The following is a 115,343-nucleotide window of genomic DNA, read 5'->3' as shown; positions in this document are numbered from 1 at the left end:
CCGCCATGCCGTACTTGGGTTCGGGGTCGTCCACGCTGTGACCGCCGGCGACGTGGCATCCGGCGGCGTGTGCGACGTCGAGGCCGCCGCGCAGCACCTCGGCGGCGAGGTCGCCGGGCAGGATGCCACGCGGCCATCCCAGCAGGTTGACGGCGACCAGCGGTTCGCCGCCCACGGCGTAGACGTCGGACAGCGCGTTGGCCGCGGCGATGCGCCCCCAGTCGTAGGGGTCGTCGACCACCGGGGTGAAGAAGTCCGCGGTGGCCACGACCGCCCGGCCGTCCCCCGTCCGCACGACGGCGGCGTCGTCGCCGTCGTCCAACCCGATCAGCAGCTCGCCGACAGGGGAGCGCGGCGTCCCCCCGAGCAGGCCGGCCACCACCGTCTCCAGTTCGCCGGGCGGGATCTTGCAGGCGCACCCGCCCCCGTGGGCGTAGTGGGTCAGGCGGGGCGCGGCGGGCCGGGGCGAGGCGACTTCGGGCTCCTTCGTCGTCATGCGACCACGCTAAGTGACGACGGCGTCGGTGTCGCCTTCCCGGCGTTCTCGGCCTTTCGCGCCGCGGCCCTGCCCCGGCCGTGGGGTTGAGTAGACTTCGGGCACGACAGCCCCGGACGCCCCGGGCCTTTGACCCTCGACGAAAACGGAGCCGCTCCGCCCATGGCCGCATCCCGTTCCTCCGAAGGGCTGCTCACCAACCGCGTGCAGCGTCCGGTCCCGTTGCGTGAGGCGGTGTATGAGGCTCTGTTGGAGCTGATCACCCGGCGTCAGTTGGAGCCGGGGCGGCATCTGGTGGAGAGTGAGCTGGCGGTCCGGTTGGGGGTGTCGCGTCAGCCGGTGCGTGAGGCGTTGCAGCGGTTGAGCAACGAGGGGTGGGTGGACCTGCGGCCCGGGTATGGGGCGTTCGTGCACCGGCCGACCGAGAGCGAGGCCGATCAGCTGCTGGCGGTGCGGGCCCTGTTGGAGACCGAGTCCACGCGCCTGGCCGCGCGCAACGCCGACGAGGACGGCGTTGCGCGGCTGCGCGAGCTGTACCGCGCAGGGGTGGCGGGACTGGAGCGCGCCGACAGCGACGCCATGGTCGACGCCAACGCCGACCTGCACCGCTGCATCACCGAACTGTCCGGCAACACGGTGCTGGCCGAGCTCGCCGGTCAGGTGGCGCGCCGGGTCCGCTGGTACCACGCGTTGGTCGTGCTGGACCGCGGCGCCGCGGCCTGGGACGAGCACGCCCGCATCATCGACGCGATCGCGGCCGGCGACGCCGAGCAGGCCGCCCGCCTCATGCGCGAGCACACCGAGGCCACGCGCCGGGCCTACCACGAGCGGGCCGCCGAGGAGACGACGGAGGACCGCTAGCCGGGCGCGGGCCCACGACGTGCCGGGTCAGTGCCCGCTGTTCTCGGGCGCGCGGTAACGCCCCGCCCCGCGCAGCAGGAACCCGGTCTGCACCGCGGCGTAGGCCACGATCACCATGCCGATGAGGCTGGTCACGTGGATGCCGTCGGTGAAGGCGGTGCGCGCGGCGAGCATCAGCGCCGCGCCGGCCTCCCCGCCCAGTCCGCCGGCCGCCTCGACCGCCCCGCCCAGCGTCTCGCGGGCGGCGTCCATCACCGCCGCGGGCACCCCGGCCACCGGTTCGAGGTGGGAGCGGTACATGGCGGTCAGGACACTGCCGAGGACGGCGACGCCCAGCGCTCCGCCCAGCTCGTAGGCGGTCTCGGACACCGCCGAGGCCGCGCCGGCCCGGCTCGGCGGGGCCGCCGACATGATCGCGTCGTTGGTGAGCGTGTCGGAGAGCCCCACGCCGGCGCCGATCAACGCGAACGCGATGGTCACCGGGACCACGCCGTCGTCCAGCGGCAACCGGGTCAGCAGCGCGAACCCGACCGCGGTGAGCGACAGCCCGATGACGATCACCCCGCCCAGGCTCAGCCGGCGGGCCAGGGCGACCGCGACGAAGTGCGCCACGATCGTCAGGACCAGGCCGGGCAGGAGGAGCACGCCCGCGCGCAGTGGGGAGATCCCCTGCACGATCTGGAGGTACTGGGTGAGGAAGAACAGCGACGCCGACAGCGCGAACACGACCATCAGGTTCGTGGCCACGCCGACGCTGAAGGCCCGGATCCGGAACAGGCGGACGTCGATCATCGGCGCGTCCAGGCGGAGCTGACGCCGGACGAACACGTAGCCCAGGAACAGGCCGAACGCGATCGCCGCGAGCGGGACGAGTCCGGGACCGCCCTCGGCGATCTTCTTCACGCCATAGACCAGGGGCAGCATCGCCAGGAGGGACAGCGCCGCGCTGGGCAGGTCGTAGCGGCCGGGGGAGGGGTCGCGCGACTCGCGCACGAGGAGCGGGGTCAGCGCCAGGATCAGCAGCATGACGGGCAGGTTGATGAGGAACACCGACCCCCAGCGGTAGTGCTCCAGAAGCCAGCCGCCCAGGATCGGGCCCAGCGCGGATCCCGCGGAGAACATCGAGGCCCACGCGGCGATCGCGAGCAGCCGCTGGCGGGCGTCCAGGAAGATGTTGCGGATGAGCGACAGGGTCGAGGGCATCAACGTGGCCCCGGCGAGCCCGAGGAGGGCCCGCGCCGCGATCAGCATCTCGGGGCTGGAGGCGTAGGCGGCCGCGAGGGAGGCCAGGCCGAACCCGGCCGATCCGATGAGGAGGAGCCGGCGGCGGCCGATGCGGTCGCCCAGGGTGCCCATGGTCACGAGCAGGCCGGCCAGCATGAACGAGTAGATGTCGACGATCCACAGCAGCTGGGTGCCGGTGGGGGCGAGGTCCTCGCTCAGGTAGGGCACGGCGAAACCGAGCACGGTGGCGTCGACGGCGATCAACAGGACCGGCAGGGTGAGCGCGGCGAGGGCGGCCCACTCGCGCGGCCCGGCCTTGGGAGCGCCCGTGTGGGTGCCGGTAACTGCGGAGGTCATGGTTCCTGATCTCTTCGGAAAGTGGGATGCGGGGCGGCGAGGGGACGCACGGATCCCATTCTCAACCGTCCGGCCGGTACAGTACCGTCCAGCCGGTACAGTGTCAATCGTGAGTGCTGCGACCACCCGAGACCGTATTCTCGACGCCCTCCAGGACATCCTGATCGAGCAGGGCGGATCCGCCGTGACGCTGGAGGCCGTCGCCGCCGCCGCGGGCGTCTCCAAGGGCGGCCTGCTCTACCACTTCCCCTCGAAGTCGGCGATGATGACCGGACTGGCGCGCCGTCTCGCCGACCGGGCCCGCGACGAGTTCCACGAGGCGGTCCACAGCGAGGAGGGCGTCGTCCGGCGGTTCCTCAGAACCTCGCTGCCCGAGTCGGTGGAGGAGACCGAGCTCTACTGGTCGGTCATCGCCGCGTTGCGCGGTGAGGAGGACGTCTCCGACGAGGCGCGCCGGCTCATCGGTTACGTCTTCGCCGAATGGGCGCGGCTCCTGCACGACGAGATCGACGATCCCGTGCTCGCCGAGACCATCCGTCTCGTCGGCGACGGTCTCTACCTCACCGCCATCGCCGGTCTGCCCCAGCCCGACCCCGATCTGGTGCGGCGGGTCATGGACCGGCTCGTGGCGCAGGCCGAGTCCCACCGGCGCCGCTGAGCGGTCGCGGGCCGGGAAACGCCCGTCCCCGGCCCGCGCGTGCGGCGTCGCCGTGACGGGATGCCCCGGCGCGGGGCCGGCCGCGAGGTCAGCCCGCGCCGTGACCGGCGCAGGCCAGGGCCAGCAGGACGGCGGCGGCCTCGGTGGGACGCGAGGGGGAGTATCCGGTCAGCTCGGCGAAACGGGACAGCCGGTTGAGAACCGTGTTGCGGTGGCAGTACAGGGCGCGCGCGGTCTCGGCCACCGATCCCCGCGCGCAGTAGACCGTCACCGTCTCCAAGAGCCGTTCCCGCTCGTGCGGGGCCACGGTCTCCAGCCCGCCCAGCACCACCTCGGCGAGCATCGCGCCGACGTCGCCGAGCCGGGCGGCGGCCACCGGGGCCCACGCCTCGCCGAGCGTCACCGGCTGCCGGGCGTCGCCGTCCAACGTGGTGGCGACCTCGGCGGTCGCGCGCAGCACGTCGGGGACCCGGGCCAGGCCGCGGGCCCTCGGGCCGATCGCGCACGGCACCCTGTCCAGCCAGGCCGGCGCCGTGCCGCGCCCACGCGGCAGTTCGGCCACCAGCACCAACAGGCCGTTGTGATCGTGCAGGTGCAGCGCGTCGTCGGAGGGGTGCGCCGCGACCGCCGCGCGCAGGGCGGACTGGTGGTCCGGCGGCGCCACCGCCACCACGAAGTCGGCCTGGGCGTTCATCCGCAGCGCCGTCGCGACCTGCGCGACCAGGTGGGTGTCGCGTCCGTCGGAGGAGAGCAGACGCCCCATGAGCACGGTGCGCTGGCGCTCCCGCTCGCGGGCGAGCACGGCCACCTCGTCCAGGTAGGCCGTGTGCACCTGCACGGTGTGGAGCTCCACGGCCTCCCAGACCCGCACGGCGCCGCGGGTCAGCGCCGGCAGGTCGGCCGGGCGGATCCGTTCCAGCATCGCCGTCCACAGCACGCGGAAGTCCATGCGGACCGCCTGGAGCAGCAGTTCCAGCGGAAGCCCCTGGTGGACCCGGCGCCGTCCCAGGCGCGCGGAGATGTCGGCCAGACGGTCGGGGATCGACAGCCCCCCGATGATGCGCAGCAGCAGCTCCAGGCAGGGGCGCGCGGTCTCGCGCAGGTCCTCGACCGGCACGGAGTCGTGGTAGCCCTCGACGGCGTTCACCTGGGCGACGAACAGTTCGACGAGCTCGTCGAGGTCGTCCAGGCACTCGTGGACGACCTGACGCAGCGCCTCGGGGACGGGCAGGGACGGAGGAACGCCGAAGTCGTCACGCACCGCGACGGAGGCCGCCGCTGGGTCGCCGAAACGGTCCGAATTGTGCATGTGCCCATTATGCGCCGGCGAGGTCGCTGCGATTCACCATTGTCTCCGCCCAGGTCACGGCGGCATGGTTGAGGGAAGGTGAGCGGCCCCACATGGTGACCGTGGTCGCATCGGCACAGCCCGGCGGCCGCGTCCCGGTGCCGCGCGGAGACCACGACCACGGGAGACGGCGATGCATGTGACGCCACGCGAGCAGGAGCGGCTGACACTGTTCGCGGCCGCGCAACTCGCCCGGCGGCGGCTGGAGCGCGGCGCGCGCCTCGGGGCGACCGAGGCGATCGCGCTGGTGTGCGACGAGATCCTGGAGATGGCCTGGGACGGCCTCGCGCTGGAGGAGGTGGTCGAGCGCGCCCGCTCCGTCGTGCCCCGTGAGGCCCTCCTCCCCGGTGTCGCCGCGACGGTGCCCAGCATCCAGGTCGAGGCATTGTTCCCGCACGGCTCCTCCCTGGTCCACGTGGACCTTCCCTTCGGACCCCCCGAGGCCGACGGGCCCGGGGCGGTGCGCACCGCGGCCCCCGACATCGAACTCGCCCCCGGGCGTCGCCGCGCCGAGCTGGAGATCGTCAACACCGGCCACCGCCCGGTCTGGGTGTCGTCGCACTTCCCGTTGGAGGAGGCCAACGCGGCGCTGGAGTTCGACCGGGAGGCCGCGCGCGGCTACCGGCTGGACGTCCCCGCGGGCACGTCCCTGGAGTTCCGTCCGGCCGAGCGCCACACCGTCGGCATCGTCGAGCGAGGAGGAGACCGATGACCCGCATGGACCGCGGAGACTACGCCGCCCTCTACGGGCCGACCACGGGCGACCGGATCCGACTCGCCGACACCGACCTGTGGGTGCGTGTCGAGGCCGACGACACCGAACCGGGCGAGGAACTGCTCGGCGGCTGCGGCAAGACCGCCCGTGACGGCCTGCTCGTCACCGGAAAGGCCCCGCGCGACAGCGCGCTCGACATGGTCATCCTCGGCGTGGTCGTCATGGACCCGCTGATCGGCGTCCGCAAGACCAACATCGGCATCAAGGACGGCCGCATCGTCGGCATCGGCCGGGCCGGCAACCCCGACACCACCGACGGCGTCGAGCTGGTCGTCGACTCCCACACGGCGATGATCACCGGCGAGGGCATGATCGCCACAGCGGGCGTGGTCGACTCCCACGTCCACCTCTCCAGTCCCGAGGTCGTGCCCGCCGCGCTCGCCGCCGGCGTCACCTCGCTGGTCGGGATGGGGATCGGCGGCGTCTGGGACGTCGGCGCCAACCCCGCCTACAACCTGCACAGCCTCATCGAGGGCTGGCGCGACGCGCCGATCAACGTCGCCTTCCTGGCCCGTGGCTCCTCCTCGTCCACGGAGCTGCTGGAACGGGCGGTGATGGCCGGCGCCGGAGGCTTCAAGATCCACGAGGACTGGGGGGCCACCCCGCGCATCGTCGACACCTGCCTGGACGTCGCCGAGCACGCCGACCTGCCGGTGGCGCTGCACACCGACACGCTGAACGAGTCGGGGTACCTCTCCGACACGCTGCTGGCCACCCGCGGGCGCACCGTGCACGCCTACCACGTCGAGGGCGGCGGCGGCCATCCCGACCTCCTGGAGATCGTGTCCCAGCCGCACGTCCTCACCTCCTCCACCACCCCGACGCTGCCGCTCACCCCGGCCACCGTCGCCGAGCTGCTGCCGATGACGCTCACCGTCCACCGGGGGCACCATGGCGTCGACAGCGACCTGTCGATCGCCGCCAGCCGGGTGCGCGAACACGCCATCGCGGCGGAGAACGCGCTCCACGACCTCGGCGCGATCAGCATCGTCAACTCCGACTCGATGGGCATGGGCCGCATCGCGGAGACCGCCCGGCGCACCTGGCAGCTCGCCCACGTCCAGGCCCACCTCGCCGGCGAGGCCGGTCCGGACGTCGACAACAACGCGCGCGTGCTGCGCTACCTCGCCAAGATCACCCTCAACCCCGCCATCGCGCACGGCATGGCCCACGAGGTGGGGGCGTTGCGCCCCGGCGCCATCGCCGACATCGTCCTGTGGCGGCCGGCGACCTTCGGCGCCCAGCCGGAGATGGTGCTCAAGTCCGGGTTCGTCGCCTGGGGCGTGAGCGGTTCGGGCTCCGGCTCCACCCGGCTCACCCAGCCCCGCGTCATGCGCCCCTACTTCGGGGGACTGGGCGGGGCGCCGCGCCGGCTGTCGCGCGTGTTCGTCTCCCAGGCGTGCCTGGACGACCGCGCCGCGGCCGACGCCCTGCCCAAGGGGGTCCGCTACGCCGCGATCCGGGACAGCCGTGGCCTCTCCCGCGCCGACATGATCGCCAACACCGCGGTCCCCGACGTGAAGGTCCCCACCACACCCGACTCGGTGCTCGTGGACGGGCGTCCCATCGACATCCACCACGCGGCGCAGCTCCCGCTCACCCGGCTGCACCACCTGGCCTGACCGGCCAGGGCATCACCAACGGAGAATGAAGTCCACGTGCTCGACCTGAAACTGCGCAACGCCCGGATACGGACGGTCGACGACGACCGGCCCCGGGCCCACACCCTGGGCGTGTTCGCCGGCCGCATCCTCGGCCTCGACGAGGACGTCGCGGACCTGCCGGCCCGCACCACGATCGACTGTGGCGGGGCGGTCGTCGTCCCCGGGTTCGGCGACGCGCACAACCACATGGCCTGGTACGGCCAGTCCCTGGGGGAACTCGACCTGGAGGGCGTGGCGACGCTGCCCGCGCTCTACGACGCGGTCGCCCGCCGCGCCGCGGAGCTGCCGCCCGACGCCTGGGTGCTCGGTTCCGGCTACGACGACACCGTCATGGGCGCGCATCCGCACCGGGCGGAACTGGACCGGGCCGCGGGCGGGCGCCCGGTGTGGCTCAAGCACCGCTCCGGCCACATGTGCGCGGTCAACAGCGAGGTGCTGCGGCGGGCCGGGGTGCTCGACGGCGGCGCGCGCGTCCCCGAGGGCGGTGTCGTGGTCCGCGACGCCGACGGGGAGCCGACGGGCCTGCTCCAGGAGCAGGCCCAGAGCCTGGTCTCCGCCCTCGTCATGCCCTACTCCGTCGAGGAGCTGGCCGAGGCCGTCGGCCGGGCCAGCCGCATCTACGCGGCCGAAGGGCTCACCCACGTCGTGGAGGCGGGGATGGGCCGCGGCCTGATCGGCCGCAGCCCCGTCGAGGCCGCCGCCTACCAGCTCGCCCGCGACCGCGGCACGCTGCTGACCCGCGTGGAGCTGATGCCGGCCGGCGACAACCTGCACCCGTTGGAGTCCCACGCCGACGACGGCATCGACGTCGGACTGGACCTCGGCCTGCGCACCGGGTTCGGGGACGACCGGCTGCGCCTGGGACCGATGAAGATCTGGCTCGACGGCTCCCTGATCGGCCGCACCGCGGCGGTGAGCGAACCGTTCTGCGGCCACCACGCCCACGGCAGCGGCTACTTCCAAGACGACCCGGAGCGGATGCGCCGACTGGTGATCGACGCCCACCGCGCCGGCTGGCGGGTCGCCGCGCACGCCATCGGGGACGAGGCGATCGACCTCGCGCTCGCCGCGTTCGCCGAGGCGCAGCAGAGTCTCCCGCGCCGCGACGTCCGCCACCGGATCGAGCACTCCGCGGTCGTGCGCCCCGACCAGCTCGACCGCTACGCCGAACTCGGCGTGGTCCCCGTCCCCCAGGCGCACTTCCTCTACGCGGTCGGCGACACCATGTCCGAGGCGCTCGGCCCCGAGCGCACCCGCTGGATGTACCGGCACCGGTCCTTCCTGGACCACGGGCTGCGGGTGCCGGGCAGTTCGGACCGGCCGGTGGCGCCGGGCGCGCCGCTGCTCGGCATGCAGTCCATGGTCGAGCGGCGCACCGCGTCGGGGGTCGTCTTGGCCCCACAGGAGCGCGTCACCGCCGAGGAGGCGCTGCGCGCCTACACCCTCGACGCCGCCTGGGCGAGCCACGACGAGCACCGTCGCGGCAGTCTCACCCCGGGCAAGGCAGCCGATTTCGTGCTGCTCGCCGACGACCCGCTCGACGTCGACAGCGGCCAGATCGGCGGAATCCACGTCCTGGCCACCTTCGTGGCCGGCGAATGCGTCCACGGGGCCGACCTGATCGCCGGCCACGGGCTGGCCGGCGACGGCCCGATCCCCCTGCCGCCCAACGCGGCCGGACTCTAGGAGCAACACCATGACCCAACACAGCCCGTCCGCACCCGGCGCGCCGCCCCAGGGGGGCAAGCCCGTCGTGACCGACAAGGACGCCGGCCGCATCGCCTTCGCCGCGTTCGTCGGCACCGCGCTGGAGTGGTACGACTACTTCCTGTTCGGTACGGCCGCCGCCATCGTCTTCAACCGGCTGTACTTCACCACGCTCAACCCGACGGCCGCCACGCTCGCCGCGTTCGCGACCTTCGGTGTCGGCTTCGTGGCCCGCCCCGTCGGCGCCGTGATCTTCGGCTGGGTCGGCGACCGGATCGGACGGCGCCCGGCACTGCTGATCACCGTGGTGATGATCGGTGTGGCGACGGGCCTCATCGGTGTCCTGCCCGACTACGCCGCGATCGGGATCGCCGCGCCGATCCTGCTCGCGCTGCTGCGGCTGCTCCAGGGCATCGCGGTGGGCGGCGAATGGGGCGGCGCGGTGACGCTGGCCGTCGAGCACGCCCCGCCGGAGCGGCGCGGACGCTACGCGGTGCTCCCGCAGATCGGCTCGCCGGTCGGTACGCTGCTGTCCTCGGGGGCCTTCTCCCTGGTGCTGATGATGCCCGCGGACACCTTCGACTCCTGGGGTTGGCGTCTGCCCTTCCTCGCGGCCTTCCCCCTGCTGGTCGTCGCCGTCTACATCCGCCGCAAGGTCGAGGAGTCCCCGCTCTTCGACGAGCTGCTCCAGCAGGACGACCGCGCCAAGGTGCCGGCGGTGGACGTGTTCCGCCAGGCGTGGGGACGTCTGATCGTCGCGATCGCCTCGGCCTTCCTCGGCGTGGGCGGCTTCTACATCATGACGACGTTCGCCATCAGCTACGGCAGCGACACCCTCGGCGTCGAGCGGTCCGTCATGGTCAACGCGACCCTGGTCGCCGCGGTCGCCCAGATCGTCGTGCTGATCGTGGTGGGACGGATCTCGGACCGGCTCGGCCCGGGCCGGGTCACCCTGTGGGGCGGTGTGGCGACCGCGATCTGCGCGCTGCCGATCTTCATGCTGATCGACACCCGCAGTCCGCTGCTCATCATCCTGGCGGTCTCGGCCGGGGTGTGCGTGCTCTCGGTGGCCTACGCGGTCTCGGGCGCGCTCCTCACCGAGCTGTTCCCCGCCCACCTGCGCTACAGCGGTGTGGCCCTGGCCTACAACATCGCCGGCGCGCTCAGCGGCTTCCTGCCGTTCGTGGCGACCGCGCTGCTGGACCGCACCGGCGGCAGTTCCGTGGCGCCGGTGGCGCTGCTGATCGGCGTCTCGCTGATCACGGCGGTCGGCGGCTTCTACGGGGAGCGGCTGCGGGTCAAGGACAACGTGGTCAGCGCCTGACCCCTTTTCCGGCCCCGCCGTCGTGGGCCCGTTCCTCGGACGCGAGGGACGGGCCCACACGTCTGTCGGGGAAGCGGTGCGGGTCAGGGGAGGGCTCCCTTGACTATCGTTGCCACATGGCAGCCAGTGACGAGCGCAGGGACAGGGCCGGGAGTGGAACCCGGCGGGGGGACGTCGAGAGCGGGGGACCGAGGTCTGCCGGCGGGCGAGGGGCGCGCGGGAGGGACGGGTCGCCGGTGCAGTCGGTCGATCGGGCCGTCACGGTGCTGGAGATCCTCGCCCGCTACGGGCAGGCCGGCGTGACCGAGATCGCGGGGGAGCTGGGGGTCCACAAGTCCACGGCCTTCCGGCTCGTCGGCGCGCTGGAACGGCGAGGCCTGGTCGAGCAGCCGGGCTCGCGGGGGAAGTACCGTCTGGGGATCGGCGTCGTCCGGCTGGCCGGGGCCATGACCACGGGCCTCGTTCTCGTCCGGCACAGCCGTCCGGTCTGCGAAGTCCTCGCCGCGGAGCTGGAGGCGACCGTGGACGTCGCGGTTCCCGGCGATGGCGGGGTCGTCAACGTCGACCGCGTGACGCCGGCGCCGGGAGAGGACGGCGCGCGACAGGTCGGCCGGGCGGGCCCGTTGCACGCCTCCTCCACCGGCAAGGTCCTCCTCGCCCACATGCGGCACAGTGAGCGGGGCCGGGTGCTGCGCGGCTCCCTGGAGCAGGTCACCCCCGAGACCGTCACCGTTCCCGAACAGCTGCGTGCCCAGCTCGACGAGGTGCTGGAGCGGGGCTATGCGACGGAGGTGGGGGAGCGGCAGGCGGGGCTCAACGCGGTCGCCGCCCCCATCCGCGCCGCGGACGGTCAGGTCGTCGCCGCGGTCGGCGTCACGGCCCCCTCCACCCGGATGCCCACGGGAAGGCTGGGGGAGATCGGCGCCGAGGTCGTCGCGGCGGCGAGGAAGATCTCGGCCCGCCTGGGGGGCGGCTAGCGCAGCGCCGATCCGGCCGGACCGTCGGAGAGGTCGGCGATGCGCCCGTCGATGAAGCGTACGGCCAGGTCGATGATCTCCTCGGGAGACGGCTCGACGTCGATCACGATGCCCGCCTCGTCCTGCTCCAGGGGTTCCAGGGTCGCCGCCTGGGAGGCCAGCAGGCCGGCGGGCATGAAATGCCCGGCGCGCTCGCGCAGCCGCCGTCCGATCAGCTCGGTGGAACCGTCGAGGTGGATGAACTCCACCCGGCCGGGGGCGCCGCTGCGCAGTACGTCCCGGTAGCTGCGCTTGAGGGCGGAGCAGGCGACCACGGTGGTCTCGCCGCGGCGCTCGTGCTCCTCGATCCACTGGGCGAGCGAACGCAGCCAGGGCATCCGGTCCTCGTCGGTGAGGGGGACGCCGCTCGACATCTTGGCGATGTTGGACTCGGGGTGGAAGGCGTCGGCCTCGGCGTGGGGCAGACCCAGCCGTTCGGCGACCCGCAGGGCCACCGTGCTCTTCCCGCTGCCGGACACTCCCATGACGACGAAGTGCATCTGTCCACCCTTCCGCGACACCGTCGCGTGAATATGTGATCGCCCAAGAGCGATCCGTTCAATAGTGTTACCAATGATCGCGCTAGTCTTCCGTGCGCCCGGCACCGGCCCGGCGGAACGGGCCCGTGACGGCGCGATGACCTGAGGAGCGCGATGACAGCCGAGGCGGATCACCGCACCCTGCACAACCGTGTGCTGGCCGTACTGGGCCCGGCGATCGCCGCGGGGGAGTACGCCCCCGGCCACGTCTTCACCCTGGAACGGCTGGAACGCGACCACGGGGTCTCGCGGACCGTGGCCCGCGAGGCGGTCCGGGTCCTGGAGTCCATGAGGCTCGTCGTGAGCCGGCCCCGCACCGGGGTGCGGGTCCGCCCGCCCGAGGACTGGAGCGTCCTGGACCCCCGCCTCATCCGCTGGCGGCTGGCCGGACCGGGACGCGGCACGCAGCTGCGCTCGCTCACCGAGCTGCGCGCGGCGATCGAGCCGCCGGCCGCCGCCGCGGCGGCCCGCCGCGCCAGCGCCGCCCAGCGCGACCGCGTGGTGGCGATCAACGAGCGGATGGCGGTGACGGGCCGGGCCGGCGACATGGAGACGTTCCTGCGCCTGGACATCGAGTTCCACCACCTCATCCTTGAGTTGTCCGGAAACGAGATGTTCGCCGGCCTGTCCGGGGTGGTCGCCGAGGTGCTGGCCGGGCGGACCGCCTACGACCTGATGCCGCGTCACCCCAGACCCGAGGCGCTGCGCCTGCACGCCCACGTCGCCTCGGCCATCCATGACGGCCTCCCCGATGTCGCGGAGGCCGCCATGCGGGCGATCGTGGACGAGGTGGTCACGGCGCTGGAACAGGCCGGGGAGACCCCCGCGTCCCCCTAGAGCACCAGGCTCAGCAGGAAGGCGAAGGCGAAGCCGATCACGCCGATCAGCGTCTCCATCACCGTCCAGGTCTTCAGCGTGGTCTTGGTGTCCATGCCGAGGAAGCGGCCGACCAGCCAGAACCCGGAGTCGTTGACGTGGGAGAGCGCGGTCGAACCACAGGCGATCGCGATGACGATCAGCGCCAGGTCGATGCCGGACAGCCCCGCGGTGGCCTCGACGGTCGGCGCGACCAGCGCCGCCGCGGTGGTCAGCGCCACGGTGGCCGAGCCCTGCGCGACCCGCAGGGCCAGCGCGATCACGAACGCGGCGACGATCACGGGCAGGCCGGTGGACTCCAGGCTGGAGGCGAGCGCCTCGCCGATGCCGCTGGCGCGCAGCACGCCGCCGAACATGCCGCCGGCGCCGGTGATGAGGATGATGGCGCAGACCGGGCCCAACGCGCCGTTGACGATCTCCTCGACCTGGGCGCGGGAGCGGCCCCGGCCCAGCACGATCATGCTGACGATCGCGGTGATCAGCAGCGCGATCGAGGTCTGGCCGATCAGGACCAGGATCTGGGCCCACAGCTGTTCCCCGTCGACGACGCCGGCGGTGCTCAGCGTCGTGATGCCGGTGTTGCAGAAGATCAGCACCATCGGCAGCAGCAGGATGAACAGGACCGTGCCGAAGGACGGCGGACGGTCGTACTTCAGCTCGCCCTCGGCGGTGAAGTCGTCGGGGACCGGGACCTGGAAGCGGCCGCCCGCGTACTTGGAGAACAGGTAGGAGGCCAGGTACCAGGTGGGGATGGCCAAAATGGTGCCGAAGAGCAGCGTCGTGCCGAGGTTGGCGCCGAGCAGGTCGGCGGCGGCCACCGGTCCGGGGTGGGGCGGCACGAAGGCGTGCATGACGGCGAAGGCGCCGGCCGCGGGCAGCGCGTACAGCAGGACCGAGCCGCCCAGGCGGCGGGCGACGCTGAACACGACCGGCAGCATGACGATGAGGCCGGCGTCGAAGAAGATCGGGAAGCCGAACAGCAGCGAGGCGACGCCCAGGGCGAACGGCGCACGCTTCTCACCGAACGTCTTGATCAGGGTGTGGGCCAAGACGGCGGCGCCGCCGGTGATCTCCAGTAGGCGTCCGATCATCACGCCCAGGCCGACCAGCAGAGCGACGCTGGCCAGGGTGCCGCCGAAGCCGTCCAGCAGGGTGGGGACGATGTCGGCGACGGGGATCCGCGTCGCGATCGCGACGAGCAGGCTGACCAGGACCAGCGACACGAACGCGTGCAGCCGCACCTTCATGACGAGGAAGAGCAGCACGGCGACGGCGCCTGCTGCGATCAGCAGCAACGGCCCTGTGCCGTATGCGGGCTCGATGGCTTCCAACTGTGCCTCCGGACGAGGGGTCGCAGGGGGCGGGGCGCGGTGGGGGAAGCGCCCGGCCGGATATCTGCGGCAATGGTAATACCATTTGTGAGCCTTTGTGAGCCTGCCTGTTCGAAATTGTTAGGAGGGGGAGGGTGGGGCGGTCCACGCCGCGCCTGGGAGTCCGCCGTGGCCGGGGTTGAACGCCGCGGGGTGAGACGGGTCACCGCGGCCTCCAACGATCCGCCTGGTGAGCCGTCCCCGGTGTCCTCTCCACGACGAGGGGAAGGACAAGAACACGGAGAGCAGGAGGCGACGGGGTGGTGCCCTCACCACCCTGGCCGTAGCGACAGCCCTGAAGACACGGAGAAGCCGAGTCCGGGAGACTGGGCAAATCGGGCGCTATGAGACGGCAACGAAAGAGCGGGGCGGATGCGAAGGCTGATCAACCAGGTACGCCCGTACGCGTGGGGCTCCCAGACCGCGATTCCCCGCCTGCTGGGAACCCCTCCGGACGGTCGTCCCCAGGCCGAGCTGTGGCTCGGCGCGCATCCGGGGGCGCCGAGCCGTCTGCTCGTCGACGGCGAGGAGGTGCCGTTCGACGGGGTCATCGCGCAGGATCCCAAGGAGACCCTGGGCGAGCAGGTGGTGCTGCGCTTCGGGGAACGGCTGCCGTTCCTGCTGAAGGTGCTCGCGGCCGAGGCCCCGCTCTCGCTCCAGGCCCACCCCGACTCCAGCCGGGCCTGCGCCGGTTTCCTCGCGGAGGAGGCGGCGGGCATTCCGGTGGACGCTCCGCACCGCAACTACCGTGACCCCCACCACAAGCCCGAACTCGTCCTCGCGCTGGAGCCCTTCGAGGCGTTGTGCGGCTTCCGGGACCCCGCCGAGACGTTCGCCGACCTGGCACCGTGTGAGGGACGCCTGGCGCGGCTCCTGCGCGGCGACCTGGAGACGGCCGACCCCAACGTCGCGCTACGGGCCGCCATGACCAGGCTGTTGACGCTGCCCGCGGATGGACGCGCCGAACTGGTCGGTGAACTCGTGGAGTCGCTCCGCGATCCGGCGTGCGCCCGCCCCGGCAGCGCCATGAACGCCCGGGCAACGATCGAGCTGGCCGAACGCTACCCCGGCGACCCGGGAGCGGTCGCGGCGCTCCTGCTCAACTGGGTGGAGCTGCAACCCGGCCAGGCGCTGTTCCTGCCGGCCGGCAACGTCCACGCCTACCTGCGGGGCACCGCCGTGGAGGTCATGGCCAGTTCCGACAACGTGCTGCGGGCGGGCCTGACCAGCAAGCACGTCGACATCCAGGAGCTGCTCGACGTGGTGGACTTCTCGGTGCTGCCCATCCCCTACGTGCGGCCGGTGCGCAGCCAGGGACGTCTGGACTACCTGCCCGGTGTCGAGGAGTTCGCGCTGTCGGTCGTGGAGCCGGGAACCGGCGTCGCGCGGCTTCCCGGCGAGGTGCCGCGGATCGTCCTGGTGCTGGAGGGACGGGCCGAGCTGCGCCCCGAGCGGGGAGGGGCGCTCGTGCTGGGCCGGGGCGACTCGGTGTTCGTCCCGGCGGCGGACGGCGAGGTCGAGATCGGCGGGGACGCCCACGTGGTCGCCGCGACCATCGGCGGCTGGGCCACCGCGGGGCCGCGATGACCGCCGCCCGGGGAGGGGACGACGGTGGCGCGGGGGACCCGGCGCAGGCCCTAGGCTGAAGAGCTCATTTCCGACGATTCCCAGGGGGAACACACGATGGCGCTTGAGCGTCCCGAGGTCGACTTCGTCGACGGCCCGCCGCCGGCGGACCTCCAGATCACCGACATCACCATCGGAGAGGGGGCCCAGGCCGGCCACGGCTCCACCGTCAGCGTCCACTACGTCGGCGTCGCGCACTCCACGGGCGAGGAGTTCGACGCCTCGTGGAACCGGGGCGAGCCGCTGCGCTTCAAGCTGGGCGCCCGCCAGGTCATCGAGGGCTGGGACCAGGGCGTGCTCGGTATGCGCGTGGGCGGCCGGCGCAGGCTGGTCATCCCGCCGCACCTCGCCTACGGCGACCGTGGGGCGGGCGGCCGCATCAAGCCGGGCGAGACGTTGATCTTCGTCGTCGACCTCGTCGGGGTGAACTGAGGTTCGGCGAGGGGCGTCCGCACGGGACGCCCCTCGGTCACGACAGCGTCGAGCCGACCGTGACGTGTCCCTTGAGCAGGTCGCGGGCGATGGTGCGGCGCTGGATCTCGTCGGTGCCCTCGTAGATGCGCAGCAGCCGCAGCTCCCGGTACCAGCGTTCGATGGGCAGTTCCCTGGTGTAGCCCATGCCCCCGTGGATCTGGAGCACCCGGTCGACGATCTCGTTCGCCTTCACCCCGCCGTAGAGCTTGGCGATGGACTGGGCGTGGCGGGAGTCGCGGCCGTGGCCGACCTGCCAGGCCGCGTGCAGCACCAGCAGGCGGAGCGCCTCGATCTCCACCTGCGAGTCCGCGATCATCCATTGGATGGCCTGACGGTCGGCGAGCGGCGCCCCGAAGGTCTCGCGGGTCCGGGCGTGCTCGATCGCCATGGCGAGCAGGCGTTCGCAGGCGCCCAGGGCGCGGGCCGGCAGGAGGTAGCGTCCCTTGCCGATCCACTGCATCGCCAGTTCGAAGCCCCGGCCCACCTCTCCGAGCACGTTGGCCTCGGGGACCCGCACGTCCTCGAACACCAGGGAGGCCGGTCCCCACTCGCCCATCGTGGAGATCGGCTCGGAGCGCCAGCCGGCCTCGCGGTCCACCAGGAAGCAGGTCACGCCGCCGTTCGCCCCCTTGGCGGGGTCGGTCACCGCGAACACCATGGCGAAGTCGGCCTCGTGGCCGCGGGTGATGAACGTCTTCTCCCCGTTGATCACCCAGTCCGCGCCGTCCCGGTGGGCGCGGGTGCGGATCGCCTTCGCGTCGGAGCCCGCTCCGGGTTCGGTGATGGCGAAGCAGGAGACGCGCTCGCCCGCGATGGTGGGCAGCAGGTAGCGCTCACGCTGCTGGGCGTTGGCGTGGTAGAGGATGTTGTCGGCGTCGCCCCCGAAGCGGAACGGGACGAAGGAGCGGCCCAGCTCGATCTCCACCAGGGCGGCGCTGACGGGGTCCAGGCCCATGCCGCCGTACTCGGTGGGCGTCAGTATCCCCCAGAAGTCGGACCGTTTCGCGAGGAGTTGCAGGTCGCGCAGTTCCTCGGGGGTCAGGCCGTGGGTCTCGCCGCGGCGCTCGCGGCGCAGGACCTCGGTCTCCAGCGGCATGACCTCCCGTTCGACGAAGGTGCGGACCCAGGAACGGATCTCCCGTTGCTCCTCGGTGAGCGCGAAATCGACCATCGTCTCGACCCCTTCCGCGGGAGGGCCGTGCCGGATTCCCGTGCCGGTCTGGCGGCGCGCACGACCCATAAACTAACGCTGTTCGGTTTTGAGCGTAGGTCCACGGAAGGCGCGCGGGCAAGGGGCGGTTCCCCGATACTGGGAGACGACATCGAACATCTGACGGGAGAACCACGGGTGGCCCGACCGAAGACGCCGATCCTCAGCCCCGAGCGCATCCGGCGCGCGGCCCTCGACCTCGTCGACCGCGACGGGCTGGAGGGCCTGTCCATGCGCAGGCTCGCCGGCGAACTCGGTGTCCAGGCCGCCTCGCTGTACGGCCACTACCGCACAAAGGACGACCTCCTCCACGACATCGCCAACGAGATCATGGAGAAGGTCGACGTCTCCGGTTTCGAGGGGGGCGACTGGCGCCACGGTCTGACCGTCTGGGCGCGCTCCTACCGCGCCGCGCTGGCCGCGCACCCGCACATGGTGCCCTTCATCGCCATGGGGCCGGGGCGGCGGGAGGCGTCGCTGCGTCGCGCCGACGCGGTCCACGGAGGGCTCACCGGCGCCGGCTGGCCGCCCCGGATGGCCACCCTGATCGGCGCGGCGACGAAGTACCTGGTGGTCGGGGCGGCCATCAACTCCTTCGCCCGGGGCTTCGACGATGACGTCCGCGTCTACCTGGACCGCTACCCCAACCTCTCGCAGGCCCACCGCCTCTCCGAGCACGCCGCCCACATCGACGGCGACGGCTTCGACCTCGCCCTCTCGGCGTTCCTCGACGGTCTCGCCGACCGTTTCCCCCCGCGCTCCGACTGACTCGGGCCGTTCCGGCGGAACGGGGCCGCGCGGGTCGCGGGGTCGGCCCCGGATTCGAACGTCGCACCCGTCCATGGCAATATCGGGCGAATAGCGCTCCAGGTCGCAAACAGTGATATCGGCCCTCGTGCCAGAGCGCGAACACCGCCAGCAGCACGGTGTTCCCTTGTCCGCGCGTCCGTCCGTCCGGGGTGATCCCCCCCCCGTGTTCGCGCGCCACCGCGGTGGGCCCGCTGTCCGCCCCACAGGACACCAGCCGGGCCACCGCGGTATGCCCGCCACCGGACCCCGCCCCGTCGCGGAACGTGGAGTAAGGACCCCGTGACCCCTCAGCTCGTCTCCCTGGCCGTCCTGGTCGCGATGTTCGTGGTCGCGACCCTGTACCCGATCAACCTCGGCCTCATGGCCTTCGCGGCGGCGTTCGTCGTCGGAGCCCTGCTCCTGGGCATGTCCGTCGACGACATCGTCGCCGGCTTCCCCGGCGACATGTTCATCACCCTGGGCGGCATCACCTTCCTGTTCGGTATCGCCCAGGCCAACGGGACCGTCGACCTGATCATCTCCTCCGCGATCAGGCTGGTGCGCGGCCGGCTGTGGGCGGTGGTGTGGCTGATGTTCGCCCTGGCGGCCACGCTCATGGCCCTCGGTTCGATCATGGCGGTGGCGATGGTCGCCCCCATCGCCCTGGGGATCGCGGCCCGGCACCGCATCGATCCCCTGCTCATGGGGTTCATGGTGGTCCACGGGGCACTGGGGGCGGGTTTCTCGCCGCTGAGCGTCTACGGCGCGTTCGTCAACGGGATGATCGCCAAGACCGACCTGCCGCACAGCCCGTTGCTGCTGTTCCTCATCCCCTTCGCCCTCAACCTGGCGTTCGCGCTGGTCCTGTTCCTCACGCTCGGCCGGCCGCTGCTGCGCTCCTCCACGGGCTCGGTTCCGCTCGAAAAGGACACCTCGGACGGGGCGACGGGGGGAGGACGGACGCCGCGCGCGCTCCTGTTCCAGCGGGCGGCGACCCTGCTCGGCCTGGTCGCCCTGTTCGTGGGGGCCGCCGGATTCGGAGTGGACGTCGGGTTCGCCGCGATCTGCATCGGGGTGGTCCTGGTGCTCATGGCGCCCAGGTCCTACGCCGACATCCTCGACCGGGTCAGCTGGTCCACGATCACCCTGGTCTGCGGGATGATGACCTACATGGCGGTGCTCGACTCCGCGGGCACCATCGACATGGCGGGGGAGGCCGTCGCGGGTCTGGGCGTACCGCTCGTGGCCGCGCTGCTGCTCTGCTACGTCGGGGGCGTCGTCTCGGCGTTCGGCTCCTCCATCGGGACCCTGGGGATCACCCTGCCCCTGGCGATGCCGCTGCTGTTGACCGGTGAGGTGGGCGCCATCGGGCTCGTCGCGGCGCTCGCGGCCTGTGCGACCATCGTCGACGTCAGCCCCTTCTCGACCAACGGCGCGATGGTGCTGGCCAACGCCCAGGTCGAGGACCGCGACCGTTTCTACCGCCGGATGGTCGCCTACAGCGGCCTGGTCGTGGGGCTCGCCCCGCTCCTGGTCTGGGGTGCCGCGGTCGTCCCCGGGACGCTGTGAGGGGGCGCCGGCGAATCGGCGCGTGGACCGGCCGGCTCCCCGATCGCTGGGGTCCTGTGCCCCGCGCGAGCCTCATGATGGGGGCGGTCCCGTCCGACGAGGCGCGCGCCTCGGGGGCCGAGGAGGGGCGGACGCCGCCCCCATGCTCCTCGGGGACGGTCGCGACGACCTGCGCCACAGCGCCCATCCCCCGGTCAGGGCCAGACCCACGGCGGCGGCGGTGAGCACGACGACGTACGGATCCACGGAAGCGGCCGAGACCCCCACGGCGTAGCCCACGCCGATCTCCAGCGTCGCCCACCCGGCGGCCCCCAGCACGGCCCCCGGGGCGACCCTGCGGTAGGGGAGCCCGCCGAGGCCTACCAGATGCGGGGTCAGCGTTCGGACGAAGGGGATGAAACGCCCCACGAACATCGCCCAGGCGCCGTACCTGCGAATGATTTCCTCGGCGCGCTGACGGTGGCGCAGGACCCGCTCCGACCGGCTGCCGCGCCATAGCCGCGGCCCCAGCAGGCGAGCGCTGTGGAAGCCGATGGCGTCGCCGGCCACCGCCGCCGTCACGGCGGTGGCCAGGACGGCGGCCAACGGCACCGTCCCGGTGGCCGCGAGAAGGCCGGCGGTCAGCATGATGGCCAGGCTGGGGACCACGACCCCGGGCAGCAGCGCGGTCTCGGCGAGCACGAACAGCCCCAGGGCGGGGAGGAGCAGGGGCGTGGGCAGGTCGGCGAGCAGGTCGCCGGAGGAGGTCATCGGCCGTGTGGGGGACGGGGGCGCACCGGTCCGGCCGTGACGGAATCGGGGTCGCGCACCGCTCACCTCACCCGTCGTCATCGTCGTCCCGGGACGATCCTAGCCGTATCGCCTCCCGGCGGTCCCCGAATTCGGGCCTGGGGCGGGACGGAATTCGGGAGGTCCGGCCGAAGACCGTCCGGAAACGAGGCCGATCCTGGGATGACCTCTGACATTCCAGCGTGAACACGGCAGGGAAAATGTGTGAATCCCCCCGCTCCTTCGGGAACGGAACCGTGGGCGTGGTCGATGACTAAAATTCGCTTCCGGCCACGAGGGTGGCGGATGTCTTCATATCCCCGATCCGGTTGTGGTCACCGATTTCCGGAAACACCTTGCTCCGGCAAGGGAGAGGAGTGATGGATATGGCCCACCGGCTGGAATTTCGCGTTCTCGGCCCTCTTGACGTCACCTCGCAGAGCGGACCGGTCCGCATTCCCGCCGGTAAACAGCGGGTACTGCTGTCCGCGCTCCTGCTCGCGCCCAACACCGTGGTGTCGCTGGAGGAACTGGTCGGCCTCCTGTGGGACGACGTGCGGCCGGACAGCCCCCGCGCTGCCCTGCACACCTGTCTCACCAGGTTGCGCGCGACCCTCGACTCCCGTGGAGCGGGCCCCTCCGGCCTCATCCGCACCACCGCCGCCGGCTATCTCATCGAGGTGGGACCCGAGGAACTGGATCTCCTGCGCTTTCGCGCCCACAGCGGCGCGGCGCACGCCGCGGCGAAGCGGGGCGACCAGGCGGCGGAGCGTATGGCCCTGGACCGCGCGGTGGAACTGTGGCGCGGCCCGATGCTGCCGGACGTCCGCTCCGCCTCCCTCCACCGCGACGTCGTTCCCCGGATCACCGAGGAGTGGCTGCGGGTGCGCGAGCGCCGGCATGAGATCAGCATGGCGGGAGGGTGCTACGACGAGCTCGTCGGTGAACTGCGGGAGCTCGTCCGCCGCTACCCCTTCCATGAGCGGTTCTGGTATCAGCTCATCGTCTGTCTGTGCCGTTGCGGGCGCCGTGTCGAGGCGCTTGAGGCGTTCGGTGAGATCAGTGGGCGCTTGCGCGAGGAGATGGGGATGGACCCCGGCCGGCAGCTGCGTGACCTGCACCTGTCCATTCTTCGGGGCGAACCGGACTGAACGCCAATATGGCGACGATAGTTTCCTAGTTCTCTAAAATTGACATCCGGCCGTTTTTTCTCGAAGCTTGAAAAAGTTCGCTCATATTTCCTATCGATTTACTGGGAAATGTGCTGCCGAGTGTAAGTGGAGAGAAAGTCCACTGAAAGCCTGGGCTGCTTATATTTACTTTGCGCGATGTAGGGGAACGGCGAAAAGCGGGATTTTCCGGAACCTTTGTTTGGTCTGTCCTGACCAGTGAGGAAGGTGGCTGATGACGGTAAAGCCTCCCACCATATATGAAGGCGTCCACACTATTCGTCAGATTCAGAGTCTGATGATTCTGTGCTCGCTTCTCCCACCTGACGGAAAGCTTCGCGAGGCCCTCCAGATCGCGCTCGCGCTGCACGAGGAGCCTCTGCTCGCCCAGATCACGCCCATATCAGACCTCCACCCGCACACCGCCAAGGAGTGGCTCGAAACCCTCTGGAGGCGCGACGACCTGTCACCCCAGGTGAAGGAGTTGGTCGACTGGCAGAGCAATAGCGACAACATGAGTGCCGCCATCCAAGAACTCAGAAACGTCGAGCAGCAGAGCGGTATGAAGCTGGTCGCCGTGAAGCCCGAGCAGACCACCTGACCAACGGTCAGGTCACACCACGAGAAGGAGTCTCCATGTCCATGACCATGACCCTCCAGCAGGCCGTCGTCGACGACGAGTTCCGCAGCGTCCTGCTCGCCGACCCCGCGGCCTTCGGCCTCTCGGTCGAGTCGCTGCCCGGCGCGGTCGAGCGGCAGGACCACGAGGCGATCGAGGCCTTCACCGAGGCCGTTGTCGCCAGCGAGATCTACGCCTGCGCCAGCACCTGCAGCTTCGGCCCCTTCACCATCGCCTGCGACGGCACCACGAAGTAGCCGGAGAGCCGGCGCGGGGTGACCCCGCGCCGGCGGGGTGGCGGGCCGGTGGTGCCGGATCGCCACCCCTCGGAGTCCGTTCCGCGTGTTTCCGCCGTTTCGTCGTCCACCGAGGAGCCCCCAGTATGGGAAACGCCCACCCAGTCGATATCGCGGCCCGCGCCTGCAACCTGGCGGAGCGCATGCGTGTCGTCGAATCCCTTGGTGGGCCTCCCCCGACGGCCCCCACCGACCTCGGCCCTCTCGACACCTGGCGGATCGGCCGCATCGCGGGCCGGCTCGCCCTCAAGGCCGCCCGCGAGGTCCACCACGTACCGACCCCGCCCCGCTACGACAAGGACGAGCTGGTCCGCGTCCTGACCGACTACCGGCGGCACGAACTCGCCCTCGACTCCTCGGAGGACTCCGCCGCGAAGCTACGCGAGCTCCTCGGCGACATCCACGGCGAATGGCTGCCCACCTACCGGTCGGCCCTTGAGGGGTTCGACGCGGGCGAGGACCCCGACGCAGGGTGGCGCGACTTCGACACCTACTACGGACGGTTGGCCAAGGCCTGCGAACCGTTCCTCCTCGAACTCGGCCGCCGGTTGCGCGGGCCGCGCAGGCCCGACACCGCTCCCGCCGCCCCCGGCGTCGTCGAGGGCTTCCAACGCCACCTGCTCGACCGGTTCGAACTCGCGTTGGCCTGGGCCGTCGAGGCCGACGCCAAGGTCCACTGCGCCCAGGCCGGGATCGATCCCGACCGGGCCTCCCGTGACGACTACCTCGGCTACCTCGACTCCACCTTCGGCGACGCCTCCTCCTACCACGCCTTCTACCTCCGCTTCCCGGTACTGGGACGATGGTTGGCCCACGTCACCCGGCTTCTCGCCGATTACGGCCGGGACCTCACCGCTCACCTCGCAGCCGACGGCCCCCTTCTCTCCCGGGCCTTCTTCGACCGGCCCGTCACGGGCGTGCGCGCCGTGCGCCTCGGACGCTCCGACCCGCACGCCGGCGCGCGCAGCGTCGCGTTCGTCGACGTCGAACTCGCCGACGGGGGGACCGGAACCGTCGTCTACAAACCGCGCTGCATCGCCGCCGAGTCGGCCATGCAGGAGCTGCTGTCCCGCATCACCGAGGACGGCGCCCTCGACTTCGCCACTCGCCATGTGCTGCCCCGGGACGGCTACGGTTACGAAGCGCTCATCCCCTCCGGGCGCAATCGGGTCCGTACCTCGGAACAGGTCAAGCGCATCTACCGCCAACTCGGCGGTTATCTCGGCGTCTTCCACGCCCTGGGAGGCGGCGACCTCCACTTCGAGAACGTCATCGTCGCGGACGGGAACGCCTACATCTGCGACTGCGAGACCGTGCTCGGGGTGCGTCCCAAGGGACAGGGGAACAAGTCCGGCACCCTGCTCGACTCCGTCTTCAGCACGGGACTGCTCGAATGGCCCGATTCCCAGGCGCGCGGAGGGCCCGCCACCATGCGCATCAGCGGTTACACCGGCGGCACCTCGTATGAGATGCCGGTGGCCGTCCCGCGCATCGGCGACGAGCGGCTCAGCTTCCGCGCCGGCGTCGTCCACCGCACCGGTGTCGAGGTCCACCCCGACGCGGCCAACCGTGTCTTCCTCGGTGAGCAGCTGGTCCAGCCGGATGAGCACGCCGACGCCATCGCCGACGGGTTCGCCCGCGTCTACGAGTGGTTCCGCCGTCCCGACGCCGCCCGCCACGTCACCGAGGTCTTCACCGGTGTCTCCGTCCGCTTCATCAACCGCAGCACCCAGGTGTACGCCCAGGCGCTCATGTCGGCCCGCCACCCCAAGGCCCTGAGCGACCCGCTCGAGGTGGACCTCCTCAACAGCGTCGTCCGGACCTTCCCCCGCGCCTGGGACGACGGAGGGATCCTCGTCGAGCACGAACTCGGCTCCCTGTGGCGGCTGGACGTCCCCCTGTTCTCCGTGCAGGCCACGCGCCGCGACCTCGTCCACGACCACCGCGGCGAGATCCCCGGCTACCTCGAACTCTCCCCGCTCGAACACGTCACCGAGCGCATCGGCCGGTTGTCCGACACCGACCGCGGCCGGCAACACCACTACATCACCGCGAGCCTGTCCACCGGCGAGATCACCAGCCCCTCCTTTGTCGCGGCCTGCCTGGACAAGGCCGCCCAGGTCGGCGACCGCCTCTGCGCGGCCCTGCGCGAACCCACCGCCTCCGCCCCGTGGACCTCCTACGACGTCAGCGACGGACGCACCGTCAAGGTCGACGTCGAGGGCGATCTCTACCACGGGGCGGCGGGTATCGCCCTGTTCCTCGCCCACCTCGACTCCCTCGTCCCGCGGCCCGAGTTCCGACGGGCGGCCGAACGCGCGCTGGCCCACGCCGTCACGGCCTGCGACACCGACAGGATCGGTGCCTTCCAGGGGATGGGCGGGCTCATCTACCTGCTCACCCACCTCTCGCGCCTGTGGGACGATCCGGCTCTGCTCGAACGAGCCGTCCGGCTCGGCCGTGAGCTGCCCGACCGCATCGACGCCGACCGCCACCTCGACCTCTTCGGAGGAGCGGCCGGGCTCATCCCGATCCTGCTCGGCCTGGCGGCGGCCACCGACGGCAACGGTCTCGACACCGCCCGGCAATGCGCCGACCACCTGTTGCGCACCGCCGAGGCCGATGGCGAGGCGCTGACCTGGCCTCCCTTCCCGCCCGAGAGCAACCCGGTCCCGCTCACCGGATTCGCCCACGGCAGCGCCGGCATCGGATGGTCGCTGATCACGCTGGGGGCCTTCCTCGACCGTGGCGACTACGTCGAGGCGGGCCGACGGGCCTTCGCCTACGAGGCCCGCCACTTCGATTCCACCGAGCACGACTGGTACGACCTGCGCACCCTCGGCGGAGGGGTGGCGCGCGGCGGCCGGCACTACGCCAACGCCTGGTGCAACGGCGCCGCCGGCATCGGGCTGAGCCGCATCACCGGCTGGGCGGCGCTCGGCCGCGATGACGAGGGCCTGCTGCTCGAGGCACGCCAGGCGCTGGCCGCGACCATGCGGAACTTCCCTCGGCTCCGCAACGACACCCTGTGCCACGGTCGGTCGGGCAACGCCGAACTCTTCCTGCGTTTCGCCGAGCTCAAGGACGAGCCCGCGTTCCGGATGGAGGCCAACGTCCAGGCCCAGGCCCAGTGGCGCCACCTCGAATCCGGCGAGGGCGACTCCACTCGCTTCTTCCCGGGGCTCATGCTCGGCATCGCCGGTACCGGCATGCACATGCTGCGTCTGGCAGCACCCGACCGTGTGCCTTCCGTACTGCTGCTCGACCCGCCCGTGTCCACCACCGAGAAGGGCTGACCCGACCGATGTCGATCGAATCCTGCACCGATTTCCTGCGCACCGCGTACGCCTCGGAGGAGCTCATGCGGACCCTTCGGGCCATGACCGGGCCGAAGGAGATCATCGCGCTCGGCCGCCGGCACGGTTACGACTTCCACCTGGGTGACCTCGCGACGGCCTCCATGTCCTTCGCCCCCGAGTCCGCGCCGGGACCGCGCCCCGCGGCGTCGCCGCCTCCCTCCGAATCAGTCTTCTACCACCACGAATACGACATCGCCGATCTCCCCGGATTCGGCGACATCATCGATCTGCTCCCCCGGCTCAAGGTGCAACCGGACACGGTCGACCTCGCCCGTTTCGCCGACCGCTACCGTGAGGAGGACCGCGCCTCCACCGACCTCTCCCCGGTGAGCCAGGAGTTCCGGCGCTGGCAGAACCGGGTCGAGCGGGAGGAGAGCGCCAGGGGAGCCGACCCCCAACAGCGGGGTTTCCACCTCGTCAACCTCGACGAGCACGTCGACCACTCCGGGTACGACTCCTATCTCGACGCCAAGAGCGCCGCCGTCGGAGCGCTCGAAAGGGCCTTCGGCACCGAGGTCCGTTTCTCGGGGTCCATGTGGTATCCGCCGTCCAGCTACCGGCTGTGGCACACCAACGAGACCCAACCGGGCTGGCGCATGTACCTCATCGACTTCGACGCCCCCTTCACCGATCCCGAGCACACCACCTTCTTCCGCTACCTGCATCCGCGGACGGGTGAGCTCGTCACCTTGCGCGAGCGTCCGCGCATCGCCCGGTTCTTCAAGATCGAGCAGGATCCCGACCGGCTCTTCTGGCACTGCATCGTCAACCCCACCCAACGCCACCGGTGGAGCTTCGGGTTCGTGGTCCCCGACGACTGGCGCGAACGTCTGGGGCTGCCCGCCTGATTCGGCCCCGTGCCACGGCGACCGCGACCGCGGTCGCCCCACCAGCGAAGGGAGACCCCGTTGTTCCGAATCCGGCGTTTCGGTGGACGCACGCCCGCTCCTGCCGGCCCGCTCCCCGAAACGCCGGACGGTCACGCCGTTCCGGCGATCCGGGCCGTCGGAGTGCGCAAGAACTATCCCGGTGTCGAGGCGGTCCGCGGCCTCGACCTCACCGTCGCCCAGGGCGAGATGTTCGGCTTCCTCGGCCCCAACGGGTGCGGCAAGACGACCACCATCGCCATGATGTGCACGCTGGCCCGCCCCACCGCGGGCCGCATCGAGATCGCCGGACACGACACCTGCACGGCCCCCGGCCGGGTCCGCCGCCGGCTCGGCCTGGTCTTCCAGGAGACCACCCTCGATCTCGAACTCACCGCCGAGGAGAACCTGCGCTTCCACGCCGACCTGTACGCGCTGCCGCGCGCCACACTGGCCGGGCGCATCGAGGAGATGCTGTCCCTCGCCGGGCTCACCGACCGCCGCGACCGACCGGTGCGCACGTTCTCCGGGGGGATGCGCCGGCGTCTGGAGATCGCCCGAGGGTTGCTCCACCGGCCCAGCGTGCTGTTCTTGGACGAGCCCACCCTGGGACTCGACCCGCAGGCCCGCGCCGACATCTGGGAGCATCTGCGCGAGGTCCGTCGGCGTGAGGACACCACCCTCTTCCTCACCACGCACTACCTGGACGAGGCCGAGCAGTGCGACCGGATCGCCATCATCGACCACGGCCGCATCGTCACCCAGGGCTCCCCTGAAGAGCTCAAATCGGTGGTCGGCGCCGACCTGGTGGAACTGCGCACCGGCGACGACGCGGCGGCGGCCCGCGACCTGCGGGACCGTTTCGGCCTGGACCCGGCGGTGGGGGCCGGCGGCGTCGCGGTCCGCGCTCCCGACGGCGCCCGCCTCGTCCCCCGGCTCTGCGCGGGACTGGATGTGCCCGTCTACGCGGTCACCGTCACCCGCCCCACCCTCGACGACGTCTTCCTCCACCACACCGGGCACCGGATCCGCGAGGAGCCGACGCCCGCCAGCGCCACGCTCACCGAACTCGCCGGAGACCGCTCATGACCTCGATCGTGGCCCCCTCCGACCGGGGCGCTGTCGGTGACGAGAGGGACCGTTCCTCCACATTCGGCGCCGAGCTGCGCGCCGGCCGCATGGTGTGGTGGCGCGAGATGCTGCACTTCCTGCGCGATCCCGCGCGCACCGCTGTGTCGCTCTTCCAGCCGCTGATCTTCCTGTTCATCCTCGGGGTGGGGCTCTCCCGGCTCTACGCCCAGGCCGGCGCCGACCCGGGCGCGGGCGCCGACTACCTGGTCTTCCTGTTCCCCGGCGTGCTCGTCATGGCCGCCCAGGTGCCCGCGGTCTCGGTGGGGGCGTCCATCGTCTGGGATCGGCAGAGCGGGTTCCTGCGCGAGATGCTCGTCGCTCCGGTGCGTCGTTCGACCCTGCTCATCGGCAAGTGCCTGGGCGGGGCCACGGTCGCCACCTGTACCGGAACCGTCGTCCTCCTCTGCTGTGGGCTGGTCGGCGTCCCCTACCGTTTCGGTCTGTCGTTGCTGCTGCTCGCCGAATTGGGGTTGGCCTCGCTCGTCATGACCGCGCTCGGTGCGCTGGTGGCCGTGACCATCCGGCGCATCCAGACGTTCAACATCGTCCTCGGTGTGCTGATGACCCCGTTGCTCTTCCTGTCGGGCGCGGTGTTCCCGGTCGCGGCCATGCCGACCTGGATGGTGCCGGTCGCCCTGGTGAACCCGCTGACCTACACGATCGACGCGATGCGCCGGACCATCGCCCACTACACCGAGGACGGTGTCGCGCTCGCCGACCCGGTGGCATGGGGAACCTGGCATCCACCGGTGCTTCTCGAGCTGGGTCTGGCGGTCGGCTTCAGCGTGGTGCTGTTGGCGTTGGCGGCCCGCAGGTTCGCCCGCATCGACTGATCCCGTGCCCGGGCCGCGCTCGGGAGACGCAGGGCCCGCATCGTCACGTGGCCAACCGCGCGTCCGTTCGGGGAGGCGGCGCCGGTCTCGAAGCGCCGGTGTCCACGCCCGGTCCGATCGGGGGAGGAGCCCAGGTCGTCCACGCCCTATACGAGACGGGCATCCCCGGGCCGTCTCGTTCGCCGGACGCGTGGCGGTGGAGGGGGCGGACGCCCCTTGGCACGGGTAAGAGGGGCCTGCCGGTACCCGCCCTGCCGGTGGGACCGCGGACACGGTCTCACCGACACGGCCGATCGTCACCGCGCCTTGGGGCGCGGGTCCCGGTGGGAGGGGCACCCAGGGACCGGGACGGCGCGGAGGGGGAGCGGCGGCGTCCCGCTCCCCACGCCCTCCCGAGGGGGCTCATCGCAGGGGGCGCGTCGGGGACCGGCATGCCGCCTGGTGGCCGACGGGGCGTCCACGCGGCACAGCGCGGGTTTCGCGGGCGCCCTCCCCGCGCGAGCGCGCGGGGAGGGCGGTCTCCTTCCGTGTCCGGGCGATGATCCTGTGTCACGGTCCCCGATGCGACACGGCCCGTCCCAATCGGTACTCCTATGCCGTCCGTCCGCCTCCGGCGGCGCCCTCGCTCAACGGGAGGGGGAGACGGTCCTTTCGGCGGGAGCCGCTGCCATGGACCACGACCGTGGGAGGAGGGAGGGCATGGCGACCCGCAACGCCACCCCGGGGGACAGCAGTGACGCGGGGCCGTGGCTCAGGTTGAGAAGTCCCATGAAGGCGTGTTGGGCGGTGGGGTGGCGGGTGCCCGCGGCCAGGACGCGGTCGAGATAACGCCCCATGAGCCGGTGGTGGAACGGCGTCGCGGGCCCGTCGGTGTCAGGGAAGCGCCGGTCGGCGACGGTGGCCATGATCCACGGGACTTCGTGTAGTTGCTGGAGGCGGCGGTGGAAGTGGCGGGGAGGGAGCCCGCTCTCCAGCCAGGAGTCCAGCAGGCGTGCGCTGAGCGCCGCCAGCGTCATGCCCTGGGCGTATACGGGGTTGAGCGCGCAGACGGAGTCGCCGACGCCCACGAGGTTGTCGGGAAGTTCCGTGACGTCGCCCAGACGGCGTCTCCTGTTCGCGGTGGAACCGCTGCAGAGCACGGGGGTCAGGGGGTGCGCGTCGGCCAGGGTGGTGGCGATGAGTGGAGTGGTCAGCGTGCGGGCGAACGGAAGGAAGTCCTCGGCGCGTGAGGAGGGCTGGTCGTTTCCCACCCCGCTGAGCGTGGCGATCCAGCGGTCGCCCTCGAGGGGGGCCAGCACTCCTCCCCGTGTGATCGCCGGCCCGAACGGTAAGGAATAACAGGCGCGCCACCCTCGTGGTTCGGCGTCGCCGTCCAGCTGGTAGACGCGGGTCGCGTAGCGCAGGTGGGCGTCGACCACGGTCTCGGGGACCGGGGGACAGCCCAGCTCCTCCAGCCACGCCGGCAGCCGGGAGCCGCGGCCCGTGGCGTCCACGACCAGGCCGGTGGGCAGGTCGAAGCCGCGGCCGGTGGTCCGATGGCGGAGCGTCACCGCGGTCACGTGCCGAGGGGTTCCCACCAGGGAGTCCACCGTGTGCTCCTGGAGAAGGCGTACCCGGGGCAGGGCGAGCACACGTTCGCGGATCACCGCCTCGATGAGGGGGCGGCTGGCGCTCACCGCGCCCAGTCCGGAGTGGAAGCGGGTCCCCCATCCGTGCGGGGTGGCCACCGCCAAGTCGTTGCAGGCGTCGATACGGTGTCCGCCCCTACGGCACACCTCGTCGCTGAAGCCGGGAAGGAGCGCGTCGATGGTCTCCACCCCCTTGGCGAACAGGGCGTGGACGTGGCTGCTCTGGGGAACGCCCGCTCGGCGCTGAGGCCGGTCTGGAAGGCGGTCGCGGTCCACCACGATGACCTCGGGGTGATGGGCGGCGAGGACGCGGGCTGCCAGCAGCCCGGCGATGCCGGCACCGACGACCACCGCGGGCTCACGGCCGATGAGAGGGAGCATCTGTCGGTCTCCATGCTTTCCGGGGGATATATGGGGGATGGGCGAGGGCCCACCCATGTTCGTCCTCCACATGGTCGACCTGGGGGTATGACGGCCTCTTCTCTCGAGAGGGCGGGAAGGTAGCCACGAGGTACGAGAGGAGTGCCATCGTGCCCAGGGTCCCAAGCGACACCAGTCCTACCCAGATTCCGTGCGGGGAAGAGCGTCCGGTCACTGCCGGGGACCAGGTGGGGAGCCGTGGCCCCGCTTTTGTCGGGCGAGGACGCGCGACACCCTAGGGCGCGGAAGGCGGGGGCGCGTTCGGACGGCGGGGCGTGACGGCTCGCCGGCGTGCGGAGTAGCGGTGGCCGGGACGGCCTCTGGGGCCGTCAGGTCGATGCCGCTCGGCCTCCAATGACTATGGGAAAAGCCGAAGGGCCAGAGGAGACCTCTGGCCCTTTGAGGGTGGTGGGCGATACAGGATTCGAACCTGTGACCTCTACCGTGTCAAGGTAGCGCTCTAACCAACTGAGCTAACCGCCCAAGTCGAGACTTGGATTGGAGGCGGAGACGGGAATCGAACCCGTGTACAGGGATTTGCAGTCCCTTGCCTAAGCCACTCGGCCACTCCGCCACGAGTGCCGCCGGGTGGGGTACCCGAGGGCTTCTCCGAGCGGACGACGGGATTCGAACCCGCGACCCTCACCTTGGCAAGGTGATGCTCTACCAGCTGAGCCACGTCCGCGTGTCATGGAACGGTGTCCATGAGACCTTGTTGCTTCGAGCGGACGACGGGATTCGAACCCGCGACCCTCACCTTGGCAAGGTGATGCTCTACCAGCTGAGCCACGTCCGCGCGGCGAGTGATCCGGATCCGGTTTCCCGGGCCGCGTCCCTCGCTGCGTTAAGAACTCTAGCGGATTCCGGCGCTTGTACAAACTCGAAAGCGCTGGCCGAGGGGAAAGCGGTGGTTCGCGGGGGCGTCGGTGAGGGGGCGGGGCCGGGGCCGCGCACGGCCCCGGGCCCGATGTTCAGCCCTTGACGCGCGCCGGCGTGGAGGGCATGTCCGGGCGCGGCGGAGCCGACAGGTACTGTCCGACACGCTGGATCACTTTGTTCATTTCGTAGGCGACCAGGCCGACATCGCACTCGGAGTCGGAGACGAGCGCCATGCAGGCACCCTCCCCGGCCGCTGCGACGAACAGGAAGGCCTTGTCCATCTCGATGATGCTTTGGCGGATCTCCCCGGCGGCGAACTGCTTGCTCACTCCGCCGGCCAGACTCTGTAGCCCCGAGGCGATCGCCGCGAGGTGCTCCGCGGCCGGCCGTTCCAGTTGACTCGACGACGCCATCAGCAGCCCGTCGGTGGACAGCACGATGGCGTGATGCGTGCCCTCCGCACGGGTGAGGAGGTCGTCGAGCAACCAGCTCAGCTCGCCAGGGGCGGTGCTCCGTGAGGTCATGGCTCTCTTGATCTGTTTCGTCTTCGGTGTGGGCAGGGAGGGGGAAGGGGACGGAGATTCACGTACGGCTATCTGTGGACGCATGCGAGTGTCCCGCAAGTGTTGCCCAGATGATAGTCATTCGTAACTTATCCGGCTCCTCTCTGCGTAGATTCCGAACCGCTGAGGTTGCGATCCGACTGGGGGCGCACCGTGGTGGTTGGCTACGGTACTCCCGCGCACGCCGCGAAACATGAAACCCGGCCGGTGCTGGTCAGAGGGGTTGCGATCGTACCGTCCGACGTTGTCGCCGGCAGCGCACGTCCAAGGCCCGTTGCGGCCGGGGAGAGTGGCAGGATCAGGTCAGCGAGGACCGAGCGGGAGGAGACGAGCGAGATGCGGATGTGGATCGCCGGCGCCGGATACGGCGCGGGGCGCGTGCTGGAGGCGGAGGAGGTCCAAATCCCGGCCCTGGACCACGGGATCACCGTCGGCGACGGCGTCTTCGAGACGGTCAAGGCGGTGGGAGGCCGGCCGTTCGCGCTCACTCGGCACCTGCGCCGTCTCGCCCGTTCCGCCGAGGGGATCGGCCTGCCCGCGCCCGATCTGGAACGCATCGCCGATGGGGTGCGCCAGGTCCTGGAGGCCAATCCGGCCATCGACCCGGCCCGGGTGCGCATCACCGTGACCGCCGGGGTGGGGCCGCTCGGTTCCGACCGTGGACCGGGGGAGCCGACCTGCATGGTGGCGGTCGCGGAGTTCGCCAGGCCGGCACCCATGGTCGATGTCGTGCTCGTGCCGTGGACGCGCAACGAGAACGGCGCTCTCAGTGGCCTGAAGACGACCTCCTACGCGGAGAACGTGGTCGCGCTGGCCTATGCGCGGGAGCGGGGCGCGGGGGAGGCGATCTTCGCCAACACCGCCGGCAACCTGTGCGAGGGGACCGGAAGCAACGTCTTCGTGGTGGTGGACGGCCGGCTGATCACGCCGCCGCTCGCCGCGGGACCGCTCGCGGGGATCACCCGGGAACTCGTGCTGGAGTGGTGCGGCGGCGAGGAGGCCGACCTGCCGGTGGCGCGGCTGGGCGAGGTCGAGGAGGCGTTCCTGGCCTCGACCGGACGCGATGTCCAGCCGATCCGCGCGATCGACGGCCGGGAGCTGCCGCAGGCGCCGGGGCCGGTGACCCGCAAGGCGATGGAGGTGTTCGCCGAGCGCGGCGCCTCGGACATGGACCCCTGAGACGTCGCCCGATGTGACGGGAAGACGGGAATGCCGCGGCTCGCAGGGGCCGCGGCATTCCCGGGGAAAGTAAGACGTTCGAGGCGGTTTGCCGGTCATCTGGCCGGGTAAACCATCAGACAGAACTGCGGGCTTATGTCCCGCTTTTGGGCGTGTGGCGGTACGGAACCGGGCGAGAGGTCCGGGAGGGGCGCTTCCGTTCGGGCGCCTCAGGAAAGGTGCTGGGCGATCTCGGCGTCGAGGTCCACGAAGTCCGCCTCCTGGCCGGCCGGAACGATCTCGTAGGTGCGGTGCAGGAACTCCGCCAGCGGCGAGATCGGCGCGTTGAACTCGGCGTTGCCGAACGGGGAGGACAGGGCGATGTTGATCGCCCGCTCGCCGTCACCCTTGGCCGGCCACACCCGGACGTCCCCCTCGCCGACGGGGCGCACGATGCCCACGGTCAGCAGCTCGCGGGCGAAGATCCACTCGACCGGCTCGTCTTCGCCGACGTGGAAGGCCACCTTGATGGCGTAGGGGTCCTCGGCGGTGTAATCGAGCCGGGCGACCAGAGGGACCGCGGCGCGGTCGGGGACGACGAGCCGGAGACCCAGCTCGGCGGTGGCAGTGGTGCCGCTACTGTTCATGTTCGCCAAACCTTTTCTCGTCCGGCCCCGCGACTTTGCGGGTTGGTTGCCGTCGCATCCGTACCCGACACGGCCGGTCGATGACTAGTGACGCGCAACCGGGAAACTTCTTCGTCTGGGGTCGTGGGGTGGCATCCCGCCAAGTCTTTCCCGACCCTTCGTCAATTTAATGAGCTGCGGAAACTAGGAATTTCCGGATGATCTGTGGCCCGCGTCACCCGGAGTGGCGTGGGGGCGGCCACGCCGGCCGGTCCTGGTCTCTGCATCTCCCTTGTATGAGGGAATCTCGCGTTTTGCGTTCCGTTGAGGTGACCTGGACGAACCTGTGGTGAGACGTCGATCACGTACCCGATCGCCGTCGAGGGGCACGTGGGGGCCTCGGCACCCCTCCAGATGCGCTAGAGTCTTTCTTGTTCGCCCCGAGGGGCGGCGAAAAACCCGGGCCATTAGCTCAGTCGGCTAGAGCGCTTCGTTCACACCGAAGAGGTCACTGGTTCGAGTCCAGTATGGCCCACCCCGACGAGAGGTCGGCTCCGAATCACGGAGCCGGCCTCTCTGCTGTCCGGCCCTTCTCCGTAGCGGGGAGCCCGTGGCGACATCCGCGGGCGCGGAACCGCTCAGGTCCGCGGCCTCGTGCGGTGGAGGGGGAGCCGCGCCGGCCTCGGGATGGGGGCGTGCCCGCGAGGCCGTGGCCGGTTCATCTGGTCTGTGAGCCCGCCGGAATTCGTTCCGACCGTTTCTCGAAGCCCGGTGGAGGTCCTTACCCCACCGACGGCCTCTTGCGCGCGCGCCTGCGCCGCTGGGTCTCAATGGCGGTCTCCTTGGCTCGGTGGGCCCACACGCGGGCGCGCCGCAGCAGGCCCCGAGCCCAGGCGAACTCGGTCGCCAGGATCGCCAGGCCCAGGATGATCCCCGCCGCGCCCGGTCCAGGGGTGAGGCACATGACGATGCCCGCGAGCAGGATGAGACCGCCCACCAGGACCACCAGGGTGCGCCAGGCCCAGTGGAGGACGGGATGGGAGTGCATGCGGATACGCCAGATCCGCATGTGCACACGGAAACGCCGCCAGCGGCGGGACACACGTCGCGGCGACGATGCCGCCGGGTCCGGTCGGCTCGCCTCGGCTGAAGGGCTCGGTGACATGACCTCACAATATCGGCCGGATCAAGACCTGGTTTCGGGCTCATCACGCCACGGCGTGTCCAGGGGCGACGGTCACCGGACTCTCGACTAGTGAAGAGTGATCTCAGGGAAGGCCGGCGGTCACACGGTCCACGTCGTGGCCGTACAACCAGTCGGGGTCGGCGATCTCCGCCCCCGCCGAGGCCGCCGCCGCAGCCCGCAGGATGGGGGACTCGCCATCGTCACGGTACAACAGCCGTAGCAGTTCCCAACACCCCTCCCGCACCCGGCGCACCCGTTCCTCGCGCAACGCGCTGTAGCGGGCCAGCGCGTCCTGCACCGTGGTGACGTCGGCCCCCCGCAGGCAGGCCGCCAGCACGATGGCGTCCTCCACCGCCAGGTTGGTCCCCTGGGCCAGGAAGGGCGGCATCGGATGGGCGGCGTCGCCGAGCAGGGCGATCCGACCGCGCCACCAGCTGGCGAGCGTCGTGTACTCCTGGAGCGGCCACACACCGATCCAATCGCTCGCCGACACGAGCGCGCGCACCCGCGGATCCCACCCCTCGAACGCGCGGAGCAGATCGGCGATCCGGTCCCGGGTGCCCCACGATCCCGGTCGGGTGCGGGGGGCCGGCGTCATCGCGGTGAAGCTGATCAGGCGCCCGGCGTCCACCGGGTAACAGGTGAAGTGCCGGTCGGGTCCCAGCCACACCCGGACCCGTCTCTCCCCCGTGGCGAACGGTGACCGTTCGACCGGGACCAGTCCTCGGTGGACGCTGATCCCGGCGAAGTGCTGCCGCTCCGGCCGGACCGCCCCGCGCACGGCGGAGTGGAGGCCGTCGGCGCCGACCACCACGTCCGCGTAGACCTCGTGCCCGTCGGAGCAGCGTAGGGCGATACCGTCACTGCTCTCCAGCAGGTCGGTCACGTAGCGGCCGGGGTGGGCCTGTTCCCGCGGCACCAGCGATCGGACGGCCGCGTGCAGGTCACTGCGCAACAGGGTGTAGTAGGGGGCCGCGTACCTCCGCTCGTAGAACTCTCCCATCGGGGTGGACCCGATGCGCTCCCCGCTGTCCCAGCACAGAAGGTCGCGACGCTCGGGCCGCACCGAGACCGCCGCCAGCCGTTCGCCCAGTCCCAGCCGCAGCAGGGGACGGGAGGCGTTGGGGGACAGCCGCACCCCCGCTCCCGGCGACCGGGAGGTGTGGCTCTGCTCCAGCACCTCCGCGCGCACGCCCCCGCGGGCCAGCGCCCCGGCGAGCGTCAACCCTCCGATCCCGCCCCCTACGATGACGATGCGCACGTTGTCCCCCCGGTGCCGGCCCTGTAAGGCTGTGCATACCCGTGCGAGGGGCCGGCGCACGTCCTTGCTCGCGGAGCCGGTCTGTGACCGGGTGGGATGCCCATGGCGGGCAGTCGAGCCGATCGGCGATTGCCGCTAGCATCGAGGTCGGAGGACCGGTTCGTCCCGGCCTCCTCGGCGCCCGGGCCCTCCCGTGGCGCCTCCCGACCTCGTTTCGCTACAACCCTCTGGGAGTCACTGTGTCGGCCGTGCCTGAGCTGCGTATCACCCTCGCCGGATCCGAGCGTGCGGTGGCGGCCGGGACGACCGCCGGCCAGGCACTCGAAGCCGACGGCCGCACGGTCATCGCGGCCCGCGTCAACGGCGAGCCCCGCGACCTGGCCCACGAACTGGCCGACGGGGACGTCGTCGAGCCGATCACCATCGACTCCGACGAGGGACGCGCGATCCTGCGCCACTCCACCGCCCACATCATGGCGCAGGCGGTGCAGGAGCTGTTCCCCGAGGCCAAGCTCGGGATCGGGCCGCCCATCGAGAACGGCTTCTACTACGACTTCGACGTCGCCGAGCCCTTCACCCCCGACGATCTCAAGCGCATCGAGAAGAAGATGCAGGAGATCGTCAAGCAGGGACAGCGCTTCGCGCGCCGGCCCGTCACCGACGAGGCCGCCCGGACGGAGCTGGCCGGCGAACCCTACAAGCTCGAGCTGATCGGCCTGAAGGGCGGCGCGAGCGAGGCCGCCGAGGGCGCCGGGGTCGAGGTCGGGGCCGGCGAGCTCACCATCTACGACAACCTGCACCCGCGCACGGGGGAACTGTGCTGGAAGGACCTGTGCCGCGGCCCGCACCTGCCGACCACCAAGGTGGTCCCGGCGTTCAAGCTCATGCGCTCGGCCGCCGCCTACTGGCGGGGCAGCGAGAAGAACCCCCAGCTCCAGCGCATCTACGGCACCGCCTGGGAGAGCAAGGACGCGCTCAAGGCCTATCTCACCTTCCTGGAGGAGGCCGAGAAGCGCGACCACCGCAGGCTGGGGGCGGAACTCGACCTGTTCTCCTTCCCCGATGAGATCGGATCGGGTCTGGCGGTCTTCCACCCCAAGGGGGGTGTGATCCGCAGGGCCATGGAGGACTACTCCCGGCGCCGCCACGAAGAGGCGGGGTACGAGTTCGTCTACACGCCGCACGCCACCAAGGGCAGGCTGTTCGAGAAGTCCGGCCACCTCGACTGGTACGCCGATGGCATGTACCCCCCCATGCAGTTGGACGAGGGCCAGGACTACTACCTCAAGCCCATGAACTGCCCGATGCACAACCTGATCTTCGGGTCCCGGGGCCGCTCCTACCGTGAGCTCCCGCTGCGGCTGTTCGAGTTCGGGACGGTCTACCGCTACGAGAAGTCCGGGGTGGTCCACGGCCTGACCCGCGCCCGTGGCTTCACCCAGGACGACGCGCACATCTACTGCACCCCCGAGCAGATGCCCGGCGAGCTCGACTCGCTGCTGACGTTCGTGCTGGACCTGCTGCGCGACTACGGTCTGGACGACTTCTACCTGGAGCTGTCCACCCGTGACCCGGAGAAGTCCATCGGCTCCGACGAGATCTGGGAGGAGGCCACCCAGATCCTGCGCGAGGCCGCCGAGAAGCAGGGGCTCGAACTCGTCCTGGACCCGGGGGGCGCCGCGTTCTACGGGCCCAAGATCTCGGTCCAGGCCCGTGACGCCATCGGCCGCACCTGGCAGATGTCGACCATCCAGGTCGATTTCAACCTGCCTGAGCGCTTCGATCTGGAGTACCAGGCCTCCGATGGTTCCCGGCAGCGTCCCGTCATGATCCACCGGGCCCTGTTCGGTTCGATCGAGCGCTTCTTCGCCGTGCTGCTGGAGCACTACGCCGGCGCGTTCCCCGCCTGGCTGGCACCGGTCCAGGTGGTCGGCATCCCGATCACCGACGAGCACGTGCCCTACCTGGAGCGTGTCGCCGAGAAGCTGCGCGCCGAGGGGATCAGGGTCGAGATCGACTCCAGCGACGACCGGATGCAGAAGAAGATCCGCAACGCCCAGAAGCAGAAGGTCCCGTTCATGCTGCTGGCCGGCGACGAGGACGCCGGCAAGGCCGCGGTGTCGTTCCGCTACCGAGACGGTTCGCAGAACAACGGCGTGCCGATCGACGAGGCCGTCGCCGAGATCGTCGCGACGGTCCGCGAGCGCCGCTGAGGCGGCCGGGACGCGATGACGGGGCCGTGGCGGACAACCGCCACGGCCCCGTTTCCGTGGTGGGTCTTCCCGTTCAGGGGCGGACCCGCATCGCCATGGCCCGCACGGGAGCCCCGTCCGCGCCCGCCAGCCGGACGGGGACCGCGCTGAACAGGGGGTCGGGGAAGTCGATCTCCTCCAGGCCGCGCAGGTTCTCGATCAGCACCCCGCCGGCTCCCAGCACGGTGCGGTGGACCGGCCAGTCACCACCGGCCGTTCCCTCTCGTGGTGTCTCGTCCGGGTTGGGGGCGTCGATACCGATCGTGCGCACGCCCGCCGCGACCAGGCGGGCCGCGGCCTCGCCGCTCAGGTAGGGATGGTCGAAGTAACGGGGCTTCCCGTAGTGGCGGGCCCAGCCGGTGCGCAGGAGCACCACCTTCCCCGGACCCACGCCCGTCGCCTGCGCCGAGATGTCGGCCCAGTCGATGCTGGAGCGGTCCCTGCGCCCGGACACGTCGATGACGACGGCCGGGCCGACGAACAGGTCCAGGGCGAGTTCGTCGATCCGCGCGCCCGCGTCGAAGAAGTGGAAGGGCGCGTCGGCGTGTGTTCCGCTCTGCGTCCCCATCGACACGTGCGCGAGGTTGTAGCCGTCGTCGGCGAGGGTGGCGACCGGGGTCAGGGAGGGGACCGGATCCCCGGGATAGACCTGGGTCTGCGGCCCCACGGGGTGGCTCAGGTCGACGACGTGGGTGACGCGCATGGGCACTCCGATCCGGGTGGGGCCGGTGCCCCTCCCCGTCCGCGTGGGGCACCTCGCCGACGATAGCCCCCAGGGGAGGGGACGCGCCGCCGTCCGGGGAAGATAAGCCGATGGAGGACGTGCGCGCGTCGACGCGAACGGGCAGGATGGAGGGGATGACTGAAACGCCAGACCACCGGCTGCCCGATCCCGGTGCCAACGCCATGACCGACCGGTTCCGCGAGGTCTCCTCCCGCATCCTCGACGCCCTGTTGGAGGAGCGCCCGGAGTGGGCCACCGAGCTCGGTGACGACCGGTTCGACGACCGGCTCACCGACCACTCCGAGGACGCCGGGGCGCGCCGGGCCGCCACGCTGGCCGACGCCCTCGGCGCGCTCGACGAGATCGACGACACGCTGCTGCCGCCCGAGGACCGGGTGGATCTGGAGTTGCTGCGCACGAGGGTCAGCGGCGACCTGTGGCGGACCACCGAACTACGGCCCCACACCTGGGATCCGCTGGAACAGCTGCCCGGCGAGGGACTGTCCCCGCTCATCGAACGCGAGTCCGCCCCGGCCGCGGTCCGGCTGGAGAGGCTGGCCGCGCGCTGCGCCGCGGTGCCCGACTTCCTGTCCACCGCCCGTTCCGTGCTGGACTCCGGGCCGGGCATGCCCAGGGTGCACGTGGAGACCGCGATCGCGCGGGTCCGTGCCACGGCGGAGCTCCTCACGGGCGGGGTCGACGCCCTGCTCGCCGACGAGCCGTCCCTGGCCTCACGGGTGCTTCCCGCCCGCGACGCCGCTCGTGAGGCCCTGAGCACGCACGCCGCCTGGTTGGCGGAACGCCTCGACTCCGCGGTCGCCGACCCCCGCCTGGGCGCCCGTGACTACGCCGCCCAGCTCTGGTACACCCTCGACTCCGAGCTCTCTCCCGAGACGCTGCTCACCCGGGCCGAGAGCGATCTGCTCGCGGCGGAGGAGGAGATCGCCGAGCTCGCGGCCGAGTACGAGGGGCGGCCCCGCCACCCCGGACAGGTGCGCCGCGTCCTGGACCGGATCGCCGAGCGCAGTGCCTCCGAGGAGGCCACGGTCCGCCCCATGTGCGAGAAGGCGCTGGAGCACCTTGTGGCCCGGACGGCCGAGCTGGACCTCGTCACCGTCCCCGACACCGCCATCCGCATCGTCGCGATGCCCGGCCCGCGCCGGGGCGTCTGTGTCGCCTACTGCGACCCGCCCGGGCCGTTGGCGCCCCGGGGGGAGGAGCCGACCACCATCGCGGTGGCCCCGCCGCCAGGGGAGTGGCCGGCCGCGCGCCGGGCCTCCTTCCACCGCGAGTACAACAGCCACATGCTGCGCAACCTGATGGTGCACGAGGCGGTTCCCGGCCACGCTCTCCAGCTCGCCCACGCGGCCCGCTACCAGGGCGCCACCCGGGTCCGGACGGCGCTGCGCAGCGGGTCCTTCGTCGAGGGCTGGGCGGTCTACGCCGAGGACCTGATCGCGGAGAACGGTTGGGGGGAGGAGCCGGACCTGCCGTTGCGGCTGACGCACCTGAAGATGCGGTTGCGGACGCTGCTCAACGCGATCATCGACGTGCGCGTCCACGCCCACGACCTGTCCGAGGCCGAGGCGATGGAACTGCTGACCCAACGTGGCCACCAGGAGGAGGGCGAGGCCGCGGGCAAGTGGCGGCGGGCCCTGCTCACCAGCGCGCAGCTGGCCACCTACTATGTGGGGCACCGCGAGATCGCCGCGATCGCCCGGGACCTCGCCGCGGCCCGTCCCGCCGATTCCGCGCGCCGCCGCCACGACGCCATGCTCGCCCACGGCTCCCCCTCGCCCCGGCACCTGCGCGCCTTACTCGGGGTGTGACCAGGGGCACCGGGCGGGGCCGCTTTATGCGTCGCTTATCCACGCCTTCCTAGATTCTTGGGGCCATGCCCGTACCCTCTCTCGGAGCTGACGACCCCCCATGCCCACGGACCTGATAGTCGGATTCTTCACGCTGACGCTGCTGGAGATCGTGCTCGGGATCGACAACCTCGTCTTCATCTCGATCCTGTCGAGCAAACTGCCCGAACACCAGCGCGACAAGGCCCGCAAACTCGGCATCGGGCTCGCCCTCATCACCCGCCTGGCCCTGCTGGGCTCCATCAGCTGGATCATCCAGCTCACCGAACCGCTGTTCTCGATCGGTGACATGGAGTTCAGCGGTCAGTCGCTGATCCTGCTGGTCGGCGGCTTCTTCCTCCTCGCCAAGGGCACCTACGAGATCCACGAGAGTCTGGAGGGCGAGGAGGACCACAAGGGGTCCAAGGTGGGGGCCGCCTTCGGCATGGTGGTCACCCAGATCGTGGCGCTGGACCTGGTCTTCTCGCTGGACTCGGTCATCACCGCGGTCGGCATGATCGACCCCGAGGGCGCGGGGATCTGGGTCATGGTCGCCGCCGTCGTCATCGCGGTCATCGTGATGCTGGTCTCGGCGAACCCGCTGTCCAAGTTCGTGCACGACCACCCGACCGTGAAGATGCTGGCCCTGGCCTTCCTTCTGCTCATCGGCATGAGCCTGGTCGCCGAGGGCTTCGGCTTCCACATCGAGAAGGGCTTCATCTACACCGCGATGGGCTTCTCGCTGTTCGTGGAGATCCTCAACCTGCTGGCGGCCCGCCGCCGTCGTAAGCGGAGCGGTGCGCAGGCCAGCCCGGTCAAGCTGGCCAGCCGCTACGCCGAGACGCCCGCCACGGGTGACGCCGGCGCGGTCGCGGCGGCCGACGCCGTGGCGCCGCGCGAGGCCGAAGAGGAGAGCACGACCGGGCGGACGGAGCCGACCTCGGGCGGTTCCGCCTGACGGCCGACACGTCGGCGCCGGGCCGTTCCGCGTTGCGCGGGGCGGCCCGGCCCCGTTCCGGGCGAGAGGACTTCCGCGGTCGCCCTGCCTGCGGGCGGGCGGCGGAAGTCAATATGCTGGCCCTTATGAGCACTGACGAGTGGGGGGACCACGACGGTGCCGGCGACGCCGACGGCTTCGAACGGCTCTGGACACCGCATCGCATGGCCTACATCAAGGGCGAGAACAAGCCCACCGGATCGGCGCCGGAGGACGGCTGTCCGTTCTGCCGGGTCCCGTCGCTCCCCGACGATGAGGGGCTCGTCGTGGCCCGCGGCAAGAACGCCTTCGCCGTGCTCAACCTCTACCCCTACAACAGCGGCCATCTGATGGTCTGCCCCTACCGGCACGTCGCCGACTACGCCGAGCTCGACGAGGGCGAGACCATCGAGATCGCCTCGCTCACCCAGTCCGCCATCACCGCGTTGCGCTCCGCCTTCGGGGCACAGGGCTTCAACGTGGGGATGAACCTCGGCGCGGTCGCCGGCGCGGGCATCGCCGCGCACCTGCACCAGCACATCGTCCCCCGTTGGGGAGGCGACACCAACTTCATGCCGGTGGTCGGACGGACCAAGGTGCTTCCGCAGATGCTGGGGCAGACGCGGGAGCTCCTCGCCGAACACTGGCCCCAGCCCTGACGAGCCCGAGCCCGGAGGCAAGCGATGAGTGGTCCCGCGCCGGTCCTCGACGGCGACCGCGGTCTCCGCGCGGCGTGCCCGACCACGGGGCCGACGCGCTCGCCGTGCCCCTCCTCGCCTCCGCCCGCCCGGGGCGGGTGCCGGTGGCCGGCGTCCACCGCCGTGGGGCGCGCGACCGTCGCCGGTCGTCGGTCCCGCCGCGCGTCCCTCGTTCCTCCCCGGAGGCTCCGGTGACGACCACCCTGTCCTCCGCCTCCTCCCCGTCCCTTCCGCGGACCGCGTCCTTTGGATCCGGCGCTCCCGCGGGATGCTCCGTCCACGGCGCGCTGCGCGCCTCCTACGATCAGAAGAAGCCATGCTGAAGAACCTGCGTCCCGTGCTCGCGCGAGTACTGCTCCCCCTGGGCCGGGCACTCGCGAGGTTCGGCGTCACCCCGAACATGGTCACGTTCGTGGGAACGGCCGGCGTCGTCGTGAGCGCCCTCTTCTTCTATCCACGCGGGCAGCTTTACGTCGGCACCGTGGTCATCACGGTCTTCGTCCTGTTCGACATGCTCGACGGCGCGGTCGCCCGCGCGACGGGCAGCACCAGCCGCTGGGGGGCCTTCCTCGACTCCACGCTGGACCGGCTCTCCGACGCCGCGATCTTCTCGGGCCTGCTGCTGTGGTTCATGGGGGACGGGGACGACCGGATCCTCGCCTGGGCCGCGCTCTTCTGCCTGGTCAGCGGCTTCGGGGTGTCCTACATCAAGGCCCGGGCCGAGGGGCTGGGGGCCAACTGCGACGTGGGACTGGCCGAGCGGACCGAGCGGCTGATCATCGGGTTGGTCTCCATCGGCCTGGGAGGCCTGGGCGTCCCCTACGTGCTGGCCGGTGGACTGTGGCTGCTCGCCTTCCTCAGCACGCTGACGATCATCCAGCGGCTGATCGAGACCCGCAACCGGCTGGCGGAGCCCAGGCAGCGCGCCGGCAACTCCTGAAGGCGCCCGGCCGCGGGGTCGGTGTGGCACCACGGTGAAGGAGAGGCATGGGAGAACGACTGGCCGTCGCGGCCTATTCGCTCGGCTGGTCCCTGGTCCGCAGGGTCCCCGAACCGCTGGGGCGCGCGGTCTTCACCGCCATCGCCGACCAGGCCTGGCGGAGCCGGGGTGACGGTGTCCGCCGGCTCGAAGCCAACCTGCGCCGGGTCATCGGCCCCGACGCCCCCGAGGAACAGCTGCGCGCGCTGTCACGCGCCGGGATGCGCTCCTACCTGCGCTACTGGTACGAGACGTTTCGGATGCCGGCGATGTCCTCCCGCCAGATCCTGGAACGCGCCCGTTGCGAGGGCATCGAGGCGCTCCAGGCCCATCTGGCGTCGGGACGCGGTGTGGTCGCGGCGCTGCCGCACATGGGGAACTGGGACCACGCCGGTGCCTGGATGACGTTGCGGGGCACACCGCTGACGACGGTGGCCGAGCGGTTGCGCCCCGAACGGCTCTTCGAGCGGTTCGTGGAGTTCCGGGAACGTCTGGGGATGGAGGTGCTGCCGCTCACAGGGACGGGGGCGGGGACGGTCGGCACGCTCGCGCGCCGGTTGCGTTCGGGGGGGCTGGTCTGCCTCCTCGCCGACCGCGACCTGACCTCGGGCGGGATCGAGGTGTCCCTCTTCGGGGAACCGGCCCGCCTGCCGGCGGGCCCCGCGGCACTCGCCGAGCGCACGGGGGCGGCCTTGATGCCCGTCACACTGTGGTTCGACGGTCCCTACTGGGGTATCCGGGTGCACGAGGAGATCCCAATACCGGACGAAGGGGACAGGGCCGCGAAGATCAAGAGCATGACACAGGAACTCGCCCGGGTCTTCGAGACCGGGATCGCCGAGCACCCCGAGGACTGGCACATGTTGCAGCGCGTCTTCGTCGCGGACTTCGAGACCACCGGCCCTCCGCCCCGGGGGAGGTGACCGGTGCGCATCGGACTGGTCTGCCCCTACACCTGGGACGTTCCGGGCGGAGTGCAGCAGCACGTCGGCGACCTCGCCGAGGCGCTCATGGACCTGGGCCACGAGGTGTCGGTGCTGACCCCCTGCGACTCCGAGACCGAGCTTCCGGCCCACATCGTCCCGGCCGGCCGGGCCATCCCCGTGCCCTACAACGGGTCGGTGGCGCGTCTGGCGTTCGGGTTCCGCGCGGCGGCGCGGGTGCGGCGCTGGATCCACGAGGGCGGCTTCGACGTCCTGCACGTCCACGAGCCGGCCGCGCCGAGCCTGTCCCTGCTGGCCTGTTGGGTCGCCGACGGGCCGATCGTGGCGACCTTCCACACCTCCAATCCGCGTTCGCGGGCGATGGCGGTGTCGGCCGCCGCGCTGCGCACGGCGCTGGAGAAGATCAACGGACGCATCGCGGTGTCGGAGGCGGCCCGCAAGACCCTGGTGGAACACCTGGGAGGCGACGCCGTCCTGATCCCCAACGGGGTGGCGGTGCGACGCTACGAGAACGCCAGGCCGCTGGAGGGCTGGCCGGGAGATGGCGGCGCCATCGGCTTCCTCGGGCGCATGGACGAACCCCGCAAGGGGCTGCCGGTACTCCTGGAGGCGTTCGAGACCCTGGGGCGCCGCCGGCCGGGGCTGCGTCTGCTCGTCGCCGGGCCGGGAGACGCGGCGGAGGTCCGCGAGCGCGTCTCCGCGGAGCTGCGCGACCGGGTGGTGCTGCTCGGCCGCGTCGACGAGGCCGACAAGATCCGCGCCTACCACTCCGTGGACGTCTTCTGCGCGCCCAACCTCGGTGGCGAGAGCTTCGGCATCGTGCTCACCGAAGCGATGTCGGCGGGGGCGCCGATCGTCGCCAGCGACATCCCCGCCTTCCGCAGCGTGCTGCGCGAGGGTGCCGCGGGGGAGCTGTTCGCCGTGGGCGACCCGATGGACCTCGTCCGCGCCGTGGAGTCCCTGCTGGACGACCCCGAACGGCGCGTCGCGCTGTCGGGGGCCGCGCGCGCCGCGGTCCGCGCCTATGACTGGGCTTCGGTGGCCGGTGACGTGGTCGGGGTCTATGAGACGGTCCTGGCCGGGGTCGCGGCCACGGGCGCGGTGCCGGCCGCCCACGGTGAGGGGGAGTGATCCCGGGCGTGCTCTCCGACTGGCTGACCCCCCTCATCGCGCTCTTCGCGCTGGTGGTGCTCTTCTCGTTCTACATCTCCTGGCGGGCGACCCGGCTGGACCGGCTGCACACCCGGGTCGAGACCGCGCACGCCGCACTGGACGCGGCCCTGCTGCGGCGCAGCGCCGTGGTGTTGGAACTGGCGTCGGCCAGCGAACTCGAACCCGCGTCCAGCGTGCTGCTGGCCGACGCGGCGGGCCAGGCGCGCCGCGCCGAGGAGCAGGGCCGGCGCGAGCTCGCCGAGAGCAACCTGTCGCGGGCGCTGCGCGCGGTGGTCGAGGAGCCCGGTTTCGCCGGGGGGATGTCGGACGCGGCCGCCCAGGGCGGCGGGGGCGTGACCGCGGGGCCGATCGTCCCGGCGGGGACATCGGGGGAGGCGCCGCCGGCCGAGCTCCTGGCCGAGGTCGAGTCGGCGGCCAAGCGGGTGCACATCGCCCGGAGGTTCTACAACGACGCCGTCGCCGCGACCCGCGAGGCCCGTTCGAGCCGGTTGGTGCGGGTGCTGCGCCTGGCGGGACGGGCGCCCATGCCGGACTTCTTCGAAATGGATGACGAGCCCCCGGTGTTCCCTCCTTGGGGGTGACCGCTACGGCCAGGGACAAACTGGAAGGGCTTTTCAGGCGCCAACTCCGATATGTCCTGAAAAGGGGCAGTGGTGGAGGTTCTACCATGGTCATCGGAGGCGCCGGAACGGCCGACCAGGCTACGGCGTCACCCGACCGATCCTCCGCGCACGGGCCACCACCCGTGTCCGCCCAGAACTTGGAGTCCGCCACCGTGGTCAACAACGCTGAAAACCCGACCCAGAGCACGGTCGGCACCACCCGTGTCAAGCGGGGCATGGCCGAGCAGCTCAAGAACGGCGTGATCATGGACGTGGTCACGCCCGAGCAGGCGAAGATCGCTGAGGACGCGGGTGCCGTCGCGGTCATGGCGCTGGAGCGGGTCCCCGCCGACATCCGCAAGGACGGCGGGGTCGCCCGGATGTCCGACCCCGACATGATCGAGGGCATCAAGGACGCCGTCTCCATCCCGGTCATGGCCAAGGTCCGCATCGGCCACTTCGTCGAAGCCCAGGTCCTGGAGTACCTCGGCGTCGATTTCATCGACGAGTCCGAGGTCCTCACCCCCGCCGACGAGGCCTACCACATCGACAAGTGGGCGTTCACGGTTCCCTTCGTCTGCGGCGCGACCAACCTCGGCGAGGCGCTGCGCCGTATCGCCGAGGGCGCGGCCATGATCCGCTCCAAGGGCGAGGCCGGTACCGGCAACGTCGTCGAGGCCACCCGGCACATGCGCTCGATCAGCTCCGAGATCAAGCGTCTGGGCACCCTCGACGAGGCCGAGCTGTTCGGCGCAGCAAAGGAGCTGCGCGCCCCCTACGAGATCGTCAAGGAGGTCGCGCGCCTGGGGAAGCTGCCCGTCCCGCTGTTCTCCGCCGGTGGCGTCGCCACCCCGGCCGACGCCGCGCTGATGCGCCAGCTCGGCGCGGAGAGCGTCTTCGTCGGATCGGGCATCTTCAAGTCCGGCGACCCGGCCAAGCGGGCCGACGCGATCGTGCAGGCGACGCTGCACTACGACGACCCGTCGGTCATCGCCAAGGTCTCGCGCGGCCTGGGCGAGGCCATGGTCGGCATCAACCTGGACGAGCTCAGCGACTCCCAGCGTTACGCCGGGCGCGGCTGGTAGTCCTCCGGATCCCCACAGCGGGCCGGGCGCGAGCCCGGCCCATGACGGCGTGGTCCGGCCGGGCGGCGTCGGCCGCGCCGGACCCTCGCCGCCGGCGCGCCCTGTTTCAGCGGGCGACCTCGGGTGTCCCGCCGGCCGCGCGCCGTCGTCTTCGTCTCCCGGCCGTTGCCCGGGGTCGCCCCCTGCGCGGCCGCCGTCGCCGCCGACCGGAGCCCCTACCCTGGGGAGGCGACGAGCGGCGCCGTCTTCCCGCGCGGGGAAGACGGACGCCGGCCGTGGCGTTCTCGTGGTCGGGGCTCCCGCCCGTGAACCCTCCAGCAGTCAAGTGAGGTCGTCCCTTGCCCGCCACTCCCACCATCGGTGTGCTCGCCCTCCAGGGCGATGTCGCCGAGCATCAGCGCGTGCTCGACACCCTCGGGGTGCGGACCACGCGGGTCCTGCGTCCCGAACAGCTCGACGACATCCAGGGGATCGTCATCCCCGGAGGCGAGTCGACCACGATGTCCAAGCTCGCCGTGCGCTACGAGCTCATGGAGCCGCTTCGCAAACTGGTACGCGAAGGGCTGCCCGCCTTCGGAACCTGTGCGGGCATGATCATGCTGGCCGACCGTATCCTCGACGGTATCGAGGGACAGCAGACGGTCGGCGGGATCGACATGACCGTCCGCCGTAACGCCTTCGGGCGTCAGACCGAGTCCTTCGAAGCGCACGTCGACGTCCACGGGGTCGAGGGCGAGCCGGTGGAGGCGATCTTCATCCGCGCCCCCTGGGTCGAGTCTGTCGGCGCGCAGGTCCAGGAACTCGCGCACATCGCGTACGGGGAACGGGCCGGTAGGATCGTCGCGGTACGTCAGGGGGGCCTGCTGGCCACCTCGTTCCATCCCGAACTCACCGGGGACGCGCGGATCCACCGACTCTTCGTCGAAATGGTGAAAGGACAGGCATGAGCGGCCACTCCAAGTGGGCCACCACCAAGCACAAGAAAGCCGTCATCGACGCGAAGCGGGGCAAGCTCTTCGCCAAGCTGATCAAGAACGTCGAGGTGGCCGCGCGCACAGGTGGCGGGGACCCAGACGGCAACCCGACCCTGTACGACGCCATCCAGAAGGCGCGCAAGAACTCCGTCCCGCTGGACAACATCGAGCGCGCGCGCAAGCGCGGCGCCGGTGAGGAGGCCGGCGGCGCCGACTGGCAGACCATCATGTACGAGGGGTACGCCCCCGGAGGCGTCGCGCTGCTGGTGGAGTGCCTGACCGACAACCGCAACCGCGCAGCCTCGGAGGTGCGTGTGGCCGTCACCCGCAACGGCGGGTCCATGGCCGACGCCGGTTCGGTCTCCTACCTCTTCAACCGCAAAGGCGTCGTGATCGTGCCCAAGGAGGGCACCAGCGAGGACGACGTGATGCTCGCGGTCGCCGACGCGGGCGCCGAGGACGTCAACGACCTCGGCGAGGCCTTCGAGGTCGTCTGCGAGGCGACCGACCTGGTCGCCGTCCGCGCGGCGCTTCAGGAGGCCGGCATCGACTACGAGTCCGCCGAGACCAACTTCCTGCCCAGCATGGAGGTCCCGCTCGACGAGGAGAACGCCAAGAAGGTGCTGCGCATCGTCGACGCGCTGGAGGACTCCGACGACGTGCAGAACGTCTTCACCAACGCCGACATCCCCGACGAGATCATGGAGAAGATCGGCTGAGGGTTCCCTTCTTCGCGCCCGGCCCCGGTTCCTAGGAACCGGGGCCGGGCGCTTTATCATTCTCGGGCCGGCGCATTTCTGCGATATGGTTTGGCGAAATCCGGGCCGACCGGCCGGATCGCCTGCTCCCTCTACTTTTCTCGGATGGCTGTATATGGATTCCGACGATTACCGGCCGGACGGCGCCGTGATATCGGGCGAAGAGGGAACGGGGGGAGATGCAAGGCCCCCCGGCCCGGAGAGGAACGACCCGGCGGAGGCGGCCGTCGCCTCGTTGCGGGCGGTGGGGGAGGAGCTGGCCGCGCTGCGCGAACAGGTGGCCGGGTTGAACGAACGCGCCCGTCACCGCGAGGCGGTCATCGACCGACTGCACGCCGAGAACCAGGAACTGCGGGCCGGCGAACGGCGCGCCGTCCTCGATCCCGCGATCACCGACCTGGTCCGCCTCCACGGTCAGCTGGAGCGCGAGGGGAACGGGCTGATCGAGCGTGGTGAGGGAAAGGTCGGCGGATTGTTGCACAGCCTCGCCGACGACGTACTGCTCGCCCTGGAAAGGGTTGGTGTCGAGCCGTTCAGCGTACAGGTCGGTGACCCGTTCCGGACGGAAATCCACCGGCCGCTTTCGGCCATTTCTACTGACGACCCGGAACGCGCCAATACGATCGCGGTGGTCGTCTCGCAGGGGTTCCGTGATATGGAGACGGGGAGAGTGCGACGGAAAGCGCAGGCGCATTTTCACCGCTACATCGAAGGACGTCCGGAAGGCGATCCCGGCCGTCGGGGATCTGAAGAGGAGTAATGGCTACTTACGGCATCGACCTCGGGACCACCTATTCGTGTGTCGCCTCCATCGACGACACGGGGCGCCCGACGATCGCGAAGAACGCGATGGGCAACGACACCACCCCGTCGGTGGTCTACTTCGAGTCGGCGGAGAACGTGGTGGTGGGCGAGGAGGCCAAGAACACCTCCATCCTCTTCCCTGACCTCGTCGTCTCCCTGATCAAACGGCAGATGGGGGAGGACGTCGCCTACGACTTCCACGGTTACTCCCACACCCCCGAGTCCATCTCGGCGCTGATCCTGCGCGAGCTCGCCCGCGCGGCCGGTGAGCAGACCCGTGAAGCGGTCCGCGATGTCGTCATCACCGTCCCTGCCTACTTCGGCCTGGCCGAGAAGGACGCCACCCGCAAGGCGGGCGAGATCGCCGGTCTCAACGTGCTCGACGTGGTGCCCGAGCCCGTGGCCGCCGCCCTGCACTACCAGAGCCTGGGCAGTGGTGCCGGTGTCCGGCACATCCTCGTCTACGACCTCGGCGGCGGCACCTTCGACACGACCGTCATCCGTATCGAGGACAACGACGTCCGGGTCGTGTGCACCGACGGCGACCATCGCCTGGGCGGCTCCGACTGGGACGAGAAGCTCGGCGACTACCTGCTGGAGCGCTTCGTCGCCGAGCACCCCGAGCCGGACCCGAGCGGGGACGAGCAGTTCATGCAGGACCTCTCCGGTGCCGCCGAGCAGATCAAGAAATCCCTGAGCAGCCGCGAGAACGCGCGTCACAACCTGCGCTTCGAGGGCAGCGCGGTCCGGATCGAGCTGTCCCGCGCCGAGTTCGAGGAGCTCACCTCCGACCTGCTGGAGCGCACGCTCGCCATCACCGAACGCACCATCGAGGCGGCCCGTGAGCGGGGGGTGGACGGTTTCGACGACGTCCTGCTGGTGGGCGGTATGACCCGGATGCCGGCGATCGCCCGCGCTCTGAAGGAGCGGTTCGGCTTCGACGCCCACAGCCACGAGCCGGACCTGGCCGTGGCCAAGGGGGCCGCCCTGTTCGCCCTGATGCGCCAGGTCAAGATCAGCATGGACGAGGGCGAGGGCACCCAGGAGAAGCGGGCCGAGCAGGTCGGCGCGGCCCTGGGCATCCCTCCCGAGCAGGTCAAGCAGATCGCGGAGAAGAAGGTCACCAGCGTCGCCCCGCGCGCCTTCGGGATCAAGCTGGTCGACTCCAAGGACCCGCTCTTCGCGACCGATGTCAACGCGGCTCGGCGCTACATCAACCACCTGATCACCGCCAACACCCCGCTTCCCGCCGACGTCCAGGACGAGTTCGGGACGATCGAGGAGAACCAGACTCGGGTCCTCATCGAGGTCTGGGAGCAGGCCGGGTCGGTGGCCTCGGAGGAACTGGAGCACAACATCCACATCGGCGAGGGGACCCTTTCGGGGCTGCCGCCCGGTCCGGCGGGGACGCCCTTCAACGTCAACTTCCACATGACCGAAACGGGCTTGCTGAAGGTACACGGCTGGGATCCCGCCACCGGGAACGAGGTGCGCTTCGAGATCCAGATCGGCGGTCTGACCCAGGAGAAGGTGGAAGAGGCCAGGACCGCGCTGGCCATGATCAAGACCTCGGGCTGACCTGGCCGGGGGCCGGTCCACGGACCGGCCCCGCGATGTGGACGGACCTGTTTCGCGCGCACGGACTGGTGGACGATGAGCTGGGATCGACAGCGACGGGAGACCTATGACAAGGAGGTCCTCGAACAGGCGCGGGTCGGCCGGCGCGTCCCGCCCGACCTGTTCGAACGCTATGGGATCGACGCCGGCCTCAGGTCGTCGCTGAAGGACGACCCCGCCGCCTTCTCCGCACACGTCACCGAGGTCAACAAGTACTGGAAGAGCAAGCAGCGCGGCGTCTTCAAGAAGACCGCGCGCGACCTGTGCGCCGAGCATGACCGTCTCGCCCAGGAGGGCCGGCTCACCTACGCCGACTTCGAACGCGAGAGCGAGCGGGCCGAGGAGCGTCTGCGCGCCGAGGTCGAGGAGCTCGCCCACAACATCGCTATCACCACGACCCACATCGACCGTGCCCGCCTGGGCTCCTACGCGGCGTCGGTGGGGGCCTCCCCGCGCGCGGTCGAACACGCGCTGCGCGCCGAGGGGGTCCGGGTCGTGGCCCTGCCGGAGATCCCCGCCCGTTCCCCCTCCGCCCGGTTCGCGACACTCACCGAGAGCCTGAAGACCAGGGGGGTGGACTTCTCCCCGGTGGTCGTCTTCGGGGAGGAACGGGTCCGCGCCGGGTTCCGCGTCCTGCCGGGATTCCGGCTCGACGACGGCGGGCGGCTGGACGACGCGGCGCTGACCGCCGCGGCCAGACGCATCGAGGTCGAGGCCTACACGGATCGCAAGACCGCCGCGGAGAAGACGATCGCCATCCTGCGCGCTGAGCGGGAGGTGGCCGCCCGCGACGCGATCGTCCTCTGGGAGATCGTCGCCGACCTGCGCGGGCTGCCCTCGGGCATCGCCGAGCGGGGCCTGGCCCAGCGCTGGATCCGCCGGGGCCTCGATCCCGACGACGCCGGCCGTATCGCCGCCGCGATCGGCCAGGCCCAGGCAGCCGACCCGCAGGAACAGGCCGAGGCCGAGGTGCGCGACCTTCTGGCCGACGGGCTGCTGCGCGCGGCGCAACGCGCGGCGGCGGCCCTGCCGGGCGACCACGACCTTCAGGCGCGCCTCGGTGAACGCGCGGCCGAGGTGATCCGGCTGGACCGGATCGCCGCGGAGCGCATGCGCCGCGGCCGGGCGGAGGAGGCGGCGCACGCCCTCCACCAGGCCCTTGAACTGGCCGCGGACGACGACGACCTGGCCGAACGGCTGGCGGCGATCCCGCCGCTGCCACCGGGTCGGCCCCGGGCGCGGGTGGACGGTGACCGGATCGTCGTCACCTGGAGCCCCAGCCCGAGCCAGTACGGTGACATCACCTACCAGGTCGTCCGCCGCAGCGGCAGGGGCGGGGCCGCCGGCGAAATCCGGCTCACCACCACCGGCGCGCTCGAGTACGTCGACACGACGGCGGAGGTTGGCACCGAGGTGCGCTACGGGGTGTCCGCGATCCGGGAGGGGCGGGCCCGCTCGGCCACGGCCGTCACCGGCGCGCTCATGCGCACCCCCGATGTCACCGGGGTCCGGCTCACCTCGGTCCGTTCGACCGTCACCGCGAGCTGGCGCAAGCCGCCCCGGGCGATCCGGGTGGACGTACTCCGCGGCGAGGGGGGACCACCCCGCGGCGTCGGCGACGGCGTGCGGATCGAGACCGGCGACTCGGGTTTCCGCGACACGGCGCTACGCCCGGGGGTCCTGTACTGCTACCGGATCCAGGCCGTCTATCTCACACCCGACGGACGGACCCGGCTGTCCCCCGGTGTGCTCACCACCGTGACACCGACGGCTCCGCTGTCGCCGGTCCGCGACCTCGCCCTGCTGCCCGATCCAGCGGGCACCGGGACCGTCCGCCTCACCTGGACCCCGCCGGAATACGGCGAGGTGGTCCTGCGGCGCGGCGGCGAACCCCCGAGGTGGGCCCCAGGTACAGCCGTCGACGCCGCGGAACTGGACTCCTTCGGACCGGAACTGCCCCGCAGCGAGGAGATCGTGGACGGGCGCGCGGTGCTCGAACTCACCGTCCCGGCGGGCCGCCACCACCTCCTCGCCACGACCACCTCCGGTGGAGGGGCGGTCGTCGGAGACCACGTCGAGGTCGTCAGCAGCGAGCCCGTGCGCGGGCTGCGGGCCGAACGCCTCGACCAGGTGACCCGGCTGAGCTGGACGTGGCCGGAACGGAGTTCCACCGCTTTGGTGAGCTGGGGCGAGACCGGGACCGAGACCGAGCAGCGGTGCAGCCGTCGCCGCTACGAGGCCGAAGGCGGATTCGAGGCCCCTGTCGGCACGGGCACCGTCCGGATCCGGGTCCGCGCGGTCGTCGCCACGCTCCAGGGGGAGTTGATCGGACCGCCCACCGAACTCTTCCTCCAGGGCAGAAGCGTCATCGACTACCACATCCGTCCCTCGGGACTGTTCCGCCGGCGCCGCCGGATCGAACTCCGGGTGGACCGACCCTGCGACATCCCCGAGATCGCCGTCGTCCACTGCGCCGGATCCGTCCAGCCCTACTCCGCCCACCAGGAGGGGGTCGAGATCCTGGAGCGGATCCCCGGGCGCCGGATGGAGCCGGAGGAACCCGTCTCCGTGGAGGTCACCCTCCCCGGCGGATCCGGCCCTGGATGGCTCATGTGCTTCGTCTCCCGCAGGGAGGACGAGACCTACGTCAAGCTGCGCCAGCCCTCGGTGAAGGAACTCAGGCTCCGATGAAGATCTCCGGCCGGGCACTGCTGTGCCCCTACTGTTACTCCGCCTTCCCCGAGAAGGGGATCCTGTTCCGCTGCACCGGCCTGGCCGGCCCCGACGGCGAGCGCTGCCAGCCGCGTGAGGACGTGGCCCGGCTGGAACAGATCGGCCGCCGCGAGGTGCTGCCGCCGGTCTTCCAGGCCGACGGGCGTGGCCTCCAGGGGGTCTGCCCCGACTGCGGGGGCCGCAGCGACACCAAGGTGTGCCCGGTGTGCCACACCCGCCTCCCGGTGGGCTTCGCCGACACCCGCAGCAGGATGATCGCCCTGGTCGGTGCGCGTGACTCCGGCAAGACGGTGTTCATGACGGTCCTCATCCACGAACTGACCCATCGGGTCGGCGCCCGTTTCGGGGCGTCCGTGGACGGCGCCGACGACTCCACCCGCCATCGTTTCGTGCAGGACTACGAGAACCCGCTGTACGGCCAGTCACGGCTGCTGGCGGCGACCCGGCGTACCGGCCTGACCCGCGAACCCCTGGTCTTTCGCCTCTCCTCCCGCAGGAAGGGGCTGATGGGGGAGCGCAGGGAACGCACCCTCCTGTCCTTCTTCGACACCGCGGGCGAGGACCTGACCAGCGAGCAGAGCGTCGAGACCAATCTCCGCTACCTCAGCAGCGCCGACGGGATCATCCTGGTCCTCGACCCGCTCCAGATGGAGGGCGCGCGCAAGTCCGCGGCCCCCGGGACCCGGCTGCCCCAGCCGGCCCGCCCCGAGGACGCCCCGTTGCACATGCTCGAACGGGTCACCGATCTGCTGATGCGGCGCGAAGGCAGACCGGGCCGGCTGCTGAGGACGCCCCTGGCCGTGTGCTTCACCAAACTGGACGCGCTCCGGCACGAACTCGCCGACGGCACGCCGCTGCGCCGCCCCCAGCCCGCGGGGGCCTACTTCGATGAGCAGGACAGTCAGGACGTCCACGCCCAGATCCAGCAGCTGCTCCACCGCTGGGACAGCGGCCGGATCGACGCCCACGTCACCAACCACTACCGGACGTCCCGGTACTTCGGGGTCTCGGCCCTGGGGGAGTCCCCGACCGGGGACAACCGGGTCGCCGGAGAGGCCGTGCGTCCCTACCGGGTCGCCGACCCCTTCCTGTGGCTGCTGAGCGGTTTCGGTGTCGTGCCCACGAGGAGAGACGGATGAACCCGGCCATGGTCTTCCAGCAGCTCTACTACACCTCCTGTGAACGGGGCCTGGCCGGTTACGCCGGCTACCAGTTCAACGCGGTCAGCTCCGGGGCGACCGGCGACATGATGCGCGAGGTCGAGCGGTTCACCGTCTACGAACCCGCTGACGACACCGGTGCGCCGATGCCGTTGGGGCGGCCGGTCAACCTGTGCTACATCCCCGACGCGGCCGGCCATCCCATCGTGGCGCGGGTGGTCCCGGCCGGCGACGACCCCTCGGGCCGGCCCGGCAACTACTTCGCGCACGCCCTGGTCCCCGGCGCCCCCTCAGCCTGGGCGGAGACCCTGCCGATCCAGTTGTGGGACGCGCCGTTCTGGCGCGAACAGCCGGTCGAGGAGCCGGACCTTCCCGGGCTTCCCGCGCCCCTGCCGCGCGGGCCGCTGGACCGGGGGAGGGCGGCCGCCTGGGCCGGCGGGCGGCCCCAAGACGACCTCGCGCGCCTGCTCACCGCCGCCGACCGGGCGGTCGGGGGCGGCGGGCAGGTGGTCCTGGCCGGTGACGACGTCACGGTGGCCCACGCCGTCGCGGCGATCTCCTACCTGCTCGCCCCCTGCCGCGCCCGGCACATGTCCTTCGCCACCTACAGCCGGTCTGCCCATCAGGCGCCGGTCCACGTCGTCGGCGTGCCCCCCGGTCCAGGGGTGGACGGCCACCCCGACCTCTTCGACCTGGTCGGCGGCACCTGCCCGGACATCGAACCGCATCCGCTCGCGGAACGGCTCGTCACCACCGGGATCGTCGCCGGTGAGGCCCTGTGGCGGGCGGCGGTCGCCCTCGCCCCCGCACCGCCTCCCGACGGAGGGGACCTCGACTACTGGCACCCGGTCGTGGTGGCGGCCGCGGTCCTGCGTTCGGGCGCCGAACGCCTGCCCGCGGACGACCTGCCGGCGCTGGCCCGCTGGCTGCCCGATCACGGTGACGGGCTCGCCGCCGCCGACCTCACCGTGCTGATCCGCGCCCTCCTACGGACGCCGGGGTTCGGACCCGACGGCGCGCTGCTGGCCGCCCTGCACCGGACCGCCGGGCGCGCGGGGGCGTCCGAGGCGTGTGAGGAGATCGAGGAGCTGCTGGTGCTGCGCCTCCTCGACGCTCCCCCCGGCGACGGCGCGCCCCTGGAGCGCGTCGCCGTGACCTCCGAACGGGTGCGTCGGACGGCGGCCGCGCGGGTCACCGAGGTGCTGGCCGGTCCCGCCGCCGCGGCGCGGCCCGCTCTGGGGCGTGCGTTGATCGCCTGGGCGGCCGAGAGCGGGGTTCCCCTCGCCGACGAGGCGGTCGAGAGCTACGGCCATGACGTCCTCGCCCCCCTCCTGCTGGCCACCTCCGCCGCTCCCGATCCGGGGGCCGCCGAGGCCGTGCGCGGGGACGTCGTCCTCCAGCGTGGGGTCGCCCGGGCCGTCGCGGCCCTGCCGCTCACCCGGGCGGCCGGGCTCCTGGACGATCCTCTCGGCGGGCTGCTCACCCCGGCCGCGCTGGTCCCCTTCCCCGCGTTGGCGGAGGCGGGCATCGTCACGGCGGCCGGCCGGGGGCGCGACCGGATCGACGCGCTCTTCGAGATCATCCGGCTCCGCCGGCAGCGGCGGGGCCAGGCGGGCGGCCGGGCCGCCGCAGGCCCCGCCCACGATCTCGACCGCGCGCTGCTGGTGGCGCTGTGGCCGGACGGGCACGGTCCCGGGGACGTCCTGCGGCTGCTGGACGAGCTGCGTCCCGGGGTCGAGGTGGCCCCCGACGTCGGCGACTGGCTGGGCGAGGTACTGCTCACCCGGCCGGCCAAGGCCGAGCGTGCCGGCTGGCGGGAACTCGCCCGGCGGATGCGGGCCCACCGGTTGAGCGGGCTTCTCCCGGACCCGGCCCGTCGTGTCGTCGAGGAGGAGGCACACTACCGGCGGGTGCGCGCCGGTCTCACCGGCCGGGACGGCGACCCGCTGCGGGCCCGGGACCTGGCCGGTGTGCTGGCCGCCCTCGACGGCGTCTCCCCGGTGGTACGCGACACCGCCCACGCCGAACTGATCGGGGAGTTCCTCGCCCCCGGACGGGAGCGGGAGCTGCCCGGGCTGCTGACCGGCTGCCCGGACGACCTGTTCGTCCTGTTCTGTGCGGAAGTGGCCGAGGCGATCGCCGCCAGGAATCCCGATGCGGCGCTGGCGGCACACGTCCACGGGGCGGCCGGAGAGACCCGGCTGGCCCGATCACGACCGGACCGTGCCGAGCACCTGCGGCGAGAGGTCCTGGCCCCCGCCCTGCGCGCCTGGGGGCGACGCGACTACGCCCGGTTCAAGGAGAGCCTCCCCGCGGCGGAGCGTGAGGAGGCCGACGCCCGCTACCGGCGTGACCGGCCGTCGTTGGGCGAGCGTGCGGGGGGCCTCCTCGGCCGCCTCACCGGCAGAGGAGGCGACCGGCGCGGATGAACGGGCCCTACCAGACCCACCCCTACCACTCCTATCCCTCCCCTTACCCGCCTCGCCCTGCCCCCGGCTCCTCCCCGCAGGGGATCTGCGGGCTGATCCTGCTCGCGCTCTTCTGCGCCGCCCCGGTGCTGCCCGTCGCCGTGGTGCTGGTCCTCCCGATCATCCTCGTTCTCATGGGGGTCTTCACCCTCTGGTACGCGATGGTGGCGATGAGGATCCTCTTCGACGCGCTGTGGTGGGTCTACCGGGCTCCGCAGCCATGGCTGGTGAAGCCCCGCAGAGTCCCCGAACGCCCCTCGGGGGCGGACCCGGCCCACCTCGGCTACTTCGGCGGCCAGGCCCGCGCCGACCACGCCTATGTCGTGCAGATCTGCCGGGGCAGGAGCGTGTACCTCCTGCGTGAGCACGCCCGTCGGATCCGCTCCGCCTACCGGTGGAAGAACGGCGCCGCGGCCATGGCCGGACGGGTTCTGGGACTGGGACGCTTCGGTGGATTGGCGATCGGCGGCGTGCTGATCGGGGCCCCCGTCCTCATCGCCGGACTGGTCCTGCACACGCTCGTCGTGCTGTGCTGCGTGGTGATCGCGTGGGCGGCCGAGAGGACACTGCGCCTGCTGGACCGCGTCGCGATGCGGGCGCGGGGCGTACGCGCCATGACCTGCCCGCTGCCCGGCTGCTACGAGCGCATCGACTACCCGGCCTACCGTTGCGCCGGTTGTTCCCGCCTGCACCGCGACATCCGTCCCGGCCGTCACGGGGTCCTGCGCCGGACCTGCGACTGCGGAGCGGAGATGCCGACCCTGCTGCTGCTCGGTGCCGCGCGAAAGCTGGAGGCGGCCTGCCCCCACTGTGAACGGCCGCTGGCCCACCGCCCCGGCGAAACCCGGGAGTTCGTGCTGCCGCTGTTCGGCGCGGCGGGGGCCGGCAAGACCCGCCTGATGACCGCCCTGCACGGCCTGTTCGAGCACGCCGCCCGCGAGCCCGGGGTCACACTGGAACACGCCGACACCGAGACCGGGAGTCGGCTCCGCGCCTCATCGGCCACCCTGACACCCGAACGGATGATGAACCCGACCCCGCCCGGCCGGGACCCGCACGGCATGCTCCTGCGGTTCTCACACGGCCGGCGGACCCTCCTCGTCCACCTCTACGACGCCGCGGGCGAGCGGTTCGACCGGGTCGAGACCACCCAGACCCTCCGCTATCTCGGCAGGGCCTCCACCTTCGTGCTCGTCGTGGACCCCCTGGCGCTGGACGGCCTGTGGAACGCCCTGGCCGAGGAGGAACGCGTGCGGCTCGCGCGCTACCGCTCGCCGGGGGTCAACGCCGAGCAGATCTACCAGCAGACCTACCAGCAGATCGAACGGCAGCTCGCGCTGAGCCGTACCGGGCTGGACAAGGCCCGCCTCGCGATCGTCTTCACCCGGGGCGACCTGCTCGCGGGGAGCGGGGCCGCGCCGCGGCCGGGCGAGGACGTCGCGGACTGGGCGCGCGAAACGCTGGGCCTGGGCAACCTGCTGCTGTCGGTGGACAACAACTTCGGCGAGTGGGCGGTGTTCCACACGGCCGCGGTCGTCGACGGCGCCGGGACCCCCGACCCCAGCCTCGCCCTCCTCGCCGACTGGCTGCTGCGCAAGGAGGCGCGGGAGTTCCGCGCGGTCCTGGGCGGCCGGGGGATGGTGGCCGGATGAAGGAGGACGACGTGACCGGGACCGCTGCTCCCCGTTCCGCCCGTGTGCGCACGGTGATCCTGGTGATCACCTACCTGCTGTACGGCGTGGTGGCCTTGGCGGCCATCGTGGCCCTGGCGGCCGTGCTCCTCGCCGTCTTCCAGGCGCTGTTCCTCTTCTTCCTGCGCTAGTGAAGGGCGGCGGCGCGCGTCCGTCCCCCTCCGGCGGTAGGCTCTGCGAACGGACGTTCGACGACCGGGCCGGAACGGGGGAACACAGGTGCGAGTGCTGGGGGTCGACCCCGGGCTGACCCGATGCGGTGTCGGCGTGGTCGATGGTTCCATCGGCCGCCCCTTGACCTTCGTCGCCGCGGGGGTGATCCGCACCCCCGCCGACGATGATCTCCCCCAACGGCTCCTCGGGGTCGAACAGGGGATCGAGCGCTGGCTCGACGAGCACCGTCCCGAGGCGGTCGCCGTCGAGCGGGTGTTCGCCCAGCACAACGTCAGCACGGTCATCGGCACCGCCCAGGCCGGCGCGGTCGCCGTCGTGTGCGCCGCCCGCCGCGGCCTGCCCGTCGTCTTGCACACCCCCAGCGAGGTCAAGGCCGCCATCACCGGAAGCGGTCGCGCCGACAAGGCGCAGGTCGGCACCATGGTGGCGCGACTACTGCGGCTGGAGGGACCTCCTCGTCCCGCGGACGCCGCCGACGCGGTCGCGCTCGCCATCTGCCACATCTGGCGCGGTGGCGCGCAGGCGCGCGTCGCCCGGGCCCAGCAGGAGTTCGCGCGTAAGGTCGAGTCGGTGCGGTGGGCCAACGAGCGCTGACGGCCCCCGTCCCAGTCCAAGGAAGGTAACCCGTGATCGCGTTCCTGAGCGGCCGCGTGGCCGGCCGCACCGGCACCACCGCCGTGATCGAGGTCGGGGGCGTCGGCATGACCGTGCAGTGCACGCCCGCCACGCTCGCCCGCCTCCAGGTGGGAGAACCCGCCACCGTCGCCACCTCGCTGGTGGTCCGCGAGGAGTCGCTCACCCTCTACGGTTTCGCCGACGACGACGAGCGCGACGTCTTCGAGCGGGTGCAGACGGCCAGCGGCGTGGGGCCGCGTCTCGCCCTGGCCATGCTCGCCGTGCACACCCCCGACGCGCTGCGCCGCGCAGTCGCCGCCGAGGACACCGGGGCGCTCACCCAGGTGCCGGGGATCGGGAAGAAGGGAGCCCAGCGCATCGTGCTGGAGCTGAAGGACAAACTGGGCGCGCCCCGGGACGTCTCCGGTCCCTTCGACGGTCTGGCGGCCCCGGCGTCCCCCGTCTCCTGGCGCCCACAGGTGGTCTCCGGGCTGGTCAACCTGGGGTGGCCGGCCAAGGACGCCGAGTCCGCGGCGGACGCGGTGGCGGCCGAGGCGGGAGACGAGACCGACGTCACCGTGCTGTTGCGCGCCGCGCTGCGCAGGCTGAGCCGCGCCTGAGGTCCGCCGTCCGCCGGACACGACGACACAGCGAAGGAGGTGCCGGCGCATGGCCGAGCACGAACGGGACGTGGTGTCCCCAGAGGCCGACCTGGACGAACGCGCGATCGAGGGGGCGCTGCGCCCCCGCAGGCTGGAGGACTTCGTCGGACAAGAGCGCGTCCGCGAACAGCTCTCCCTGGTGCTGCGCAGCGCCCAGCGCCGCGGCCGGGCCCCCGATCACATCCTGATGTCGGGGCCGCCCGGCCTGGGCAAGACGACGTTGGCGATGATCATCGCCGCCGAGCTCGGCGCCCCGCTGCGCATCACGTCGGGGCCGGCCATCGAGCGTTCGGGGGACCTGGCGGCGGTGCTGTCGACGTTGCAGGAGGGCGAGGTGCTCTTCCTCGACGAGATCCACCGGATGGCCCGGCCGGCGGAGGAGATGCTCTACGTCGCGATGGAGGACTACCGGGTCGACGTCATCGTCGGCAAGGGGCCCGGGGCGACGGCCATCCCGCTCGACATCGCGCCGTTCACCCTGGTGGGCGCCACCACCCGGGCCGGGCTGCTGCCGGCTCCGCTGAGGGACCGGTTCGGCTTCGTCGCGCACATGGACTTCTACCGCCCCGAGGAACTGCGGCGGATCATCGACCGCTCGGCCGGACTCCTCGGCGCGCCGCTGGAGGAGGACGCCGCGGTCGAGATCGCCCGCCGCTCCCGTGGCACACCCCGGATCGCCAACCGGCTGCTGCGCCGGGTGCGCGACTACGCCGAGGTGCGCGGGGACGGCCGGTTGACCCTGGAGGTCGCCCGTGCCGCGCTCAGCCTCTACGAGGTGGACGAGGAAGGGCTGGACCGCCTGGACCGGGCGGTGCTGCACGCCCTGTTGCGCCGGTTCCGCGGTGGGCCGGTGGGGCTGTCCACCCTCGCCGTGTCGGTGGGGGAGGAGCCCGAGACGGTCGAGGTCGTCGCCGAGCCCTTCCTGGTCCGGTCGGGGTTCATCGCCCGCACGCCCAGGGGGCGGGTCGCGACCCCCGAGGCGTGGGCGCACATGGGGCTCACCCCGCCGCCCGATGCCGCGTTCGGGGCCGCGGCGCTGTTCGACGACCCCGAGGGGGAGACCGGCGGGTGAGGCGGCCCCGGGCCCGCGACTTTGGACGGCGGACACACTTGCGCCGGCCGAATAGGCTGGGACCAGGGACGATGTCCCGGTCTGGGGACGCCGTGCCGACCGCGCGGCCCGGATGGGGCTCTCCTACCAGGGAAGGACCGCCCAGGACCATGGAATTCCATGGGGGACGGGGGAACGTGTCGGGGCTCTTGCTCGTTGGAGCAGGACGTGCCGGCCGCGTACCGTACCCTCACCCCGGCGGCCGAAGCAGAACTCTAGGAAGGACGCCCCGTGCAGGGCTTTGACACTCTTGCGGCGCAAGGCCAGACCAGTGCTGGTCTGCTCCAGCCGCTCATCATGTTCCTCCTCGTCATCGTGGTCTTCTACCTGCTGTTCTGGCGCCCCCAGCAGAAGCGCCGTCAGCAGGAGCTCCAGATGCACAGCTCGCTCACCCCGGGCACGGAGGTCCTGACCAAGGCCGGCATCTTCGCCACGGTGGTCGAGGTCCGCGACGACGAGGTCGAGCTGGAGATCTCCCCCGGCACCCGGATCCGGATGCTCAAGGCCGGTGTCGGCGACATCGTCTCCCCCAAGGACGCTCCGGCCGCCGACGACGACACCCCGGTCGAGGACCGGCCGGACTTCCCGGGCAACCGCCCGGGCGACGAGGACGGACCGAACAACGGTCCAGACGCCCCCCGGTCCTGACCCGTCTCCATCCGGTACCGGTCCGTACGGGCCGGTACCGTTGTCATGTTCCCCGCCGAAACGACCCCGAAGGCCCCATGTCCAGCGATCTGTCCACACTCATCTCCGCACGGGTCCGCGACGTCCCGGACTACCCCAAGCCCGGCGTGCTGTTCAAGGACATCACCCCGCTGCTCGCCGACCCTGTCGCCTTCGCCGAGGTCGTCACCGCCCTCGCCGAGGGACACGCTGGAGAGGTCGACCACGTGGTGGGGCTGGAGGCCCGGGGGTTCATCCTCGCGGCCCCGGTCGCCCTGGCCCTCGGCGCGGGCTTCGTTCCGGTCCGCAAAGCCGGGAAACTGCCCTCGCGCACTCTGCGCGAGACCTATGATCTCGAATACGGTTCCGCGACCGTCGAGATGCACACCGACGCGATCTCCCCCGGCGACCGTGTGCTCATCGTCGACGACGTGCTTGCGACAGGGGGCACGGGACGGGCCGCGGTGGAATTGGTCCGGCGGGCGGGTGGTACCGTCGTGGGATTCTCGGTCCTGATGGAGCTGGGCTTCCTCAAGGGACGCGAGAAGCTGTCCGACGTGGAGCTGCGCGCCCTTACCAGCGTCTGACCCGCCGACCTCATGGACGGCCTCTCCGGGAGCGCGTCGACGTGCGGATACGTCAGCGCGCCGGGCGCTAGACTGGTGGGAAGGCCAGAGCATCGCAGCGGTGCGTCGGAACCGGGTGAGCTCACCGCTCACGGCAGAGATGGAACCGGCACGCCGGGGTGACGAGGACGTCCCCCGTCGCCGGGTGACGTAGGCCGACCCCCGTCAAGGATCCGACCGGATCGGCCCGGCCCACCCGGCGCGATCCGAGCGGCGATCGCCGGGGTGGACCGCGGGAGGTAGTCATGCGAAGTGAAGCGGTTTCAACCAAGGTGGTCGCCGCGCGAACCGAGCCGTCCGCGCCTTCGCGTGAACAGCCCCGGGAATCCCTTCCGCCGGGTGGGGAAGCGGGACAGGAGTGTCGGCAGGGCGCCGCGGAATCCGCGGCGCCCTGCCTGTCCACCGGAGCTCCCGGCGACACGTCCACCCCGAAAGGAGACGGCGCACAGCCCGACCATGAGCGGTCCGCCTCCACCACACCACCCGGTCCGTCCTCTACCGTGCGAGTACGCCGCAGACTCGCGCGACTCGGCGCTCAGCGGGGGGTGACCATGAACCCGGTGCTCGAACCACTCATCAAGACCGTCAGAGCGACCCATCCCAAGGTTGACGTCCGGCTCATCGAACGGGCTTATGAGGTGGCGGCCTACCACCACCGCAACCAGAAACGCAAGAGCGGCGACCCCTATATCACCCACCCGCTCGCCGTCGCCACCATCCTGGCGGAACTGGGCATGCAGGAGCCCACCCTGGCCGCGGCCCTGCTCCACGACACGGTCGAGGACACCGAGTACACGCTCGACCAGCTCCGCGGCGACTTCGGCGACGAGATCGCCGAACTCGTCGACGGGGTCACCAAGCTCGACAAGGTCAAGTACGGCGAGGCCACCCAGGCCGAGACCGTGCGCAAGATGGTCGTCGCGATGTCGCGCGACATCAAGGTACTGGTCATCAAGCTCTGCGACCGGCTGCACAACATGCGCACGCTGCGCTACCTCCCGCAGGCCAAACGGGAGAAGAAGGCGCGCGAGACGCTGGAGATCTTCGCCCCGCTCGCCCACCGCCTGGGCATGAACACGATCAAGTGGGAGCTTGAGGACCTCGCCTTCGCGACGCTGTACCCCAAGCGTTTCGACGAGATCGCCCGGCTCGTCTCCGAGCGGGCGCCCCGCCGCGACGTCTACCTGCAAGACGTCATCGAGGCGGTCTCGGCCGACCTGCGCGAGGCCAAGATCAAGGCCACCGTGCGCGGGCGCCCCAAGCACTACTACTCGATCTACCAGAAGATGATCGCCCGCAACTGCGGGTTCGACGAGATCTACGACCTCGTCGGCATCCGCGTCCTCGTCGACAGCGTCCGCGACTGCTACGCGGCGCTGGGAACCATCCACGCGCGCTGGAACCCGGTGCCGGGCCGGTTCAAGGACTACATCGCGATGCCGAAGTTCAACATGTACCAGTCGCTGCACACGACGGTCATCGGCCCCGCGGGCAACCCCGTCGAGTTGCAGATCCGCACCCGCGCCATGCACCGCCGCGCCGAGTACGGCATCGCCGCGCACTGGAAGTACAAGGAGGACCGGGCGGGCGGCGCCAAGGACGGCGGGAGGTCCAAGGGCACCGGCGACATGGCCTGGCTGCGCCAGCTCATCGACTGGCAGCAGGAGACCAAGGACCCCGGCGAGTTCCTGGAGTCGCTGCGCTTCGACCTGTCGGTGCAGGAGGTCTTCGTCTTCACCCCGCAGGGCGATGTCATCTCGCTGCCCCAGGGGGCGACCGCCGTGGACTTCGCCTACGCCGTCCACACCGAGGTGGGGCACCGCACGGTCGGGGCGCGGGTCAACGGGCGCCTGGTACCGCTGGAGAGCCAGCTCAACAACGGCGAGACCGTGGAGATCCTCACCTCCAAGGCCCCCGACGCCGGCCCCAGCCAGGACTGGCTGAACTTCGTCAAGAGCGCGCGGGCGCGCAACAAGATCCGGCAGTGGTTCACCAAGGAGCGCCGGGAAGCAGCCATCGAACAGGGCAAGGACGCCATCGCCCGCGTCATGCGCAAACAGGAGCTGCCGATCAAGCGCCTGTTCAGCAGCGAGGCCCTGATCGCGCTCGCCCACGACCTGCGCTACTCCGACGTCGACGCGCTGTACGCGGCCGTCGGCGAGAGCCACATCAGCGCCCAAAGCGTCGTCCAAAAGCTCGTTGACTCCCTCGGCGGGATCGAGAGCGCCGAGGAGGACCTGGCCGAGACGTCGCTGCCCACCCGCTCCTCGCGGGTCCGGCAGCGTCCCGCGGGCAACCCCGGCGTCGTGGTCGAAGGCGACTCCGACGTCTGGGTCCGGCTGTCCAAGTGCTGCACCCCGGTCCCGGGAGACCAGATCGTCGGCTTCGTCACCCGTGGCAACGGGGTCTCGGTGCACCGCAGCGACTGCGTCAACACCAAGCACCTCGACTCGCAGCGCATGGTCCAGGTGCAGTGGCAGCCCACCGAGGACTCCATGTTCCTGGTGGCCCTCCAGGTCGAGGCGCTGGACCGTACCCGGCTGCTGTCCGACATCACCCGGGTGCTGTCCGACCAGCACGTCAACATCCTCTCGGCGACCGTCCAGACCAGCCGCGACCGTGTCGCGCTGAGCCGGTTCACCTTCGAGATGGCCGATCCCACCCATCTGGGGCACGTGCTCAAGGCGGTTCGCGGCGTGGACGGCGTCTACGACGTCTACCGCATCAGGAACTAGGGCCCACACGCCGACGGCCCGCCCCCGGGAGGGAGCGGGCCGTCGGCGTCGCGGGGGAGGGGATCAGCTCATCTCCTCCAGGGCCTTCTCGGCCTCCTCCAGCCAGGAGCGGCGGGCGGTCAGCGCCTCCTCCAGCTCGCCGGTCTTGCGGGCGTCGCCGGCGGTGCGCGCCTTCTCCAGCCGGGTCTCAAGCTGGCTGATCGAGTCGCGCAGCTGGGTCACCGTCGCCTCGGCGCGGGCCCGCGCCTCGGGGTTGGTGCGCTGCCACTCGTCCTCCTCGGCCTTGCGCACCGCGTCCTCGATCTTGCGGAACGCGCCCTCGAGACGGTCCCGGGCGTCGCGGGGCAGCGCTCCCGCGGCCTCCCAGCGCTCCTGGTAGTCACGCAGTCGCGCGCGTGCCTCGCGAGGGTCGCGCACCGGCAGCAGCTCGGCGCGCGCCTCCTCCAGGATCTTCTCCTTGGCCTCGGCGTTGACCCTCAGTTCGGCGTCGCGCTCGGCGAACACCGCGTTGCGCGCCTCGAAGAAGCGGTCCTGGGCGCCCTTGAAACGCGCCCACAGCCGGTCCTCGCTCGTGCGGTCGGTGCGCCCGCTGTTCTTCCACTGCTGCATCAACTCGCGGTAGCGCGAGGCGGTGGGGCCCCAGTCGGTGGAGTCGGCGATCGCCTCGGCCTCGGCGACGATCCGCTCCTTCTCGGCGCGCACCTGGCCGCGCTGCTCGTCGAGCCCGGCGAAGTAGGCCTTACGCCGTTTGGAGAAGGCGTTGCGGGCCGTGGACATCCGCTTCCACAGCGCCTGCTCGGTCGCGCGGTCGGCGCGCGGCGCGGCCTTCCACTCCTCGACCAGCTCGCGCATCCGCTCACCACCGGACTTCCAGTGGGTGGTCTCCTCGGCCACCCGCTCGGCCTCGGCGACGATGCGCTCCTTGATGTCGCGGGCCTCGGTGCGGGCCTGCTCCTGCGCGTGCTTCTGCTCGACCCGGCGTTCCTCGGCGCGCTCGGCGAGCGCGTCCAGCCTGCGGGAGAGCGCGTCGAGGTCACCGACGGCGTTGGCCTCGCGGACCGTGGCGCGCAGTTTGTCCACGCTGGCCAGCGCCTGGCCGGCGGCCAGGTCGGTGGTGCGCAGGCGCTTCTCCAAAAGCTCGACCTCGGTCACCAGCGCGTCGTACTTGCGCCGGAAGAAGGTCAGGGCCTCTTCGGGAGCGCCGGCCTGCCACGACCCGACGACACGTTCGCCCTCGCTCGTGCGCACGTAGACCGTGCCGTCGTCGTCTACGCGGCCCCAGGGGTCCGTGGTCACCGTGTCCTCCTGCTGTGATGAGCCTGACTCTGTTCGTCAGGTCCGTGTGGTCGTGACAGAACCTGGCGTGATCGCCCCGGTCCACCGCCGTGACCGGGCGCGGTCCATCGTGACTATGCACGATATCCATATGGGTCCGCTGCTATCGACCTGCGCCATCGCACTCTCGGTGATCTCCCACGCGCGTCCCGGCGTGCCGCGACAGAGGGTGGCCACGTCGCGACGGAGCGATGTCGCGCCGTGCGGCGGGCCCGCCTGGAGCACGTGAGACACGTGCCGTTTCGGGCATGGACCAATATGACACCACCACGCCGTTTGGCAAAGGGTCGAGCCCCCCGTGGTGATCGAATGGTGATGATCGGTGCGATCGGCTCCGCCGCGGCGCTGTTGCCCGACGCAGACCTCCTCGGCTGGTCGCCCCGATCGCTCGACCTCGGTAGGCTTCCTATTCGCACAGGAACAGCGTTCTTCCCGGGTGCGGCGGGCGGCGCGACCGCCGACGCCGGCCGGCGCCTGTTCCCCACCAGACGGAAACGAGGTCAGTGCCCACCGTGCTCATCGCCGCTTTCCCCGCCGGGCCGCTCGCCGCGAACTGCTACGTGGTCGCGCCGGCTGAGGGCGGGCCCTGCGTCGTCGTCGATCCCGGCCAGAACGCGGCCGGCGGAGTCGCCGGCCTGCTCGCCGAGCACGACCTCACCCTGGCGGCGGTGCTGCTCACCCACGGGCACTTCGACCATGTGTGGTCGGCGGCGGAGCTGGCCGACGCCCACTCCGCGCCCGTCTACATCCACCCCGCCGACCGGGCGTTGCTGACCGACCCCGGCAGGGGGCTGGACCCCGCGCTCGCCGCGCAGGTGACGTCGTTGCTGGGGCCCGGGGCGCCCAAGGAGCCCGAACAGGTCGTCGAGATCCCCGGTGGCGAGCCCGTGGAGATCGCCGGGCTGCGGCTGGACGTGGAACACGCCCCCGGCCACACCCCCGGGTCCGTCGTCTACGCGCTGGCCGCCACGCAGGAGCGTCCCGAGGTGATGTTCACCGGGGACCTGCTCTTCGCCGGGTCGATCGGACGTAGCGACTTCCCCGGCGGCGACCACGCCGAGATCCTGCGGAGCCTGGAGCGGGTCTGCCTGAGCAGGCCCGACGACACCTCGGTGTTGCCCGGCCACGGCCCCCAGACCACGATCGGCCGCGAGCGCTCCACCAACCCCTTCCTGCGCGACATCATCGGCCGCTGACCCGGCGGCGGATACCCGCTCCACGACCACCACGCGAAGAGATGACGAACGACACCCGGCCGACGGGCTCCCCACACGCCTTCCCCTGCCTGCCGCGCGGGCGAGATAGCGGCACCGGCCCCACGATCTCCGGGGTCGGCCCTTCGCGTGTCAGGCACCATGAGACAGACGAGGAAACGTTGAAGGAGAGCAACCGTTGATCCGCACACATGAAGCGGGCGCGCTGCGCAGGCACGACGCCGGCGCCGAAGTGGTCCTGGCGGGCTGGGTGGCCCGGCGCCGTGACCACGGCGGGGTCGTCTTCCTGGACCTGCGTGAGGCGTCGGGCGTCGTCCAGGTGGTGGTCCGTGAGGACGACCTCGCCCACGACCTCCGCTCGGAGTACTGCATCAAGGTGACGGGCGCCGTGCGCGTCCGCCCCGAGGGCAACGAGAATCCGGAGATCCCCACCGGCGAGATCGAGGTCGTCGCCAGCGAGATCGAGGTTCTCAGCGAGGCCGCCCCGCTCCCGTTCCAGCTGGAGGGGGCCGGCGACGTGGCCGAGGAGACCCGGCTGCGCTACCGCTACCTCGACATCCGCCGCCAGGAGATGGCGGAGAACCTGCGGATCCGTTCGAAGGCGACCTACATCGCCCACGAGATCATGAACGAGAACGGGTTCGTCTACGTCGAGACGCCCTACATGACGCGCTCCACCCCCGAGGGGGCCCGGGACTTCCTGGTGCCGGTCCGCCTGCAGCCGGGGAACTGGTACGCGCTGCCCCAGTCGCCCCAGCTGTTCAAGCAGCTCCTCATGGTCGGCGGCATGGAGCGCTACTACCAGCTCACCCGTTGCTTCCGTGACGAGGACCTGCGTGCCGACCGTCAGCCGGAGTTCACCCAGATCGACCTGGAGATGAGCTTCGTCGACGAGGAGGACATCTTCGCCATCGGTGAGCAGCTGTTCAGCCGGCTCCTGCGCGAGATCCGCGACGTCGAACTGCCCCGCCCCTTCCGGCGGATGAGGTTCGCCGAGGCGATGGACCGCTTCGGCTCCGACAAGCCGGACCTGCGCTTCGGGCAGGAGCTCGTGGAGCTGACCGACTTCTTCTCCGAGACCCCCTTCCGGGTCTTCCAGGCCCCCTACGTCGGTGCCGTGGTGATGCCCGGTGGGGCCACGCAGACGCGCCGCGAACTCGACGCCTGGCAGGAGTGGGCCAAGTCCCGCGGTGCCAAGGGGCTGGCCTACGTGCTGGTCCAGGAGGACGGAACGCTCGGCGGGCCCGTCGCCAAGAACCTCTCCGAGCAGGAGCGGTCCGGATTGGCCGAGCGGGTCGGCGCCCGTCCGGGGGACGCCGTCTTCTTCGCGGCGGGGCAGCGCGCCGCGAGCCAGGAGCTGCTCGGCGCGGCCCGGCTGGAGATCGGCCGACGCTGTGGCCTGATCGACGAATCCCGCTGGGAGATCCTGTGGATCACCGACATGCCCCTGTTCGAGGAGGGTGAGGAGCCCGGTACCTGGACCTCGGTCCACCACCCCTTCACGGCGCCGGCGGTCGAGGTCGAGGACACCTTCCAGGACGACCCCGGCGCGGCCAACTCGCGCGCCTTCGACCTGGTGCTCAACGGCTACGAACTGGTGTCGGGCTCGATCCGTATCCACCGTGCCGAGATGCAGCAGAGGGTCTTCGACGTCATCGGCCTGAGCAAGGCCGAGGCCGAGACGAAGTTCGGGTTCCTGCTGGAGGCGTTCAAGTACGGCCCGCCGCCGCACGGCGGCCTCGCCGTCGGCTGGGACCGCCTGGTCATGCTGTTGGCGGGGCAGAACACCATCCGCGAGGTGATCGCCTTTCCCAAGACGGCGTCGGGCGGCGACCCGCTCACCGGTGCGCCCACGCAGATCACGCCGGAGCAGCGTGAGGAGGCGGGCATCGACTTCGTCCCCGAGGACGAGGCCTGATCCCTCTCCCGCCCGCCGTCACGGACGGACGTCTCGTCCGTCCGTGACGGCGGGAGCCCGGTCGCTGCGGGCGGCCGTGGCGCAAAGCGGCGCGACAGTGGTCCGCCCGCGCCGCCGTTCCGCAGCACCGAAGACGGCGCGATGATCAGGGGAGCGGATTCCCGGGAGTCTCGGATAACGGGTGTGGGGCGGCATAGGGGGACGAATCGCCCGTCGCCATTCGATGGTCGCGCAAGCGCCGAGGTGTTTCAGAGGGTGACGCCGCCACTTCGCACCGTTTCGATTTTGATGTGTGGCGGTCCGGTGTCCCAGGGCGTCTATTCGGGGCCGTCCCCCAACGGTGTCCAATGGCCGTCCCGTAATGCCGTGAATGGCGTTGAAGTGCCAGAACGAGGGGGCGGGTTTCCCCCTTCCACGGCGGCCGTCCGGGGAAAGAACAGATGGGCGTGTGCCGAAAGGCGCTCCCCGTCGGTCCCGGACGGGAACGACGCCTCGCGGCCGGGGAGCGCGGTCCGGCCTCTGCTTGGGCGGGGGGTCGCCCTCGGCCGTCGTCATCCCCGCGGCCTCCTCGCCGGCCCTGGTCGGAGCCTGCCGGGCGCGGCACCGGGACGGCGGTTCCTGACGGGAGGCCGCCGTGCCCGGCCCGATGTGGCGGGTTTCCGGTAGGGACTTTCGGTCCGGAGAACAGGAAGGGTCATCGGATATTTCCGCTCCGACCGGAGTCACGCCGGAGTAACGATTTCGGCAAATGGTGGCCGGGTGGGGCCGGCGATTCGCTTGTATTCATCTCGTCCGGCCGCGTTTTGTTCCCGGTGTAGTGAAATGATCTGTGCGAGTGGGAATCCGGGCGCCGGCCGGTGTTGCCGAATCGGGGCGCTCCTCACCTGCTCCGACGGGTGACCATGTCGTTAAACTAAGCCGAATCGGATGTTCTCGGGGGACCCCGCTGAGGTGGGCGGGACATCCGTAACGACACAGGGATGATCTATACGTGAACGGCACAACCGGCATCACCGATGGCTTCGCCGGTTCCGGGGGAATGACCGGTGCGGCTTTCGCGGCGGGCGCGGGGGATCCGGCCGCCGCCGCGTTCCGGCGCGCGTCGGCGGCCATGTTCGTCGTCGACCACGAGGGCCATGTCCTGCTGGCCAACCGCGCGTTCGGCGAGCTCGTCGGACGGACCCCGGACGAGATCGCCGGCTGCCTGTGGCCGGAGTTGTTCTCCGAACCGGGACAGGCGTGGGAGCTGCACCGTGCCGCCACGCACAGAGCCCCTCAGCAGGCGCAGCGCAGTCTGACCCTGGTCGGTGTCGACGGCGCCCAACCCCGGGTCATCGTCGAGCCGTGCCCGCTCGACGGGGGCGGGGAGGAGGCCGGTCCGGCCGCCGGGCTCGTCGTGGTCTGCCACCGTCCCATGCGGGACGAGGAGATGCTGCGCGCCGTCACCGAACTGCGCACCGAGAACTCCGACACCGCGCTGTGGACCTTGGACCTGTCAACCGGTGAGCTGGGCGAGCTGTTCGGCCCCTCCCCTCTCGGGAGGTTGCTCGCCGGCGACAACCGGACCCTGGAGGAGTGCCTGGCCCGGGTGCACCGCGACGACATCGCGCGGTTGCGCGACGCGATGGAGGCCTCCTATCAGGGACGCGACTACGAGCAGCGATTCCGGATGTTCGACCAGGTCGGTGAGGAACGCTGGCTGCACGCCCGGGCCAGATACCTCGACAGCGGCGGCCCCCGCCTCGTCGGGGTCGTCGACGACGTCACCGAACACGTCCAGCTCGTGCGGCGCCTGGCCGACCGTCGCCGGATCGAGGCGACCAAGGGCCGCAGGGTCAACGAACTCGCCGCCAAGCTCGTCTCCGCGACCACGGTGGACGAGGTGGCCGGTCTGCTCACCGAGCAGTTCGCGCCGATCTTCGACAGCGACGCGGCCGGCATCGTCTTGGTGGAGGACGGCAAACTCACCGTCCGTCCCGTGGGTGGTTCCGTCAGCGAGGCGGTCCGGATGATCGACGGCCGGCCCGCCGACGATCCCTCCCTGCCCGTGGGAGCGGTCCTCCAGGACCGGCAGCCCCGCTTCTTCGAAAGCCGCGCCGAACTGCTCGACCGCTTCCCCGACACCGAGGAGCTGCTGCACCGGGTGGAGGGGCAGTCCTGGGCCATCGTCCCGGTCTTCGGCGACAGTCGCGTGGCCCTGGGCGTGTGGGCGGTCTCCTGGAACCAGCCCCACCACGCCGCCCCCGACGAGCGGGCGCTGATGCTCACCCTGGCGGGGCTGGCCGGACAGGCGCTCCAGCGCGTCAGTCACCAGCAGGCCGAGCTGGAGCTGGCCGACGCCGTCCAGCGCCGGATGCTCCCGCCTCAGCTTCCGGAGTTCCCCGACCTCGACATCGCGGTCCGCTACCTCCCCTCGCGCGCCGGGTGGCGGGTGTGCGGCGACTTCTACGACGCGATCGAACTCCCCGGTGACCGCATCGGCCTGGTCGTGGGCGACGTCCAGGGCCACGGGGTCGAGGCGGCCGCCGCCATGGGGCAGATCCGGGTGGCCTTCCGCGCCTATGCGACCAACCAGATCGATCCGGGGGTCGTGCTCGCCGAGACCAACCGTCTGCTGAGCGAGACCGGCGAGATCGTCTTCGCGACCTGCGGCTACCTGGTGCTGGACCTGAACAACGGGGAGATGCAGGCCGCGTGGGCCGGCCAGCCGCCGGCGATCATCGCCACCTCCGAGAGCTTCGAGGTGTGGGCGCCCGAGACCGGACCGCCGGTCGGGGTCGACGGCGACAGCAAGTATCCCGTCACCTCCCGCCGCCTGGCGGCGGGGGAGACCCTGCTGATGTGCTCCGACGGTCTCGTCGAGAGCTCCGAGCTGCACATGGAGGAGGGGCTGCGGCAGGTGGGGGTGGCCCTGCAGAACATGGCGACCGACCTGCACGCGGCGGCCACGTCGCTGGCCGACCTCACCCCCGCGGGACGCGGCGACGACATCGCCTTCGTCCTCGCCCGCAAACGCTAGGGGCACGCGCTCGCGCGGGCGGTGACTGTCCCGCCTCTCAGCGGGTACCATCCGCGTCGCCCGTGTCCGCGTGAGAAAGGAGTCTCCCATCACCCGCCGTGCTCCCCTGTTGTCCGGTCTGGCCCTGCTGCTGGCCTTCCTGCTCCTGGTGGTCGTGCTGCTCCCCGATGTGGCGGCCCCGCCCTTCCAAGACGCGGACCAGGCGATCACCGACGCGGCCCGTGACACGCGCTCCCCCTTCCTCACCTCGGTCGCGGTCTTCCTCGACTACATCGGGCAGCGTCCCTGGGGGGCGGTGCTGCTCGCGGGGGTGCTCATCCCGCTCCTGGTCACCCGTCGCCTGCGGGCCGCCCTGCTGGTGGCCGTCGCCTGGCTGGTGACCTCGGCGGTCACGGTGCCGCTGGTCAAGACGCTGCTGGACCGGGAACGTCCACTCCAGCAGCTGGTCGAGACGGGAACGGCGTCCTTCCCCTCGGGGCACACGGCCTACGCGGCGGTGCTCGCCATGTCGGTCGTCGCGGTGTGGCCCGGCCGCCGGGGATGGGCGTTGGCGGGCGGTCTGCTGTTCACCGCGTTGATGGGCTGGAGCCGCATCTACCTCGGGGTCCACTGGTTCTCCGACACCCTCGCCGGCGCGCTCATCGGCTGGTCCATCGCCCTGCTCACCTGGTGGGCGCTGCCGCAGGAGAGGACGTCGGAGAAGGTGGGCGGACAGGAGACGCCTGCCGGCCCGCCCGAGCGGGATCGAGACGGCGGATGAGTCCCGGCCTTTGGGCCGGGAGCGGCGTGGTCGCGAGGAGCAAGGCCGGGGCCGGTGGCGCATAGGCTGGGAGGCGTGTCCGAAACGCTGTTCGATGACGCCGGGGCCGAAGCCCAGCGGAGCCAGGAACCCCTTGCCGTGCGCATGCGCCCGCGCACGCTCGACGAGGTCGTCGGGCAGCGCCACCTGCTCGGCGAGGGCAGCCCGCTGCGAAGGCTGGTCGAGGACGACGCGCCGATGTCCCTCTTCCTGTGGGGGCCGCCCGGCACGGGAAAGACCACGCTGGCCACGGTGGTCAGCCGGGCGACGCAACGCCGCTTCGTGGAGCTCTCCGCGGTCACCGCGGGGGTCAAGGACGTGCGCGCGGTCATCGACGAGGCGCGTCGGCAGATGGGGATGCGCGGCACCCGCACGCTGCTCTTCGTCGACGAGGTCCACCGGTTCAACAAGACCCAGCAGGACGCCCTCCTGCCCGCGGTGGAGAACCGTTGGGTGAGCTTCATCGGCGCGACCACCGAGAACCCGTTCTTCTCCGTGGTCAGCCCCCTGATGTCGAGGTCGCTGCTGCTCACCTTGGAGCCCCTCACCGACGAGGACGTGCGCGCGGTGCTGGAACGCGCGCTGACCGACGAGCGCGGGCTGGGGGGACGCTACACGCTCGCCGGGGCCGCGGCCGAGCACCTGGTGCGGCTGGCCGGCGGTGACGCCCGCAGGTCGCTGACCTACCTTGAGGCCGCCGCGCTGGTGGCCGGCACCCGGCCAGAGATCGGCGTGGCCGACGTGGAGCGCGCCGTCGACCGGCACGCCGTCCGTTACGACCGCTCCGGCGACCAGCACTACGACGTGGTCAGCGCGTTCATCAAGAGCATGCGCGGTAGCGACGTGGACGCGGCGCTGCACTACCTCGCCCGCATGATCGAGGCGGGGGAGGACCCGCGGTTCATCGCCCGGCGCATCGTCGTGCACGCCAGCGAGGACGTCGGCATGGCCGACCCCATGGCGTTGCAGGTCGCGGTCGCCGCGGCCCAGGCGGTCGAGTTGGTCGGCCTGCCCGAAGCCCGCATCAACCTGGCCCAGGCGGTCATCCACATCGCCCTCGCCCCCAAGTCCAACGCGGTGATCGGCGCCATCGACGCGGCCCTGGGGGACGTGCGCGCCGGGCGGGCCGGCCCGGTCCCGCCGCACCTGCGCGACGGCCACTACAAGGGGGCCAGGGAACTCGGCCACGGCGAGGGCTACAAGTACGCCCACGACTTCCCCGGCGGGGTGGTCGCCCAGCGTTACGCGCCCGACTCCGTCGCCGAGCGCGAGTACTACCGGCCCACCACGCACGGCGCGGAGCGCAGGTTCGGCGAGGTGCTGGAACGGATCAAGGGGGTGCTGCGGGGGTGATCCGGGGGAAGGTCACTGGGGGTCGCGCGCGTTGGGCTGGGGAACCTCGCGGGCCTCGCTGATCTCCAGCGTCCCGTCCTCGCCCGTGGTGTAGCCGACCTCCAGGAGTATCGGCGCGGTGCTGCGTTCGACCGCGTCGACGAGCTCCTCCGCGGAGGTCTGCCATGTCGGCCGCCCGTCCGCGTCGAACAGGTGGTCCTCCACCCACTCCGGTGCGCAGTGCAGCCCGCAGAGCACCTCGGCGTCGGGCAGCACCCGGGCCCAGCGCAGGGGGGTGTGCTCCGACACGCCCCATCGGCCGTCGTCGGGTTTGGGCTCGTCCAGCTCGGAGACCTTCGTGGCCTGGGCGTAGGGCAGCACGCCGGCCCCCGCGGGGCGGGGCGCCTCGGGTGTCACGCCCGACACCAGGTAGACCATGCCCGTTCCACGTTCCGGCAGGGGGGTGGGGGAGGGGGCGGAAGGGGAGGGCGAGGGGGAGGGCTCCGGGGCGGCCGCCCCGGAGCCGGACGCCTCGGCGCAGGCCGTGCCCAGGGCCAGGAGCCCCAGACTGGTCAGGAGAAACCGGGAGGAGGTCCGCATCCCCGCATTATCGGCCGCTCCGTCCGCCGATGACGCTGGGCTGTCACGTTCCGGCCAACACGGGCCTACGGAGGGTCAGCCGCTCGAAGGCGGCAGCAGTTCGGTGACCGCCACGATCTCGGGAAGCCCGTCCTCGCCCTCTTCGTCCGCGAAGGTCACCTCGGCGATCACGACGTCGCCCCACCCCAGGTAGTCGATGAGGTCCTGCCCGGTCACCGGGTAGGTGCCGTGCCCCTCGTCGTCGACGCTGACCTGTCCGGGGATCATGCAGAACCGGGCGCATCGGACCTCGGCGTCGGGGGCGATGCGCGCCTCGGCCACCTCGTCGACGTCGCGCCACCGGGCGCTCCACTCCTGGGGCGTCGGGGGCCGGCCGTCGTCGGTGGAGGGGGAGGGCGCGGCGTCCTCCACGGGCTCCACCTCGGTGTAGACCCAGGGGCCCTCGAATGGGGACGGCTGGGGGACCGCCCCGAAACGGACCACGGCGGTGTCGGGCCCCTCGCTGACCGGTTCGGCCGGCGTGGGGGAGGAGGGGAGGGAGGGGCGCGCGGACGGGGCGGCCTGGGGAGCGTCGGAGGTCGCCGAGACCACCGCCCACGTCCCCACGCCGGCCAGGGCCAGCACCAGCGCGGCGGCGCCGCCGAGCAGCAGGCCGCGCCCCCGACCGGAGCGAGCCGCCCCGTCCAGGTGGACGACCCGCGGCAGGCCGGCCGGCTCGAGGATGCCCTGCCACTCGTGGGTCAGGAGCTGGGTGACGGCCGTCCCCGGTACCTCGGGGTGCAGGGCGGCGGTGCTGGCCTCCCAGACCGCGATGGTGGCGCCCATGATCTCGCGCAGCGAGGGGCGCCGCCGCGGGTCCTCCTCCAGGGTCCGTCGCAACAGCGGCTCCAGCACCGCGGGGACCCCGGCGAGGTCGGGGGCGCCCTCGGCGATGCGGGGGACGACCTCCTCGGGCAGCCCCATGCCGAACGGGGAGCGGCCGGTCGCGGCGAAGACCACGACACAGCCCCAGCCGAACACGTCGGCGGCAGGGGAGGGGGGATCCCCGAGGTGACGCTCGGGGGCCAGCCAGGCGGCCGAGGAACGCAGCATTGTCGCGTCGCCGGGGAGGGCGCAGTCCAACAGGCGCGGTCCCGAGGAGCCGAGCAGGATGTTGCTGGGTTTGAGGTCGCCGTGCGCGAGCCCCGCCCCGTGCAGTGCGGAGAGCCCTTCGGCCAGTCCGGCCGCCAGCGCGACGAGGCGGCCCTCGCCCAGGGGGCCGCGTTTGCGCACGTACTGGGCGAGCGGAACACCGGACGTGTAGGGCATGGCCAGCCATGGCGGGGTCGCGCGCGCGTCGAAGGCGACGGGCGGGACGTAGCAGCGCCCGTCGACCTCCGCCAACGCCCGCAGGCGCCCCTCCAACTCGACGAGGGTCGCCTCGTCGGTCAGGTGCGAGGGGTGCAGGGTCTTGACCGCGAGCACCGCGTCGCTGGTCACCGCCGGATTCACCGCCGCGTAGACGGTCCCGGTGCGCCCCGAGCCGATGCGGCCGATCACCGTGTAGGGGCCGATGGTCCGGGGATCCTCGGGCGCGAGGGGAATGAGATTGGGAGGCACCAGGACGGAGATCGTCCGCTGGGAACGTCGGCTCATGGGGGGTCCTGTCTCAGTGAAATCCGTGGGGGCGGAGATACGCGGCGCAATCGTAGCCACTGTCGATGGGGCTTTCCCGCGGCGGCGACCCGGGCGCGCCGAGACACAGCTCACCCGTGCGGTCGGGCGCGCCCCGGTCGCCTGCTCCCGTCCCTTGTCACGGTAGGGGACGAGGGGGGAGACGGGGGGATCTTGTCCCGATCACGGTCGGGGTTCTCCCGTGACGCGCTGTGGGGGATGGGGCGGCCTCTTCCCCGGACGCGATAGGGTCACCCCTATTCGGATCTTTTCGGCGCCCTCGACGGATCCCGGTGGAACCGAGGGCCGGGCCGGCTGAGGAGCCCGGTCCCGTGATCCGCGGGACCCGTACCGCTGTCCCGGTGGCGCCAGACGCCTGTCCAACCCGTTCGTTCGCGAACGTCCCCAATCATTGCGGAGTCCGCATGCTGACCGGAGGAGAACTGGCCGCCCTGATCGCCGTGGTGGTCTGGGCGGTGCTGGTCGCGTTCCTGTGCGTTGCGCTCGTCAGGCTCACACGGCTGCTGACCGAGGCCACGAAGGTCGTCTCGGAGTTCGGCAAGCGTACGGCCCCGTTGCTCGACGACGTCGCCGCGACCGTCGAACGGACTAATGTGTCCCTGGAACGGGTGGAAGAGATCACCGCGAACGTGGCCACCACGACCGAGGACGTGTCGAGCATGACCGCTCTCACCCGGTCGGTCGTCACCGGCCCGCTGGTGAAGATCGCCTCCTTCTCCTATGGGGTTCGCCGTGTGCTCGGCCAGCGCCGGGCGCTCGCCGTCATCCGCACCCGACGTCGGAGGGAGGGCGCGTGATCGGCAGGACCTTCTGTTTCTTCGCGGGCGCGGCCGTCGGCGGGTATCTTGTGCACAAGCTCAACCGCACCGTTCGTGCGTGGAGCCCGGGCGGTATCGCCGACCGCGTCGAGGGCCACGTCGCCGATTATCGCGCCGCCCTCCGCGAGTTCAACGAGGACGTCCAGGACGCCATGGAACGACACGAGGCCGAACTGCGTCGTCGTTACTCTCCCGCCGACGCGAGCCGCGCGCTGGAACCCGTCGAGGTCCGTCGCGGCCACCCGAAACAAGCCCACGACATGAAGGACGGCCACTGATGGAGACGGCAGAAATCGCTCGCCGCTTCCTCACTTTCTTCGAGAACAACGGGCACACCGTGGTTCCCTCTGCCAGCCTGATCGCCGAGGACCCCACGCTGCTGCTGGTCAACGCCGGCATGGTCCCGTTCAAGCCGTATTTCCTCGGCCAGCGCACGCCTCCCTACGACCGTGCCACCAGCGCCCAGAAATGCGTGCGGACGATCGACATCGACGAAGTGGGCAAGACCTCGCGCCACGCATCCTTCTTCCAGATGCTGGGCAACTTCTCCTTCGGTGACTACTTCAAGGAACAGGCGATCCCCTTCGCCTGGGAGCTGCTCACCCGTCCCGTCGGCGAAGGCGGTTTCGGCTTCGACGCCGAGAAGCTGTGGGTCACCGTCTTCCACGACGACGACGAGGCCGAGACCCTGTGGCGCGAGCGCGTGGGCGTCCCCGCCGAGCGCATCCAGCGTCGTGGCATGGCCGACAACTTCTGGTCCATGGGCGTGCCCGGTCCGTGCGGGCCCTGCTCGGAGATCTACTACGACCGCGGACCCGAGTACGGCCGCGACGGCGGCCCGATCGCCGACGAGAACCGCTACCTCGAGGTGTGGAACCTCGTGTTCATGCAGTTCGAGCGCGGCCCGGGCAGCGGCAAGGACGACTTCCCGATCCTGGGCGAGCTGCCCAGCAAGAACATCGACACCGGTATGGGCCTGGAGCGGATGGCCGCGTTGCTCCAGGGGGTCGACAACATCTACGAGACCGACACGCTCGGCCGCATCCTCGACCGCGCCGCCACGCTCACCGGGGTCAAGTACGGTGACCACGAGCGTTCCGACGTCAGCCTGCGCGTCATCGCCGACCACGTGCGCACCGCCACCATGCTCGTCTCCGACGGGGTCAAGCCCGGTAACGAGAAGCGCGGCTACGTGCTGCGCCGCATCCTGCGCCGCTCCATCCGCAACCTGCGTCTGCTCTCCGGCGACGACGTGTTCTTCATGCACGACCTCACCGACACCGCCATCCAGGCGATGGGGGGGTTGTACCCCGAGCTGGCCTCCAGCGCCGACATGATCCACAACGTGATCGACGCCGAGGAGAAGAACTTCGCCGACACGCTGCGTTCGGGGACCACCTTGTTCAACCGGGCGGCCCAGCGGACGAAGGCCGGCGGGGGGACCGTCCTGTCCGGTGACGACGCCTTCCGGCTGCACGACACCTACGGCTTCCCCATCGACCTGACCCTGGAGATGGCGGCCGAGCAGGGCCTCAGCGTCGACGAGAACACCTTCCGCGACCTGATGAACCGCCAGCGGGAGACCGGTAAGCGCGACGCGCGGCTCAAGAAGCTCGGCAACGCCGACATCAGCACCTACGCGCGGCTCCTGGAGACCTCCGGCGCGACCGCCTTCCTCGGCTACACCGACCAGGAGAGCGAGGCCCGGGTGCTCGGGCTCGTCGTCAACGGCGAGCCGGTCACGGTCGCGCGCGCCGGTGACGACGTCGAGCTGGTGCTGGACCGCACCCCCTTCTACGCCGAGAGCGGTGGCCAGCTCGCCGACAAGGGCACCATCACCGCCGACGGGCGCGGGATCATGCAGGTCGACGACGTCCAAAAGCCGCTCGCCGGCCTGTTCGTCCACCGCGGTACCGTCCGTTCCGGCGAGATCGTCGTCGACGACCAGGTGCACGCCGCCATCGACGGCGACCGCCGCGCCTCGGTCTCGCGCTCCCACTCGGCCACGCACCTGATCCACTCGGCGCTGCGCAACGCGCTGGGCCCCTCCGCGGGGCAGGCGGGTTCGGAGAACCAGCCCGGACGTCTGCGGTTCGACTTCACCGCGAACCGGGCCCTGGGCGACGCCGAGCTCGCCGAGGTCGAGGAGGAGGTCAACACCGTCCTCGCCGGCGACATCCAGGTCCGCGACTTCGAGACCACCCTGGACGAGGCGTTGGCCATGGGCGCCCTGGCGATGTTCGGTGAGAAGTACGGCGACCGGGTCCGCGTCGTCGAGATGAGCGACTACTCGCGCGAGCTGTGCGGCGGCACCCACGTCGGTGCCACCGGCCAGCTCGGCATCGTCAAGCTGCTCGGCGAGTCCTCCGTCGGTTCCGGGGTGCGCCGGGTCGAGGCCGCGGTGGGGATCGACGCCTTCCGGCGGCTGTCCAAGGAGTCCCTGCTCGTCGGACAGCTCTCCGAGCAGCTCAAGACCCCACGCGAGCAACTGCCCGAGCGCATCGACGCCATGGTGTCCCGGCTGCGCGCGGCGGAGAAGGAGATCGAGCGGCTGCGCGCCGCGCAGGTCCTCCAGGCCGCCGCTGGGCTGGCGGCCGGCGCGCGCGAGTGCGGGACCGCCCTGCTGGTCACGCACCGCGCCACCGAGGGAGTCGAAGCGGACGACCTGCGCAAGCTCGCGCTGGACGTGCGCGGCAGGCTCGGCGAGGACCGCCCGGTCGTCGTCGCGGTCACCGGTGTCCCCAAGGACCGTCCGGTCGTCGTCATCGCCGTCAACAAGGCGGGACAGGCCGCCGGGCTGAAGGCCGGCGAACTCGTCGGCCATGCCGCCCGGGTGCTGGGCGGTGGCGGCGGCGGCAAGCCGGACGTCGCCCAGGGCGGCGGCACCGACGCCGCAGCGGTGGACGCGGCGCTGCGCGCCGTGGAAGAGCGAGTCGCGGAGGCTCGGTGACCCACCCAGATCACGTGCCGGTCGTATCGGCGGCCGGTCCACCCGTTCCTGCCCGCTGCGCGGGGGAGCCCGCTCGTTGAGACACGGAGTACGACTCGCAGTCGATCCGGGTGACGCCCGGATCGGGGTCGCGCGCAGCGACCCCAGCGGAACGCTGGCCACCCCGGTGGAAACCGTCCGGCGGGGTAGAGGCGATCTCGACCGCCTCGCCGGGCTCGTGCTGGAGCACGAGGCCCGCGAGGTGATCGTCGGCTATCCGGCCTCGCTCTCGGGCGAGGAGGGGCCCGCGGCGCGTAACGCGCGGGCCTTCGCCGCCGCGTTGGCGCGCAAGCTCGCGCCCGTCCCGGTCCGGCTGGTCGACGAACGCCTGACGACCGTGACCGCCCAGACGCAGCTGCGGTCGGGCGCGTCGTTCGGCAAGCGTGGCGCACACGGCGGCCGGGCTCGCCGTGGCGTCATCGACCAGGCCGCCGCGACGGTGCTACTACAGAGCGCGCTCGACACCGAGCGTCAGACCGGACGCCCTCCAGGAGAATTGGTCGGGGAGACGGCGTGAACGACAACGATGGCTACGAGGACGGATCACGGCGCTCGCGGCGTGCGGGCCGTGACCCGTATGGCTCCCCGGAGGAGCGCGGATATCGGGAGCCCGATCCTCTGACCGACCCGTGGGAACGCGCACCGGTCCAGGCCCATCAAGGGGCCAGGGCCGCCGGATGGCCCGACCCGGGCGCGGGAACGTCCGGCCCCGTGGCGGAGAGACGGGGCCGCAGGGCCGCCCCCGGCCCCGTGGAACCCGAGGCCGGATTCGATCCGGCCAGCCGCCCCCGTGGCCGGCGGCACCGACCGGATCCGGCCCTGGACGGCGATCTCGCCTCCGAGGTGCCGCGGGTCCCGCCCCCGGCGCCGCCCGGGACGCCCGCCTCCGGCCTGGATATCGGGGAGCGTTCCGCGGGGCGCCGTCGACGCGGGGGAACGGACGACCCCCCTCCTTCCCGGGACGGCGCCGGCCGGGAGGAGCGTGACCTCGTGGCTCCCCGGCGCGCCCGGCGGATCGAGGACGATCCGCTCGCGGACACGGCCGATTCCCACGGTGGACACGGCGCCCCGTCAGGGGGCCACCGCCGCGGCGAGGGCGACGGACGGGGCGGTGACCTTCCCCCACGGCGCCGGCGCGCTCGCAGGGGGAGGGACGAACCGGGAGACGACGAGTTCGACGCCCCGGGCGAGGAGGACTCCCGTTCCGCGGCCCCGAGACGCGGCCGGGCCGAACGGTCCGATGACATGACGTCGGTGATCGGCGCCTTCGAGCTGCCCGCCGAGGACCCCGACGAGCCCGTGGAACGTCGAAGCCGGCGCTCCCGGTCTCGTGAGGCCGATCTCGATGATGAGGAGGTCGGTTCCGGGCGGCGGGGCCGGCGTTCGCGTGGTCGTGACGACGAGGAGGACGAGGGCGGCGCGCGGCGGAGGTCGCGTTCCCGGTCCCGTGAGGCCGATCTCGATGATGAGGAGGTCGGTTCCGGGCGGCGGGGCCGGCGTTCGCGTGGTCATGATGACGAGGAGGACGAGGGCGGCGCGCGGCGGAGGTCGCGTTCCCGGGGCCGCGACGCCGACCCCGACGAGGACGAGGAGGCTCCGGCTCCCCGTAGGGCGCGCTCCCGCGCGCGCGGGGACGATGACGCGGAGGGGACGGGGGAACGCCGCGGCGGTTCCCGGCGCGCCCCCCGTCGCCGGGCCGGCCGGCGCCGGCCGGCGAAGTGGCTGGTCGTCACGGCCGCGGTGGTGATCCTGGGCGGAGGTGTCGGCGGGGCCGTCGTGCTGCGCCCCTACCTGTTCCCGCCCGACTACGACGGAGAGGGCACCGGGGAGGTCGAGGTCGTCATCGAGGCCGGCGACACCGGGGCCGATGTCGGCGCCGCCCTCCAGGAGGCCGGTGTCGTCGCGAGCGTGCGGGCCTTCACCAACGCGATCACCGACGAGGCCGGCATCACCCCCGGCACCTACCGGTTGCGCTCGCAGATGAGCGCGGACGCCGCGGTGGAGCTGCTGTCGGACCCGGCCTCGCGTGTCGGCGTCCAGGTCACCATCCGCGAGGGACTGCGCTCCAGCAGCATCCTGGAGGAGATCTCGGCGAACACCGAGATCCCGCTGGAGGAGCTGGAGGCCGCCTACAACGACACCGAGGCGTTGGGACTGCCCGAGTACGCCACGGCGGGGCCCGAGGGGTACCTCTTCCCCGACACCTACATGTTCGAGCCGAATGCCGAGGCCGTCGACATCCTCAAGCAGATGGTCGACCGCTACAAGCAGATGGCCGAGGAGCTCGACCTGGAGGCGAGGGCGCAGGAGACCGGTTACACCCCCAACGAGATCATGGCGATGGCCGCCATCATCCAGGCCGAGTCGGGAGGGGTGGAGGACATGCCCAAGATCTCCCGGGTCATCTACAACCGCCTGGAGATCGACATGGAGCTGGGGATGGACAGCACCTGCTTCTACGCGATCGGCGAGTACGGCATCGCGCTCAACAACGCCCAGCTCCAGGCGTGCCGGGACAGCGGCAGCGAGTACGCCACCTACTACCGCAGCGGTCTGCCGATCGGTCCGATCGTCAGTCCCGGCGCCGACGCGATCAACGCGGCCCTGGATCCGGCCGAGGGCGAGTGGCTCTTCTTCGTCGCCACCGATCCGGAGAACGGGATCACCGAGTTCGCCGAGACCGAGGCGGAGTTCCTGGAACTGGTGGACAAGTTCCAGCAGAGCCAGCAGAACTAGAGAGAATCGGCGGGCGCGCACCCAGGCGGGCGCGCCCGCCCCAGGCAGGATCGCAGGAGGAACGGTGAAGCGTGCCGCCGTGCTCGGTTCCCCCATCGCCCATTCGCTCTCCCCGGTGCTGCACCGGGCCGCCTACGCGGAGCTGGGTCTGGCGGGGGAGTGGACCTATGACCGTTACGAGTGCGCGGAGGACGGGCTCGCCGCCTTCCTCGAGGGCTGTGACGACTCCTGGGCGGGGCTGTCGCTGACCATGCCCCTCAAACGTGTCGCGCTGGCGCTGGCCGACGAGGTCGAGGAGACCGCCGCGCAGGTCGGCGGGGCCAACACCATCGTCTTCAGGGACGGGCGGCGTCACGCCGCCAACACCGATGTCACCGGGATCGTCGAAGCCCTGCGCGAGGCGGGGGTGACGCGCGTGCGCACCGCCACGATCCTGGGCGCCGGCGCGACCGCGGCCTCGGCGCTGGCCGCGGTGCGTCGGCTCGGGGCCACGGAGCCCGGCGCGGTGACCGTCCTGGCCCGTTACCTGGGCCGCACGGCCGGGATCTCCGAGGCGGCCGAACGGATGGGAGCCCGGATCGCCATCGCCCCGCTGGGCGGGCTGGCCGCACATCTCGACGTCGACCTCGTGGTCTCCACCCTGCCCGAGGGTGCCGCGGACGACTTCGCCGGCGAGATCGCCGCGAGCCGGGCCTCCGTGTTCGACGTCGTCTACGCCTCCTGGCCGACCGGGCTGGCGCGCGCCGCCTCCGCGGCGGGGCGCACGGTGGTGGGCGGTTTCCCCATGCTGCTGCACCAGGCCGTGGCGCAGGTGGAGCTGATGACCGGTTGTTCGCCAGTCCCCGTCGCCGCGATGCGCGAGGCGGGGGAGTCCGAGCTCCACCGTCGCCGGAAAGCCGATGAACGCGGGGAATAGCGCCTCTTTCGGTGTGGTTGACACTGCTGTGGGAGGTCCGCCCGTTCCGTGGGTCGCCAGGGGGTGTTTTCCTGGTAGAGTGAGTTCCTGACCTGATCCGGCGCCCGTGGGCGTCCGGACATGTAAGCGGAGGCCGATCCTCCCACCTTCGGGGGCCTTGCCCGCGTGGGTTCCGGTACACGATACGGAGATCGTCTCGCGCCCTGGGCGCGATCCCGCGTCCTTCGTAGCGTGGCGCGAGGGTCAACGGCCCGCACGGGCTCGAAGGCTCCTCGTGTCACCCGGTGGATCACCCCGCTTGCAGCCGCTGGCGGGGTTTTTGCATTGGCTCACGGGCCTGGGCGACCCCCCAACATCCGAAAGCACTCGACGAAAGATGAGGGAGGGGTCCCATCAGCGCTGAGCAGCCCCGCATCAACGACCGAATCCGGGTTCCCGAGGTCCGCCTGGTCGGACCGAACGGTGAGCAGGTCGGCATCGTCCCCGTCGGCGACGCCCTCCGCCTCGCCCAGGAGGCCGACCTCGACCTGGTCGAGGTCGCCCCGACCGCCCGGCCGCCGGTCGCGAAGCTGATGGACTACGGAAAGTTCAAGTACGAGTCCGCGGTCAAGGCGCGCGAGTCGCGTAAGAACCAGACGAACACGATCATCAAGGAGATCAAGCTCCGCCCGAAGATCGACCCGCACGACTACGAGACCAAGAAGGGTCACGTGGTCCGGTTCCTCAAGGGCGGCGACAAGGTCAAGGTGACGATCATGTTCCGTGGTCGGGAGCAGTCCCGGCCGGAGCTGGGCCGCCGACTGCTGAGCCGGCTGGCCGAGGACGTTCAGGAACTGGGTCAGGTCGAGTCCCAGCCCAAGCAGGACGGCCGCAACATGGTCATGGTGATCGGCCCGCACAAGCGGCGCGCCGAGCACAAGGCCGAGGCGCGCGCCGCCGCCGAAGGCAGGACCCGCGGGCAGCGGCCGGCCGCGCGCACCGACCAGGGGGAGTAACCCCCGCCGGGCTCTCCCGGTGGTGATGGCGCCCGCCGCGGGCCCCACCCGACGACGGCGAGGGGGCCATGTGGGGGAGGGCATGCGAGTGACCCGGCCCCACGGGCCGCCTCGCCGCACCATGAGACACGGCCGGGTGGACGTTCCCGAATTCCGCACTGGCCGGCTCCGTGTAGCGCAGAGCGTCCAAGTACCCGTGCCACCAGTCCTCGGTGGCACGCCGAGTGAGTAGCTGAAGGAGACGACGGCGACAATGCCGAAGAACAAATCGCACAGTGGGGCCAGCAAGCGTTTCCGCGTGACCGGCTCCGGCAAGATCATGCGCCGCCGTGCCAACAAGAACCACCTCCTGGAGCACAAGCCCACCAAGCGCACCCGCCGGCTCAGCCCGGAGGTCCAGCTGGCTCCGGCCGACACCAGGAAGATCAAGAAGCTGCTCGGCTAGCTCTGACGCCGCTTTCCCCGGGTGTCGCACGGGCCGAACGAACGCCCGCGCCGCCCACCCGCATCGCGGGTCGCCGGCCGCACCGCCCGGCGAGCAAGTCCGTTCAACCAGGCCGACCGGTCCTTTCGACCGGCGGGGCCGACCGGTAGCGCGGTGATCGCGCACCGGATATCCACGAGGAGTCACAGTGGCACGCGTCAAGCGCGCTCTCAACGCCAAGAAGAAGCGCCGGGTCGTCCTCGAGCGCGCCAGCGGTTACCGCGGCCAGCGGTCGCGCCTGTACCGCAAGGCCAAGGAGCAGATGCTCCACTCGATGACCTACGCCTACCGGGACCGCAAGGACCGTAAGGGCCAGTTCCGGCGGCTGTGGATCCAGCGCATCAACGCGGCCTCCCGCGCCAACGGCCTCACCTACAACCGCTTCATGCAGGGCCTCAAGGCCGCCGGCATCGAGGTCGACCGCCGCATGCTGGCCGAGCTCGCGGTGAACGACGCCGCCGCCTTCGCGGCGCTCGTCGAGACCGCCAAGAAGGCCATCCCGGCCCCGGCCGCGGCCTGACCGGATACGGCGCGATGGCGGGCCACGAGTTCACGAGCATCCGTTCTCCCCGGATCAAAGGGGCTCGTCGGCTCGCCAAACGCGCGTTCCGGCAGCGTGAACGGCGTTTCCTCGCGGAGGGGCCGCAGGCCGTCCGGGAGGCGCTGGCCCGTCCGGACACGGTGCACGAGCTGTATGTGACGGCCGAGGCGACCGTGCGCCACGCCGACCTGGTCGCCGCCGCCCACACGGCGGGCGTGGCGACCCACAGGGTCACCCTGGAGGTCATGGGGGAGCTCGCCCAGACGGTCTCCCCCCAAGGGCTGCTCGCGGTCTGCTCCTTCGTCGACGTGCCGCTCGCCGAGGTCAGTGGGGCGCGGCTGGCCGTGGTCCTGTCGCACGTGCGCGATCCGGGTAACGCCGGGACGGTGCTGCGGACCGCGGACGCGGCAGGCGCCGACGTCGTGATCTTCACCGACGCCTCCGTCGACCCGTACAACGGCAAGTGCGTCCGGGCGTCGGCCGGAAGCCTCTTCCACCTTCCGGTCGTCGTGGGTCCGCGCGTCGCCGAGGTCGTCGACCACCTCAGGGCCGGAGGGGCCCGTGTCCTGGCGGCCGATGGCGCGGGGGAACGCGACCTCGACGAGGTGAGCGACTCCGGCGCGCTGGCCGACAACGTGGCCTGGGTCTTCGGCAACGAGGCATGGGGACTGCCGCAGGAGACGGTCGAGCTGACCGACGGCGCGGTGCGCGTGCCGATCTACGGTGGCGCCGAGAGCCTCAACCTCGCCACGGCGGCCGCCGTGTGCCTCTACGCCACGGCGCGGGAGCAGCGCCGAAAGTGAGCCCGTCCGTTCGGGGAACGCCGCCGGGCGGGAATCCATGCGTCAGCCGCGTAATGACCCGGAATACGGGTAAGCGGGCGTCGCCGCTGTTCCACGCCGGGTCACGACGCCTCACAGGCGTCCGCCATCAGGGTCCGGTCCCGTCGCGGGGCCGGACTCCGGCTTTCCGGATTGTTGGAGCGTGCCTTCCAGCCGATACGCTCGGTATCTCACACGGACGGTGACGACGGGTCCGCCCGGCGCGTGCCGCGCGGCCGGGGCCGCGTCACGGTGCGTGACGGAGGTGGGCAGCGGGTAGGGATCCCCGGAGAGCTGTCGGCCGGTGCCGGCGGTGGGGGCTTCGCTTTCTCCCGCTGACACGGAAGTTCACATATGGCTTGGGAGGCGGTCGTGGGCGGCGACCAGTCGGCGCATACGCTCGGTCGGCACGATGGGATGCTCTCGGCCGAGGACCTGCCCGACGGGGTCCTCGTGGCCGGCCGCGACGGCCGAGTGGTGACCTTCAACCGGCGGGCCGCCCGCCTCGTCGGAGTTCCCGCCCCCTCCGCGCTGGGCCGCGACTTCCGCGACGTCCTGCCGCTGCACGACCATCAGGGACGCGACTGGTGGAAGTGCACCGACCCCTACGGGGGGTTGCGCACCCGCACCCGGCAACCCGAACGGCTGCTCATGCTCGCCGACGGCCGCGAGCTCCTGGTCGCCGCCCGTTACCTCAGGGACTGCCCGCGCGGCGAACTGTCCGGCCTGGTGGTCACCTTGCGTGACGCCGCGCACCGCGCCCGGTCCGAGCGCAGCCGGGCCGACCTCGTCTCCACCGTCGCCCACGAGCTGCGTTCGCCCCTGACCAGCGTCAAGGGGTTCACCGCCACGCTGCTGGCCAAATGGGACCGCCTCACCGAGAAGCAGAAGCGTTTCATGCTGGAGACGGTCAACGCCGACGCCGACCGTGTCACCCGGCTCATCAGCGAACTGCTCGACGTCTCCCGGATCGAGTCGGGTCGCCTGGAACTGCGACGCCAAGTGGTCGACCTCCCCGAACTCGCCCGCAGGGCCGTCGCGGGCCGCGTCGCAGCGGGGGACCCCGAGGAACGTTTCCGCCTTGAGGTGCACGGAACACTGCCGGAGCTGTGGTTGGACGCCGACAAGGTCCAGCAGATCATGGCGAACCTGGTGGAAAACGGCGTGCGGCACGGCGCTGGTACTGTCACCATTGTGATCGAGCCCCATGAGGGAGGAGCAGCGGTGTCGGTGCGCGACGAGGGCGAGGGCATACCGCCCGAGGTCATTCCGCGCGTCTTCCGTCAGTTCTGGCGTACCAAGCGCCGCGGCGGCACCGGCCTGGGGCTGTTCATCGTCAAGGGCCTGGTCGAGGCCCACGGCGGCACGATCACGGTCGGCAGGGCGCCCAGTGGCGGCGCCGAGTTCCGATTTACCGTGCCCGCCGGCACCCCCGAGTTCGTCTGAGCCCGGGACCACGGCGGGCGGTCCCAGCTTCCTTGTCGGCTTGAGTCCGCCGTTCGGCGGGCCGTGACGGCCGCCCCGCCCACGGCGCGGGCGGCGAGGCAACCAATCATGTCTGCACCCAATAATTCCTATGATCCCGTCGAGGTGACCTCGTTGCACCCGGACGAGGTCGCCCGCATGCGCGAGGAGGCGCTGGCCGCCATCGCCGGGGCGTCCAGCCTGGAGGAGCTCAAGGAGGTCCGCCTCGCGCACGCCGGCGACCGCGCTCCGCTGGCGCTGGCCAACCGTGAGATCGGCGCGCTGCCGCCGGCGGCCAAGGCCGACGCGGGCAAGCGCGTCGGCGGCGCCCGGCGCGACGTCTCCGAGGCGCTCAAACGTCGCCAGGCCGAGTTGGAGGAGGAGCGTGACGCGCGCGTCCTCGTCGAGGAGGCCGTCGACGTCACGCTGCCGTGGGACCGGGTGTCCCGCGGGGCCCGCCACCCGCTCACGACGATCGCCGAGCGCATGACCGACATCTTCGTCGGAATGGGCTTCGAGGTGGCCGAAGGGCCCGAGGTCGAGGCCGAGTGGTACAACTTCGACGCCCTGAACTTCCAGCCCGACCACCCGGCACGCACCATGCAGGACACCTTCTTCGTCGAGGGGGCGGGGGGACGGCCCTCGGGGCTGGTGCTGCGCACGCACACCTCCCCGGTGCAGGTCCGGGCGCTGCTGACCCGCGAGCTGCCGGTCTACGTCGTCGCCCCGGGCACGACCTTCCGCACCGACGAGCTCGACGCGACCCACACCCCGGTCTTCCACCAGCTCGAAGGGCTGGTGGTGGACGAGGGCGTCACGCTGGCGCATCTGCGCGGCGCGATCGACGCGTTCGTCTCCCGGATGTTCGGTGAGGGACTGACCACCCGGTTCCGCCCCTCCTACTTCCCGTTCACCGAGCCTTCGGGAGAGGTGGACATGCAGTGCTTCGTCTGCCGGGGCGCTTCGGTCGGCAACCCCGACGCGCCCTGCCGCACCTGCAGCTCCGAGGGGTGGATCGAGATCGGCGGCTGCGGCGTCGTCAATCCGCGGGTGCTGACCGCGGCCGGGGTCGACACCGAACGCTACAGCGGCTGGGCGTTCGGTCTGGGGGTGGAGCGGACGCTCATGTTCGCCCACGGAGTCCGCGACATGCACGACATGGTCGAGGGGGACGTGCGGTTCACCTCGGCGTTCGGGATGGAGATCTGATGCGCGTCCCCGTTTCCTGGCTGCGGGAGTACGTCGACCTGCCCACTGAGGTGACGGCCCGTGAACTCGCCGCGAAGCTGATCGCGGCCGGTCTGGAGGTCGAGACCGTCGAGGAGGTCGGCGCCGACATCTCGGGGCCCATCGTGGTGGGCCGGGTGCTCGAGATCGAGGAGCTCACCGGTTTCAAGAAACCGATCCGCCACTGCCGGGTCGACGTCGGCGCGGCCAACGGGTCCGGTGAGCCGCAGAACATCATCTGTGGTGCCCGTAACTTCTCGGAGGGCGACCTGGTGGTCGTCTCCCTGCCGGGGGCCGAGCTGCCCGGCGGTTTCAAGATCGGCGCCCGCAAGACCTACGGCAGGATGTCGGAGGGCATGATCTGCTCGGCCTCCGAGCTGAACCTGTGGGAGGACCACGCGGGCATCATCGTGCTGCCCGAGGGGACGGCCGAGCCCGGTACCGACGCCTTCGAACTGCTCGGGCTGCGCGAGGACGTCCTCGACATCGCGGTCACCCCCGATCGGGGTTACGCCCTGTCCCTGCGCGGTGTGGCCCGTGAGGCCGCCGCGCTCTACGAGGTCGACTTCCGCGACCCCGCCGAGGCCGAGCCGATCGAGGAGAACGGCGAGGGCTACCCCGCCGAGATCGCCGACATCGACGCCTGCGACCGGTTCGTGCTGCGCGAGGTCAGCGGCTTCGACTCCGACGCGCCCACCCCCATGTGGATGAAGCGCCGCCTGGCGCTGGCCGGGATGCGGCCGGTGTCGCTGGCCGTCGACGTCACCAACTACGTCATGTGGGAGCTGGGCCAGCCCCTCCACGCCTTCGACCGCACCAAGCTGTCGGGGGGGATCGTGGTGCGCCGGGCCGAGGCGGGGGAGCGCCTGGAGACGCTCGACCACGTCGTTCGCGACCTCGACCCCGATGACATCGTCATCAGCGACGCGAGCGGTCCCATTTCGCTGGCCGGGACCATGGGCGGGCTCGACAGCGAGATCGACGACGCCTCCACCGAGCTGGTGATCGAGGCCGCGCACTTCTCGGCGCCGAACGTCGCGCGGATGGCACGGCGGCACAACCTGCACTCCGAGGCGTCCCGGCGGTTCGAACGCGGTGTCGACCGGGAGCTGCCGTTGCGGGCGTCGGCCCGGGCGGTGGAGTTGCTGACCAGGCTGGGAGGCGGTCGGCCGGGCGGGCTGACCAGTGTCGACCCGAAGGTGCCGGGGCCGGCCCCCATCGTCATCGCCGAGCGGCACGCGGCGCGCATCGCGGGGGTCGACTACCCCGAGGGCACCGCGGCCCGACGGTTGCGTCAGATCGGTTGTGAGGTCGTCGAAGAGGGGGACACGCTGCGGGTGTCCCCGCCGTCGTGGCGTCCCGACCTCACCGACCCCAACGACCTCGCGGAAGAGGTCATCCGCTACGAGGGCTACGAGAACATCCCCTCGATCCCGCCGCGCGCGCCGGTGGGGCGAGGGCTCAGCCCGGGGCAGCGGCTGCGCCGCGCCGTCGGGCGTGCCCTGGCCGGTGCCGGGTTCACCGAGGTGCTCTCCTACCCCTTCGTGGGGGAGCGTGACCTCGACGGTCTCCAGGTCGAGGCCGATGACGCGCGCCGCGACGCGCTCCGCCTGGCCAACCCCCTCAACGACGACGAACCGTTCCTGCGGACCACGTTGCTGCCGGGCCTGCTCAAGACGCTGGTCCGCAACGTCGGACGCGGGTTCCCCGACGTCGCCCTGTTCGAGATGGGTCTGGTCTACCTGCCGAAGGAGGGGATGCCCGCCGCGCCGCTGCCCGGGGTCGACCGCGCGCCCACGGCCGAGGAGCTCGCCGAGCTGGAAGCGGCCATCCCTCACCAGCCGCGCCGGGTGGCCGCGGTGCTGGCCGGCGACCGGGAACCCGCCGGCTGGTGGGGGCAGGGGCGGGCGGCCACGTGGGCCGACGCGATCGAGGCCGCGCGCGAGGTGGGACGTGCCGCCGGGGTCGAGATCACCGTCCGGCCCGGTCGGTACGCCCCCTGGCATCCGGGGCGCTGCGCCGAGCTGTATGTGACCGTGGACGGCGGTGAGGTCCTGGTCGGCCACGCCGGCGAACTCCACCCGCGGGTGACCAAGGCCTACGGGCTGCCCGCGCGCACCGCCGCGATGGAGGTCGACCTCGATCCCGTCGAGCGCGCGCGCGAGGCGGTGCGGGCTCCGGAGGTGTCCACCTATCCGGTGGCCACCCAGGACGTGGCGCTGGTCGTCGAGACGTCGGTGCCGGCGGGCGAGGTCGAGGCCGCGCTGCGCGAGGGCGCCGGGGAGCTTCTCGAGGACGTGCGCCTGTTCGATGTCTACACCGGTGAGCAGGTGGGCGAGGGGCGCAAGTCGCTGGCCTACTCGTTGCGTTTCCGGGCCGGGGACCGGACGCTGACGGCCGAGGAGGCCACGGCGGCGCGTGACGCCGCGGTGGCCGTGGCCGCCGAGCGTGTCGGAGCCGTACTGCGAGGGTGAACCACGACGGGTGGGGCCGGCGCTGTGGGGCGGCCCCACCCGTTCCCTTCCTGGAAAGATATTTCTAGATAGGATGTATCCCGCGGCCACGCTGAGGTGGCCGGGGAGGGGCGATGAGTACGGAGACGGAAACGACGACGGAGACGAACACGGAGTCTCCCGTCGGCGAAGGGGCCGGCGGGTGTATCGACGACGACGAACTGATCACCGCGTGGGGGCTGCTGCACGAGGCCCTCACCACGCTGGGGCCGCTGCTGCTGCGCGGTATCGATCCCTGTGGCCACGACATGTCGGGACCATGGTTTGAGGTCCTGCTCAGACTGCAGCGTTCCCCGCAGCATCGACTGCCGATGAGCCGGCTGGCCCGCGAGGTCAGTCTCAGCAGTGGTGGTTTCACCAAGCTCGCCGATCGGCTCGAACGCAACGGCTACCTCGCGCGCCAGTCCTGTCCCTCGGACCGGAGGGTCACCTATGCGGTGCTCACCCCCGAGGGGCTGGAGCTGGCCGAGCAGGCGCGGCGCAGACACGTCGAGCTGTTGCGGCTGCACGTGTTGCAGCCCTTGGGGAAGGGCGCGCTGCGCGATCTCGCCGACCACGCTCGGACGCTGCGTGACCACGCGCGGGAACGAACTACGTGACCGCGCCCGAGTGAAACCTCGGCCATCCCATGATCCGGGTGTCCTGTCCTCCCCCCCTTCGAGGGGAGCAGGGCGCCCAGGCTGATGTCGAACCGTGCATACCTCCGCAAAGGCCGCACAGGTACGCTGTCGGCGACCGGCCCGTTGCGCCCCTTCTGCGGCGCCGTGGATCCGTGTCGTCATGCCAGCACACAGGAGTCCAGGGGAAGACGACATGAAACTCATCGCCAGCGCGGCCGAGATGCGCGCGATTCCCCGTTCCGCGGAGTTCCGTAATGGCGGTGTCTCCTTCTGGTACCGGGAGACCGGGCTGCCCGAACGCCGTCCCGCGCTTCCCGGAAGCGCCGACTACGACGTCTGCATCGTCGGCGGTGGTTACACCGGCCTGTGGACGGCCTACTACCTGAAGAAGGCGCGGCCCGAGTTGCGGGTCGCGATCCTGGAGCGGGAGTTCGCGGGTTTCGGGGCCTCGGGACGTAACGGCGGATGGCTCTCCGCGGAGTTCGCCGGATCGCGGGAGCGCTACGCCCAGACGCACGGCAAGGGGGCGATGATCGCCCTGCAACGCGCCATGATGGCCGCGGTCGACGAGGTCATCGCGGTCGCCGAGGCGGAGGGGATCGACGCCGACATCGTCAAGGACGGCATGCGTCTGGTCGCCACCAACCAGGCCCAGCGCGAGCGCCTGGAGGAGGAGGTGCGCCACCTCCAGGAGTGGGGCTACTGGCCCGAGGACATCTACCTGCTCGAGGACGACCGCGAACCCGCGTTGCGCGTGGCCGACACGGTCGCCGCGGCCTACAGTCCGCACGCCGCGCGCATCCAGCCCGCCAAGCTCGTCCTCGGCCTGGCCTCGGTGGTCGAGGGACTCGGCGTCGACATCTTCGAGGACACCCCGGTGACCGAGATCCGGCCGAGGGAAGAGGGGCGTCCGGCCGCCGCCGTCACCGAGACGGGGGAGGAGGTCCGCGCCGAGTACGTGATCCGGGCGACGGAGGGGTTCACCGCCTCGCTGAGCGGTCAACGCCGCCAATGGCTGCCGATGAACAGTTCGATGATCGCCACGGAGCCCATCGGGGCCGACATCTGGGAACGGATCGGCTGGGAGCGCCGCGAGCTGCTCGGTGACAGCGCCCACACTTACATCTACGCCCAGCGCACCGCCGACGACCGCATCGCGATCGGGGGCCGGGGGATCCCCTACCGTTTCGGGTCGGGGCACGATTCCAACGGCGCGACCCCGCCGCAGACGATCGCGGAACTGTGGCGCGCGTTGACCCGGCTGTTCCCCGAGGTGCGCGAGGTGCCGGTCGCCCACGCCTGGTCCGGTGTGCTGGGCGTGCCCCGGGACTGGTGCCCGACGGTGAGCCTGAACCGTGAGGAGGGGCTCGGCTGGGCCGGCGGATATGTGGGCAGCGGGGTCACCACCTCCAACCTGGCCGGGCGGACACTGTGCGACCTCGTGCTGGGCCGGGACGGGGAGCTGGCCCGCCTGCCCTGGGTGGGACGACGGGTGCGTGGCTGGGAGCCCGAGCCTCTGCGCTGGGTGGGCACCCAGGTCATCTACGGCCTCTACCGCTCCGCCGACCGGCGCGAGGCCGACCGGGGGTCCCGGACCTCCAGACTCGCCGGGATCGCCGGGCGCATCGCCGGGCGGTGACGCCGGAGCGCCCTCGGCGCCCCGCGTGGTCCCGGTCACGCGGGGTTGTCCTCTCCCTCTCTTGCATAACTTTGCAGTCGAGTGCATGATGGTGCAGGAAAGTCGTCGCCGAGACGAGGAGAGCGGGATGGGGTATACGGCCGCTATCGCGGGGGCCAGTGGTTATGTCGGAGGTGAGCTCCTGCGCCTGCTGCTCGGCCACCCCGACATCGCGATCGGGACGTTGACAGCGGGCGGGAACGCGGGGACCCGCCTGGGGGACCACCACCCGCACCTGCGTCCCCTCGCCGACCGGGTGCTCGCCGAGACCGCCATCGCCGAGCTCGCCGGGCACGACATCGTCTTCCTGGCGTTGCCGCACGGACATTCCGCGGCCGTCGCCGCCGAACTCGGTGACAGCACCCTCGTCGTCGACTGCGGCGCCGACCACCGGCTCGCCGACCCCGACGCCTGGACCGCCTACTACGGTTCCGAGCACGCGGGCACCTGGCCCTACGGGCTCCCCGAACTCCCCGGTGCGCGTGAGAGGCTCGCCTCCACCAAGCGCATCGCGGTCCCCGGATGCTTCCCCACCTCCGGCACCCTCGCCATGTTCCCGGCCCTCGCCGAAGGACTGGTCCGCCCCGAGGTCGTGGTGGTCGCCGCCACCGGCACCTCCGGTGCCGGCAAGGCCCTCAAACCCCACCTGACCGCCAGCGAGGTCATGGGGGCGGTGAGCGTCTACGGTGTCGGCGGCACCCACCGGCACACCCCCGAGTTCACCCAGAACCTCTCCGCTGTCGCGGGCGCCCCCGTGACGGTGTCCTTCACGCCGATGCTGGTGCCCATGCCGCGCGGCATCCTGGCCACCTGCTCGGCGCCCCTCACCGAGGGGGCCACGGCGCAGGACGTGCGCGCGGCCTACGAACGCCGCTTCTCCGCCGAACCCTTCGTGCACCTGCTGCCCGAGGGGACATGGCCGACCACCGCGATGACCCTGGGGGCCAACACCGCGCTCGTCCAGGTCACCGTTGACGAACACGCCGGCAGGCTGATCGCCGTCGCCGCCATCGACAACCTCACCAAGGGCACCGCGGGCGGTGCGATCCAAAGCGCCAACATCGCCCTCGGGCTTCCCGAAACCACCGGACTTCCCCTGACAGGAGTCGCACCTTGAGCGTTACCGCCCCCCGTGGTTTCCGGGCGGCCGGCGTCGCCGCGGGTCTCAAACCCAGCGGCAACCGCGACGTCGCCGTCGTCATCAACGACGGACCCTCGCGAGCCGCAGCCGGCGTCTTCACCCGCAACCGGGTCAAGGCCGCGCCGGTCCTGTGGTCCGAGCAGGTCCTCAAAGGCGGCCGGGTGCGCGCCGTGGTCCTCAACGCGGGCAACGCCAACGCCTGCACGGGCGCCCCGGGGTTCCAGGACACCCACGCCACGGCCGAGCGCGCCGCCGCGGCCCTGGACGACTCCGCCGCCGAGATCGCGGTGTGCTCCACCGGTCTGATCGGCGAGCGGCTGCCGATGCCCGAACTCCTCGCCGGTGTCGACGCGGTCATCGCCGAGGCGGCCCGTGACGGTGGCCTGGCCGCGGCCGACGCGATCCGCACGACCGACACCGTCGCCAAGATCGCCTTCAAACGGGGCGAGGGGTACACCATCGGCGGTATGGCCAAGGGGGCGGGCATGCTCGCGCCATCGCTGGCCACCATGCTGTCGGTCATCACCACCGACGCGGACCTCACCGCCGAGCAGTGTGACCGGCTCCTGCGCCGGGCCACCTCGGTCACCTTCGACCGGATCGACTCTGACGGCTGCCTGTCCACCAACGACACCGTCCTGCTGCTGGCCAACGCCGCGTCCGGGGTCGTCCCCGACGAGGCGGAGTTCGCCCGGTTGCTCACCGAGGTCTGCGACGATCTGGCCCGCCAGCTCATCGCCGACGCCGAAGGCGCCTCCAAGTCCATCGCCATCGAGGTCGTGGGCGCGGCGAGCGAGGACGACGCGGTCACGGTCGCCCGCGCGATCGCCCGCAACAACCTGTTCAAGTGCGCGATCTACGGTGAGGACCCCAACTGGGGGCGGGTGCTCGCCGCCGTCGGCACCACCGACGCCGCCTTCGAACCCGACCAGCTCAACGTCGCCATCAACGGCGTCTGGATCTGCCGGGGCGGCGCCGTCGGCGACGACCGGGCCAAGGTCGACCTCAAGCCACGCGACGTCACCGTCACGGTCGACCTGTCCGCCGGAAGCTCGGCGGCCACCGTGTGGACCACGGACCTGACCGTCGAATACGTCCACGAGAACTCGGCCTACACGACATGATCTCCCGCGTCCACCAGCAGGCCCTGGACAAGGCCAACGTCCTCCTCGAGGCGCTTCCCTGGCTCACCCGCTTCCACGGCCACACCGTCGTGGTCAAGTACGGCGGCAACGCCATGACCTCGCCGGAGCTGCGCGCCGGCTTCGCCGAGAACATCGTGTTCCTCCTGCACGCGGGGCTGCGCCCGGTGGTCGTGCACGGGGGCGGACCCCAGATCAACGCGCACCTGAACCGGCTGGGGGTGGAGAGCACCTTCGCCGGCGGACTGCGGGTCACCACGCCCGAGACGATGGACATCGTGCGGATGGTGCTGGTCGGCCAGGTCAACCGCGAGATCGTCGGCCTGATCAACGCCCACGGTCCGTTCGCGGTCGGGATGTCCGGTGAGGACGCGCACCTGTTCACCGCCGAACGCAAGCCCGCCATCGTCGACGGCGAGCCCGTGGACATCGGTCTGGTCGGCGAGGTCGTCGACGTCCAGCCCGGCGCCGTCAACACCCTGCTGGACGACGGGCGCATCCCCGTCATCTCCAGCATCGCGCGCTCCGACGACGGCGTCTACAACGTCAACGCCGACACCGCGGCCGCGGCGCTGGCCGTCGGTCTCGACGCGAGTAAGCTCATCATGCTCACCGACGTCGAAGGGCTTTACGCCGACTACCCGACCAACTCCCGTCTCATCAGCCGGCTCACGGCCGGTGAGCTCGAGGAGCTGCTGCCCCACCTCTCCTCGGGCATGGTGCCCAAGATGGAGGCGTGCCTGCGCGCGGTGCGGGGCGGGGTCCCCCAGGCCCACGTCCTGGACGGGCGGCTGCCCAACGCGATGCTGCTGGAGATGTTCACCAACGACGGGATCGGCACCATGGTCGTCGCCGAGTCGGACGAACCGGTCGCCGCCACCGCAGGAGAGGACGCATGAGCGCCACGACCGCCCTTCAGGCGCGCTTCGAGGCCGCGCTGATGCCCAACTACGGCACCCCGCCCATCGCGCTGGCCCGAGGCGAGGGCAACCACGTCTGGGACGTCGAGGGCAGACGCTACCTCGACCTCATCGCGGGGATCGCGGTCTCCACCCTCGGCCACGGCCACCCGGCCCTGGTCAAGGCCGTCACCGAACAGGTCGCCACACTGGCGCACACCAGCAACCTGTTCCTGCACGAACGCGAGGTCGAACTGGCCGAGCGTCTCCTCGGCCTGCTGGGCGCGCAGGCCCGGGTCTTCTTCGCCAACTCCGGCACCGAGGCGAACGAGGCGGCGCTGAAACTGGTCAAGCGGGCCGCCGGGCCCGGACGCGACCACATCGTCTCCACGGTCGCGAGCTTCCACGGTCGCACCTCCGGCGCTCTCGCGATCACCGGCAAGGCGGCCATCCGCGACCCCTTCGGCCCGTTCGGGATGGACGTGCGCTTCGTCCCCTACGGAGACGGCGACGCGTTGCGCGAGGCGGTCGACGACTCCACCATCGCGGTCTTCGTCGAGCCCACCCAGGGCGAGGCGGGCATCGTCACGCCGCCCGCGGGCTACCTCGCCGACGTGCGCGAGGTCTGTGACGCCACCGGCGCGGCCTTCGTCCTGGACGAGATCCAAAGCGGCGTCGGCCGTACCGGACACTGGTTCGCCCACCAGGCGGCCGGTGTGCTGCCCGATGTGCTCACCCTCGCCAAGGGACTCGCCGGCGGGCTGCCCATCGGGGCCTGTGTCGGGTTCGGCCGCTACGGTGAAGCGTTCGCCAAGGGCGACCACGGCTCCACCTTCGGCGGTAACCCGGTCGCCGCCGCGGCCGCGCTCGCCGTGCTGGACACGATCGAGCGTGCGGACCTGCTCACCAACGCCGCCCGCACCGGTGAACTGCTGGCCGCGGGCGTCGAGGAGGTGGCGGATCCGCTGCTCCTCGGGGTGCGCGGCACGGGGCTGTGGCGCGCGCTGCTGCTCGCCGAACCGGCCGCCGTCGAGGTGCAAAGCGCCGCCGCCCGCCACGGTTTCCTGGTCAACGCGGTCGCGCCCGACATCGTGCGCGTCGCCCCTCCGCTGACCATCACCCCCGGCGAGGTCGAGGGGTTCGTCCGAGCGTTGCCGGCCATCCTCCAGGAGGCCGGTGGGGGAGGACAGGATGGCTGAGCCCGACCGTGTTCCCGTGATCCCGAAGAGGCGTTCGGGCGCCTCCCCCATCCGAGAGGACGGGCGACGATGAACGTCGGCGGTGCCCCCACCCCCATGACGAAGGCCGCGCGGCACGCCCGGATCACCGAGGTGCTGACGAAGAACGACGTCCGTTCCCAAAGCGAACTGGCGAAGCTGCTGGCCGAGTCCGGTGTCCAGGTCACCCAGGCCACCTTGTCGAGGGACCTGGACGAGCTGGGGGCGGTCAAACTGCGCACCGTCGACGGAAGCCTGGTCTACGTCCTGCCCGGGGAAGGCGGTGAGCGCCTCCAGCGGGCGCGCCCCGACAACCTGGATCTGGGACACGTGTCCAACTCGCGTCTGACCCGTCTCGCCGAGGACCTGCTGGTATCGGCGGAGTCCTCGGCCAACATGGTCATCGTCCGCACCCCTCCGGGGGCGGCGCAGTACCTGGCCTCGGCGATCGACCACACCGACATCCCCGCCATCCTGGGCACCATCGCCGGAGACGACACCATCCTGGTGATCTCCCGGGACCCCCAGGGGGGCGAGGAACTGGCGTCCGCGCTGCTGCGGCTGGCCAACCGGCGGTGACGCCGCCCGGGGACGGGCGGCGGGATCCCGGCCGTCAGGACGCGGTCCGGACCTGCGCGAGGAGCCGTCCGGCCGCGGTGTGGACGGCTACGATCAAGGCCCGCCCCGACCGGGCCACCGGTCCTGGGGCGGCGACACCGACCGCCACGGGACGGGACCCGTCCCGGCGCCGGACCTGGGGCTCCCACCCGCGGCCTTCGCCGCCGTGGCACGGCCCCCCGGAGAGAGCGCGGGAGCCCCGCCCCACCGCGACCCCATCCGTCTCTTCCAACGATTCACGTAAGGACCACATCGTGGCTGACGAGCCCGACACCTCCGTCACCCGGCTGTGGGGAGGCCGGTTCGCCGGCGGCCCCTCCGAGGCGCTCGCCCGGCTCTCCCTGAGCACCCACTTCGACTGGCGGCTCGCCCGGCACGACATCGCCGGCTCCCGCGCGCACGCCCGCGTCCTGCGCGCGGCCGGGCTGCTGGACGACGACGAGCTCGCCGGGATGCTGGACGGCCTGGACCGTCTGGAGGCCGACGTGGTCTCCGGGGCCTTCACCCCGGTCCTGGAGGACGAGGACGTGCACACCGCGTTGGAGCGCGGGTTCATCGAACGCGTCGGTCCCGAACTGGGCGGCCGGCTGCGCGCGGGACGTTCCCGCAACGATCAGATCGCCACGCTCGTGCGGATGTACCTGCGCGAACAGGCGCGGCTGATCGCCCAGGAGGTCCTCGCCCTGGTCACGGCGCTGGCCGACCAGGCGCAGGCCAACATCGACGTCGCGATGCCGGGCCGGACCCACCTCCAGCACGCCCAGCCGGTGCTGCTGGCCCACCACCTGATGGCGCACGCCTGGCCGTTGGTGCGCGACGTGGAGCGGTTGCGCGACTGGGACCGCCGGGCCGACGTCTCCGCCTACGGGTCCGGCGCGCTGGCGGGCTCCTCCCTCGGGCTGGACCCCGAGGCCGTGGCCGCCGACCTCGGTTTCTCGGCGTCGGTGGAGAACTCGATCGACGGGACCGCCTCCCGCGACGTCGTCGCCGAGTTCGGGTTCGTCACCGCGATGATCGGTGTGGACCTGTCCAGGCTCGCCGAGGAGATCATCCTGTGGTCGACCAAGGAGTTCTCCTTCGTCACCCTCGACGACGCCTTCGCGACCGGCTCCTCGATCATGCCGCAGAAGAAGAACCCCGACATCGCCGAGCTGGCCCGGGGCAAGTCCGGACGGCTCATCGGAGACCTCGCCGGTCTGCTGACCACGCTCAAGGGCCTGCCCCTCGCCTACAACCGCGACCTCCAGGAGGACAAGGAGCCGGTCTTCGACGCCGTGGACACCCTCCAGCTCCTCCTCCCGGCGTTCACCGGCATGGTGGCGACGCTGCGCTTCCACCGCGAGCGCATGGAGGAGCTGGCGCCGCAGGGCTTCTCCCTGGCCACCGACATCGCCGAGTGGCTGGTGCGCGCGAGGGTCCCGTTCCGCGAGGCGCACGAGATCGCCGGAGCGTGCGTGCGCCTGTGCGAGGAGCGGGGCATCGACCTGCCCGACCTCACCGACGCCGATTTCACGGCGATCTCGCCCCACCTGACGCCGGCGGTGCGGGAGGTGCTGACGGTGCGCGGATCCCTGGAGTCGCGTTCGGGCAAGGGCGGCACGGCGCCCGCGCGGGTGGCCGAACAGCTCACCCGACTCCGCGCCGCGGTCGCCGACCACGCCGGCTACGCAGAGAAGGGGTGAGCGACGCCCGGACGGCGGGTGGGCGTGGGAGAGGTGTCCTCCGCCCACTGCTGTTTCGGTAGCTTTTCCGGTGAGACGAACCGGAATATGGACGAATGCCGGCCTGAGTCGCTTACTTGGTACCGAATCCGACGAAGCGGCGTCAAGGCCTGCCCTGATGCTGTAGCGTCCAGTTCCTGCGGGCACCTTGGGTGCGCTCTCCCTAGCGGAACGTGACCAAGGGGCGGGCCAAGCCGGGCCGGGAGACGGGCGTGCGTGCCAGGTCGCGCTCCGAGGAGGGACCGATCCCCTCCTCGCTCCCGGCAGCGTCCGGCGCCATCCCGGCGCATGGCGATGCCCGCGTGCCCAGCGTGGGAGGAGCTTGATGGGCCAATCGGGCGGTACCGGCCGCAGTATCAGATCGCAGCTCAACAGGATCGTGCTGATCCCCAGCATCACATCCCTGTTGCTGTTCGTGATATTGAGCGGTGCGACCCTGGTCCAGGCGTTCTCACTGCGCACGGCGACCGAGGACGGAAAGATCGGCCTGGATCTGTACCGGGCCGTCGTCCAGCTCCAGCACGAACGCCGCCTCGCCCTGGCCTACCTCGGTGATCCCTCGACGGAATCCCTCCAGGTCCTGCGGGAGCAGGCCGACATCACCGACGACGCGGTGCGCGGCTTCCAGGAGAAGGCCGGGGACCTTGAGGAGAGCGACGAGGCCCTACGCCGTCGCGCGGTGACGTTCGTCAACGCCCTGGAGTCCCGTTCCCAGGTGCGCGAGAGCGTGGTCGCCGGCGAGCTCGACCCCGACGCCGCGATCGACGCCTACGGGGGCATCGTCACCGACGCCTACGCCTTCTACGAGGCCAAGGGGCGTCTCCTGGAGGACGGCCAGTCCGTCGCCCAGATCGGTGACGCGGTCTCCCTGCTGCGGGCGCAGGAACTGTTCTCCCGGGCCGACGCGCTGTTGACGGGGGCGGCCGCCCGTGGCGAGCTCAGCCCGGAGGAGCAGACCCGTTTCGCCGCCAACATCGTCAACCTCCGTTATCGCATGGAGGTCACCGGTCCGGTGCTCGGCGGCTCCTCCTTCACCGCCTACACCCGCATGACCAGTGCCGAGGGCTGGGCCGAGATCAACCGCCTGGCCGACCGGGTGGCGGCATACGAACCCGAGGTCACCGTGGACCCCATCACAGGGCAGCAGTCCACCTCCCGCGACCTCCCCGTCGAGGGCGATGCCTGGCGTGAGGCGGCCGACTCCGTCGACGCCGCCATGGTGGTCCTCGGCGAGACCCAGATCCAGACCGCGATCAACGCCACCGACAGCGCCAGCGCGCAGATGTTCACCACCGCTTTGGGAGCCGGACTGCTCTCCCTGTTCGCGGCCACGCTCGCCTACATGGTCGCGTCGCGTTCGGCCAACCGCCTGACCAGGCGACTGGTCCGGCTGCGCGCCGATACCCTGAGCATCGCCCACGAGGACCTGCCGCGGATCGTGCACCGGCTCGGCGAGGGCGAGTCCGTCGACCTCGACGCCGAGATGAAACAGCTCGACTACGGCACCGACGAGGTCGGCCAGGTGGCCGACGCGTTCAACACGGCGCAGCGCACCGCGGTGGCCGCGGCGGTGAAGCAGGCCGAGATCCGCGAGGGCGCCAACCGGGTCTTCCTCGGCATCGCCCACCGCAACCAGTCCCTCGTGCAGCGCCAGCTCCAGCTCCTCGACCGTGTCGAACGCGAGGAAGAGGACCCGGACCTGCTCGAGCACCTGTTCCAGCTCGACCACCTCGCCACCCGGGGCCGGCGCAACGCCGAGAACCTCATCATCCTCGGCGGCTCCCAACCGGGCCGGCGCTGGCGCAACCCGATCCCTCTCGTCGACATCCTGCGCGGCGCGATCTCCGAGACCGAGGAGTACGCCCGGGTCAAGTTGAAGGTCGTCCCCAACCTCTCGCTCCGCGGTGCCGTCGTCGCCGACGTCATCCACCTGGTCGCCGAACTCGTCGAGAACGCCACCGCGTTCTCCCCGCCCCACACCAAGGTGCACATCCACAGCGAGATCGTCCCCAAGGGGGTCGTCGTGGAGGTCGAGGACCGGGGGCTGGGCATGGGCGAGGACGACTACGCCGAGGCCAATGAGACCCTCTCCGGCGCTCCGGAGTTCGACGTCATGGCGATCAACGAGGACACCCGGCTCGGCCTGTTCGTCGTGGCGCGCCTGGCGGCCAAACACGACATCAACGTCCGGCTGTGCAGCTCCCCCTATGGGGGAACCCGCGCGGTGATCCTCATCCCCGCGGAGCTCATCGCCTCCGGTGAGCACTCCGACTCCCCGCTGCCGGGCGAAGAGCCGCTCGCCCGGCCGGGCGCGGCCGATCTGCTCGCACCGCGCGACGACCGGCCCGAGCCCCGGCCACCGGCGTCGCCCCCGCCCCCGCGACCGGTCATCCGCTCCCGCCCGGCCGTCACTGACACGGCCGGGCGGCGCGAGGACGCGTTGGTCTCCGCTCCCACCGCGTCCCGTCCCACGCTGCCCACACGGCCGACGAACGGGTCCGCGACCGCGGCGCCGTCGAAGTCCGCTGACCGCCCGGAGCTACCCAAACGGCGCAGACAGGCCAATCTGGCGCCCCAGCTGCGGCAGGAGACGGCGCAGGGCGCGGCGGACGGCGTGTGGCCGAGCACGATCCGCTCTCCCGAGGAGGCGCGTCGCGTGATGGACGCCTTCCAAAGCGGCACCCGACGAGGTCGGGCCGAAGACCTCGGTGATCCGCCCTCTGAACCGCTGGAGGGTGCCTGGAAGGTCGGGGAGGGCGACCATCCCGGCTCAGCGACCACCGCGCGTAGCGGTGACGGGGACATCGGCCGACCGGCCGGTGACCACACTGAAGAGAGTGAATGATGGTGGAGATGAGCAACGCTACGGGAGACCTGAACTGGCTGCTCGACGACCTGGTCGACCGCGTGGTCGGCGCGGACCACGCCATCGTGTTGTCCGCTGATGGGCTTCTCATCGGCCGTTCCCGTGACCTGCTGGCCGAAGACGGTGAACACCTTTCGGCGGTGGCGTCGGCCTTCCAGAGCCTGGCACGGGGCACGGGGCGCCACTTCGGAGGAGGCGCCGTTCGGCAGACCGTCGTGGAGATGGAGCACGCCTACCTGTTCGTGACCGCGGCGGGCGAGGGAGCCTGTCTCGCGGTCCTCGCCTCCGAGGACGCGGATGTCGGCCTCGTCGCCTACGAGATGAACATGCGGATCAAGCGGGTCGGTCAGTTCCTCAGTACCGCGCCACGCTTTCCTGAGTCCGCCGGCGTCGTCGGCGGCAGCAGGTCATGATGCACTCAGGGGAGAACCGGCTCGGTGCTCTGCCCTCCCGCCTGCCGCGCGGAGCGGACGAGGGCGCCGAGCCGCAACCCGGTGACTCTCTCCCCGACGCCGCGGCCGGCCCCCTGGTGCGTCCTTACACCATGACGGGTGGCCGGACCCGTCCGGGCTCGATCGAACTGGACCTGATCAGCGTTGTCGTCGCGGCGCGTCAACACGTTGAGCAGGGCACCCTGGAACCCGAGCACGAGGCGATCCTGCAACTGTGCCGGCGACCGCTCTCCGTCGCGGAGATCTCCGCGCACCTGGATATCCCGCTCACCGTGATCAAGGTGCTGTTGGGCGATCTCATCAGCAGGGGCGCCGTTCTCGCGCGCGCCCCGCTACCCACCGCGCAACCCCCTCAAATGAACGTACTTCAGGCGGTACTTGATGGCATCCGTAGGCTCTGAGGAAGAGGCCGGCACCGAGGTGATCCCCCTAGCGGTCAAGATCCTGATCGCTGGCGGATTCGGCGCCGGGAAAACGACGCTGGTGGGCTCGGTCAGCGAGATCACCCCGCTCAGCACCGAGGAGGTGATGACCGAGGCGAGCCTCGGCATCGATGATCTCAACGGGGTCGAGGAGAAGACGACCACGACCGTCGCATTGGATTTCGGCCGCATCACCATCAGCGACGGAGTCGTCCTCTACCTGTTCGGCACTCCCGGCCAGGACCGTTTCTGGTTCATGTGGGAGGAACTGGCCCAAGGCGCCCTGGGGGCGGTCGTCCTCGCCGACACCCGGCGCCTGGAGACCTGCTTCCACGCCGTGGACTTCTTCGAACGCAGGGGCGTTCCCTTCGTCATCGCGGTCAACCGCTTCGACGGGGCCCACGCCTACACCGAGCACGAGGTCCGCGAGGCCATCGGGACCGGGCCGGACGTGCCGATCCTGATGGCGGACGCGCGCAGCCGCGAATCCGCCAAGGACGTGTTGATAACGCTGGTGGAACACGTCATGACGCACCACACCCCGGCGGTCACCGGCTGACCGCCTCCGTTCCCCTCATCCGGCGATGATCCGCTCTTCCCATGCCCCCGCCAGTGACGGGAAAGTGCGAAGGCGCGATCATCACTCCCGACTCGTTAGCATCTTTCGCGTGAATCCTGACACTACGCAGAATCCGGACAGGCTCCCCCCGCGTGATCTTCCCCGGCGACGCTCCGGGCGGCACCGCAACCCGCTGTCGTTCGACAGCGCCATCGGTACGCCCGAGCTCGTCCTCGCCGTGCCCGGCGCGGCCGAGGCCGACCCCCTCGGCCGCCAGATGGCCGATCTCGTCCGCGCCTACCGTCCCGAGGTCGAGATCCGTTTCGGCTACGCCGAGGGGGAGCAGCACCGGCTCGGTGACGTCCTCGCCGGTCTCGAAGCACACGAGGGGCGCGCGGTGCGCGCCGTCATCGTCCCCCTGGTCACCGCGCCGCACGCCCCCACGTTGAAGGCCATCGACGACGCGGTCGCGGCCACCGGCGCCGACGTCCGGGTCAGCGAGGGGCTGGGGCCCCACCCGATGCTCGCCGAGGTGCTCCACCTGCGCCTGGCCGAGGCCGGGTTCGTCCGCGCCGACCGCATGCGCCTCATCAGCGTCGTGGCGGCCGGCACGGGAATGGCCGACGGCGTCGTCGTGGGGTCGGCCGGCGGCTCCGAGGCGCTCGGCGCCGCGGGGGTGACCGCGGTGCTCCTCGCCGCGCGGCTCGGCGTCACCGTGCTGCCCGCGGCGATGGACGACCCCGACCACATCAAGGAGGTGTTCGGCCAGCTACGCGACGCCGGGTGCGTCAGCCCGGTCCTCGCGCCCAGCGTCATCGGAGCCGAGTTCCCCGCCGAGGCCGTGACCGAACTCGCCCAGCAGCACGGCGCCCGCGCCTGTGCCCCGCTCGGCACCAACAGCACGATCGCCAAGATCGTCGCGTTGCGCTACGCCGAGATCCTCAACTCGTTGGGGATCGAAGAACCGCCGACTCTGGAAGAGCTCCCCGCACCGGTGGGCTCCCGGCACCGTCCAGAGAGCTGAGCGCCTTCGCCGCCCCGCCACGGCACCGACGGTTCGGCGACGCCTTCGGTGCCGTGGCGGGGAAGGCAGTCCCCCCTCGTCGCTTACGAACAGTGATGAAGTGATCACGAGGCGGCGTCGAATCCGGTAGCGTCGGTCTCCGCGAAGGGCGCCGCGTGCCGGTCGGCACTGCTCTGCGCAGCAATCTCCACCCCGTCCGCCGCGCGCCCGTTCACGGGGGGAGAACCCATGGACACAACGCGCGGACAGACCGCGAGTACCACCATCCGCCGTCAGCTCACCCGGATCGTCCTGGTTCCCAGCATCAGTTTCCTGGCACTGTGGGCGACCGTCACCACGGTGGGCGCGGTCCAGGCGGGGGCGCTGATGCTGTCGGCGACCGACGGACGCATGGGGGCCGAGGCGTTCGGCTCGATCGTCGGCCAGCTGCGCGAGGAACGCCGGCTCGCCCAGATCCACCTCGGATCCCCCTCCCCGGCGTCGCTCACCGCCCTGGAGGAACAGTGGCGGCGTACCGACGAGGCGTTCACGGCGGAGCGGGACACCATCCTGCTACTCGGCGAGCGAGCCGGGGGCGAGAGCGGGGAGCAGGCCGAAGAGTTCCTCGACACCTGGGAGGAGCTTCCCCGGTTGAGGAGCGAGGTGGCCGAGAACAGGGTCCACCGGGAGGCCGCGCTGGAACGCTACTCCGATCTCGTCGCCGACGCCCATCTGGTCTCCGAGGTGATCGTGATGGGCGTGGGCGACAACGGGAGCCTCACCGAGGGGGTCCTCGCCCTCCAGGTCCTCCGGGCGCGGGACGAGTACTCCCAGGCCGAGGCCCTCCTCGCCGGGGCGATCGCTGCGGGAGGGATGTCCTACGCGGAAACGGCCCACTTCACCCACCTGACGGCCTCCTACCGCGACAGGCTCACCAACGCCCGCCGTGACATGTCCCCCTCGGTCGCCGCGCGCTACGACTCGATGGTCAAGACCGCGCCCTGGGAGGAGGTCCAGCGGCTCAGCAGGGCCGTGGTCACCCGGGACCCGGTGAAGGACACGGCCCTGCCTTTCGGGACGACGGCGACCTGGAACAGCGACATTCCCGTCACCGCCGCGCAGTGGCACACCACGGCCCGGGCCACCGACCCGGTCCTGGGCGAACTCACGGCGGCGCAGGTTCAGATCTCCCTTGAGCAGGCCCGCCGGTCGGCTCTGCGCGGCGTCCTCCTCAACGCCTGTGGCTGCCTGTCCGCGCTCGCCGCCGGGGCGCTGGCGATCAACAGCGCCCTACGTTCCTCCCGCGGTCTCACCGAGCGTCTCCAGCGCCTGCGCGCCGAAACCCTGGAGCTCTCCGACACGCGCCTGCCCGACATCGTCTCCCGGCTTCAAGAGGGACGCCGCGTCGACCTCGCGCTGGAGCCGCCACCGCTATGGCACGGCGCGGACGAGATCGGCCAGGTGGCCGACGCGTTCAACACGGCGCAGCGCACCGCGGTGGCCGCGGCGGTGAAGCAGGCCGAGATCCGCGAGGGCGCCAACCGGGTCTTCCTCGGCATCGCCTACCGCAACCAGACCCTGGTGCAGCGCCAGCTCCGCCTGCTCGACGAGATGGAGCACGCGGAGAGCGACCCCGAGACGCTGCGCCGGCTCTTCCGCCTGGACCATCTCGTCACCCGGGGACGGCGCTACGCCGACAACCTCATCATCCTCGGCGGGGCCCATTCGGCCAGGCGGTGGCGGGAACCGCTCCCCCTCGTCGACGTGCTGCGCGCGGCCATCTCGGAGACGGAGGACTACGAGCGCGTCCGGCTCAGATCCGCGCCGAAGATGAGCGTCCAGGGCTTCGCGGTGGCCGACGTCGTCCACCTGCTGGCCGAGCTCATCGAGAACGCCACGCAGTTCTCCCCCGAGGGCTCGGCCGTCGACGTCAACAGCGGCCTGGTCTCCTCGGGGCTCACGGTCGACGTCGAGGACCGTGGGCTCGGCATGACCCACAGCGCCTATGAGGCGATCAACCGCACGCTCGCGGAAGCCCCGGAGTTCGACGTCATGGCCTTTCCGGACGAGCCCCGGCTCGGCCTGTTCGTCGTCGCCCGGCTCGCCGAGCGGCACGGGGTCAAGGTGCGCCTGTGTCCCTCCCCCTATGGGGGGACCCGCGCGGTCGCGGTCCTTCCCGCGCGCCTGCTGGAAGAGGTGCCGTCCCCGGACACGGCCGGTCAGGAGCTCACCTCTCTCCGCCTGCGACACCTCGCGGAGCGAACCGGGTCGTCGCGTCCAGGCGGGGCGGCCCGGTGATCGTGGGCGACGGAGGCCGCGGCCCGGCGCGGTTGCTCCGTCCGTTCGCGCTCGGACTGGGAGGCGGGGCCGCTACCTCACTGGACCTGCTCTGTCGTGTCGTCGCCGCCCGTTCGCCTGGCGAGACAGGGGCCTGCCAACCCGAGAGGGAGACGGTCCTGCGGCTGTGCCTGCGTCCTCGCAGCGTCGCGGAGGTGTCGGCGGTCCTGGACATACCGCTCACGGCCGCGCGTCTGCTGCTCGCGGACATGATCGGCAGAGGGGAGCTGCGCTCCTGCGCGGACGGGGCGAAGGCCGTCGAGGAGGGGGTGGTGTTGCGCGCGGTCCTGGACGGTCTGCGAGCGCTGTAGAGGGACCGGCTCCGGCGCTGGAGTCCCGCTGTGGCGAGGGGACCCGGTACCCCCGGGGGCGCCCCGCTGCTAGTTGTGGAGTCCGGACCGTCCAACGGAGGTGAAGTGAGCACCGAACGCATTGGCATCATCGGAGCCGGCATCATCGGTCTGGCTCTCGCCCGACGCATCGCCCAGGTGCGGCCCGGGGCCCGGGTCACCGTTATGGAGAAGGAGTCCCGTGTCGCCGCGCACCAGACCGGCCACAACAGCGGGGTCGTCCACGCCGGCCTGTACTACCGGCCGGGCTCGCTCAAGGCGACCTTGTGCCGGCGCGGGGTCGGGATGCTCCGCGACTACTGCGCCGAGCGCGGTCTTCCCTACGAGCAGGTGGGCAAGGTCCTGGTCGCGCGTACCGCCGAGGAGGCCGCGCGCCTGCGCGACATCGAACGCACCGCCACGGCGAACGGAGTCCCGGGGGTGCGCCTGCTGGGTCCGGAGGGACTACGCGAACTCGAGCCCCACGTTCGCGGCGTCGCCGCGCTGCACTCACCGAGCACCGCCATCACCGACTACGGCGCGGTCGCCGAGGCGTTGGCCGCGGATGTCCGGCGGGCCGGGGGCAGGGTGCTGTTGCGGACCCCGGTGATCGGGTTGCGCCAGGACGCCGACGGGGCCGACGTGCTCACCGGAGATCCCCGGGGAGAGCGTCTCCGGCACCGCTTCGACAGGGTCGTGGTCTGCGCGGGCCTGCAGGGCGATCGCCTCGTCCGGCTCGCCGGGGCCGCCGGCGACCCGCGCATCGTCCCCTTCCGCGGCCAGTACCACGAGCTGCTGCCCGAGCGCCGCCACCTCGTCCGCGGGCTCGTCTATCCGGTCCCCGACCCGCGCTACCCCTTTCTCGGGGTCCATCTCACCCGTCACGTCCACGGCGAGGTGCTGGCCGGTCCCAACGCGATCCTCGCCACCGCCCTCGAGGGCTACCGCGCCCGCGACCTGTCCGTCCGGGAGCTCGCCACGACGCTGACCTGGCCCGGTTTCTGGCGACTGGCCGGCCGCCACTGGACCACCGGTGTCCGGGAGATGGCCGTCTCGGTGTCACGCGCCGCCTTCGCCCGGCAGGCGCGCCGGCTCGTGCCCGAGCTCTCCGCCGCCGATCTGCGACCGGCTCCGGCCGGCGTGCGGGCCCAGGCCCTGGGCGCCGACGGGAACCTCCTCGACGACTTCGCGATCGCCGAGCACGGGCGGTTCGTGTTCGTGCGCAACGCGCCCTCCCCCGCGGCGACCTCGTCCCTGGCGATCGCCGAGCACCTCGCCCCTTTGGCCCTCGCCTCCTAAAGACGGCGCCCCGCCCGGCAGGGCCGGGCGGGGCGCGGGTCCTCGCGGGTCAGCAGGCGGAACCGAGCAGGTCCTGCAACGCGGCCTTCTCGGCGGAGTCGACGCTCAGCGACCAGGTGTGCTTGACGTGCACCCAGGTGCGGGCGTAGGTGCAGTGGATCCCCGTCCGGGCGGGCAGCCATTCCGCGGGATCCTTGTCGCCCTTGGCCGAGTTGCTCGTGGCGGTCACCGCCCACAGCTGGCCGGTGGTCAGGTCGTTGGCGAACGCCTGGCGCCGGCTCGTCGTCCAGGTGTCGGCGCCCGAGCGCCAGGCCTCGGCGAGGGGGACGAAGTGGTCGATGCTGATCTGGGAGGGGACCGAGGTCGTCACCCCGTCATAGGGGCTGGTCCAGCTCCCGGCGGTCGGATAGCAGTCGGAACCGACCCGGACGCCCGATCCGTCGCGTTTGAGCACGGTCTCGCGGGTGTTGCAGCTTCCTTCCACCGTGGTCCAGTGCGGGAACAGGTCACGGTCGTAACTGGAGGAGGCCCCTTCGGGCTCGACCACGAGTCCGGCGAGTTGGGAGCGCGCCTCCGACAACGAGGGCGGCGGCGGGGGAGCGGCGGCCGCGGGGGAGGACAGTCCCGCCACGAGGAGGAGGGCGGCGGCTACCGCCGCGGCGAGGCCGGCTGCGCGGCGCGGAATCAGGTGCATGCGTGTCTCCAGAGCAGAGCGGGTGCCGGATCGACACGGCCACCTTGGACCGGCGGGTTCACAAGCACAACATCAGATGGTGAACAAGTCGTTACCAAAAGTGTCCGATTGTGGCCTGGGCGGTGTGCCGCTCTCCCGGCCGGCGCCCGCCACCACAAGACCATCCCGTCGCTCCCGAGACCCCTCGGAGGGAAGGGGAGGAGGATCACCATGTCGGCCGGGGAGGGACCGGATACGGTAGAGGACGTCCGGACCCCGCCAGGCCGTCCGGCCTGCGCAGCGACCGGGCCACGCAACCATCCGACCACGCTGGAAAGACACCGTGACCGACATCATCGACGAACTCGAATGGCGCGGGCTCCTCGCGCAGACCACCGACCTTGACGAACTCCGCAAGGCACTCGCCGATGGCCCGGTCACCCTCTATTGCGGCTTCGACCCGACCGCCGGGAGCCTCCACGTCGGGCACCTCACCCAGATCCTCACCCTGGCCCGCTTCCAGCGGGCCGGACATCGGCCGATCGCGCTCGTCGGCGGGGGCACCGGACTGATCGGCGATCCCAAGCCCAACGCCGAGCGGACGCTCAACTCCCCCGAGACCGTCAAGGGGTGGGTCAAGGTCCTCGGCCGTCAGCTCTCCGCCTTCCTGCGCTTCACCCCCGAAGGCGAGACCCCCGCGCCCGACGACGCCATCCTGGAGGACAACGGCAGGTGGCTCGCCGAGATGAGCTCGATCGAGCTCCTGCGCGACATCGGCAAGCACTTCAGCGTCAACCAGATGCTCGCGCGCGAGACCGTCAAGAGCCGTCTTGACGGAGCGGGAATGAGCTACACCGAGTTCAGTTACGTGCTCCTCCAGTCCTACGACTACGTCGAGCTCTACCGCCGCTACGGCTGTGTCCTGCAGACCGGGGGCAGCGACCAGTGGGGCAACATCACCGCGGGCCTGGACCTGATCCGCCGAATGGACGGAAACGAGCCGCACGGCCCCGCGCACGGGCTCACGACGAACCTCCTCACCAAGAGCGACGGGACGAAGTTCGGCAAGACCGAGAGCGGGACGGTGTGGCTCGACCCCGAGCTGACCAGTCCCTACGCCTTCTACCAGTTCTGGTTCAACACCGACGACCGTGACGTCGTGCGCTACCTCAAGGTGTTCAGCTTCCGCTCCCGCGAGGAGATCGAGGAGCTGGAGCGCCAGACGCTCGAGCGTCCCGCCGCCCGCGCGGCCCAGCGCGCGCTCGCGGAGGAGCTCACCGTGCTGGTGCACGGAAGGGAGGAGTGCGACAAGGTGGTCGAGGCGAGCAAGGCCCTGTTCGGCCAGGGTGACCTGGGCGGGCTGGACTCCGCGACCCTTGGCGCGGCCCTCGCCGAGGTGCCCCGCGCCGAGGTCTCCGGTCCGGTGGACGTCCTGCCCCCGGTGGTCGACCTGCTCGCCGAGACCGGGTTGGTCGCGAGCAAGTCGGCGGCCCGGCGCGTGGTGCAGGAAGGCGGTGCCTACCTCAACAACGCGAAGCTCACCGATGTGGACGCACGGGTCTCCGCGGAGGATCTGTTGCACGGCCGCTACCTCGTGCTGCGCAGGGGGAAGCGCAACGTCGGCGGGGTCGTGGTGAGCTAGCCGCCACGGGGCCGGTGAGGAGCGGGCCTCCTCGCCGGCCCTGCCCGGCCCCGGACCCGCCGCCGAAATTTTTTCGGCGAGGGTGTTTGAGGCGGGAGGGCACGGGCAGGTATGACCTTGAAACAATCAACCTGACGTACCGCGCAGATCCCTCCGACGACCTGCGTGAGCTCGGGAGCGACCGGCCTGTCCCAAGGCCGATACCCCGGTGACCAGGGCTTCTGTCCCGGTCCGGGGCTCGATTTGACGCTCTTGGGCGCGGAGCCTATTGTTACCCGTGCACCGCGGGGAGCCGGAGGAGCCACAAGGCTCTGGAAGGCCGTCGCGGGGCCGATCCGAAGAGCGAACCGGTCACGACGACAGTCGGGGAGCGGTAAGGTCTGATCTCGGTTCTCCGCCGAGAATAATCGGATAGGCTTAACCGGAAATGAATTTCCGAAAAGGCAATTTGGTCCTGATCGGAAAACTCCGGTAAGCTGGAGAAACAACAAAGCGGAAGCACCGCCTCTGCGGAAGAGCGTCGGACGAGGGTTCGGGCTTGTAGGCGAGGATGCGGTTGTTTTTTGAGAACTCAACAGCGCGTGTTCGATTTTCTTTAAGCCAAGTTTGTT

General features: G+C 71.3%; 96 protein-coding genes and 5 tRNA genes (1 of these 101 running past the window's edge). 80 read left to right on the top strand and 21 right to left on the bottom strand.

What is annotated here, in order from left to right:
* Positions 1–496, bottom strand: partial view of a selenide, water dikinase SelD gene (gene selD, locus ACYVHU_RS18795; RefSeq protein WP_078762922.1) — the 5' portion only. 536 nt of this gene lie to the left of the window's left edge; only the first 496 of its 1,032 coding nucleotides appear in the window; its start codon is at positions 494–496; the stop codon falls past the left edge of the window.
* Between the two features lie 162 nt (positions 497–658).
* Between selD and ACYVHU_RS18790 the strand changes: the two genes are divergently transcribed.
* Positions 659–1,357 (top strand): GntR family transcriptional regulator, encoded by a 699-nt coding sequence (locus ACYVHU_RS18790; protein WP_432939503.1) that lies wholly within the window; start codon positions 659–661, stop codon positions 1,355–1,357.
* Between the two features lie 27 nt (positions 1,358–1,384).
* Here ACYVHU_RS18790 and ACYVHU_RS18785 read toward each other — a convergent pair whose 3' ends face one another.
* Positions 1,385–2,938, bottom strand: coding sequence for an MFS transporter (locus tag ACYVHU_RS18785; RefSeq protein WP_498949140.1), 1,554 nt, complete (start codon positions 2,936–2,938; stop codon positions 1,385–1,387).
* Between the two features lie 109 nt (positions 2,939–3,047).
* Between ACYVHU_RS18785 and ACYVHU_RS18780 the strand changes: the two genes are divergently transcribed.
* Positions 3,048–3,596: a TetR/AcrR family transcriptional regulator gene (locus ACYVHU_RS18780; protein ID WP_498949139.1), complete on the top strand. Its 549-nt coding sequence runs from the start codon at positions 3,048–3,050 to the stop codon at positions 3,594–3,596.
* Between the two features lie 88 nt (positions 3,597–3,684).
* Here ACYVHU_RS18780 and ACYVHU_RS18775 read toward each other — a convergent pair whose 3' ends face one another.
* Positions 3,685–4,905, bottom strand: a complete 1,221-nt coding sequence (locus ACYVHU_RS18775) for a PucR family transcriptional regulator (RefSeq protein ID WP_498949137.1) — start codon at positions 4,903–4,905, stop codon at positions 3,685–3,687.
* A gap of 172 nt (positions 4,906–5,077) precedes the next feature.
* Here ACYVHU_RS18775 and ACYVHU_RS18770 point away from each other — a divergent pair, with 172 nt between their 5' ends.
* The 5 genes from ACYVHU_RS18770 to ACYVHU_RS18750 all read left to right on the top strand — a co-directional run bounded on the left by ACYVHU_RS18770 (position 5,078) and on the right by ACYVHU_RS18750 (position 11,391).
* Positions 5,078–5,656 carry an urease subunit gamma gene (locus tag ACYVHU_RS18770; protein ID WP_078762917.1) on the top strand — a complete coding sequence of 193 codons (579 nt, stop codon included), beginning with the start codon at positions 5,078–5,080 and terminating at the stop codon, positions 5,654–5,656.
* Positions 5,653–7,341 (top strand): urease subunit alpha, encoded by a 1,689-nt coding sequence (locus tag ACYVHU_RS18765; protein WP_078762916.1) that lies wholly within the window; start codon positions 5,653–5,655, stop codon positions 7,339–7,341. Before ACYVHU_RS18770 ends, ACYVHU_RS18765 begins: the two co-directional genes overlap by 4 nt.
* Positions 7,342–7,377: 36 nt before the next feature.
* Entirely contained in the window at positions 7,378–9,069 is a 1,692-nt protein-coding gene (locus ACYVHU_RS18760) for an amidohydrolase (RefSeq protein WP_498949135.1), read from the top strand.
* A 10-nt stretch (positions 9,070–9,079) separates the two neighbouring features.
* Positions 9,080–10,414, top strand: coding sequence for an MFS transporter (locus ACYVHU_RS18755; protein WP_078762914.1), 1,335 nt, complete (start codon positions 9,080–9,082; stop codon positions 10,412–10,414).
* Positions 10,415–10,650: 236 nt separating this feature from the next.
* Complete coding sequence (locus ACYVHU_RS18750) at positions 10,651–11,391, top strand: IclR family transcriptional regulator (RefSeq protein ID WP_235001076.1); 741 nt, start codon at positions 10,651–10,653, stop codon at positions 11,389–11,391.
* Here ACYVHU_RS18750 and ACYVHU_RS18745 read toward each other — a convergent pair.
* Positions 11,388–11,930 carry a gluconokinase gene (locus tag ACYVHU_RS18745; RefSeq protein ID WP_078762912.1) on the bottom strand — a complete coding sequence of 181 codons (543 nt, stop codon included), beginning with the start codon at positions 11,928–11,930 and terminating at the stop codon, positions 11,388–11,390. The genes ACYVHU_RS18750 and ACYVHU_RS18745 overlap by 4 nt on opposite strands.
* A gap of 153 nt (positions 11,931–12,083) precedes the next feature.
* On the opposite strand from ACYVHU_RS18745, the gene ACYVHU_RS18740 reads away from it, so the two are divergent.
* Complete coding sequence (locus ACYVHU_RS18740; RefSeq protein WP_078762911.1) at positions 12,084–12,806, top strand: FadR/GntR family transcriptional regulator; 723 nt, start codon at positions 12,084–12,086, stop codon at positions 12,804–12,806.
* Here ACYVHU_RS18740 and ACYVHU_RS18735 read toward each other — a convergent pair.
* Positions 12,803–14,176: a GntP family permease gene (locus ACYVHU_RS18735; protein ID WP_078762910.1), complete on the bottom strand. Its 1,374-nt coding sequence runs from the start codon at positions 14,174–14,176 to the stop codon at positions 12,803–12,805. The two genes, ACYVHU_RS18740 and ACYVHU_RS18735, sit on opposite strands and share 4 nt — an antisense overlap.
* A 411-nt stretch (positions 14,177–14,587) precedes the next feature.
* Between ACYVHU_RS18735 and manA the strand changes: the two genes are divergently transcribed.
* On the top strand, positions 14,588–15,802 hold the full coding sequence (gene manA / locus ACYVHU_RS18730; protein ID WP_432939516.1) for a mannose-6-phosphate isomerase, class I: 1,215 nt from the start codon (positions 14,588–14,590) through the stop codon (positions 15,800–15,802).
* A gap of 96 nt (positions 15,803–15,898) precedes the next feature.
* Positions 15,899–16,273 (top strand): FKBP-type peptidyl-prolyl cis-trans isomerase, encoded by a 375-nt coding sequence (locus tag ACYVHU_RS18725; protein WP_078762908.1) that lies wholly within the window; start codon positions 15,899–15,901, stop codon positions 16,271–16,273.
* A gap of 37 nt (positions 16,274–16,310) precedes the next feature.
* Here the strand turns inward: ACYVHU_RS18725 and ACYVHU_RS18720 are convergent, their stop codons facing one another.
* Complete coding sequence (locus ACYVHU_RS18720) at positions 16,311–17,486, bottom strand: acyl-CoA dehydrogenase family protein (RefSeq protein ID WP_078762907.1); 1,176 nt, start codon at positions 17,484–17,486, stop codon at positions 16,311–16,313.
* Positions 17,487–17,663: 177 nt separating this feature from the next.
* Here ACYVHU_RS18720 and ACYVHU_RS18715 point away from each other — a divergent pair, with 177 nt between their 5' ends.
* A complete protein-coding gene (locus ACYVHU_RS18715; protein ID WP_078762906.1) occupies positions 17,664–18,293 on the top strand; it encodes a TetR/AcrR family transcriptional regulator in 630 nt (209 codons plus the stop codon).
* A 321-nt stretch (positions 18,294–18,614) separates the two neighbouring features.
* Entirely contained in the window at positions 18,615–19,883 is a 1,269-nt protein-coding gene (locus ACYVHU_RS18710; RefSeq protein ID WP_078762905.1) for an SLC13 family permease, read from the top strand.
* Between the two features lie 72 nt (positions 19,884–19,955).
* On the opposite strand, the gene ACYVHU_RS18705 is transcribed toward ACYVHU_RS18710, so the two are convergent.
* Positions 19,956–20,633 (bottom strand): DedA family protein, encoded by a 678-nt coding sequence (locus tag ACYVHU_RS18705; RefSeq protein WP_159457287.1) that lies wholly within the window; start codon positions 20,631–20,633, stop codon positions 19,956–19,958.
* 398 nt (positions 20,634–21,031) lie between these two features.
* Here ACYVHU_RS18705 and ACYVHU_RS18700 point away from each other — a divergent pair, with 398 nt between their 5' ends.
* The 7 genes from ACYVHU_RS18700 to ACYVHU_RS18670 all read left to right on the top strand — a co-directional run bounded on the left by ACYVHU_RS18700 (position 21,032) and on the right by ACYVHU_RS18670 (position 28,924).
* A complete protein-coding gene (locus ACYVHU_RS18700; protein WP_078762903.1) occupies positions 21,032–21,802 on the top strand; it encodes an AfsR/SARP family transcriptional regulator in 771 nt (256 codons plus the stop codon).
* Positions 21,803–22,055: 253 nt separating this feature from the next.
* Positions 22,056–22,421 carry a DurN family substrate-assisted peptide maturase gene (locus ACYVHU_RS18695; RefSeq protein WP_078762902.1) on the top strand — a complete coding sequence of 122 codons (366 nt, stop codon included), beginning with the start codon at positions 22,056–22,058 and terminating at the stop codon, positions 22,419–22,421.
* A gap of 35 nt (positions 22,422–22,456) precedes the next feature.
* On the top strand, positions 22,457–22,696 hold the full coding sequence (locus ACYVHU_RS18690) for a cinnamycin family lantibiotic (protein WP_078762901.1): 240 nt from the start codon (positions 22,457–22,459) through the stop codon (positions 22,694–22,696).
* A 125-nt stretch (positions 22,697–22,821) separates the two neighbouring features.
* Complete coding sequence (locus tag ACYVHU_RS18685; RefSeq protein WP_078762900.1) at positions 22,822–26,031, top strand: type 2 lanthipeptide synthetase LanM family protein; 3,210 nt, start codon at positions 22,822–22,824, stop codon at positions 26,029–26,031.
* 8 nt (positions 26,032–26,039) lie between these two features.
* Positions 26,040–26,942 (top strand): Nif11-like leader peptide family natural product precursor, encoded by a 903-nt coding sequence (locus tag ACYVHU_RS18680; protein ID WP_078762899.1) that lies wholly within the window; start codon positions 26,040–26,042, stop codon positions 26,940–26,942.
* A gap of 162 nt (positions 26,943–27,104) precedes the next feature.
* On the top strand, positions 27,105–28,049 hold the full coding sequence (locus tag ACYVHU_RS18675; RefSeq protein ID WP_235001075.1) for an ATP-binding cassette domain-containing protein: 945 nt from the start codon (positions 27,105–27,107) through the stop codon (positions 28,047–28,049).
* Complete coding sequence (locus ACYVHU_RS18670) at positions 28,046–28,924, top strand: ABC transporter permease (protein WP_078762898.1); 879 nt, start codon at positions 28,046–28,048, stop codon at positions 28,922–28,924. Before ACYVHU_RS18675 ends, ACYVHU_RS18670 begins: the two co-directional genes overlap by 4 nt.
* A 626-nt stretch (positions 28,925–29,550) precedes the next feature.
* Here the strand turns inward: ACYVHU_RS18670 and ACYVHU_RS18665 are convergent.
* From ACYVHU_RS18665 to ACYVHU_RS18640, 6 genes are all read right to left on the bottom strand, one after another.
* A complete protein-coding gene (locus tag ACYVHU_RS18665; protein WP_078762897.1) occupies positions 29,551–30,933 on the bottom strand; it encodes an NAD(P)/FAD-dependent oxidoreductase in 1,383 nt (460 codons plus the stop codon).
* Positions 30,934–31,378: 445 nt separating this feature from the next.
* Positions 31,379–31,455, bottom strand: a tRNA-Val gene (locus ACYVHU_RS18660).
* A gap of 16 nt (positions 31,456–31,471) precedes the next feature.
* Positions 31,472–31,546, bottom strand: a tRNA-Cys gene (locus tag ACYVHU_RS18655).
* A 38-nt stretch (positions 31,547–31,584) separates the two neighbouring features.
* Positions 31,585–31,657: transfer RNA gene (locus tag ACYVHU_RS18650), tRNA-Gly, on the bottom strand.
* A gap of 38 nt (positions 31,658–31,695) precedes the next feature.
* Positions 31,696–31,768: transfer RNA gene (locus ACYVHU_RS18645), tRNA-Gly, on the bottom strand.
* 175 nt (positions 31,769–31,943) lie between these two features.
* Positions 31,944–32,375 (bottom strand): roadblock/LC7 domain-containing protein, encoded by a 432-nt coding sequence (locus ACYVHU_RS18640; protein WP_078762896.1) that lies wholly within the window; start codon positions 32,373–32,375, stop codon positions 31,944–31,946.
* A gap of 375 nt (positions 32,376–32,750) precedes the next feature.
* Between ACYVHU_RS18640 and ACYVHU_RS18635 the strand changes: the two genes are divergently transcribed.
* A complete protein-coding gene (locus tag ACYVHU_RS18635; RefSeq protein ID WP_078762895.1) occupies positions 32,751–33,593 on the top strand; it encodes an aminotransferase class IV in 843 nt (280 codons plus the stop codon).
* Positions 33,594–33,802: 209 nt separating this feature from the next.
* Here the strand turns inward: ACYVHU_RS18635 and ACYVHU_RS18630 are convergent, their stop codons facing one another.
* On the bottom strand, positions 33,803–34,219 hold the full coding sequence (locus tag ACYVHU_RS18630; protein WP_078762894.1) for an SsgA family sporulation/cell division regulator: 417 nt from the start codon (positions 34,217–34,219) through the stop codon (positions 33,803–33,805).
* Between the two features lie 440 nt (positions 34,220–34,659).
* Between ACYVHU_RS18630 and ACYVHU_RS18625 the strand changes: the two genes are divergently transcribed.
* Positions 34,660–34,733 (top strand) — tRNA-Val (locus tag ACYVHU_RS18625).
* Between the two features lie 246 nt (positions 34,734–34,979).
* Here ACYVHU_RS18625 and ACYVHU_RS18620 read toward each other — a convergent pair.
* Both ACYVHU_RS18620 and ACYVHU_RS18615 read right to left on the bottom strand, forming a co-directional pair.
* On the bottom strand, positions 34,980–35,267 hold the full coding sequence (locus tag ACYVHU_RS18620) for a PGPGW domain-containing protein (RefSeq protein ID WP_235001074.1): 288 nt from the start codon (positions 35,265–35,267) through the stop codon (positions 34,980–34,982).
* A gap of 199 nt (positions 35,268–35,466) precedes the next feature.
* Positions 35,467–36,645: an FAD-dependent monooxygenase gene (locus tag ACYVHU_RS18615; RefSeq protein WP_078762893.1), complete on the bottom strand. Its 1,179-nt coding sequence runs from the start codon at positions 36,643–36,645 to the stop codon at positions 35,467–35,469.
* A 239-nt stretch (positions 36,646–36,884) separates the two neighbouring features.
* Between ACYVHU_RS18615 and thrS the strand changes: the two genes are divergently transcribed.
* On the top strand, positions 36,885–38,858 hold the full coding sequence (thrS, locus tag ACYVHU_RS18610; RefSeq protein ID WP_078762892.1) for a threonine--tRNA ligase: 1,974 nt from the start codon (positions 36,885–36,887) through the stop codon (positions 38,856–38,858).
* 73 nt (positions 38,859–38,931) lie between these two features.
* On the opposite strand, the gene ACYVHU_RS18605 is transcribed toward thrS, so the two are convergent.
* Positions 38,932–39,600: a cyclase family protein gene (locus ACYVHU_RS18605; protein ID WP_078762891.1), complete on the bottom strand. Its 669-nt coding sequence runs from the start codon at positions 39,598–39,600 to the stop codon at positions 38,932–38,934.
* A gap of 155 nt (positions 39,601–39,755) precedes the next feature.
* Here ACYVHU_RS18605 and ACYVHU_RS18600 point away from each other — a divergent pair, with 155 nt between their 5' ends.
* The 23 genes from ACYVHU_RS18600 to ACYVHU_RS18490 all read left to right on the top strand — a co-directional run bounded on the left by ACYVHU_RS18600 (position 39,756) and on the right by ACYVHU_RS18490 (position 66,719).
* Positions 39,756–41,450: a DUF885 domain-containing protein gene (locus ACYVHU_RS18600; RefSeq protein WP_394330067.1), complete on the top strand. Its 1,695-nt coding sequence runs from the start codon at positions 39,756–39,758 to the stop codon at positions 41,448–41,450.
* Positions 41,451–41,550: 100 nt separating this feature from the next.
* Positions 41,551–42,426, top strand: coding sequence for a TerC family protein (locus ACYVHU_RS18595; protein WP_078762890.1), 876 nt, complete (start codon positions 41,551–41,553; stop codon positions 42,424–42,426).
* Between the two features lie 125 nt (positions 42,427–42,551).
* Entirely contained in the window at positions 42,552–43,103 is a 552-nt protein-coding gene (locus ACYVHU_RS18590) for an HIT family protein (protein ID WP_078762889.1), read from the top strand.
* Positions 43,104–43,458: 355 nt separating this feature from the next.
* Positions 43,459–44,082: a phosphatidylinositol phosphate synthase gene (gene pgsA, locus ACYVHU_RS18585; RefSeq protein ID WP_394330066.1), complete on the top strand. Its 624-nt coding sequence runs from the start codon at positions 43,459–43,461 to the stop codon at positions 44,080–44,082.
* A gap of 47 nt (positions 44,083–44,129) precedes the next feature.
* Positions 44,130–45,044: a phosphatidylinositol mannoside acyltransferase gene (locus tag ACYVHU_RS18580; protein ID WP_078762888.1), complete on the top strand. Its 915-nt coding sequence runs from the start codon at positions 44,130–44,132 to the stop codon at positions 45,042–45,044.
* Positions 45,045–45,047: 3 nt separating this feature from the next.
* Positions 45,048–46,196 carry a glycosyltransferase family 4 protein gene (locus ACYVHU_RS18575; RefSeq protein ID WP_078762887.1) on the top strand — a complete coding sequence of 383 codons (1,149 nt, stop codon included), beginning with the start codon at positions 45,048–45,050 and terminating at the stop codon, positions 46,194–46,196.
* Between the two features lie 8 nt (positions 46,197–46,204).
* Positions 46,205–46,819 carry a hypothetical protein gene (locus ACYVHU_RS18570; protein WP_235001073.1) on the top strand — a complete coding sequence of 205 codons (615 nt, stop codon included), beginning with the start codon at positions 46,205–46,207 and terminating at the stop codon, positions 46,817–46,819.
* A 194-nt stretch (positions 46,820–47,013) separates the two neighbouring features.
* Positions 47,014–47,925 (top strand): pyridoxal 5'-phosphate synthase lyase subunit PdxS, encoded by a 912-nt coding sequence (gene pdxS, locus ACYVHU_RS18565; protein ID WP_078763048.1) that lies wholly within the window; start codon positions 47,014–47,016, stop codon positions 47,923–47,925.
* Positions 47,926–48,263: 338 nt separating this feature from the next.
* Positions 48,264–48,872, top strand: coding sequence for a pyridoxal 5'-phosphate synthase glutaminase subunit PdxT (pdxT, locus tag ACYVHU_RS18560; RefSeq protein WP_078762886.1), 609 nt, complete (start codon positions 48,264–48,266; stop codon positions 48,870–48,872).
* Positions 48,869–49,618, top strand: a complete 750-nt coding sequence (locus ACYVHU_RS18555) for a YebC/PmpR family DNA-binding transcriptional regulator (protein WP_078762885.1) — start codon at positions 48,869–48,871, stop codon at positions 49,616–49,618. The genes pdxT and ACYVHU_RS18555 overlap by 4 nt, the downstream gene beginning before the upstream one ends.
* Before the next feature lie 85 nt (positions 49,619–49,703).
* Positions 49,704–50,417: a nucleotide exchange factor GrpE gene (gene grpE, locus ACYVHU_RS18550; RefSeq protein WP_498949130.1), complete on the top strand. Its 714-nt coding sequence runs from the start codon at positions 49,704–49,706 to the stop codon at positions 50,415–50,417.
* Positions 50,417–52,039: an Hsp70 family protein gene (locus tag ACYVHU_RS18545; RefSeq protein WP_498949128.1), complete on the top strand. Its 1,623-nt coding sequence runs from the start codon at positions 50,417–50,419 to the stop codon at positions 52,037–52,039. The genes grpE and ACYVHU_RS18545 overlap by 1 nt, the downstream gene beginning before the upstream one ends.
* A 75-nt stretch (positions 52,040–52,114) precedes the next feature.
* Positions 52,115–54,769, top strand: a complete 2,655-nt coding sequence (locus ACYVHU_RS18540; RefSeq protein WP_498949126.1) for a fibronectin type III domain-containing protein — start codon at positions 52,115–52,117, stop codon at positions 54,767–54,769.
* A complete protein-coding gene (locus tag ACYVHU_RS18535; RefSeq protein WP_498949124.1) occupies positions 54,766–55,950 on the top strand; it encodes a TRAFAC clade GTPase domain-containing protein in 1,185 nt (394 codons plus the stop codon). The genes ACYVHU_RS18540 and ACYVHU_RS18535 overlap by 4 nt, the downstream gene beginning before the upstream one ends.
* Positions 55,947–58,400: a GTPase-associated protein 1-related protein gene (locus ACYVHU_RS18530; protein ID WP_498949122.1), complete on the top strand. Its 2,454-nt coding sequence runs from the start codon at positions 55,947–55,949 to the stop codon at positions 58,398–58,400. Before ACYVHU_RS18535 ends, ACYVHU_RS18530 begins: the two co-directional genes overlap by 4 nt.
* Positions 58,397–60,091: a TRAFAC clade GTPase domain-containing protein gene (locus tag ACYVHU_RS18525; RefSeq protein WP_498949120.1), complete on the top strand. Its 1,695-nt coding sequence runs from the start codon at positions 58,397–58,399 to the stop codon at positions 60,089–60,091. Before ACYVHU_RS18530 ends, ACYVHU_RS18525 begins: the two co-directional genes overlap by 4 nt.
* Complete coding sequence (locus ACYVHU_RS18520; RefSeq protein WP_498949119.1) at positions 60,088–60,261, top strand: hypothetical protein; 174 nt, start codon at positions 60,088–60,090, stop codon at positions 60,259–60,261. The genes ACYVHU_RS18525 and ACYVHU_RS18520 overlap by 4 nt, the downstream gene beginning before the upstream one ends.
* 88 nt (positions 60,262–60,349) lie before the next feature.
* Positions 60,350–60,898, top strand: a complete 549-nt coding sequence (gene ruvC, locus ACYVHU_RS18515) for a crossover junction endodeoxyribonuclease RuvC (RefSeq protein WP_078762884.1) — start codon at positions 60,350–60,352, stop codon at positions 60,896–60,898.
* Positions 60,899–60,930: 32 nt separating this feature from the next.
* The gene (gene ruvA / locus ACYVHU_RS18510) at positions 60,931–61,539 is read left to right on the top strand and encodes a Holliday junction branch migration protein RuvA (protein WP_078762883.1); all 609 of its coding nucleotides are present in this window, start codon (positions 60,931–60,933) and stop codon (positions 61,537–61,539) included.
* Positions 61,540–61,588: 49 nt separating this feature from the next.
* Positions 61,589–62,653: a Holliday junction branch migration DNA helicase RuvB gene (gene ruvB, locus ACYVHU_RS18505; protein ID WP_078762882.1), complete on the top strand. Its 1,065-nt coding sequence runs from the start codon at positions 61,589–61,591 to the stop codon at positions 62,651–62,653.
* Positions 62,654–62,923: 270 nt separating this feature from the next.
* Entirely contained in the window at positions 62,924–63,340 is a 417-nt protein-coding gene (yajC, locus tag ACYVHU_RS18500; RefSeq protein ID WP_078762881.1) for a preprotein translocase subunit YajC, read from the top strand.
* Between the two features lie 77 nt (positions 63,341–63,417).
* Positions 63,418–63,945 (top strand): adenine phosphoribosyltransferase, encoded by a 528-nt coding sequence (locus ACYVHU_RS18495; protein WP_078762880.1) that lies wholly within the window; start codon positions 63,418–63,420, stop codon positions 63,943–63,945.
* Positions 63,946–64,535: 590 nt separating this feature from the next.
* The gene (locus tag ACYVHU_RS18490; RefSeq protein WP_078762879.1) at positions 64,536–66,719 is read left to right on the top strand and encodes a RelA/SpoT family protein; all 2,184 of its coding nucleotides are present in this window, start codon (positions 64,536–64,538) and stop codon (positions 66,717–66,719) included.
* Between the two features lie 63 nt (positions 66,720–66,782).
* On the opposite strand, the gene ACYVHU_RS18485 is transcribed toward ACYVHU_RS18490, so the two are convergent.
* On the bottom strand, positions 66,783–68,015 hold the full coding sequence (locus tag ACYVHU_RS18485) for a DUF349 domain-containing protein (protein WP_432939550.1): 1,233 nt from the start codon (positions 68,013–68,015) through the stop codon (positions 66,783–66,785).
* 551 nt (positions 68,016–68,566) lie between these two features.
* Between ACYVHU_RS18485 and ACYVHU_RS18480 the strand changes: the two genes are divergently transcribed.
* The 5 genes from ACYVHU_RS18480 to ACYVHU_RS18460 all read left to right on the top strand — a co-directional run bounded on the left by ACYVHU_RS18480 (position 68,567) and on the right by ACYVHU_RS18460 (position 76,357).
* Complete coding sequence (locus ACYVHU_RS18480; RefSeq protein ID WP_078763047.1) at positions 68,567–69,250, top strand: MBL fold metallo-hydrolase; 684 nt, start codon at positions 68,567–68,569, stop codon at positions 69,248–69,250.
* A gap of 196 nt (positions 69,251–69,446) precedes the next feature.
* Positions 69,447–71,186, top strand: a complete 1,740-nt coding sequence (aspS, locus tag ACYVHU_RS18475) for an aspartate--tRNA ligase (RefSeq protein WP_078762877.1) — start codon at positions 69,447–69,449, stop codon at positions 71,184–71,186.
* A gap of 1,039 nt (positions 71,187–72,225) precedes the next feature.
* Positions 72,226–74,205 carry a SpoIIE family protein phosphatase gene (locus tag ACYVHU_RS18470; protein ID WP_078763046.1) on the top strand — a complete coding sequence of 660 codons (1,980 nt, stop codon included), beginning with the start codon at positions 72,226–72,228 and terminating at the stop codon, positions 74,203–74,205.
* A 70-nt stretch (positions 74,206–74,275) separates the two neighbouring features.
* A complete protein-coding gene (locus ACYVHU_RS18465) occupies positions 74,276–74,965 on the top strand; it encodes a phosphatase PAP2 family protein (RefSeq protein WP_159457286.1) in 690 nt (229 codons plus the stop codon).
* A 75-nt stretch (positions 74,966–75,040) separates the two neighbouring features.
* Positions 75,041–76,357, top strand: coding sequence for a replication-associated recombination protein A (locus ACYVHU_RS18460; RefSeq protein WP_078762876.1), 1,317 nt, complete (start codon positions 75,041–75,043; stop codon positions 76,355–76,357).
* A 12-nt stretch (positions 76,358–76,369) separates the two neighbouring features.
* On the opposite strand, the gene ACYVHU_RS18455 is transcribed toward ACYVHU_RS18460, so the two are convergent.
* On the bottom strand, positions 76,370–76,936 hold the full coding sequence (locus tag ACYVHU_RS18455; protein WP_144390190.1) for a hypothetical protein: 567 nt from the start codon (positions 76,934–76,936) through the stop codon (positions 76,370–76,372).
* A 75-nt stretch (positions 76,937–77,011) separates the two neighbouring features.
* Entirely contained in the window at positions 77,012–78,571 is a 1,560-nt protein-coding gene (locus ACYVHU_RS18450; RefSeq protein ID WP_078762875.1) for a serine/threonine-protein kinase, read from the bottom strand.
* 443 nt (positions 78,572–79,014) lie between these two features.
* On the opposite strand from ACYVHU_RS18450, the gene ACYVHU_RS18445 reads away from it, so the two are divergent.
* The 29 genes from ACYVHU_RS18445 (at position 79,015) to lhgO (ending at position 112,417) form a co-directional block, all read left to right on the top strand.
* Positions 79,015–79,407, top strand: coding sequence for a DUF948 domain-containing protein (locus ACYVHU_RS18445; RefSeq protein ID WP_078762874.1), 393 nt, complete (start codon positions 79,015–79,017; stop codon positions 79,405–79,407).
* Positions 79,404–79,706 carry a hypothetical protein gene (locus tag ACYVHU_RS18440; protein ID WP_078762873.1) on the top strand — a complete coding sequence of 101 codons (303 nt, stop codon included), beginning with the start codon at positions 79,404–79,406 and terminating at the stop codon, positions 79,704–79,706. The genes ACYVHU_RS18445 and ACYVHU_RS18440 overlap by 4 nt, the downstream gene beginning before the upstream one ends.
* Positions 79,706–82,378, top strand: a complete 2,673-nt coding sequence (gene alaS / locus ACYVHU_RS18435; protein ID WP_078762872.1) for an alanine--tRNA ligase — start codon at positions 79,706–79,708, stop codon at positions 82,376–82,378. The genes ACYVHU_RS18440 and alaS overlap by 1 nt, the downstream gene beginning before the upstream one ends.
* A 76-nt stretch (positions 82,379–82,454) precedes the next feature.
* Positions 82,455–82,934 carry a Holliday junction resolvase RuvX gene (ruvX, locus tag ACYVHU_RS18430; protein ID WP_078762871.1) on the top strand — a complete coding sequence of 160 codons (480 nt, stop codon included), beginning with the start codon at positions 82,455–82,457 and terminating at the stop codon, positions 82,932–82,934.
* 473 nt (positions 82,935–83,407) lie between these two features.
* Entirely contained in the window at positions 83,408–85,153 is a 1,746-nt protein-coding gene (gene mltG, locus ACYVHU_RS18425) for an endolytic transglycosylase MltG (protein ID WP_498949115.1), read from the top strand.
* A 64-nt stretch (positions 85,154–85,217) separates the two neighbouring features.
* Positions 85,218–86,069 carry a shikimate dehydrogenase gene (locus tag ACYVHU_RS18420; RefSeq protein ID WP_078762869.1) on the top strand — a complete coding sequence of 284 codons (852 nt, stop codon included), beginning with the start codon at positions 85,218–85,220 and terminating at the stop codon, positions 86,067–86,069.
* A gap of 392 nt (positions 86,070–86,461) precedes the next feature.
* Positions 86,462–87,064, top strand: coding sequence for a translation initiation factor IF-3 (gene infC / locus ACYVHU_RS18415; protein WP_078762868.1), 603 nt, complete (start codon positions 86,462–86,464; stop codon positions 87,062–87,064).
* Between the two features lie 253 nt (positions 87,065–87,317).
* Positions 87,318–87,509: a 50S ribosomal protein L35 gene (rpmI, locus tag ACYVHU_RS18410; RefSeq protein ID WP_078762867.1), complete on the top strand. Its 192-nt coding sequence runs from the start codon at positions 87,318–87,320 to the stop codon at positions 87,507–87,509.
* Between the two features lie 187 nt (positions 87,510–87,696).
* Positions 87,697–88,068 (top strand): 50S ribosomal protein L20, encoded by a 372-nt coding sequence (gene rplT / locus ACYVHU_RS18405; RefSeq protein WP_078762866.1) that lies wholly within the window; start codon positions 87,697–87,699, stop codon positions 88,066–88,068.
* A 14-nt stretch (positions 88,069–88,082) separates the two neighbouring features.
* On the top strand, positions 88,083–88,892 hold the full coding sequence (locus tag ACYVHU_RS18400) for a TrmH family RNA methyltransferase (protein WP_078762865.1): 810 nt from the start codon (positions 88,083–88,085) through the stop codon (positions 88,890–88,892).
* A 435-nt stretch (positions 88,893–89,327) separates the two neighbouring features.
* The gene (locus tag ACYVHU_RS18395; protein WP_235001094.1) at positions 89,328–90,356 is read left to right on the top strand and encodes a sensor histidine kinase; all 1,029 of its coding nucleotides are present in this window, start codon (positions 89,328–89,330) and stop codon (positions 90,354–90,356) included.
* A gap of 108 nt (positions 90,357–90,464) precedes the next feature.
* Positions 90,465–91,583, top strand: a complete 1,119-nt coding sequence (pheS, locus tag ACYVHU_RS18390; protein WP_078762863.1) for a phenylalanine--tRNA ligase subunit alpha — start codon at positions 90,465–90,467, stop codon at positions 91,581–91,583.
* Complete coding sequence (gene pheT, locus ACYVHU_RS18385; protein WP_078762862.1) at positions 91,583–94,075, top strand: phenylalanine--tRNA ligase subunit beta; 2,493 nt, start codon at positions 91,583–91,585, stop codon at positions 94,073–94,075. Before pheS ends, pheT begins: the two co-directional genes overlap by 1 nt.
* A gap of 113 nt (positions 94,076–94,188) precedes the next feature.
* A complete protein-coding gene (locus ACYVHU_RS18380; RefSeq protein WP_078762861.1) occupies positions 94,189–94,713 on the top strand; it encodes a MarR family winged helix-turn-helix transcriptional regulator in 525 nt (174 codons plus the stop codon).
* Positions 94,714–94,927: 214 nt separating this feature from the next.
* Complete coding sequence (locus tag ACYVHU_RS18375) at positions 94,928–96,373, top strand: NAD(P)/FAD-dependent oxidoreductase (RefSeq protein ID WP_078762860.1); 1,446 nt, start codon at positions 94,928–94,930, stop codon at positions 96,371–96,373.
* Positions 96,374–96,500: 127 nt separating this feature from the next.
* Positions 96,501–97,529: an N-acetyl-gamma-glutamyl-phosphate reductase gene (argC, locus tag ACYVHU_RS18370; protein ID WP_078762859.1), complete on the top strand. Its 1,029-nt coding sequence runs from the start codon at positions 96,501–96,503 to the stop codon at positions 97,527–97,529.
* Complete coding sequence (gene argJ / locus ACYVHU_RS18365; protein ID WP_078762858.1) at positions 97,526–98,677, top strand: bifunctional glutamate N-acetyltransferase/amino-acid acetyltransferase ArgJ; 1,152 nt, start codon at positions 97,526–97,528, stop codon at positions 98,675–98,677. Before argC ends, argJ begins: the two co-directional genes overlap by 4 nt.
* Complete coding sequence (argB, locus tag ACYVHU_RS18360) at positions 98,674–99,594, top strand: acetylglutamate kinase (RefSeq protein WP_078762857.1); 921 nt, start codon at positions 98,674–98,676, stop codon at positions 99,592–99,594. Before argJ ends, argB begins: the two co-directional genes overlap by 4 nt.
* On the top strand, positions 99,591–100,793 hold the full coding sequence (locus ACYVHU_RS18355; protein ID WP_078762856.1) for an acetylornithine transaminase: 1,203 nt from the start codon (positions 99,591–99,593) through the stop codon (positions 100,791–100,793). The genes argB and ACYVHU_RS18355 overlap by 4 nt, the downstream gene beginning before the upstream one ends.
* Positions 100,794–100,862: 69 nt before the next feature.
* On the top strand, positions 100,863–101,390 hold the full coding sequence (locus ACYVHU_RS18350; RefSeq protein WP_078762855.1) for an arginine repressor: 528 nt from the start codon (positions 100,863–100,865) through the stop codon (positions 101,388–101,390).
* Between the two features lie 293 nt (positions 101,391–101,683).
* Positions 101,684–103,111 (top strand): argininosuccinate lyase, encoded by a 1,428-nt coding sequence (argH, locus tag ACYVHU_RS18345; protein ID WP_078762854.1) that lies wholly within the window; start codon positions 101,684–101,686, stop codon positions 103,109–103,111.
* Positions 103,112–103,475: 364 nt separating this feature from the next.
* Entirely contained in the window at positions 103,476–105,995 is a 2,520-nt protein-coding gene (locus ACYVHU_RS18340; RefSeq protein WP_078762853.1) for a sensor histidine kinase, read from the top strand.
* Positions 105,995–106,429, top strand: coding sequence for a roadblock/LC7 domain-containing protein (locus ACYVHU_RS18335; RefSeq protein WP_078763044.1), 435 nt, complete (start codon positions 105,995–105,997; stop codon positions 106,427–106,429). Before ACYVHU_RS18340 ends, ACYVHU_RS18335 begins: the two co-directional genes overlap by 1 nt.
* The gene (locus ACYVHU_RS18330) at positions 106,426–106,869 is read left to right on the top strand and encodes a DUF742 domain-containing protein (RefSeq protein ID WP_078762852.1); all 444 of its coding nucleotides are present in this window, start codon (positions 106,426–106,428) and stop codon (positions 106,867–106,869) included. Before ACYVHU_RS18335 ends, ACYVHU_RS18330 begins: the two co-directional genes overlap by 4 nt.
* Positions 106,850–107,449: a GTP-binding protein gene (locus ACYVHU_RS18325; protein WP_078762851.1), complete on the top strand. Its 600-nt coding sequence runs from the start codon at positions 106,850–106,852 to the stop codon at positions 107,447–107,449. Before ACYVHU_RS18330 ends, ACYVHU_RS18325 begins: the two co-directional genes overlap by 20 nt.
* 109 nt (positions 107,450–107,558) lie before the next feature.
* On the top strand, positions 107,559–108,473 hold the full coding sequence (locus tag ACYVHU_RS18320) for a sirohydrochlorin chelatase (protein ID WP_078762850.1): 915 nt from the start codon (positions 107,559–107,561) through the stop codon (positions 108,471–108,473).
* A gap of 228 nt (positions 108,474–108,701) precedes the next feature.
* Entirely contained in the window at positions 108,702–110,750 is a 2,049-nt protein-coding gene (locus tag ACYVHU_RS18315) for a sensor histidine kinase (protein ID WP_432939576.1), read from the top strand.
* Positions 110,747–111,100 carry a DUF742 domain-containing protein gene (locus ACYVHU_RS18310; RefSeq protein WP_144390187.1) on the top strand — a complete coding sequence of 118 codons (354 nt, stop codon included), beginning with the start codon at positions 110,747–110,749 and terminating at the stop codon, positions 111,098–111,100. Before ACYVHU_RS18315 ends, ACYVHU_RS18310 begins: the two co-directional genes overlap by 4 nt.
* 105 nt (positions 111,101–111,205) lie before the next feature.
* Entirely contained in the window at positions 111,206–112,417 is a 1,212-nt protein-coding gene (gene lhgO / locus ACYVHU_RS18305) for an FAD dependent oxidoreductase family protein (RefSeq protein ID WP_498949111.1), read from the top strand.
* 49 nt (positions 112,418–112,466) lie between these two features.
* On the opposite strand, the gene ACYVHU_RS18300 is transcribed toward lhgO, so the two are convergent.
* The gene (locus tag ACYVHU_RS18300; protein WP_078762847.1) at positions 112,467–113,111 is read right to left on the bottom strand and encodes an HNH endonuclease family protein; all 645 of its coding nucleotides are present in this window, start codon (positions 113,109–113,111) and stop codon (positions 112,467–112,469) included.
* 322 nt (positions 113,112–113,433) lie between these two features.
* Here ACYVHU_RS18300 and tyrS point away from each other — a divergent pair, with 322 nt between their 5' ends.
* Positions 113,434–114,732: a tyrosine--tRNA ligase gene (tyrS, locus tag ACYVHU_RS18295; protein WP_078762846.1), complete on the top strand. Its 1,299-nt coding sequence runs from the start codon at positions 113,434–113,436 to the stop codon at positions 114,730–114,732.
* Positions 114,733–115,343: the final 611 nt, after the last annotated feature.

This window comes from Marinactinospora endophytica (assembly GCF_054780875.1).
This window is presented reverse-complemented; position numbering and strand designations above follow the sequence as displayed.

What these genes read in the sequence shown, in the direction of transcription:
- ACYVHU_RS18630 (WP_078762894.1), bottom strand. Translation starts at nt 34,219, where the DNA reads ATGAACAGTAGCGGCACCACTGCCACCGCCGAGCTGGGTCTCCGGCTC.
- argC (WP_078762859.1), top strand. Translation starts at nt 96,501, where the DNA reads ATGGGGTATACGGCCGCTATCGCGGGGGCCAGTGGTTATGTCGGAGGT.
- ACYVHU_RS18770 (WP_078762917.1), top strand. Translation starts at nt 5,078, where the DNA reads ATGCATGTGACGCCACGCGAGCAGGAGCGGCTGACACTGTTCGCGGCC.
- ACYVHU_RS18745 (WP_078762912.1), bottom strand. Translation starts at nt 11,930, where the DNA reads ATGCACTTCGTCGTCATGGGAGTGTCCGGCAGCGGGAAGAGCACGGTG.
- ACYVHU_RS18350 (WP_078762855.1), top strand. Translation starts at nt 100,863, where the DNA reads ATGAACGTCGGCGGTGCCCCCACCCCCATGACGAAGGCCGCGCGGCAC.
- ACYVHU_RS18400 (WP_078762865.1), top strand. Translation starts at nt 88,083, where the DNA reads ATGGCGGGCCACGAGTTCACGAGCATCCGTTCTCCCCGGATCAAAGGG.
- ACYVHU_RS18665 (WP_078762897.1), bottom strand. Translation starts at nt 30,933, where the DNA reads ATGCTCCCTCTCATCGGCCGTGAGCCCGCGGTGGTCGTCGGTGCCGGC.
- ACYVHU_RS18600 (WP_394330067.1), top strand. Translation starts at nt 39,756, where the DNA reads ATGACTGAAACGCCAGACCACCGGCTGCCCGATCCCGGTGCCAACGCC.
- ACYVHU_RS18445 (WP_078762874.1), top strand. Translation starts at nt 79,015, where the DNA reads ATGCTGACCGGAGGAGAACTGGCCGCCCTGATCGCCGTGGTGGTCTGG.
- ruvB (WP_078762882.1), top strand. Translation starts at nt 61,589, where the DNA reads ATGGCCGAGCACGAACGGGACGTGGTGTCCCCAGAGGCCGACCTGGAC.
- ACYVHU_RS18340 (WP_078762853.1), top strand. Translation starts at nt 103,476, where the DNA reads ATGGGCCAATCGGGCGGTACCGGCCGCAGTATCAGATCGCAGCTCAAC.
- argB (WP_078762857.1), top strand. Translation starts at nt 98,674, where the DNA reads ATGATCTCCCGCGTCCACCAGCAGGCCCTGGACAAGGCCAACGTCCTC.
- ACYVHU_RS18620 (WP_235001074.1), bottom strand. Translation starts at nt 35,267, where the DNA reads ATGCGGATCTGGCGTATCCGCATGCACTCCCATCCCGTCCTCCACTGG.
- ACYVHU_RS18670 (WP_078762898.1), top strand. Translation starts at nt 28,046, where the DNA reads ATGACCTCGATCGTGGCCCCCTCCGACCGGGGCGCTGTCGGTGACGAG.
- ACYVHU_RS18705 (WP_159457287.1), bottom strand. Translation starts at nt 20,633, where the DNA reads ATGACCTCCTCCGGCGACCTGCTCGCCGACCTGCCCACGCCCCTGCTC.
- ACYVHU_RS18470 (WP_078763046.1), top strand. Translation starts at nt 72,226, where the DNA reads ATGACCGGTGCGGCTTTCGCGGCGGGCGCGGGGGATCCGGCCGCCGCC.
- pheS (WP_078762863.1), top strand. Translation starts at nt 90,465, where the DNA reads ATGTCTGCACCCAATAATTCCTATGATCCCGTCGAGGTGACCTCGTTG.
- ACYVHU_RS18775 (WP_498949137.1), bottom strand. Translation starts at nt 4,905, where the DNA reads ATGCACAATTCGGACCGTTTCGGCGACCCAGCGGCGGCCTCCGTCGCG.
- ACYVHU_RS18380 (WP_078762861.1), top strand. Translation starts at nt 94,189, where the DNA reads ATGAGTACGGAGACGGAAACGACGACGGAGACGAACACGGAGTCTCCC.
- ACYVHU_RS18495 (WP_078762880.1), top strand. Translation starts at nt 63,418, where the DNA reads ATGTCCAGCGATCTGTCCACACTCATCTCCGCACGGGTCCGCGACGTC.
- pgsA (WP_394330066.1), top strand. Translation starts at nt 43,459, where the DNA reads ATGCTGAAGAACCTGCGTCCCGTGCTCGCGCGAGTACTGCTCCCCCTG.
- ACYVHU_RS18785 (WP_498949140.1), bottom strand. Translation starts at nt 2,938, where the DNA reads ATGACCTCCGCAGTTACCGGCACCCACACGGGCGCTCCCAAGGCCGGG.
- ACYVHU_RS18535 (WP_498949124.1), top strand. Translation starts at nt 54,766, where the DNA reads ATGAAGATCTCCGGCCGGGCACTGCTGTGCCCCTACTGTTACTCCGCC.
- ACYVHU_RS18720 (WP_078762907.1), bottom strand. Translation starts at nt 17,486, where the DNA reads ATGGTCGATTTCGCGCTCACCGAGGAGCAACGGGAGATCCGTTCCTGG.
- ACYVHU_RS18755 (WP_078762914.1), top strand. Translation starts at nt 9,080, where the DNA reads ATGACCCAACACAGCCCGTCCGCACCCGGCGCGCCGCCCCAGGGGGGC.
- ACYVHU_RS18450 (WP_078762875.1), bottom strand. Translation starts at nt 78,571, where the DNA reads ATGAGCCGACGTTCCCAGCGGACGATCTCCGTCCTGGTGCCTCCCAAT.
- ACYVHU_RS18330 (WP_078762852.1), top strand. Translation starts at nt 106,426, where the DNA reads ATGATGCACTCAGGGGAGAACCGGCTCGGTGCTCTGCCCTCCCGCCTG.
- ACYVHU_RS18740 (WP_078762911.1), top strand. Translation starts at nt 12,084, where the DNA reads ATGACAGCCGAGGCGGATCACCGCACCCTGCACAACCGTGTGCTGGCC.
- ACYVHU_RS18590 (WP_078762889.1), top strand. Translation starts at nt 42,552, where the DNA reads ATGAGCACTGACGAGTGGGGGGACCACGACGGTGCCGGCGACGCCGAC.
- ACYVHU_RS18540 (WP_498949126.1), top strand. Translation starts at nt 52,115, where the DNA reads ATGAGCTGGGATCGACAGCGACGGGAGACCTATGACAAGGAGGTCCTC.
- ACYVHU_RS18300 (WP_078762847.1), bottom strand. Translation starts at nt 113,111, where the DNA reads ATGCACCTGATTCCGCGCCGCGCAGCCGGCCTCGCCGCGGCGGTAGCC.
- ACYVHU_RS18695 (WP_078762902.1), top strand. Translation starts at nt 22,056, where the DNA reads ATGACGGTAAAGCCTCCCACCATATATGAAGGCGTCCACACTATTCGT.
- ACYVHU_RS18315 (WP_432939576.1), top strand. Translation starts at nt 108,702, where the DNA reads ATGGACACAACGCGCGGACAGACCGCGAGTACCACCATCCGCCGTCAG.
- pheT (WP_078762862.1), top strand. Translation starts at nt 91,583, where the DNA reads ATGCGCGTCCCCGTTTCCTGGCTGCGGGAGTACGTCGACCTGCCCACT.
- ACYVHU_RS18455 (WP_144390190.1), bottom strand. Translation starts at nt 76,936, where the DNA reads ATGCGGACCTCCTCCCGGTTTCTCCTGACCAGTCTGGGGCTCCTGGCC.
- ACYVHU_RS18375 (WP_078762860.1), top strand. Translation starts at nt 94,928, where the DNA reads ATGAAACTCATCGCCAGCGCGGCCGAGATGCGCGCGATTCCCCGTTCC.
- alaS (WP_078762872.1), top strand. Translation starts at nt 79,706, where the DNA reads ATGGAGACGGCAGAAATCGCTCGCCGCTTCCTCACTTTCTTCGAGAAC.
- ACYVHU_RS18700 (WP_078762903.1), top strand. Translation starts at nt 21,032, where the DNA reads ATGGATATGGCCCACCGGCTGGAATTTCGCGTTCTCGGCCCTCTTGAC.
- ACYVHU_RS18635 (WP_078762895.1), top strand. Translation starts at nt 32,751, where the DNA reads ATGCGGATGTGGATCGCCGGCGCCGGATACGGCGCGGGGCGCGTGCTG.
- ACYVHU_RS18395 (WP_235001094.1), top strand. Translation starts at nt 89,328, where the DNA reads ATGCTCTCGGCCGAGGACCTGCCCGACGGGGTCCTCGTGGCCGGCCGC.
- ACYVHU_RS18580 (WP_078762888.1), top strand. Translation starts at nt 44,130, where the DNA reads ATGGGAGAACGACTGGCCGTCGCGGCCTATTCGCTCGGCTGGTCCCTG.
- ACYVHU_RS18595 (WP_078762890.1), top strand. Translation starts at nt 41,551, where the DNA reads ATGCCCACGGACCTGATAGTCGGATTCTTCACGCTGACGCTGCTGGAG.
- ACYVHU_RS18525 (WP_498949120.1), top strand. Translation starts at nt 58,397, where the DNA reads ATGAACGGGCCCTACCAGACCCACCCCTACCACTCCTATCCCTCCCCT.
- ACYVHU_RS18555 (WP_078762885.1), top strand. Translation starts at nt 48,869, where the DNA reads ATGAGCGGCCACTCCAAGTGGGCCACCACCAAGCACAAGAAAGCCGTC.
- ACYVHU_RS18640 (WP_078762896.1), bottom strand. Translation starts at nt 32,375, where the DNA reads ATGACCTCACGGAGCACCGCCCCTGGCGAGCTGAGCTGGTTGCTCGAC.
- ACYVHU_RS18355 (WP_078762856.1), top strand. Translation starts at nt 99,591, where the DNA reads ATGAGCGCCACGACCGCCCTTCAGGCGCGCTTCGAGGCCGCGCTGATG.
- ACYVHU_RS18605 (WP_078762891.1), bottom strand. Translation starts at nt 39,600, where the DNA reads ATGCGCGTCACCCACGTCGTCGACCTGAGCCACCCCGTGGGGCCGCAG.
- ACYVHU_RS18765 (WP_078762916.1), top strand. Translation starts at nt 5,653, where the DNA reads ATGACCCGCATGGACCGCGGAGACTACGCCGCCCTCTACGGGCCGACC.
- rpmI (WP_078762867.1), top strand. Translation starts at nt 87,318, where the DNA reads ATGCCGAAGAACAAATCGCACAGTGGGGCCAGCAAGCGTTTCCGCGTG.
- ACYVHU_RS18790 (WP_432939503.1), top strand. Translation starts at nt 659, where the DNA reads ATGGCCGCATCCCGTTCCTCCGAAGGGCTGCTCACCAACCGCGTGCAG.
- ACYVHU_RS18325 (WP_078762851.1), top strand. Translation starts at nt 106,850, where the DNA reads ATGGCATCCGTAGGCTCTGAGGAAGAGGCCGGCACCGAGGTGATCCCC.
- ACYVHU_RS18490 (WP_078762879.1), top strand. Translation starts at nt 64,536, where the DNA reads ATGAACCCGGTGCTCGAACCACTCATCAAGACCGTCAGAGCGACCCAT.
- ACYVHU_RS18725 (WP_078762908.1), top strand. Translation starts at nt 15,899, where the DNA reads ATGGCGCTTGAGCGTCCCGAGGTCGACTTCGTCGACGGCCCGCCGCCG.
- ACYVHU_RS18685 (WP_078762900.1), top strand. Translation starts at nt 22,822, where the DNA reads ATGGGAAACGCCCACCCAGTCGATATCGCGGCCCGCGCCTGCAACCTG.
- ACYVHU_RS18335 (WP_078763044.1), top strand. Translation starts at nt 105,995, where the DNA reads ATGGTGGAGATGAGCAACGCTACGGGAGACCTGAACTGGCTGCTCGAC.
- ACYVHU_RS18530 (WP_498949122.1), top strand. Translation starts at nt 55,947, where the DNA reads ATGAACCCGGCCATGGTCTTCCAGCAGCTCTACTACACCTCCTGTGAA.
- manA (WP_432939516.1), top strand. Translation starts at nt 14,588, where the DNA reads ATGCGAAGGCTGATCAACCAGGTACGCCCGTACGCGTGGGGCTCCCAG.
- ACYVHU_RS18545 (WP_498949128.1), top strand. Translation starts at nt 50,417, where the DNA reads ATGGCTACTTACGGCATCGACCTCGGGACCACCTATTCGTGTGTCGCC.
- ACYVHU_RS18690 (WP_078762901.1), top strand. Translation starts at nt 22,457, where the DNA reads ATGTCCATGACCATGACCCTCCAGCAGGCCGTCGTCGACGACGAGTTC.
- ACYVHU_RS18680 (WP_078762899.1), top strand. Translation starts at nt 26,040, where the DNA reads ATGTCGATCGAATCCTGCACCGATTTCCTGCGCACCGCGTACGCCTCG.
- ACYVHU_RS18520 (WP_498949119.1), top strand. Translation starts at nt 60,088, where the DNA reads ATGAAGGAGGACGACGTGACCGGGACCGCTGCTCCCCGTTCCGCCCGT.
- grpE (WP_498949130.1), top strand. Translation starts at nt 49,704, where the DNA reads ATGGTTTGGCGAAATCCGGGCCGACCGGCCGGATCGCCTGCTCCCTCT.